A 115,343-nucleotide genomic window follows, 5' to 3' on the forward strand; every position below is an offset into this window, starting at 1 on the left:
GTTCCCACAAAGCCTCAGAGCCTCGAAAGCGACTGGAGGCCACACATGCTTCGCGTCTTCGAGTCTTCGTGGCTATTTGACAGGACGTACGCGGTGCGCGTTTTTGCCTTCGGCAGAGCGGTACTTTTTCATGGATGCTGCTGAGATGTTGGCGCAAAGCGCCAACATCTCAGCGCAAAAGAAAGCGAAGTACCCTGCTGTCGCAGGCAGAACAAGCCGATATCGCAGCGACCGCGTAAGTCCTGCATTTGAAAAGTATCGGGGCTAGCTCGCCGCGTCGCCGAAGAACAGCGTCCGCGAGATCACGCGCGTGCGCGGCCGGGCCATCCAGGGCACCGCCGCCGCAGCCCAGCGCTGGTAGTGTGGCGACTCGCGATGCGCCGCCAGCGCCTCGTCCGAGGCGTACACCTCGTACAGCGTAAAGTGGTTGGGGTCGTCTTCGGCGCGCAGCACATCGAAGCGCAGGTTGCCCGGCTCGGTGCGCGAGCCGCGCGCGTTTTCGAGTGTCGCGGCGATGAATTCGTCGGTGTGTTCGGGTAGAATGTCGATCGATACCACCAGAACGAGCATACCAGCCTCCCTGTTGCTTAACGACACGAGCTATACGAATAGGGCTTAGGCAGCTGCCTTGTTCGGCTCCAGCAATGCGTCGGCGTTGCCTGCGGCAGCATGGTAATCAGCCATTTGTGTACAGTTTTTCCGCGCTCTGCCTGCGTAAGCTATAACGAAGTCTGTGAGCAAGCAGTGCAAGGCATCTTTCTTGAAAAGACTGCCCGCGACGCGGGCTGATGCTGCCTGCACAGCGCAGCGCTGCCTACACGCCGGTTGTTTCGTCGGCGCCCGGCAGACCCAGCATCTCCATAAGCGCAAGGGCGTTGGTGCTGGTGGCAATGCCCGGGCGCAGCAGGTAGTCGAAGCGCATCACCAGGCCGCCAGGCTCGCGCGCGAACTGCTCGGCGAAGTGCGCCAGCTCGCTGGCGCGAGACAGGTCGGGCGCATCGGCCAGCGCCAGGTCGTGGGTTGACACGGCGCCGGTCGCGCCAAGCGCGAGCAGCCGCAGGATCACCCGGCGCGCGGCGACCTGGCGCTCGGCGCTGTTGGTGCCGTGCAGGATCTCGTCGAGCAGAAACAGAGGCGTGCGCTGGCCGGCGGCGCGCTCGCGCTCGGCCGCGTCGATCACCTCTTTCAGCCGACGCAGCTCGGCCATGAAGTACGAGACCCCCTGCTCCAGCGAGTCCTGCACGCGCATGCTGGTGGCCAGCGCCACCGGCGCCAGCCGCAGCGCCGCCGCGCACACCGGCGCGCCAGCCTGGGCCAGCGCCACGTTCAGCCCCACCGCGCGCAGCAGCGTGCTCTTGCCCGACATATTCGAGCCAGTGACGAGCAAGAATCGGCCGGGCGGGCCGATCGCCACGTCGTTGTCGACGCGCACATCCGGCGGCAGCAGCGGGTGGCCAAGCCCGCGCGCCGCGAAGATGGCGCCGCCGGGCTCGCCCGCCAGCTCGGGGAAGGCCCACGCCGGGTTGTCGTGCGCGAGCGTGGCCAGCGCCGCCAGCGCCTCGAGCTCGCCCAGCGTGGCCAGCCAGCGCCGGGCCTCGGCCCCAGCCGCGCGCTGCCAGCGCTCGAGCAGCCAGAGCACATGGACGTTCCAGAGCGTGATCACCTGGACAAAGTAGAAAAACATCCAGCCGCGCAGGTCGGCCAATGCCATGATCCGCGCCATCCGGCGCATCTGCTCGTCGGCGCGTATGCCGCCGGCGCGCAGGCTGGCCTGCAGGCGCCGCAGCTCGGGCGCGGCAAACGGCTGGTCGGCCAGCAGCGCGAAGATCGCGGCGTAGGTCGCGAAGGCACCCTGCCGCTCGGCCACCTCGTCGAGGATCGCGTCGGCGGCGCGGCCGACAGTGGCGGTGATCACCACGCCGGCGGCCACGCCCAGCAGCCAGACCGGCGCCTCCAGCAGCCCCAGCCACTGCAGCGCGGCCAGCGCCAGCGTGGCCAGCGGCAGCGCGCGCGCCAGCCACAGCAGCCAGTCGCGGCCGGCCAGCCAGGGCGCGCGCTCGGCCCACGCGGCGAAGCGCTCGTAGCCGGGCTGCGCCGGGCCGAGCAGCCGGCCGCGCAGCGCCACGTCGTCGCGCAGGTCGATCAGCGGCGCCAGCTCGGCGACGGCGGCCTGGCGCGCGCGCGCCTGCTCGGCGCCGGCCGGGGCCAGCAGCCAGTCGCGCAGCGTGGCCAGCCCTACCGGCGTGGCCGGGGTGCCCAGCAGGTGCTGCAGCGACGCATGGCCCAGCAGGTCGAGGTCGGCGGCGATGCCAGCGGCCGGCGCGGGCGCCTCGGCGGGGGGCGTGGCGGCGCCAGCGGGCGCCAGTGGCGCGAAGATCTGGCCGTACACGGCCATGCCGCGCTCGGCCGGGCGGCGCGCCGGTGCCTGCGGCGCGGGCGGCTGACGCAGCGGCAGCGCCGCCCAGTCGCGCCGCAGGCGCGCCAGGCCCTCGTCGTTGATCGCCAGCAGCTCAGCATAGCGCCGCAGCGCCTGGTCGACGCGGCCGTGGTGGACGAACGAGGCCACGAAGCCAAGGCCAAACAGCGCCGCCACGCCGAGCAGCGCGGCGCTGTCGCGCCACAGTGCCACGCCCACCCACGCGATGGCGGCGGCGATCAGCGCGAGGCTGAGGTTGGCGTTGCGCGCGCTGCGGCGGCTGTAGCGCGCGCGCAGTGCGCCGAATGTGGCGCGGCGCCGCTCGTAGGTCGCGGCGGGGCCGGCGGCAGGTTCGGAGGGTTGGTTTGTCATAGCGTGGGCATGGTACGCGATCTGGCCGGGCGCGTAAAGTGCGGGGCCTGCGCGGCCCCATTCCCCGCGCCCTGTCGGGGGCTACGCGGCCCTATTCCCCGCGCTCTGTCGGGGCCTGCGCGGCCCGGCGCCCCACGAGAGCTTTCGGGGGGCTTTGCGCCCCCGTGCCCCACGAGAGCTTTCGGGGGCTATGCGCCCCCGCGCCCCACGAGAGGGCTTTCGGGGGCTACGCGGCCCCGCGCCCCACGAGAGCTTTCGGGGGCTATGCGCCCCCGTACTCCGCAGCAGAGGGCGGGCGGCCGCCCTCTGCACTCCCCCGCTGGGGGCTCCGCCCCAGACCCCGTAATCAACGCCGTCGTGTGTACACCGTTGGTGGCACATGCCTCGTGGCGCGGGTACAGGTGATGGTTCGCCCTGAGGCCTGAGCGTATGGCGTTCACGCTGGCACGGCCTTCGTTCCCGTAGGGCGCGCATCGTGCGCGCCTTCTCCGCGTCGAGGCGAGCCCGAGGCTTCGCGCCTCGCGCCGCCAGATCCATCGCAAGGCCGACATACGCCGCGCGGCGGTGTGCTACACTCAGCGCCAGAATGGTCTGCCAGAAAGGGGACGTAGCCCGTATGGCCAAGCTCTTCATTCGCGTGGGCGCCAGCATCGTCGCGTAATTGCGCCCAGGCACCCCGAGCAGCTCGCTCGCGCTATTTATTGATATCACCGGTCGGCCGGCGCGCCGCCAGGCCTATGCGCCTGGCGTGCCGCTCTGCCGTACCGGCGTAGCATAAACCGGCGGCCACAGGCGCATTCGCGCTGTGGCCGCCAATCGTGTCCGGCGGCCATGGGATCTGATCCCATGGCTTTTTTGCGTCGTGTTTGCACCCGCCAGCCGCACTGCCCAGCAGCTCGGCTTTGCTTTCAGAGGAACTCTATGACTTCCGCTTTACCAGAAACCAGCCGGCGCGCGCGCGCCGGTGGGCTGTGGCGCCACCGCGACTTTATGCGGCTATGGATCGGCCAGACGGTGTCGCAGCTGGGCTCGACGATCTCGCGCGAGGCGCTGCCGTACACTGCCATTCTGGCGCTGCACGCCAGCCCGCTGCAGATGGGCCTGCTGGGCGCGGCCGGCACCGCGCCGCTGCTGCTGCTGGGCCTGTTCGCCGGCGTGTGGGCCGACCGGGTGCGCCGCCGCCCGCTGATGATCGCGGCCGACCTGATCCGCGCGCTGCTGCTGCTGTCGATCCCGCTGGCCTACGCGCTGGGCTGGCTGCGGATCGGCCAGCTGTACGTGGTGGCGGCGCTGGCCGGAACGCTCACCGTGTTCTTCGACGTAGCCTACCACGCGCTGCTGCCCGCGCTTGTCGAGCGCGAGCATCTGGTGGAGGCCAACAGCAAGCTCGGCATCAGCGACGCGCTGTCGGAGATTGGCGGGCCGACCCTGGGCGGCGCGCTGGTGCAGCTGATCAGCGGCCCGCTGACACTGCTGCTCGACGCGCTGTCGTTTTTGTTCTCGGCGGCGATGCTGCTGCGCATCGGCGCGCGCGAGCCCGCCCCGGCGCGCCCAGCCGAGCGCGAGCACGTCGGGCGCGACCTGGCCGCGGGGCTGAGGTTTGTGTGGGCCAGCCCGCTGCTGCGCGCGATCGCCCTCAGCTCGGCGGTGCGCAATTTCTTCGGCTGGTTCTTCGGCGCGATCTACGGGCTGTACGCCATCCGCGTGCTGGGCTTCGGCACGGCCACGCTGGGGGTGGTAGTGGCCTGCGGCGGGATCGGCGCGCTGCTTGGCGCGCTGCTGGCGGCGCCGGCCAGCCGCAGGCTCGGGGTTGGGCCGGCGCTGCTGGCGGCGCTGCTGGTGGGCACGCTCGGCCCTGGCATGATCTGGCTGGCCGGCGCTGCGCCCGCCCTGGCCTTGCCGCTGATGGTCGCCTCGCAGATCGTCGGCGACGCCGCCATGGCGATCGCGACGATCAACCAGCTGAGCCTGCGCCAGGCCAGCGCGCCCGACCACATGCTCGGCCGGGTGAGCGCGAGCATGCAGGTGCTGGGCGAGGGCGTCGGCACGCTGGGCCTGCTGGCGGGCGGCGCCCTCGCCGAGCTGATCGGCCTGCACGCCACCGCCGGCGTGGCGGCGCTGGGCATCGCCGCAGCGGCGCTGCTGGCGCTCGCCTCGCCGCTGCGGCGCCAGCGCGAGCTGCCGGCTTGACGCGGCGCGTACAATAGCAGCGAGGCCCGCGCGCCACGCAAGAATGAGACGACGCATGCCACCAGCATCACACTCGAGCCGTCGCCGGCCGCCGCGCCGCCGCTACCCATTCTGGCGGCTCATCCGCGCCAACTTCTACGACTTCGGCCTGCTGCTGCGCGACTCGTGGGTGGCGCTGGTGAGCTTTGCGCTGCTGGCGCTGGCCGGCACGCTCTACCTTCACTACGGCCACCCCGCGCGGCTGGGTTTCGCCGCCGCGCTGTTCGAAACACTCAAGCTGGTGACGCTCCAGACCGGCCTGGAGCTGCCAAACGACCTGCTGGGCGAGGCGCTGTTCTTTCTCATCCCGCTGCTCGGCCTGGCGCTGATCTTTCAGAGCGTGCTGAACTTCGGCCGCCTGCTGCTCGACAAAGGCAGCCGCCGCGAGGCCTGGCAGGTGGCGCTCGCCGCGACCTACCGCGACCATGTGATCGTCTGCGGGCTGGGGCGCGTGGGCATGCGCGTGGCAGACCAGCTGCTCAGCAGCGGCTACGCGCCGGTGGTGATCGAGCGCGATTGGCGCAGCGCATTTGTGGCCCGCGCGCTGAGCCTGAAGGTGCCGGTGGTGATGGGCGACGCGCGCGAGCCCGAGGTGCTGCGCCAGGCCGGGCTGGCGCGCGCCCGCGCGATCGTCGCCACGATCAACGACGACCTGGCGAATATCGAGATCGGGCTGACCGCCCGCGCCCTGCGGCCGGGCATGCGCGTGGTGCTGCGCGTGTTCGGCGAAGACCTCGACCACAATCTCGAGCGCGGGTTTGGCGCAAACTCGGCCTTCAGCGCCTCGGCTCTGGCCGCCACCACCTACGTGGCCGCCGCCATGAGCCACGAGATTGAGTACGCGATCCCGGCGGGCGGCCAGCTGCTCTGCGTCGCCCGCCTGGTGGTTCAGGCGGGCGGCCAGCTGGCCGGCGCCGCGCGCGCGCTCGAAGCGGAGAGCGGCGCGCGGCTGCTGCGCCACCACGATTCGTTCGGCAAGCACGTGCCCGGCGGCGCCGCGCGCCCGATTGGCCCCGGCGACCAGCTGCTGCTGCTCGGGGCGCTGCCCGCGCTTGAGGCGCTGCGCCAGCGCAACGGCGGCTCGGGCGGCGCAGCCACCCCCCGCCACCCCACCGACGAGCGCGATACCGTGATCGTCTGCGGCCTCGGCAAGGTCGGCTACCGCGCGGTGCTGCAGCTCGACCAGCTGCGGCCGCGGCCGCGAATTGTGGTGGTGCGCCGCGACGACGGCCGGCCCGACTTCGTGCAGCGCGTCAGTCGCCTGCCCGGCGTGCGGATCGTGGTCGGCGACGCGCGCGAGCCCGAGGTGCTGCGCCAGGCCGGGATCGAGCGCGCCTACAGCGTTGCCGCGCTCACATCCGACGATCTGATGAACCTGCAGATCGGCCTGGCGGCGCGGCGCCTGCGCGCCGACGCGCACGTGGTGCTGCGGGCTTTCAGCGACGCGCTCGCCGACAAGCTGGCCGATATGTTCGGCATCCGCACGGCGTACAGCACCTCGGGCCTGGCCAGCGCCACGCTCGCCGCCGCTGCGGTGCTGGGCGATATCGCCTACGCCTTTGCTGCCGACGAGGCGCTTTTCTCGGCCGACCAGATCAGCGTGCGCGCCGGCGATGCGCTGGACGGCCGCACAGCCGGTGAGCTGCGCGACCAGCACGACGCGCTGGTGATCGAGCTGCGCCGCGACGGCCAAGCGTGCAGCCTGCCCGCGCTCGACCTGGCGCTGGCCCCCGGCGACACAATCACGCTGCTCGCCGATATCGATGCCCTTGAGCGCCTGCGCGCACTGCTGCGGCGCCACTAGCCGCGCCGGCTGCAACAATGCGCGCCCCCGGTCGTCTCTTCCCCAGCAGTACTTTCCTTTTGGACGTGTGCGTGTTTCCGCGCTGCGCGGAAACACGCACAGATACAGGGCTCGTGCAACGTCTTTCGCCCCCTCCCCCTACCCTGCTACCGCAAGTGATCAGCCGGAGGTGGTATGACACCGTGCAGGCGCGATCTATCGCGCCTGCACGCCTTCGGGGCAAGGAGAAGATATGCCGCAGAATGCCGCGCACACGAGCCGCTGGGCGATTGCGGAGGTGGTGTTTGGCAGCGCTTTGCTGGGGGCGCTTGTGCTGCACTGGCTGGTGCCGCTGTCGCTACCGCGCGGCCGTTTTGCTTTCGTCTTTGGCCTGGCCGGCGTGTCGCTGATCATCGCGGGCGTGGCCTGCGTCGTGCTCGCCCGGCGCGAGCTTGGCCGCTACGGCCAGCCAACCGATCCCGGCCGGCCGACCGGCACGCTGGTGACCACCGGCGTATTTTCGATCTCGCGCAATCCGCTGTACCTGGGGGCGATCGGCGTTCTGCTCGGCGCCGGGCTGGCGTTCAATATGCCCTGGCTGCTTGTGCTGCTCGTACCGGCGGCCGTGGCGTGCCACTACGTGCTGGTGGCGCCAGAAGAGCGCTACCTTGCCGATAGATTTGGCGCGCAGTACCGCGCGTACGCGGCGGCGGTGCGGCGCTGGTTCGGCCGCACGCGCCTGCCGTAGCATCCGAGCCTGAACCAAGCGCCAAAACTCTTCTGCCGGCCGCCGTTTGCCTCGCAGCGCCGCCTGTGGTATCGTGGCGCCGGTTTAGCGTGTATCTGACGAGGAGAACCGCCCGCATGAGCCCTGGCGCTCTTCCGCAGGCCGCCCGCCCTGTGCCGCTCGTAGGCACCGGGCTACGCCTGCTGGGCTGGCTGGGGCTGGGCCTGGCACTGCTGCTGCTGTTCGCGCTGGCGGCCCGCGCCGCGCCCGGCAGCTTCGAGCTGGCCGCCGACGACGCGCTGGCCGGCCGCGCGCTCTACGGCATGGACCCGCTCGAAGCCAGCCCCGCCGGCGCGTTTCGCTGGTCGGGGGAGTCGTGGGGCGTCGCGCTGTTTGGCTTTGTGCGGCCCGGCCCGGTGCTGCTGACGCTTGAGGCCAGCGCGGCGCGGCCCGACGGCGCCCCCGAGGCCGAGCTGCGCCTCGACGACGGGTCGCTCGCGCCGCCGCGCTTCACGGTGGCGCGCGAATGGCGCCGCTACCAGGTGCTGCTCGAGCCAACCGCCGTCACCGACGAGTACCAGGTGATCCCGTTTGCCAGCAGCACGTTCGCGCCCGGCAGCTCGGCCGATGGCCGCGCGCTGGGCGTGGCGGTGCGGCGCGTGCGCGCCGACCAGCTACCCCTAGACGATGCGCCGCCGCTGCCGGCGCGCGCGCTGTTCCTCGCCGGTGTGGTGCTGCTGGCGGCGCTGGCGCTGCTGGCGCAGGCGCGGCGGGTCGCACTCCGCCAGGATCAGCTCAGCGGCACCGGCGTGTAGATATACCCGCTTTCCATCGAGCCAAAGCAGCGGCAGCGCGCCGCGCCCCAGCGAAAGGCGTACAGCGCGATGTAGGCGCACATCACTGCGTCGGCTTGATCTTCGTAGCCCTTCAGGCGGCGCCCGCGCAGCGCCGCCACATCCTGGCCGGCAAACGCCGCCACGCCGCGCAGCGGCGGGTCGAAGCCGGCCAGGCCCGCCAGGTGGCGCTGGTACGCGGCCCAGGCCGCCAGCCGGGTGTCGCGCGAGCGCCGCGGCTTGGCCTTGTACTTGAGCGTGCGCGCCAGCCCGAACAGCGCCACCATCGCGGCGTGCGGGTACACCTCGAGCACCTGGCGCACCGGGGCGCCCGGCGCCACGCTGCAGCGGTGCGCGAAGCCGAGCCGCGCCATGCGCTCGACAAGCAGCTCGCCGCGCACGCCCTGGCGGAAAGCCGGCAGCCCGCGATTGGCTGGGTGCGCGCCAGCCTGGTAGCGTGCGAACACCGCACCAAGCTCGGCCTCGGCCGGCCGCCGACCGCTGGCGTTCGGCACCCACAGCGGCGCGTCCACCGCCACCAGCGCCGGCGTGCCGGCTGGCGCAGCCGAGGCGACATACGCGGCGATCTCGTCCAGATCGCCGAGCAGCGCCACGTCGGCCAGCTCGCCGGCGTGGGCATCGCCGCGTATGATCGCCGCGCCGCTGGGGTTGTGCGGCGCCCAGGCCAGATCGATCCCGATAAACAGCATGCTCGTTCTCCGCTGTGCCGCGCTCTCCCCGCGAAAGCCGGCGCAAGAATCGCCAGCCGCGCGCCCGCGCTGCACTCCCTGCCCGTGAATATGCTAAGATAGCGCGGCCCACGCGCCACCGGGCACGTGCATGCCTGCAAGAGGCAGCCGGAAGTACGCTATAATTCTCATGTAAGCCCTTTCATGGAGGAGGCCGATTATGCCGGATGCGGAGTGGATCCGCCAGCACGCTGCGCTCGCGCTTGAACGGCTGTGGCCGCGCGTCGAGGCGCGCCTGGCCGCACAGCGCGCCGAGCAACCCGGCGCGTGGCAAGCATTCGAAACACGGCTGCGGCGCGAATGGGAGCGCCTGTTTGGCCTGCTGTTCGAGCTGTACGCCACGAACTACGATTTCTTCTACCACCTCGAAGAGCTGCTGATCGACACTGCGGGTAGCTGGCTCGACCGCCCGGCCTGGCTGAAAGACCTCGACGCCCAGCGCGAAGCCAACCCCGAGTGGTTCCAATCCGAGCAGATGGTCGGCGGCGTATGCTATGTCGACCTGTTTGCCGGTAATCTGAACGGTATCCGCGCAAAGCTGCCCTACTTCAAAGAGCTGGGGCTGACCTACCTGCACCTGATGCCGCTGTTCGCAGCGCCCGAGGGCGACAACGACGGCGGCTACGCGGTGAGCAGCTACCGCGACGTGAACCCGGCGCTCGGCACCTTCGACGAGCTGCGCACGCTGGCGCGCGAGTTTCAGGCCCAGGGCATCAGCCTGGTGGTCGATTTCGTCTTCAACCATACCTCGGACGAGCACGCCTGGGCGCGCAAGGCCCAGGCCGGCGAGCCCGAGTTCGAAAACTACTACTTCATCTTCCCCGACCGCACCATGCCGGATGCCTACGAGCGCACGCTGCGCGAGATCTTCCCGACGGTGCGGCGCGGCAGCTTCACCTGGCGCGCCGATATACGCCGCTGGGTCTGGACGACGTTTAACAGCTTTCAGTGGGATCTGAACTACGCCAACCCGGCAGTGTTCCGCGCCATGGCCGGCGAGATGCTGTACATCGCCAATGCCGGGGTCGAGATCCTGCGGCTCGACGCGGTGGCATTCATCTGGAAGCGCATGGGCACCAGCTGCGAGAACCAGCCCGAGGCGCACAAGATCATCCAGGCGTACAACGCGCTGGCGCGCATCGCCGCGCCGGCCATGCTCTTCAAATCCGAGGCGATCGTCCACCCCGACGACGTGCTCAGCTATATCAGCCCGCAGGAGTGCCAGATCTCGTACAACCCGCTGCTCATGGCACTGATCTGGGAGTCGCTGGCGACGCGCGAGGTCAAGCTGCTGGTGCGCTCGATGAACACGCGCTTCAAGCTGCCGCGCGGCTGCGCCTGGGTGAACTACCTGCGCTCGCACGACGACATCGGCTGGACGTTCGACGACGGCGACGCGCAGCGCGTCGGCATGAGCCCGTACGACCACCGGCGCTTTCTGAATAACTTCTACATCGGCCGCTTCGACGGCTCGTTCGCGCGCGGGGTGCCGTTTCAAGAGAACCCCGACACCGGCGATGCGCGCGTGTCGGGCACGCTGGCCTCGCTGGCCGGGCTCGAGCAGGCGCTGCAAGCGGGCAACGAGCGGCTGATTGACATGGCGGTGCGCCGGATCATTATGATCCACAGCCTGATACTGAGCATCGGCGGCATACCGCTGCTCTACCTGGGCGACGAGACGGTGACGCTGAATGACTACTCGTACACCAGCGACCAGGCCAAAGCCGGCGATAGCCGTTGGGTGCACCGGCCCGCGGCCGATTGGCAGCGCAACGAGCAGCGCCACGACCCGACGACGCGCATCGGGTGGGCTTTTTCCGAGCTGACGCGGCTCATCCGGCTGCGCAAAGAGCAGGCAGCGCTGCGCGATGGCGACATGGAAGTGGTGGACAGCGGCAACCCGCACGTTTTCAGCTTTGTGCGGCGCCACAGCGGCCAGCGCCTGCTGGTTGTGTCGAACTTCTCCGATGCGCCGCAGTTCGTCGATAACAACCAGCTGCGCATGTATGGCCCCGGCTACACCTTCACCGACCTGATCTCGGGCCAGGCGCGCACCGCCGAGAAGCCGCTGCGGATCGAGCCATACCAATCGATGTGGCTGGCGGCAGCCGATTAGGGGCTGGGGCTGGGCGGCTGCCGCGCTAGCGTTCGGGCTCCAGCGCTACCGGCCGGCCGGCGCCGATGCTCTCGAGCACGGCCAGGCTGATCCGCAGCGCCGCGAGCGCGTCGGAGGCGTCGCAGCGCGGCGGGGGGCCGCCGCCCAGCCAGCCTATGCAATCGCGCATCTGGAGCAGGTAGGGGTCGTCGGGGCCAGCCCCCGCGGGCACGGCCACCCCTGCGTCGGCCGGCGCGCCGGGCAACGCTGCATCGGGGCGGCTGTCGTAGCGCAGCTGCCCGGCGCTGCCGGCAAGCTCAAAGGTACTGCGAAAGCCGTCGACAAAGCCCCAGCTGCCTTCGATGGTGGCGGCCGCGCCACTGCGGAAGCGCAGCTCGGCGACGACATGCTCGGCGCGCGCGGCGCCGGGAGGGCTCACCCGGCGCGCCGACACCTGCTCGACCGGGCCGAACAGCCAGCGCGCCCAGTCGAAATCGTGGATCATCAAGTCGAGCGCCACGCCGCCGCTGCGCGCGCTGTCGGCGTACCAATCGCCGGCCACCACGGGGAAGCTGCCGCCCCGGCTGGCATGGAGCCGTACCGGCGCGCCCAGCTCGCCGCGCAGCAGCGCCGCATGGGCGGCGGCATAGGCCGGGAAGTAGCGCACCACCAGGCCGATCGCGAGCTTCACCCCGGCGCGGCGCGCCACCGCGATCAGCGCCTCAGCGTCGGCCAGGCTGCGCGCCAGCGGCTTCTCGCAGATGATCTGCTTGCCGGCATGCGCGGCGGCCTGCACCAGCGCCAGGTGCGTATCGGTGGGCGTGGCGATTACCACGGCGTCGATGTCGCGCCGCGCCAGCAGCTCCTCGGGGCGCGCGAGCTCGGTGCCAAGCTCACGCGCCAGCTGCTGGCTCGCCTCGGAGGGCGCGCGCACGCCAAGCCCGGCCAGCTCGGCCCCTGCGATCTGGCGCAGCGCCCGGGCGTGCACACGGCCGATCGCCCCGGCGCCTATCACGGCTACTCGCATTTGCATTCCTTTCATCGACACGAGTTACGCGGTGTCCTCCCGCGTGAGGCTTGGAGGGCTTGCGCCCTCCAGATCACTCTTGGCTGGTCGCGGCCACGGCGGTGGCCGCGACCAGCCAAAGGCAGTTTTCGGCGGCTTCGCGCTTCAGGCAAGCCCTAATCAATCGCGAAACTGCCCAGCATCTGCTCGAACAGCGCGGCGCTGGCGGCAAGCTGGACCGGGCGCCTCGATGTAATCAGGTAGGTCGCGCCGGCCGGCTTATCGCTCACGGCCACGCCGAGCACGTGGAACAGCACGCCATTCTTGTCTTGATACACGTACTCTGTGCGCAGGGCTGCATGCCCGGCCACGCGCGCCGGCGTAGGCGCCTGGCGCCGCGCAAAGCCCGGCGCGCGCGCGTCGGCGTCGAGCAGCGCCGCGAGCATGGCCTTGTTCGCGGCGGCGAGCGTGCCCTCGAGCGCGTAGGCATCCACGCTGGCATACGCCTCGGGCGCGTCGTCGGGGCTGGCCAGCACCACACGGTCGGCGCTCGACGAGGCCACCTGCCAGGTAGCGGGGTAATCGATCCGCGCGCCGAGCTGATCGTCGTAGTAGCGCAGAGTATCGGGCGCAGCGCCGCTGGCCGCTGCGGCCGGCGCAGCGGGGATGGGCGGCAGCGCCGCGCCACGCGGGTTGGCGACGGTCACATCGGCGTATTGATCGTGGGTCGCGCCGGCGATGCTTTCGACCATAAGCCCGACGACATATTCGCCTGCGGGAGCCTCGGCGCTAAACGCGCTGAGCGGCTCGGCCCCAAAGGTAATCGGCGCGCCGTCGACCTTGCCCTCGGCTTCGGGGTCGTTCTCGTCGTAGATCGGGATGCTGGGCAGAAAGCTATCGCCGGCGCGTGGCTTCAGCTCGCGCGGGCGCGGGTTCGTGCCGCCGGCCTTATCGAACGCCCAGATGTGTGTGAGCGTGCCGCGGCCCTGGGCCACGTCGAACTCGAGGCTCGCCGGCGTGCGCTTGCCGGTTTTGCGGCTGACATAGCTTCCGGCCACGCTGTAGCTGTTCGAGCCATACTCCACCGGCGCGAACGGCGCGAGCACCACGTCGCGGCCGTTGGCCAGGTACCAGCTCGAAGCGCGCCAGCTCAGCTGCACGCTGTCGCCGTCGCGCCAGGCCGGGATCGCGCCATTCGTCGACGCGCCGGGCGGGTAGATATAGTCGCGCACGAGCACCCGGATGCGGTTGGCGGCGGCGGGGTCGGGCCTGCCGACGAAATAGTACACCTGGGCGGTGTCGTCGCCGCCGATCGTCGTCGCGAGCGCCAGCGGCGCGTCGGGCGCGGCGGTAGCCTGGCTAAGCTGAAGCGGCGCGACGAGCGAGCGGGCCGAGCTGGCGCGGCCGGCCTTGTAAAACGCCTGCAGGAACTCGTCCCAGCGAGTTGTGCGCGTGAGCGGCGAGGCCTGGCTGTAGCTGGCGTCGTAGTGCTTCTTCTTCCAGGGGAAATACACCGACAGCCCGGTCGACTCGGAGTGGTCGGCGCCGTAGCCGTAGGCGATCTGGGCGGTGTTGATCGTCGCGCGCAGCGCGCGGGCGGCGTTTGCGATATCGGGCGCGGCCTTGGGGGCGGCAAGCGCGTCGGCGAAGTAGCCCAGGTCGATCGCGCTGATATCGGCGTCGCCCGAGGCATACTCGGCGGCGTGGGCGCGGGCCTTGCCGATCGCGGCGTACGAGCGCGGCAGCGCGGCGATCAGCGCGCCCGCCAGCGTGTCGAGCTGGCTGGTCATCTGCTCGACTTTGCCGAGGTCGAAGGCCGCCAGCGTCACCGAGGGGTCTTTTTCTTTCTTGTAGAACGCGGCGAAGCTCTTGATAATGCTCGGCGCCAGCGCGGCGGCGCTCTGCTGAGGGTTGTTAGCCAGGGCGCCTAGCCAGGCGTTCCAGGCCCAGCCCTCGCCCGGCTCGAGGTCGGCGCTGCCGACGGCCACCTGGCCGAATGGCGCGATCGCCTGCAGCACGTCGATCTGGCCCATCAGGCAGGCGTCGAAGCCGATCAGGTCGAACTTCTGCACGCCGGTACGCTGGCGCACGTCGGCGAGCGCGCCCGCCAGCTCGGGCAGCGTCAGCATATCGCCATCGCTGGAGTCGTCGCTGGCAACGCCCGGCCAGGCCGCGCCGTGATCCCAGAAGATCAGCGCGTAGTGCCTGGCGGGGTAGCTGCTGATGCCCCAAGCCACAAAATCGGCCAGGGTGCGCGGGTCGCCCATGTCGAGCTCGCCGAGGTCGGCCAGCTGGTTGCTTTTGGTCGGCCGCTTGTCGCGCTCGACGCGGAAGCGCTTGACGCCGCGCCAGTCGCCGTTCGACGTGTCGTCCCAGTCCTCGTCGGATGCGATCCGGTCGAACTGCACGACGATATTGAGGGCGCTGCTCGAGCCGACGCTGGCCATCTCGGCGTAGTCGTCGATCGCGTCGGGCTCGAGGTCGTTGTCGCCGTCGAGGTACACCAGAACTGTCCACTCGGCCTGGGCAGCCGGCGTCGCCACGGCCGGCGGCAGGGGCGTGGCGGTGGCGCGCGGGCGCGCCGTGGGAGCGGCGGTGGCGCGCGGGCGCGCCGTGGGCGCCGCTGCTGGCGTGTCTGCCAGGCAGCCGGCCAGGCTGGCGGCCAGCAGCAGCAGCGCCAGCCAGCGCGAGCGGAAAAGGAGCGAAGTGGGGGCGATGCGAGCGGGCATTGGTTGCTCCTGATGCTGATACGACATATGCGGCCGGCGTTTTGCCCTCGGCGGAGCGGCGCTTTTCGTGTATGGTGCTGCGACGTTGGCGCGGGGCGCCACCATCACATCGCATCGCAGAAAGAGGCGCGCAGCGCGCACCAGCCACACTATTCCTGCTGGCGCGGGCCTAGGGTGCGCCCTCGGCGCGACAGGCCCGGCCGGCTAGCGCGCCAGGTACGGCGCAGGCCATCGCGGGCGGGCAGCTCGGCGCGCGGCCAGCCGCCTCGACGCGCGCGCCCCGCGTGCCGTACAGCGCCGCGCAGCGCTCGGCGTTTTCGGCGAAGTGCTCGCCCGCAGCGAACTCGATCGTGCGCGGCTGCTAGGCCACATTCACCGCCACCAGCAGCGCCTCGGCAGCGTCGGCGCGCGCAAAGGCGTAGGTCGCATCGTCGGCGTGCAGGCGCGCGTAGGCGCCGGTACGCAGCGCCGGGTGAGCGTGGCGCAGCGCGATCAGCTGCTTGTGGTACGCCAGCAGATCCATGTCCCAGCGCTCGCGGTTGGCCCAGGGCATGCCGCGGCGGGTGTCGGGGTCGAAGTTGGTGCCGGGCAGGCCGATCTCGTCGCCGTAGTAGATGCTCGGCGCGCCGGGGTAGGTCATCTGCAGCAGCGTCGCCAGGCGCACGCTGGCGGTGTCGCCATTGGCGATGCTGATCAGCCGGGCGGTGTCGTGGCTGTCGAGCAGGTTCAGCTGGGCCAGCTGGATCTCCCAGGGGTAGATCTGCAGCAGCCAGTCGATCTTGTTGGCGTAGTCGTAGCCCGAAAGCGCCGGGATCGGGTGGTACGAGCGGCCGGCCACTTGGTCGGGCAGCACGCGCGGGCCGGCGCAGAATGCGATCGCCGCCTCGGTGAATAGGTAGTTCATCACCGCGTCGAACTGGTCGCCCTGGAGCCACGGCCGGCTGTCGTGCCAGATCTCGCCGACGATATAGGCCTCGGGGTTGATCGCCTTGACGCGCGCGCGGAACTCGGCCCAGAAGCCGGGGGTGTGGATCTCGAAGGGCACGTCGAGCCGCCAGCCGTCGATGCCCTGGCGCAGCCAGTGCTCGGCAACCTGCATGATGAACTCGCGCACCTGCGGGTTATCGGTGTTGAGCTTAGGCAGCGCGCGGTTGCCGACCCAGGCGCGGTAGTTGGCCGGCCTCGCGCCATCGTAGGGGCTGAGCGGCCAGCCCTCGATCGTAAACCAGTCGAGCCAGGGCGAGTGCGGGCCGTTCTCGAGAATATCGTTGAACTGGAAGAAGCCGCGGCTGGCGTGGTTGAACACGCCGTCGAGCACCACGCGCAGCCCGCGCCGGTGGCAGGCGTCGAGCAGCGTGTGGAACGCCGCATTGCCGCCCAGCAGCGGGTCGACCTGGTAGTAATCGTGGGTGTGGTAGCGATGGTTCGAGGCGCTCTGGAAGATCGGCGTGAAGTAGATCGCGGTGACGCCGAGATCCTGGATGTAGTCGAGGTGCTCGGCCACGCCAAGCAGGTCGCCGCCCTTGTAGCCCTCGATCGTCGGCGTGGCGTCCCACGGCTCGAGGTTGGTGGGCTTCACCAGCGCATCGCTCTTGGCGAAGCGGTCGGGGAAGATCTGGTAGAACACCGCGTGCTTGACCCAGTCGGGCGTGTGGATTTCGGTCATTATCTCTCTCTTTTCACGCGACTTACTCGGCGCTGGTTTAGCCTGCGGCAGCATGGTACTCGATCATGTACGGTTTTCGGTATTTGCCCTCTCTGAGCGCAAATACCGAAAACGAAAAGTACCGCTCTGCCGGCTCGGCGGAGCGTGCCGAAGGGAAGGCAAAATTCAGCCGGGTGCGCCATATGGAGTGTTGGCGAGGGCAGATCGCGCCGCCCGTGCAGCCCGTATAGTAGCAGAATTCTTGCCTTTGCGGCGCGCCGGGCGGCATGGTATCATGCCGGGCGCGGCGGTGGGCCGCACCAGTATGCGAGAAACGAGCCAATGACCAATTCTGCCGATACCAACGGCGCGGCCTATGCCGCCGCGCTGCACGGCGCCGCGCTGGCCGACGAGGGCGAGGCCGGGCGGATCCTGATGCGCGGGCGCGACCGCGCCGCGCTGCTGCACCGGCTCTCGACCAACGATATCGAGCGGCTGCGGCCGGGCGCGGGCGCGCGCAGCGTGCTGACCACGCCGATCGGCCGGATCATCGACGTGCTGGCGGTGCACGCCCTCGACGACGCGCTGCTGCTGGCCACCAGCCCCGGCCAGGGCGGCGCGGTTTGGGCGCACCTGAAGAAGAATATTTTCTTTCAGGATCAGGTGGCGCTCGAAGCCGCCGGGCGCTCGCACGGCCAGCTGGCGCTGTACGGGCCAGCCGCAGCCGAGGCGCTGCGCCAGGCGCTCGGCGCCGATATTCCCAGCCTGCCGCCGCACCACAACGCCACGCTCGGCTTTGGCGGCGCGCAGCTGATCGTCGCGGCGCGCCCGCCGATCGGCGGCCCGAGCTTCACGCTGTACGTGCCGGCCGAGCAGCTACCGGCCGCGCGCGCGGCGCTGCTGGGGGCGGGCGCGCTCGCGCTCGACGCGGCCACGCTCGAGGTGCTGCGGGTCGAGGCGGGCTACGCCGCGTCTGGCCGCGAGCTGAGCCAGGAGTACATCCCGCTCGAAACCGGCCTGCACGACGCAGTGAGCTTCAGCAAGGGCTGCTATGTAGGGCAGGAGATCATCGCGCGGATGGAGAGCCGCGGGCGGCTGGCCAAGCGCCTGATGGGCCTGCGCCTGAGCGCGCCGGCCAGCGCGCCGGGCAAGCTCGACGTAGGCGGCAAAGAGGCCGGCGACCTCACCAGCGCCGCCGTTTCGCCGCGCTTCGGGCCGATCGCGCTGGCGTATGTGCGCAGCGCCCACGCCGATCCGGGCACGCGCGTCGGCATCGCCGGCGGCGATGTGTGGGGCGAGGTGGCCGAGCTGCCGTTTAAGTAAAGTGAGCGGCTGCCAGAAAGAGACGTTTGGAGGGACGAAGTCCTCCAAACGTCTCTCTTTTGAGATCGCTTCCAGGGTATACGCGCGGTCAGCCAGAGCTGGGCGTCACACCCGCGCGAAATCCTCGGCCAGAATGTCGTCGAGCGCGGCCAGCAGCGCGTCGGCGTCGGGCTGGGCGAACACTAGCGGCGGGCGGATCTTGATCACATTGTGAAACGGGCCGTCGGTGCCGGCCAGGATGCCGCGCTCGCGCAGGCGGTTCACCACGTACGAGGCCACGTCGGCGGCAGGCTCGAGCGTGGCGCGGTCGCGCACCAGCTCGACGCCCAGAAATAGCCCCATGCCGCGGGCATCGCCAGCGACGGCGTGGTTGGCGGCCAGCGCTCGCAGGCCACCGAGCAGGTACTCGCCGACGTGCCGCGCATTCGCCTGCAGCTGTTCTTCTTCCAGCACATCCAGCACTGCCAGGCCGGCCGCGCAGGCCACCGGGTTGCCGCCAAACGTACTGAAGAACTCCATGCCGTTGTCGAACGAGGCGGCGATCGCGGGCGTGGTGACCACGGCGGCGAGCGGGAAGCCGTTGCCGATGGGCTTGCCCAGCACCACAATGTCGGGCACGACGCCCTGGGTCTCGAAGCCCCAGAAGTGCGTGCCGAGCCGGCCAAAGCCCACCTGCACCTCGTCGGCGATGCACACGCCGCCGGCCGCGCGCACGTGCCGGTACACCTCGGCGAGGTAGCCGGCAGGGAAGACAATCTGCCCGCCGACGCTCGGCAGCGTCTCGGCGATATAGCCGGCAAGGCCGCACCCCTCGGCCCGCAGCCGCGCGACGATCTCGGCCACGTGCGCGGCGTACTTGCGGCCGGCCGCGGCGTCGCCGCGCCGGTAGGCGCCGCGGTAGTCGTCGGGGATGGGTGCGACGTGCACCCAGGCCGGCTTGCCCATACCGCCAGGCCCGCCGAACTTGTAGGGGCTGATGTCGATCAGGCCGCTGGTGTGGCCGTGGTAGGCCGCGTCGAGCACGATCATGTCGCGCTGGCCGGTGTGGGCGCGCGCCAGCCGCAGCGCCAGCTCGTTGGCCTCGCTGGCCGAGTTGAGGAAAAAGCACACGCCGAGCGGCGCGGGCATGCGCGCGGCCAGGCGCTCGGCGTAGCGCACGATCTGGTCGTGCAGGTAGCGCGTGTTGGTGTTCAGCAGCGCCAGCTGGGCCTGGGCGGCGCGCACCACGCGCGGGTGGCTGTGGCCCACCAGCGGCACATTGTTGTACACGTCGAGAAACGCGCGGCCGGTGTCGTCGTACAGGTACTGCCGCCAGCCGCGCACAATCTTCAGCGGCTCGCGGTACGAGATGCTCAGGTTGCGGCCGAGCAGCGCGCGCCGGGCGGCCAGCGTGGCCTCTTTGGGCGGCTCGGGCGCGGGGAAGCGCTCGGCCGGGATGCCGAGCAGCAGGTTCGGGTCGGGCGAGAGGCTGCGCCACAGCGCGCGCTGGCTGGCGTAGGCCACGCCCGGGAAGTCGCGGCCCATGTCGAGCAGGTCGGCGATGATCTGGAAGTGCAGGTGCGGCGGCCAGTCGCCGTTGCCCGGCGGCGCGCCGATCGTGCCGATCTGCTGGCCCGGCGACACTGCCTGGCCCGGCGCGACCATGGCCAGCGAGTCGTGGCCGAGGTGGCCGTAGAGCGTGTAGAACGGCGTGCCGTCGCCGCTGGCGTGGCGCAGCACGATCACCGGCCCGTAGTCTTTGGGCGCGGCGTTATCGGCCACCAGCTCGACGCTGCCGGCGAGCGGGGCGTACACCGGCGCCCCGGCGTCGAGCCACAAGTCGATGCCCAGGTGCACGGTGCGGTGCTCGTCGAGCGCGCCCGCGCCCGAGGCGAAGGCCGGGCTGGTGTAGATCAGCCGCGGCTCGTCGTAGCGGCCGACGCCCAGCGCCGCGCCGGCAGCGCGCATGGCGCCCCACAGCTTCTCGCCAAGCGCGGGCGTTGCCGCAGCCGCCGGGTCGGCGCCGAGCAAAAGGCTGCCGGCGCTCAGGTCGAACACCACGCTGGGGGCAGTGCGAACGTCGACGGCCAGCACCGGCGCGGGGTTCTGGGCGCGCAGCCACTCGGCCAGCGCGGGGCTATGCGGCACCGGCGGCAGCCCGCAGGCGGCGCGCAGCGCGTAGTGCGCGAGGCGCGGGTGAATAGCGTCGAGCCGCTCGAGCAGCGCCCACGCCGGCGCCTCGCTGATCGTGACATACGGGTCGCCGGGCAGCAGCGCGGCCCGCTGAGCCGAGTTGACTACGCTGACCGCCAGGCGGGCGCACACCAGCGTGAACAGCGCGGCGATCTCGGGCTCGTGCAGCGGCAGCTCGGCATGGTAGCCCGCGGCCACCTCGGCGATCGCCGCCAGCGGGTCGGGCTGGCCCAGCGCGGCATAGGCCGCGCCGATCGCCAGCTCGCCGACCGTGGCGCTGTGCATGATGTCGCCGAAATCGATCAGGCTCAGCGCGCGCGGCGGCCACTCGCCGGGCGCGCTCACCAGCACATTGTAGTCGTTGGCGTCGCCGTGGATCACGCTTTGCCGCAGGCCGGGCAGCGCCGGCGCCAGCGCGTCGTAGCGCTCCAGCGCGCGCTCGGCCAGGGCGCGGCGCGCCGGGTTTGCGATGCAGCCAAGGAGCTGGCGCGCCCAGCCGGCGCGCGCGAGGTCCCACTTCAGCTCGCGGTGCGCGGCCGGGTGGTCGAAGCCGGCCAGCGCGGCGTCCATGCGCCCCAGCAGCCGGCCGAGGCCGCGCAGCAGCTCGGGCGGGCGCGGCCGGGCCTCGGCCAGCACCCGGCCGGGCACGTAGCCGAGCAGCCACACCAGCCGGGCGGCGCCAGCGGCCTCGGCGGTGGTGAAGCGCTCGCCGGCCAGCGTGGGGCGCACGCGCGGCAGCGCCAGCTCGGGGGCGTGAAGCGCCAGGTGCGCGAGCGCCTGGCACTGCGCGTCGATCAGCGCCGGCTCGCGTTCGGGGTGCATCACCTTCAGCACGAACGCCGCGCCGTCGGCGGCCACCAGGTGGAAGTTATCGTCGTACTCGCCCGGCAGCGGCCGTGCAGCCGCAGCGATGCCGTACAGCTCGCGGGCCAGCCGCTCGGCCTCGGATGGATTGAGTTTCACACGCGCTCCCGTTCTTTCAATACCTGCGGCGTATGGTACTCGGAGCGCCGAAAAATGCAACTCGAGCCCGCGCCGCGAAAGCGCGGCGGGCCTTTGCCGGGCGCGCGGCGCGCAGCCAATTTCTGCTACACTACAGCCACAGCCGTAGCCCGGCATCGCGCACCCGGCGAGGTCACCATGAGCCTGCGCACCCGCATCTACATCAGCCTGGCGATCGGCATGGCCGTGCTGGTCATCCGCCTGCTGCCGCTGGCACGCTTCGGCAACGATACCGCCTGGCCGCACTGCTACGCTCAGCAGCTGCTGGCCGGGGGCGACCCCTACGGCCCGGCGTGCCGCTATATCGACCCCGCGACCGGCCAGGCTTTCCCGGCCAACCCGCTCACAACGGCGGTGGTGCTGCTGCCGCTGGCGCCGCTGTCGCAGGCCCACGCCGCCGCGTTGGCCGCCGCAGCAGGCGCGGGGCTGCTGGCGTTTGCGCTGCTGCGCGGCGGGCAGGCCCACCGCCTGCTGGTGCTGCTCTCGGCCCCAGCGCTGCACGCGCTATGGTACGCCCAGTGGGCCGTTCTGCTGCTGGCGGCGGCGCTGCTGCCAGCCCTGCTGCCGCTGACGCTGGTGAAGCCGCACATCGGCCTGCCGATTGCGCTGACACGCCTGACGCGGCGGCGCGCGCTGGCCTGCGCCACGTTTGGACTGGCCACGCTGCTGATCCTGCCCGACTGGCCGCTGCGCTGGCTCGGGCAGATCGGCGGCTTCAGCGGCTACGTGCCGCTGCTCACCGTCCCCGGCGCGCTGCTGGCGCTGGCGCTGCTGCGCTGGCGCGACCCCGACGCGCGCTACCTGCTGCTGTGCGCAGCGGTGCCGCAGCGCGCGCTCTACGACGCGCCGATTTTGGCGGCCGCGCTGCGCAGCCGCGCCGAGGTTCTGGCCTGGACGCTGGCCACCTGGCTGTACTGGCCGCTGCTGGCGCTGCTCGGCGCGGCCCCGCCCTGGCCGGCACGCCTGATTGTGCTGTGCGCCTACCTGCCGCTGCTGGCGCTGCTGCTGCGCCGCCCAGCCATGCAACCACGCGGGCGGCCATAAACGTCTTGATATCGGGCGCCCGTGGCGCTCACCGCGCAGCACCGTCGCTCTCACGACTCTGCCGGCGGTTGAAACCAGCCTTCCAGCAACCCCGAAGGCGTACGGGTGCGATCTATCGCGCCCGCACAGTGTCAAGTCGAAACTCCGAGTATCAAACCATAGCTCATTTGCAGGAAGAGGTGTCGCTATGAAGCGATGGTGGTTAGTATGTATTCTGGCGCTGGCGCTTGTGCCGGCCGTAGCGGGCGCCCAGGAGCGCCAGCAGTGCTTCGCCGAAACCGGGCACTGTGTGTCGGGCGCGCTGCTGAGCTACTGGGAGCAGCACGGCGGCCTGGCGGTGTTCGGCTACCCGATCAGCGACGAGCTGCCGAACGAGGTTGTCGAGGGCAGCTGGGTTGGCCACACCCAGTGGTTCGAGCGCGACCGGCTCGAGCTGCACGCCGAGGGTGTGCTGGCCGGCCGAATGGGCGCGCGCGCGCTCGAGCTGCAGGGCCGGTCGTGGTGGGAGTTCGCGCCGTTCGCCGGCGAGCTGCCGGCCGGCTGCGCGTACTTCGAGCCGACGCGCCACAGCGTCTGCGAGCCGTTCCTGAGCTACTGGCAGAACAACGGCGGGCTCGAGCGCTTTGGCTACCCGCTGAGCGAGCCGCTCACCGAGACGATCGGCGGCTGGACTGGCACGGTGCAGTATTTCGAGCGCCGCCGCCTGGAGCACCACACCGAGCTGCGCGGCACGCGCTTCGAGGTGCTGCTAGGCCTGCTCGGGCGCGATATCTTCGCCGCCGCGCCGCCGCAGCTCTGCACCACGCCGATCGCGCCCGCGCTGCGCGCCAGCTTCGAGGTAGTGCAGGGCCTGCGCGAAAACCTCGGCTGCCCGGCGGCCGCGCTCGAGGACGCGCCGGCAGCGCTGCAGTCGTTCGACAGCGGCTCGCTGATCTGGGTCGACCAGGGCGCCAGCGGCAAGAAGATCTACCGGATCTACACCTCGCAGTACGCGCCCGGCCACCCGCTGAGCTACCAGATTCACGACGACCTGTGGACCGAGAACGACCCGGTCGACTACGGCCTCACGCCGCCGGCCGGCCACGTGGCGCCGCAGCGCGGCTTCGGGCTGCTGTGGGTATCGAATAAGTTCGTGCGGCAAGACTTGGGCTGGCCGTACCAGCCCGAGCAGCCGGCCCGCGCCACCGTGCAGCAGTTCAGCGGCGGCGCCACTGTGCTGTGGCTGCGCGATACCGGCGCGGTGCTGATCCTCCAGCCGCGCAGCAACCTGGTGAACGAGATCCGGCATCGCTAGGCGATCGTGGGGAGCAGCAGCGCCGATGGGTGCGCGGCGTCGTGGTACACCGTCTGATCGGCCGCGCGGGCGCGCGTCGCGTCGGCCAGCGGGTCGCCATAGCCCAGGTTGCGGCTCCAGCGCGGGTGCGCCCCGCTGGCCACGTGCAGGCGGATGCAGTGGCCCCGCCGAAAGCGTGCCGCGATATTCCACAGCCCGATCTCGATCCGCAGGCTGCCGTCGGGCTGGCGCTCGCCGGCGCCGGGCGTCAGCCGCAGCAGGCCATCGCACAGGTTGATCGAGCGCCCGTCGGGATGCACGTCGCACAGGCGCCCCAGGAAGTCGGTGTGCTCGAGGCTCGAGCGCACAAACAGCACCAGCCGCACCGGCCCGGCGATGTCGAGGTCGCGGTCGAGCGGCGCGCTGGTGTAGCACAGAATGTCGGGGCGAGCTTCGATCGGCCGCTGGTCGCGCGGGCCGCCGAGCGGGCCGACCAGCCGCGCGCCGCCGAGCGCGGGCGTGGGGTCGGCCGGGTCGTAGCGGTAGTGGTCGGGCGCGGCGATGCCGGGCTGCGTGGGAGCAAGCCCGGCCTCGCCCTGCAGAAACCAGGCTGTGGTGCGCGCTGGCGGCGGCCAGCTGCCGAACTCGCGCCACACGTTTGCGCCGATGAAAAACAAGCGCACCGGCCGGCGCGCCGGCGGCGCCGCGCCTTTCATGTGCCAGTCGAACCAGCGCAGCCCTTCGCGCAGGCTCGCGAGCACCAGCTGTGGGCTGGTATGCGCCCACGGGCCGATCGTCAGGTAGGGCGCGCGCCCGGCCCGGCGCAGCGCCTCGTAGTCGGCCAGCAGCTCGCGCTGGATCAGGTCGTACCAACCCGAGATGAAATGCGCCGGCGCGGCCACATCGGCCACGTGCGCGGTGTGGTCGCGCTGCTGCCAGTACGGCCCGCGCAGGTCGGTGTGCTGCAGCCAATCCTGGTAAAACGTAACCGTCCTGCCGAGCGCGCGCTGGTCGGCCTCGGCGAGAGGCAGGTGCTGAAACGCCTGCTCGACCAGCCGCTGCGCCGCGTCCGGGCCAGCGATCGACTCGCGCCACGAGGGCGAGCGCCGCGTGTCGCCGCCCTGTAGCTCGGTGATCGCCGTCCAGGCCAGCAGCGTATCGAGCCCGAACGCGCCGTCGGGGTGTGTGAGCGAGCCGAGCTGCGCGCCGGTGACGATCGGCACCATCGCCTTGAGCAGCGGCTGCGCGTCGGCGGCGATCGCCCACTGCACGTAGCCCAGGTAGCTCGCGCCCCAGGTGCCGAGGCTGCCGTTGAACCAGGGCTGGGCCTTGAGCCACTCCAGCGTCGCCATGCCATCGGCGGCTTCGTCGGCCAGCGGGTCGAATGTTCCACCCGAGGTGTAGCGCCCGCGCGTCAGCTGTATCACCACGTGGTAGCCGCGCGCTGCCAGAAGCCGGCTAAACGCTCCCCAGACCAGGCCAAACAGCCCGGCCTCGGTCCATTTGCCGTAGGGGGTGCGGATCAAAATCGTGGGAAACGCGCCCGGCGCGCTCGGCGCGTAGTGGTCGGTCATGAGCCGCGCGCCGTCGGGCATCGGCACGGCGATATCGCGGCTGGCGCGCACGCCGTAGCGTGCCGGCGGCAGGCCAAGCAGCCGCGCCCACAGCCAGCGGCGTACGCCGGGGCTGGCCAGCGCCAGCCCAGCTGCGGCCAGTACCGTACGCCTGTGCGACATGGCGGCTCCTTTGGTGATACTGGCGGGAAATGTGTGCGCCTGCCCGGCCGCAGGCAGCCTCTCGGGTGGCCGCATTATACTACCGCCGCGCTCGTGCAACAACATACGCTGCAGCCGGCGCGGGGCTCGCGGAACGTCAGCCCTCGCTGCCCTTCTCCTCTCTGCCGCGCGATCCGCCGCGAGCCTGCGCGGGCGCAAGATATGCTATACTTTGCTCGATCACAACCTGCTCGTACATCCAAACACAGCATCGAAGGAGAAATCATGGTCGAGCGAATCTGCCCAGCGTGCCAGCACGGCAACCCACTGAACGACCACTACTGTGGCAAGTGCGGCGCCCCGCTCGAGCGGCAGCTGCCCGCGCGCCGCGACGCCGCGCCTATGGTGCTGGCCGGCCGCCAGCTTCCGGTCACGTGGCAGCAGTTTGGCAAAACCATGGCGCTAAGCGTCGCGGCGCTGGCCGCCGAGGCAGGCATCGCCTGGCTGCGCCGGCGGATCGAGACAGGCCCATCGCCTGCTACCACCGCGCTGGCGCGCCCCGCCGATGCCCGGCCCGCCGAAGCTGCCAAAAACCCGGTCAGCAGCGTCGTCACGATCGTCAGCCAGCGCGTGATCGAGGTGTGGGAAAGCGCCGACGGCAAGAAGCAGATCAGCGAGCGGCATTTCTGGCGCCGCACCGAGGAATAAGCCCACTATCAGCCCTGCGCTATTCCGCGCTGGCCCGATCCGTGCTACAGTGAGGCCAGCCTACGCCGCGGAACTTTTGGCCGTGCGCGGGCGTCTTCTTGGTAGAACGGCGGCGTAATCGGCGCGATTCCTGCCACGGCAGGATCCGCACTATCGGCTCTCGGCTCGCGCGCCCTCGCCGCGCGCGAGCCGGAAACAGCGACTATGGCTCAGGCACTCACAACCGGCACCTATATTCGGCGGCGGCTGCGCCCGCTCGGGCGGCGCCTGCAGCTGCGCGATTGGCTGCTGCTCGCCAGCCGCACGCTGTGGGTCGCGCCCGGCGGCTTCGCGCTGATGCAGCTGCTCGGCCGCCTCGCCCCCATCCCGAACCTGCTGATCTGGTCGCTCGCGCCGGCCGGGCTGTGGCTGCTCGCGATCCTCGGCTACGGGCTGCTGCGCCGCCTGCCGGCCGACCAGGTGGCCCGCCGCGTCGACGCCGAGCTTGGCCTGCACGAGCGCCTGGCAACCGCGATCGAGCTGAATGCCCGCGCCGAAAGCCACCCGCTCGACGAAGACCAGCAGCGCGACGCGCGCGCCTACGCCGACACGCTGCGCCCGAGCATGCTCCGGCTGCGCGTGGCACGCCGCCCGCTGCTGCTGGCGCCTGTGGCGCTTGCGCTGGCCGCTGGGCTGTGGCTGCTGCCTAACCCGCAGGCCGAGGCGCTGCGCCAGCGCGCTGCCGTGCAGCAGGCCGTGGCTCAGGTGGCCGCCGAGGCCCAGCAGCTGCGGCAGCAGGTGGCCCAGAACCAGGAGCTGACGCCCGAGCAGCGCGCCCAGCTCGACCAGCAGCTCGCCGAGCTCGAGCGCAAGCTGCGCGAAAATAGCGGCAGCCGCGAGCAGGCGCTGGCCGACCTGTCGTCGTTCGAGAATCAGCTGCAGCAGCGCATCGACCCGAGCGCCGACGCGCACCGCGCCGCGCTCGAGAACCTTTCGCGCAACCTGCAGAGCCTCTCGGGCCAGCAGCCGTCGCAGCGCCCAAGCGCCGCGCAGACGGCCAGCCAGCTCAGCCAGCTGTCCCAGCAGATCGACAAGATGACGCCCGAGCAGCGCCAGCAGCTGGCCCAGAGCTTGAGCCAGCAGGCCGGGCAGATCGGCCAGAACGACCCGCAGCTCGCCCAGAACCTCAGCCAGGCGGCGCAGGCGCTGCAGCAGGGCAACGCCCAGCAGGCCCAGCAGGCGCTGCAGCAGGCCGCCCAGAACGCCCAGCAGTCGCAGCAGCAGCAGGCCCAGCAGCAGGCGCTTCAGCAGGCGCTCGGCCAGCTCCAGCAGAGCCGCCAGGCAGTGGCGCAGGCCGGCCAGCAAAACCAGCAGGGCCAGCAGAACCAGCAGAACCAGCAGGCACAGCAGGGCCAACAAAACCAGCAAAACCAGCAAGGCCAGCAAGGCCAGCAGGGGCAAAACGGCCAGCAGGGCCAGCAAGGCCAGCAAGGCCAGCAGGGGCAAAACGGCCAGGGCAACGGCAATGGCCAGGGCGCTGGCCCGCGCAACAACGCCAACGGCAACGGCCAGGGCGGCCAGACGGGGCAGAACACCGGGCAGAACGGTGGTGGCGGCAAAGAGGCCGGCACCGGCCACGAAGACAGCGTCTACCAGCCCTACAACCCAGCCAACGGCCAGCCGCGCCCCGAGCAGATCCAGGGCCAGCAGGGCCAGGGCGGCGAGACGCAGGTGCAGCAAGGCCAGACCAACCTACCCGGCGTGGCCGGCCCAGCGCAGGTTCCCTACCAGCAAAACCTGCCGCAGTACCAGCGCGCCGCCGGCGAAGCGCTCGACCAGAGCGCCATCCCGCCACACCTGAAAGACTACGTACGCGACTACTTCTCGAACCTTGAGCCAAAGCGCTAGCAGCCCGCCGCAGTGGTTTTGACGCCCAGGTTCGGCGGCGCTTCGCCTGTATGCCTGCCGCTCAACATCAGCAACGGCAGCTCCAAGCCTAGAGCAGGCGCTCGATAATGCCACTCGCCGGACAGTGTCGTCCATGCCCAACCCGCTTGATCGAGACGCACAAGGCGCGCGGCACCAGGCAGTGCCGCCGCAAGGATGACACGGCAATGTTTACAATCGTTGGTATTCTGGCTGCCCTCGTTCTCACCGGCAGCCTGTTCACGATCTATGGCGCGCGCCACACGCGCATGCCATCCAGGGCGCTGACCATCACCTTCGCCATCACCGCCGCATCCTGGCTGGCGTTTCTGGTCGCCGCGATCGGCGCAGTGTTGATGCTGCTGGCGCTACCGCGCGCCTGAGCAAAGGAGCTTACCGCATGACCGCCCCCGCATCCGCGCCACGCTTCGGGCCAGAAGAGTTTCGGCAGCGCGCCGCCATGATCGAGGCCGAGATCGGCCAGGTGATTGTCGGCCAGCGCGACCTGATCCGCCAGACGGTCATCGTGCTGCTTGCCGGCGGTAATGCGCTGCTCGAGGGCGTGCCCGGCCTGGCGAAAACCACGCTGGTGCGCACGCTCTCCGACGTGATCGACTGCTCGTTCAACCGCATCCAGTTCACGCCCGACCTGATGCCCGCCGATATTGTCGGCACCACGCTGATCAACGAGGACGAATCCGGCCACAAGTCGTTCCGCTTCGAGCCGGGGCCGATCTTCGCAAACCTCGTGCTGGCCGACGAGATCAACCGCGCCACGCCCAAAACCCAGAGCGCGCTGCTTGAGGCCATGCAGGAGCATACCGTCACCGTCGCGAAAACGATCCATCGCCTGGCCGACCCGTTCTTCGTGCTGGCGACGCAGAACCCGCTGGAGATGGAAGGCACCTACCCGCTGCCCGAGGCCCAGCTCGACCGCTTCTTCTTCAAGATCCTGGTGCCGTTCCCTACCACCGCCGAGCTGGTCGAGATCGCCAACCGCACCACCAGCGATCGCGCGCCGCAGACGCGCAAGATCGCGAATGGCCCGCTGATCCTCGCGATGCAGCGCCTGGCCCGCAGCGTGCCGATCGCCAGCCACGTGCTCGGCTACGCCGCGCGCCTGATCAGCGCGACCCACCCCGAAGACAAAGACGCGCCCGCCGCGACGCGCCAGTTCGTGCGCTACGGCGCCAGCCCGCGCGGCATGCAGGCGCTGATCCTGGCCGGCAAGATCATGGCGCTGCTCGACGGCCGCTTCAACGTCGCGTTCGCCGACTTGAAGCTGGCGGCCCTGCCGGCGCTGCGCCATCGCCTGATTCTGAACTTCGAGGCCCAGGCCGAGGGCGTGGCGCCCGACGACGTGATCCGCCAGATCGTCGAGGCGGTCAAGACCGAGTAGCTTGAATCGCGGCCTGCGAGACGCAGCCGGCAATTCCGTGGGGCGGGCTATGGTGCGTATCCCTGCGATACTTGTGGCGCTTGCGGCTGGGCTGGCGCTCGACGCCGGCACATTCGCGCTGGCGCAGCTCGCGGCGCTGAGCCGTATGCCGATCGCGCTGCTGCCGATCTGGGGCATGCTCGGCGGCTTTGTGGCCGCGCGCTGGGCCGCGCGCACACCGCCCGTGCCGGGGTTCGCCGTGGGCCTGCTGCTGGTGGCCTGCCAGGTCGGCGCCGCCCTCGGGCCGTACCCGCAGGTTCAGCCGTTCCTCGACCCGCGCCTGATGCTGCTGCAGATCATCGCCGCGATCGGCGGCGGGCTGGCCGGCACCGTGCTGATGCGGCGCGCCAGCCAGGACGCCCGGCCCGAGCCCGAATATACGCCGCTGGCGTAAGCCGGACGCACCGCTTTCGTCCTTCGTCATTGGCCAGAGATATGACCACACCCGCCACACAACCATTGTTCGACTCGACCTTTCTGCGCAAGCTCGACCGGCTGGCGCTGCTGACGCGCCGCGCGATGGTGGGCGATATGCAGGGCGAGCGCCGCAGCCCGCGCCGCGGCAGCTCGGTTGAGTTCGCCGACTTCCGGCCCTACGCCCGCGGCGACGATATCCGCCAGATCGACTGGAACCTGTACGCGCGCATGGAGCGCTTTTTCCTCAAGCTCATGGTCGCCGAGGAAGAGCTGACGATCCACCTGCTGCTCGATAACACCGCCTCGATGGACTGGGGCGAGCCAAATAAGCTGCTGTACGCCCGCCGCGTGGCCGCCGCGTTCGGCTATATCGCGCTTTCGAGCCTCGACCGCGTGACGGTGACGGCGCTGGCCGCCGGCAAGGCCCAGCAGCTGCCGGGCGTGCGCGGCAAACGCGGCGCGCTGCCGCTGTTCGGCTTCCTGCAGCGCCTGCCGGCCGGCGCCAGCGGCAGCCTGCTCGACGCCGCCAGGCGCTACGTCCAGACGGCGCGCAACGTCGGGCCGCTGCTGATCTGCTCGGATCTGCTCGACGCCGGCTGGAAAGACGCGCTGCGCGCGCTTACCGCGCGGCCGTTCGAGATCACGCTCATCCATATTTTGGCGCCGCAAGAGCTGCGCCCCGATATCGACGGCGACTTCCGGCTGCTCGACTCCGAGGGCAGCGCGGCGATCGAGATCACCGCCGACTTCGAGGTGCTGCGCCAGTACGACGACCACCTGCGCGCGTGGCGCGCCGAGGTCGAAAGCTTCTGTAGCGGGCGCGGCATTAACTATATCTTCGCCGACACCTCGGTTCCAGCCGAGGAGTTCGTGCTGTCGAACTTGCGCCGGCGCGGCGTGGTGCGATAGCTGCGCAATCGCCGGCTGGCGCAGTCCAGCGCTGCCGCAGGCGCATAGCGCTCCAGCACGGGCGCTTGCGGCCGAGAGAGCTATGGCATTTCTGAGCCCACTCGCGCTCGTAAGCGCGCTGATCATTGGCCCGATCATCGTGGCCATGTACCTGCTGAAGCTCCGCCGCGAAGAGCGGCGCGTGTCGTCCACGTTTCTGTGGCAGCGGGTCGTGCGCGATGTCGAGGCAAACGCACCCTGGCAGAAGCTGCGCCGCAACCTGCTGCTGCTGCTCCAGCTGCTGCTGCTGGCGCTGCTGGTGCTGGCGCTCGCGCGGCCGTTTCTGCGCACCACCGGCATCGCCGGGCGCAACCTGATCGTGATCGTCGACCGCTCGGCCAGCATGGCCGCCACCGACATAGCGCCCAACCGCCTGGCGGCCGCGAAGCGCCAGGCGATTACGCTGATCGACCAGCTGCCCGACGACGGCCGCGCCACGCTGATCGCCGCCGGCGGCCAGACCGAGATCCTGGTGTCGGCCAGCACCGACCGGCGCCAGCTGCGCGATGCGATCGACTCGATCGGCACCCGCAGCGGCGGCGGCAGCGACCTCGCGCCGGCGCTGACGCTCGCGGCGGCGCTGTCAGCGCGCGAGGCCGAGAGCGAGATCGCGATCATCTCCGACGGCAATGTTCGCCCGCTCGACGCGCTCCAGCCGGTGCCGGCCACCGTGCGCTACTTCCCGATCGGCCAGGGCGGCGAGAATGTGGCCGTCAGCGCCATGGCGCTCCAGCCCAGCCCCGCCGGCCAGACGCTGTTCGTGCAGGCAACCAACTACGGCCAGGGCCAGGCCAGCCGCAGGCTCGACCTGTACCTCGACGACCAGCTGTTCAACGCCTATAGCCTGACGATCGCGCCCGGCGCCGACCAGTCGATTATTGCCAATATTCCCGCGCAGGCGCGCAAGGCCGAGGCGCGCCTGGTCGAGGCGGCCGGCGGCGACGCGCTGCCGCTCGACGACCGCGCCTGGGCTGTCAGCTCGGTGGGCGAGGGCACGAATGTGCGGCTGGTGAGCCCTGGCAACCGCTTCCTTGAAGTCGGCCTGGCCGGGCTGCCAAGCATCAAGGCCACGCTGGTGCCGACCAGCACCGCAGCTTTTACCGAGACGGCCGCGCAGATCCCGGTGACGATCTTCGACAGCGTGGTGCCCGCGACACTGCCGCCCGGCAACCTGTTCTTTATCGCCCCGCCGCGCTCCACCGAGTTCTTCTCGGTCACAGGCCAGGTCGATTTCCCGGCGCTGCGGCCATCCCCAGGCGACGAGCCGCTGCTGCGCAATGTCAAGCTCAGCGACGTGAGCGTGCTCAAGGCCAATACGCTCGTGCCAGGCGCGTGGGCGCACGTCGTCGTCGACGGCGACGGCGGCCCGATGCTGGTGGCCGGCGAGCGCGACGGGCGGCGGATCGTCGTGCTGGCGTTCGACCTGCACAACTCCGATCTGCCGGTGCAGATCGCCTTCCCGCTGCTGCTCTCGAATATTGTCGCCTACCTCGCGCCCGGCAGCGGCGCCGAGGCCGCGCAGCTCGCGCCCGACCAGCCGCTGGCCGTGGCGGTCGACCCGAGCATCACAGCGGTGCGCGTGACGCACCCCGGCGGCGCCGTGGCCGAGCTGGCGCTGCGCAACGGCCAGGCGATCGACGCCGAAACCGACGCGCCTGGCGTGTATACGGTCGAGCAGTTCCAGGGCGACAAGCTGGTGGCGCGCCAGCGCTACGCCGTGAACCTGTTCGCGCCCGACGAATCGAAGATCGCGCCGCAGGCCGAGCTGAAGGTGCCGCAGACCAGCGGCCTGCAGCAGGCCACCACCAGCGAGCGCGTCGGCCGTCAGGAGTTCTGGCGCTGGCTGGCCGCGCTGGCGCTGATCGTCCTGGTGATCGAGTGGCTGGTGTACCAGCGCAACGGGATCGCCTACCTGCGCCAGCGCTGGCGTGAGCGGCGCGCCCGCACCGCCTAGCTGTGCCATAACGCGTGGGGCAAACGCAGTTGCGCTGTTCGGCTTCTCGAAGCAGTGCATTTCGCCTGCGGCAGAGCGCGCCAGCTGCCGTAGGCCCTAATACGCTGTTCGCTTAATCACGTATAGATTGTGCTGCACTCCGTGGCAAAGCCACGGAGTGCAGCACAATAAGGCAGGGGCGGCTTCGCCGCCCCAAACCCCACCAAAGTGTCAGTAATCAAGCGAATTTGGTATAACGTGATCGGGAGCCTTCGCCGGCACATATCCACGCACAAGAAAACGCCCTGTAGCCAGGAGGTAAGCGGATGCAAGCCCAGTTCGCCTGTGCCGACTTCACCTTTCCGCTGCTGCCGCACGACAGTGTGCTGCGGCTGATCGCTATGCTCGAGTTCGCCGGCGTCGATATCGGCCTGTTCGAGAACCGCTCGCACCTCTGGCCCTCGCGCGAGTTCGCGCAGCTTGGCCTGGCGTCGCGGCGGCTGAAGCACCAGCTCGACGACTGCGGGCTGGCCGCCGCCGACGTGTTTCTGCAGCTCGACCCCGACTTCACCCCATTCGCGATCAACCAGCCCGAGGCGGCGCGGCGCCGCCACGCCCGCGAGCAGTTCGCGCGCACGCTTGAGTATGCCGCGCGCCTGGGCGCCCACCACGTCACCACGCTGCCCGGCGTCGAGTTCGCAGGCCAGCCGCCGGCCGAGGCATGGGCGCGCGCCGTCGACGAGCTGCACTGGCGCGTCGCGCAGGCCCAGGGCTATGGCATCACCTTTGGCGTCGAGCCGCACGTCGGCTCGATCGTGCCGAGCCCGGCGCTGGCCGCCGAGCTGGTGGCGCAGGTGCCCGGCCTCACGCTGACGCTCGACTACACCCACTTCACCCGCCTGGGCATGGCCGACGCCGAGGTCGAGCCGCTGGTCGCGCTCGCCAGCCACTTCCACGTGCGCGGCGCGCGCGCCGGCCGCCTGCAGTGCGCGCTGAAAGAAAACACGATCGACTACGCGCGGGTGATCGCGGCCATGCGCGCCAGCGGCTACGCTGGCTGGCTGGGCATCGAGTATATCTGGCTCGACTGGGAGCGCTGCAACGAGTGCGACAATGTTTCCGAGACGATCCTGTTCCGCGATCATCTGCGCGCGCTGCTGGCCTAGCCACTTGTGCTATATGAAAAGGGACGCCGGTGGCATATCAATGTGCTTGGCGTATGCCCTGCAATCGCCTGAACCTTTTGCGCTTCGGCAGGGCATGAACCACAGGCTTTTCAACTCATCCGGCATTCTTTCATTCAATACGGAGCGACACCGATGCACCTACTGAAAGATCACGACGCCTCGCTTGAGCCGCTGGCCGGCAAAACTGTGGCGGTGCTGGGCTACGGCAACCAGGGCCAGGCCCAGGCGCTGAACCTGCGCGATAGCGGCGTGCATGTGATCGTCGGCAACCGCGACGACGACTACCGCGCGCGCGCCGCCGCCGATGGCTTCGCGCCCCAGCCGATCGCAGCGGCCGCGGCGGCCGGCGACATCCTGCTGGTGCTCACCACCGACGAGTCGCAGCCGCTGATCTGGCCCGAGCAGATCGCGCCGGCGCTGCGCCCCGGCCAGGCGCTGGTGTGGGCCAGCGGCTACAACGTCGGCTATGGGCTGATCGTGCCGCCGCCCAACGTCGACGTGATTATGGTCGCCCCGCGCATGACCGGCGTGAATGTGCGCGCGCTGTACACCAAGGGCAGCGGCGCGCTGGCGCAGTTCGCGGTGCACCACGACGCAACCGGCGGCGCGCGCGCCACCGCGCTGGCGCTGTGCAAGGGCATCGGCCTGACGCGCGGCGGCGTGTTCGAGTCGAGCTTCCGCGAGGAGGCCGAGCTCGACCTGTTCGCCGAGCAGGTGATCTGGGCCGGCCTGACCGCCTGGTTCGTCGAGTGCTTCGAGATCGGCGTCGAGCACGGCTTCTCGCCTGAGCTGATGGTGATGGAGCTGTACGCCTCGGGCGAGGCCGCCGAGATCGTCGCGGCCATGAGCCGCAACGGCTTCTTCAAGCAGATGGCGCATCACTCGACCACCAGCCAGTACGGCACGCTCTCGCGCGGGCCGGCGCTGATCAGCCAGGCAATGCGCGAGCGCGCCCGCGCCAGCCTGCTGAACGACATCAAGGGCGGCGCGTTTGTGCGCGAGTGGAGCGACGAGCAGGCCGGCGGCTCGCGGCGGCTGGCCGAGCTGCGCGCCCGCGCCCTGGCCCACCCCATGAGCCAGGCCGAAGACGCGGTGATCGCCGCGGTGCAGGCGGTGGCAAAAAAGAGCGAGGGCTGATTCGCTCTCGATTGGCGGCCTCTAGCCGAAAGAAGACAGGAATGGCGAAGTTAGCAGATAAAGTGGCGATTGTGACGGGCGCGGCGCAGGGCATTGGCCTGGGCATCGCGCGCGTGTTTGTGGCCGAGGGCGCGCGCGTGCTGCTCGCCGACGTGAACGACGAGGCCGGCGCCGCCGCAGCGCGCGAGCTTGGCGCGGCAGCCGCCTACCAGCACGCCGACGTAGCGCGCGAGGCCGAAGTGCGCGCGCTGATCGACGCGGCAGCCGCGCGCTTCGGCCGGCTCGACATTGTGGTAAACAACGCCGGGATTGTTGCGGTGCAGACGGTAGAAGAAAGCAGCCTCGAAGATTGGGATCGGGTGATGGCGATCAACGTGCGCGCGATCTTCCTCACCGCCAAGTATGCCCTGCCGCACCTGCGCGCGGCCGGCGGCGGCAGCATCCTGAACGTGGCGTCGGTCTCGAGCCTGGTGGGCCAGCAGGGCACCCCGGCCTACTGCGCCAGCAAGGGCGCCGTGCTGATGCTCACCAAAAGCCTCGCGCTCGACTACGGCCGCGAGCATATTCGCGTCAATTGCATCTGCCCCGGCATCACCGATACGCCGATGCTGCGCTTTCACGCCCGCCACGCCGACGACCCCGAGGCGCATCTGCGCCAGCGGCTGGCGCGCGTGCCCAGCGGCACAATGCTCTACCCCGACGATATGGGCCGCGCTGCGGCGTTTCTCTGCAGCGACGAGGCCGACGGCATCACCGGCACGTCGCTGGTGGTCGATGGCGGCTACACCGCCTGCGCCGAGTTTTTCGCCGCCGGCTGAGGCGCATACCGCCGCCTACCGGCTCTTTGCCGAAAGCTGCAGCTTGCGCTGTTCGGGCTGGTTGGCCCGAAACCACGCCACCTCGTCGCGCAGTGTGTCGGCCAGCGGGCGAAAGGTCGCGCCCAACTCGCGCCGCGCCTTATCCGAGCGCGTGGTACGGCGCTCCTGCACGGCGCGCAGCCCATTCAGGGTGATCAGCGCCGGCTTGCCGCTGAACCGGCTGGCGGCCTCGAGCACGAAGGCCAGCCCCAGCGCCAGCGCATGCGGGATGCGCAGCCTCGGCCGAGGCACGCCGCTGGCCTGCTCGAGCAGCGCAAACAGCTCGTCGAAGCCGACAAACGTGTCGCCGCCCACAATATAGCGCTCGCCGCTGACGCCGCGCGACACCGCGTTGATCATTGCCTGGGCCACGTCGCGCACATCCACCGGCGTGCCGCCACCGCCGATCACGCCCGGCAGCTTGCGGTTGATGTAGTCCAGCACGAGCTGGCCGCTGCTGGTTGGCGCCGCGTCGCCCGGCCCGAACATCCAGCCTGGCAGAATCAACACCACCGGCAGCTTGCTGCCCGCCAGGAACTCGGCCACGCGCTGCTCGGCCAGCACCTTGCTGCGGAAGTACAGGTTCGCCAGCGCGTAGGCGTCGGGCGGGGTGCGCTCGTCGCCCCAGTCGGCGCCCGGCTCCATGCCGATCACGCCCGACGAGCTGGTGTAGATCACCTTGGCGACACCACGCTGCTCGGCCGCGCGCAGCAGCGCGATCGTGCCGTCGACGTTGATCGCCTGCAGCGTGGCCCAGTGGTCGCCGCGCTGGTAGTATTCGCGGAAGTACGCCGCAGTGTGAAACAGCACGTCGCAGCCTTCCAGCGCCGCCGCAAACCCCGCGATATTGGCCATGTCGCCTTCTACCAGCTCGACAGATAGCCCGGCGAAGGCCTGCGCTGCCTTGCTGCGCGAGCGCACCAGCGCGCGCACCTCGTAGCCCTGCTCGATCAACAGCCGCACCAGGTTGCTGCCCAACAGCCCAGTCCCACCCGTTACAAACGCGCGCATCCCTTGCTCCTTCTTGCGGCGTCGCCCGCCGCGCGGTATACTATGCAATAAATATGTGAGCGAACGCTCATGAAGATAATATGAGCTTTTGCTCACTTTGTCAAGATGCTTCTTTTCTAGCGCGGTGGCCCGTAAAGCCCCGCCGCATGACTATCACAGGGATGGCGACTGTGAGCGACAGGACCAAAGCAAGGCAGCCGGCGATGCGCCGCAGCCCGCAGCGCGCGCGCGGGCAGCAGCGCGTGAGCCTGATCCTCGAGACGGCCGAGCAGCTCTTCGCCGATCGCGGCTACGAGGCCGCCACCACCAACGAGATCGCCGCGGCAGCCGGCATTCCGATCGGCTCGATCTACCAGTTTTTCCCGAACAAAGAGGCGATCTTGCACGCGCTGCTGGCCGGCTACCGCGCCGATCTGGCGGCCGCCTACGACGCGCTGGCCACGCCCGAGTTCGCGCGGCTACCGTTTGCAGTAGCGATCGAGCGTATGCTCGGCGTGACGATCGAGTACGGCGGCGCGCATATGGCCTTCAGCCGGATCGCGCTGCTGTCGGCGCCGGGCTCGCAGCTGGCCGCCGCCGCCGACACACTGTTCGCCGATGTGCTGGCGCGCTTCGAGGCGCTGCTTGCGGCCCGCGCCCCCGGCCTCGGCCCGCACCAGCGCCGGCTCTACGCCACGGTGGGCCTCACTGCCGCAAACGCAATCCTGGCGCGCGCGATCTCGGCTAAGCACGCCGGCGAGTACACGCTCGGCCACGATCTGCTCGAGCAGAGCAGCGCGCTGCTGGTGGCCTATCTCACGCTGGCGATCGAGCAGATCTGAGGGTTGCGATGCCGCAGCTCGCGTTCATCTTTCCTGGCTTTCTCTGGCTGCTGCTGCTGCTGCCACTGCTGTGGGCGCTGGCGCTACTCGCACCGCGCCGCCTGCCTGCCGCGCGCTTCTGGGCCAGCCTGGGGCTGCGTACGCTCGCCACCGCCGGCCTGATCCTCGCACTAGCCGGCGCCCAGCTGATCCGGCCGGTCGCCGCTGTCACCACCATATTTCTGCTCGACGGCTCCGACTCGATCGCGCTTTCGCAGCGCGCGCGCGCCGAGGCGTTTGTGCAGGGCGCGCTCGGCGCGATGCCCGCCGGCGACCAGGCTGCGCTGGTGGTGTTCGGCCAGCGCGCGCTGGTCGAGCGCCCTCCCGCCGCCAATCGCGCGCTCGGCCAGGTGGCCGCGCAGCCGGGCGGCGGCGCCACGAATATCGAGCAGGCGCTGCGTCTCGGGCTTGCGCTGCTGCCGAACGAGGGCCACGCCCGGCTGGTGCTGCTTTCCGACGGCGGCGAGACCGGCGGCAGCGCACAGCAGGCTGCCCGGCTGGCGGCGGCGCGCGGCGTGCCGCTCGACGTTGTGCCGCTCAGCGGCCGGGCCGACGGCCTCGACGCGCAAATAAGCGGCGTGGCGCTTCCCGCCGCCGCGCGCGCCGGCCAGCAGCTGCGTATGGCGATTACGATCGACAGCAGCGCCGCCACCGACGCCCGCCTGGTTGTCTCAGGCCCCGGCGGCGCGCCGATCGCCAGCCAGCCGCTGCGGCTCATGGCCGGCAGCCAGGTATTCGAGCTGCGCCTGCCCACGGCACAGCCCGGCTTCAACCGCTATGTCGCGCGCGTCGAGGCGCCCGGCGACGCACGGCCAGCCAACAATGCCGCCGAAGCCTACACGTTTGTCAGCGGGCCGCCGCGCGTGCTGCTGATCGAGGGCCAGCCCGGCGTAGCAGCATCACTCGGGCGCGCGCTCGCCGCCGCCGGCCTGGACACCACCACAGTCGCGGCCGAGCAAGCGCCGGCCGGGCTGGCCGAGCTGAGCCTCTACGACGCGGCGGCGCTGCTGAATGTGCCGCGCCGCGCGCTGGCCGAGCGCACCCAGGCCGCGCTCTCGGCCTACGTCCACGACCTCGGGCGCGGCCTGATGATGGTCGGCGGCGACCAGTCGTTCGGCGCGGGCGGCTGGCGCGGCACCCCCGTCGAGGCGGCGCTGCCGGTGACCATGGACATCCCCTCGCAGGTGCGCCAACCGGCCGTCGGCATCGTGGTGCTGATCGACGTATCGGGCAGCATGGGCGCTAGCGAAAACGGCCGCACCAAGATCTCGCTTGCCGCCGAGGGCGCCCAGCGTATCGCGGCGCTGCTGCGCGACGAGGACGAGCTGACGGTGATCATGTTCGATACCTCGGCGCGGCAGGTGGTTGGCCCGCTGCCCGGCAGCCGCCGCGACGAGGCGATCGAGGCGCTCGGCCAGGCCCACGCCGGCGGCGGCGGCATCGATATGTTCGACGGGCTGAGCAAAGCCGCCGAGTACATTCGCCAGGGCGACCAGCCGGTGCGCCACATTATTACGATCACCGACGGCGGCGACTCGGTGCAGCAGGAAGGCGCCCGCGATCTTGTGCGCCAGCTGCGCGCCGAGCACGTCACGCTCACGTCGGTTGCGGTGGGCGACGGCAAGGATGTGCCGTTTCTGCGCGACATCGCCCAGATCGGCGGCGGGCGTACGTTTCTGACCGACCAGGCGGCCAACCTGCCGGCGCTGCTGGTCGACGAGGCCCAGGCGGTGATCGAGCCGTATATTGTCGAGCAGCAGTTCACACCCGTGCGCGGCGCGCCCCACCCGATCCTGCGCGGCATCGACGCCACGCCCGCGCTCGGCGGCTACGTCGTCGCCACGCCACGCCCGACCGCGCAGGTGCTGCTGGCCACGCCGCGCGGCGAACCGCTGCTGGCGGCGTGGCAGTATGGCCTGGGCCGCGGCCTGGCCTTCACCAGCGACACAGGCGCGCGCTGGGGCGCCGCGTGGGCGCGCTGGGCCGAGTTCCCGCGCTTCGCCGCCCAGCTGTTTGGCTGGCTGCTGCCGCAGCAGGCTCAGCAAAACCTGGCGCTCGAGGCTAGCTCGCTGGGCGCCGAGCTGGTGCTGCAGGTGCATGCCCAGGACGCGCTCGGCCGCCCGCTGACCGGGCTGGCGATCGACGGTCGTCTGCTCGCCACCGATACGATCAGCGCGGCGGTGGCGCTGCGCGAGGTTGGGCCGGGCGAATACCGCGCGGCGCTGAGCGGCGCGCCGCCTGGCATATACCTGGCGCAGCTGGTGGCGCGCGACGCACGCGGCCAGCCGGCCGGCGCGCTTACCGCCGGAGTGGCGGTGCCGCTCAGCGCCGAGTACCGCAGCAACGGCGGCAGCCCGGCGCTGCTCGAGGCGCTAGCGCAGGCTACTGGCGGGCGGCTGAACATCGCGCCCGGCCAGTCGTTCGACGCCAATGCCACCAGCCAGGGCGCGGTGCGCGAGATCGGCCTGCCGCTGCTGTGGCTGGCGCTGCTGCTGCTGCCGCTCGACATCGCGCTGCGCCGGCTGCTGCTCGCCCGCAGGCAACCCGCAGCTACGCTGCGCTGGCCTGAGCTGCTGCGAGCAGCCCGGCGCCCAACCACCACCCAGGAGCAACCTGCCAGCCCTCGCTCGGTCAAGCGCCCAAACGCCGCCAACACGCAAGCCTCCGAGCTCGACCAGCTGCGCGAGGCCCAGGAGCGCGCCCGGCGCCGCGCCCGAGGCGAAGACTAAAGCTGATCAAATGCTTGCGGAAACCAAACATTTGTGCTATACTACATACGCATTGCTCCTGCGGCGCTAACGGGCTGGAGCGACCGAACATTTGGGACGAGCAGATACAATAAGCACGAGTAGAGCCCGGTCGAGCCACGCCAGCCCAGATCGTCCGGGCAGGAGGACAGGACAATGGCATCCCCACGCAAAGGCGACGATCGCACGATTTCGCGCACCTACCGCGCCGCCATCCGCATCGGCGAAGACTTCATCACCCTCGAAGAGACGATCGCGCTGCCGATCGACGCCTCCGACGACGAGGTGCAGCAGGCCGTCGATTTGGGCTGGCGGATCTACCGCGCGCAGCGCGAGGCCGCCGAGGCGCAGGCCGCCGAGATCCGCAGCACGATCGGCACACCACAGCCGATCACCGTGCGCGACCCCGACGCACCGGCCAGCGACAAGCAGCGCAACTATATCGCCACGCTCCAGGATCAGATGAGCTGGAATAGCGAGCAGCTCGCCAGCTACGCCGAAGAGCAGTCGGTCGACCTGGTGACAATGACCAAAGGCCAGGCCAGCCTGTTCATCGATGGCCTGAAGAAGCTTGCCGACGAGCGCGCCAACGGCTATGGCGAAAATGCCCGGGCCAAAGCGCCCGCGCAGCGCGTCGCCGAGGCGCCGGCCGCGCGCTCGGCCGAGCCCATCCCCAAAGATGGCAACCCGGTGAACGAGAAGCAGATCCACGCGATGGAGCGCCTGGCTCAGCAGCAGGGCCTCGACCTCGACATGGAAGCGCGCCGCCGCTTTGGCGTGGTAGCCCACGGCCTCACCTACGACCAGGCTTCCACGCTGCTGCGCGATCTGCAGCGCCCGCCCGCCCGCCGCGCGGCCGGCGAGCCCGTGCTGTAGCACGGCTCTGGCACACCATTCAGGCATCGTGTGCTCGGTTTTTGCGCTCTACAAGGGCAAAAATCGAGCACACGCCACCTATCGCAAACAAACTCCGAAATCCGCAAAATCCGCCGCACCTAACCGTATCGTTTCACTACTACCCCCGGTAGAATATATGCTGGCGGTCGCCGTGGCCGGCAGAACAATGGGACGAGTTAGTACACGAGGTAAGAGTCATGGAACAGATCAAAGGGACGCTGAATCGGGTGGAGCTGATTGGCTGGCTAGGTGCCGAGCCAGAGCAGCGGTTCGTGCCGTCGGGCGCGGCAGTGTGCAACTTCCGGGTTGCCACCAAGCGGCCCGCCGGGCGGAACGAAGCTGGCGAGCGCATTCTCGAATCCGAGTGGACGAACGTTGAGGCGTGGGAAAAACTGGCTGAGCAGTGTGGCCGCTATTTGCACAAGGGTAGCCGCGTGCGCGTAGTCGGCAGCCTGCACACCCAGTCGTGGGAGGATCGCGAGACTGGCCAGCGGCGCTTCAAGACGGTGGTTCGCGCCGAGGACGTACTGTTCCTCGATACGCGCTCCGAGGCGCAGGAGCCTAGCGCTCCGGCCGCCGAAGAGGTCGAAGACCTGCCGTTCTAGCCCGAGACAGCGCCGTTTATTGACACGGCACATAGGCGCCCCAGCCTTACGGCTGGGGCGCCTGTCGTTGGGGCCTTTCCTGTGCTACCCCACGCGCTCGCGCAGGTACGCGGCAAGCTCGGCGGCGGCGATACGCTCTTGCTGCATGCTGTCGCGATCGCGCACGGTCACGCTGCCGTCCTCGAGCGTCTGGAAGTCGACGGTGATGCAGAACGGCGTGCCGATCTCGTCCTGCCGCCGGTAGAGCTTGCCGATCGCACCGGTGTCGTCGTACACCGTGCGCATGCCGGTGCGCTGAAGCGCGCTACGGATATCTTTCGCCGTTCCCACCAGGCCATCGTGGTTGCGCTTGAGCGGGAACACCGCCGCCTTGATCGGCGCGATCTTCGGCTTCAGGTGCAGCACCGTGCGGAAGTGCTCGTCGATCAGCGGCTGGGCCTGGCCGCGCAGCTTCTTGCCCACCTCTACCTGGTCGGCGCCAGGCATAGCCAGCAGCGTCTCGACGAGCGGCAGCGCAGCCGGCAGGTTCTCGGCGATTGCCGCGCCCTGCGCTGCCAGCGCGTCGCGCGTCTCGGCGGCGAGCTTCTCGTTGCGCCCAGCCGACTTGATGAACGACTGGAGCGCCTGGGCAGCCGCGTCGAGCTTCTCGGCCGCCGGCACCTTCACCAGCTGCTCGTCGTAGGCCTCACACAGCACAGCAAGCGTGCAGCGGCCAACGCCGGCCGAGGGCTCGATCACGAACGGCACCACGTGGCGCTTGCTCTCGGGGTCGAAGTACGTTAGCTTCGCCAGGCTGTCGGTGTTCGGGTTGACGCGAGCCGTCAGGCCCAGGCTCTCCTGGTCGCGGCTGTGCGAGCCAAGGTCGTAGTCGGTGCGGTTGGCGATCCCCTCGATCTCCTCGTAGCCCAGCGTTGGGTAGTTATACATGAGATCGTAGGTGCGCTTCGAGTAGTGCGCAAGGTCGGCCCTGGGCACGTCGTACACCTGGATGCGCTCGCGCGGCACGCCAATGCCCTCCCACCAGCTCAGGCGCGCCTCGAGCCAGCGCTCGTGCCACTGCTCGTCGGTGCCGGGCATCACGAAAAACTCAATCTCCATCTGGTCGAACTCGCGCACGCGGAACAGAAAGTTGCGCGGGTTGATCTCGTTGCGAAACGCCTTGCCGATCTGCGCGATCCCGAACGGCAGCTTGCGGCTAGTGGTCTGCTGGACGTTCAGGAAATTGGCAAAGATCCCCTGGGCCGTCTCGGGCCGCAGGTATGCGAACGAGCCGGCGTCGGCCACCGGCCCGACCGCCGTTTTGAACATCATGTTGAACGGCCGCGGCTCGGTCAGGTCGGTGCTGCCGCAGTTCGGGCACTTACCCTTGATATGGTCGGCGCGCCAGCGGCTCTTGCAGCTGCGGCAGTCGACCAGCGGGTCGTTGAAGGTTTCTTCGTGGCCCGAGTACTTCCATACCAGCCGGTTCATGAGGATGGCCGCGTCGAGCCCTTCCATATCGTCGCGCTCGTACACGTTGGTACGCCACCAGTCGGCCTGGATGTTGTTCTTCAGCTCGGCGCCAAGCGGCCCATAGTCGAACACGCCCTGCAGGCCGCCGTAGATCTCGGAGCTGGGGAAGATGAAGCCGCGCCGCTTGGCCAGCGATACGACTTGTTCGAGGGTTGTGGCAGGCATTGGAACCTCCTTCTGTGCAGACGAAAGACGAAGAAGGACAAAGGCTTGTGCTTCCTTGGTTCTCCGTCGTTGGTCGTTCGCCGGGGGCAACAAAAAGCCCCAGGCGAGTATCATTCGCCTGGGGACGCACCAGTGACGATGCGCGGTTCCACCCCAGTTACCGGGATTTCAGATTGTTGACTGTCGATTTCAGATTGAGCTGCGCCAATCTGCAGCCGGCAATCGGCAACCTGAATGCCAACGGTCGCTCTCAGAAAACGGCTCCACAGTGCCCTTCGCCACCGCCACGCCGCCGGGCTTGCACTTTCCCCGGCTCGCTGCTGGCAGGTTCGGCAGCTACTCCTCTGCTTCGTCGCCGCAGCGGCAGTATAGCATAGCCGGCCGCGCGGCGCAATCGATCGACAGGAGTATACACCGCGTAGCGCCCGGAGCAAGCCCGCGTCAGCGGGCCTGGGCCGCCTGGGCTGCGGCGCGCGCCTGCTCGAAAGTGACACCTTGGAGCTGCTCTTTGATCTGCGGGATCATGGCCGGGGCCATGCTCAGCTCGTTCACGCCCAGGCCGGCCAGGATCGGCGCGGCGGCCGGCACACCCGCGAGCTCGCCGCACACCCCGATCGGGATGCCGGCGCGCTCGGCGGCCTCCGCAGCCATGCCGATCAGCCTGAACACCGCCGGGGCGTCGTGCGGGTAGCGCGCCGCCAGGTCGGCCAGGCCGCGGTCGGCGGCCATGGTGTACTGCGTCAGATCGTTGCTGCCGATGCTGAAGAACGCCGCATCGCGCGCGAACAGGTCGGCAGTGACGGCGGCGGCGGGCGTTTCGATCATGACTCCGAGGCGCACGTCGGCGCGGTGCGGCGAGCCTTCGGCCGCAAGCGCGGCGGCGGCATCCTGCAGCTGCGCGCGGCCCCAGCGCAGGTCGTCGAGCGTAGCCACCATCGGCAGCATGATCCACAGGTCGCCGTAGGCGGCCGCGCGCAGCAGGGCGCGCAGCTGGGTAGTGAACAGATCGGTGCGCTGCATGCATAGCCGCAGGCCGCGCACGCCCAGGAACGGGTTCTCCTCGTGCGGCATGTTCAGGTAGGGCAGCGGCTTGTCGCCACCGATGTCGATGGTGCGGATCACCACCGGCCGGCCGGCCATAGTTTGGAGCGTACGCCGGTAGGCTGCGTACTGCTCGTGCTCGCCGGGCGGCGCGTGGCGGTCGAGAAACAGGAACTCGGTGCGAAACAGCCCGATGCCCTCGGCGCCGTGCTCAAGGGCACGCGCGGCCTCGTCGGGGTGGCCAATGTTGGCCCACAGCGCCAGCGCGCGGCCGTCGGCCAGGCGGCCGGGGATGCCGCGCAGGCGTGCGCGGCGTGCGGCGGCGTCGGCAGCGTCGGCGGCGCGGCGCGTGTACTCGGCGCGCTCGTCGGCCGACGGGTCGGCGATCAGCAGGGCCGCACCGCCATCGAGGATCAGCTCGGCGCCATCGGCGATCTCGAGCGCGGCGGCGCCAAGGCCAACCGCCGCAGGGATACCCAGCGCGCGCGCCAGGATAGCGGTATGGCCGGTTGGGCCGCCGTAGGCGGTAGCGAAGCCGGCCACCGAGCCGCCGCGCAGATCAGCCGTCTCGGCTGGCGTCAGATCGGGTGCGACGACGATCGCGCCTGGCGGCAGATCGCGCAGCGCCGAGCCATTGCCGTGCAGCGCGGCCAGGATCGACTGGCCGATCGCGTCCATATCGGCGGCGCGCTCGCGCAGGTACGCGTCGTCGAGCGCTTCGAGCGCAGCGCGCATCTCGGCCACCGTCGCGCCGATCGCCGCGTCGAGCTGCTCGCCCTCGTCGCGCACGCGGCGGGCCACCTCGTCGCTCAGGCCAGGGTCTTCGGCCAGCAGCGCCTGGGCCTCAAAGATGCCAGCTTCGTCGGGCTTGCCCTCGGCGCGCAGGCGCTCGGCCAGGCCATTCAGCGCTGCCACCGCGCGCGCCTGCGCGTCGGCGAAGCGCGCCAGCGCCGCGTCGGCGTCGGCATCGACGAGTGCCGCATCGGGCGCGGCCGGCCGATAGCGAACGGCGCGCCCCAGCGCGATGCCGGGCGCGCCGCCAGCGCCGTGAAAATAGCTGGGCATAGCATTACCCCTCGCCGAAGTTCTCCTCGATCATCTGTGTCAGCGCCGCGATCGCCGCCTGCTCATCGTCGCCGTCGGCGCGCAGGCGGATCTGGTGGCCCTGGAGCACACCAATTTGCAGCAGGTTAAAGGCGCTCACTGGCAGCTCTTTGCCGCCGGGGCGGCTTAAATTTTGAATGGTGATCTTGCTCTTGAACTCGCGCGTTTTCTTATAGAACATCGCGGCCGGCCGGGCGTGCAGCCCCACTGCGTTGCGCACCGTCAAGGTTGTCTCGGTCATCGCGCTGCCGTTTCCACGATCGCAGCGTGCGGGTGGCGGCGCTGCGGCCCGGCCGCCACCCGCACGCTACAATACGCTTAGAGCCTGTTTGAAAAGGGGTGCGCGAGGAGCTATGCCCCTCGCACTTCCTTCTGACGGGTGGCGGCCACGAATGTGGCCGCCACCCGTCAGAAAAAGGGAAATTTGGAGGACTTTGTCCCTCCAAACCACCCTTTTCAAACAGCTTCTTAGGACTTACGCGGTTGCGTTGTTCGGCATCTCGCTGGGGCACGTTTCTGCGGCAGCAACGTTCACGTACCACCCTGCCGAAGGTCGGGCGCGCCAACCGCGTAAGTCGTCACGCTAATGGTGTACCTTGATCATCTCGCGACCCTGGAGCGCCGCTACCGCAGTTTCCTCCAGAGTAGACTCGACCGATGCTTCCAGCGCCGCGAGATAGGCGCCTTCAACCAGCGGGGCATCGCTGATATGCACATGTGCGAGCTGAAGTTCCTCGATCGCCATCTCGACGCTCAAAACCGCGCCGCCGATATCGGCCAGTACCAGCGTGCCGTCGGGCGATGACGCCTGCTGTAAGCCTGCCTTGATCCGATCAATACTCGTGCCAAGCGAACCATCGTCGGTACCGCCAGCGTCGACGATCTGCACCTTACCACCCGAGACCTGGGTAGCAAACTCGCGGACCCCAGCGGCGAGCTGTGCACTGTGCGACACAATGAGCAGGCTGACCATCGCATACCTCAATGAAAGGATGAAAGATGAAGGGGAACGAATGAAAGAGGCTCATTTCTATTTCATCCTCCATCCTTCATCCTTGCGCCCTGCATCACTCGACCCAATCGAACGTTCGCGTGACCGCCTTCTTCCACAGCTTGTACTGGCCCTCGCGGTCGCCCTCGGCCATCTTGGGCTCCCACGTGTGGTCGATCTGCCAGTTCTGGCGCAGATCTTCCAGGTTGCTCCAGAAGCCCGTCGCCAGGCCGGCGGCGTAGGCCGCGCCGAGCGCGGTGGTTTCGGCCACCACCGGGCGGATCACCGGCACGCCCAGCACATCGCTCTGGAACTGCATGAGCGTATTATTGAAGACCATACCGCCATCGACCTTGAGCGCCTTCAGCGACACGCCCGAGTCCTTCTCCATCGCGTCGAGCACCTCGCGCGTCTGCCAGGCAGTCGCCTCAAGCACAGCGCGGGCGATGTGGCCCTTGTTGACGTAGCGCGTAAGGCCGACGATCACGCCGCGCGCGTCGCTCTTCCAGTAGGGCGCGAACAGGCCCGAGAACGCCGGCACGAAGTAGGCGCCGCCGTTATCCTGCACGGTATTCGCCAGCGCCTCGACCTCGGCGCTGCTAGTGATCATGCCCAGGTTATCGCGCAGCCACTGCACCAGCGCGCCGGTGATCGCGATCGAGCCCTCGAGCGCATAGACCGGCTTGGCGTCGCCCATCTTGTAGCACAGCGTGGTGAGCAGGCCGCTCTTCGACGGCACGATCTCCTCGCCGGTGTTGAGGATCATGAAGCAGCCGGTGCCGTAGGTGTTCTTGGCCTCGCCGACGCCGAAGCACGTCTGGCCGACTGTGGCGGCCTGCTGGTCGCCCAGGTCGCCGGCCACTGCGATGCCGGCCAGCTCGCCGACGGCGGTGCCGTACACCTCGCTCGACGAGCGGATCTGCGGCAGCATCGAGCGCGGGATGCCCATCACCTGGAGGATCTCGTCGTCCCAGTCGAGCGTGCGCAGATCCATCAGCATCGTGCGGCTGGCGTTGGTCACGTCGGTCACGTGCACGCCGCCATTCACGCCGCCGGTCAGGTTCCAGATCACCCAGGTGTCGATATTGCCAAACACCGCGTCGCCGCGCTCGGCGGCCGCGCGTGCGCCCTCGACATTGTCGAGCACCCACTTCACCTTCGGGCCCGAGAAGTACGTCGCCAGCGGCAGGCCGACCTTGTCGCGGAAGCGATCCTGGCCACCCTCTTTGGCGAACTCGTTGATGATCGTGTCAGTGCGGGTATCCTGCCACACGATCGCGTTGTACAGCGGCTTGCCGGTGGTCTTATCCCACACCACCGTGGTCTCGCGCTGGTTGGTGATGCCCACAGCCGCGATGTCCTGCGGGTCGATATTGCCCTTGGCCAGCGCCCCGCGGATCACGCTCTGCGTGCGCTCCCAGATCTCCAGCGGATCGTGCTCGACCCAGCCGGGCTTGGGGTAGATCTGCTCGTGCTCTTTCTGATCGTAGCAGACCACGCGGCCCTCGTGATCGAACACCATAAAGCGCGTACTCGTAGTTCCCTGATCGACAGCGGCGGCATACTTTGCCATGATATTGACCTCCTCGTCTGCCGCAGTTGGCGGGTTACAGCCGGCGGCCACGGAACTGCGCATTGCGCTGCGCTGATTGCCGCCTGCTGCTGAGCGCCCACTGCTTACTGAATTCTCTCGATAGTTTCCAACAACACTTGCGCCATATAGAACGCCGAGGTGGCACCCGGATCCTGGTGGCCGATGCTACGCTGGCCCAGGTACGAGGCGCGGCCTTTGGTAGCCAGCATAGGGATGGTGGCCTTCATACCGGCCTCGACCGCCTCGACCGAGCGGCGCAGCGCGACGGTGAAATCCTCGCCATTAGCCTGGGCTTCCTTCAGCACATCCACGCCAGGCCCGATCGCGTCGACCATCGTCTTCTCGCCGCGCTGGGCCTTGCCGCGTGCCTGAATGCCCTCGAGCGCGGCCTCGAGCGCCGCAACCACCTCGGCCGGCGTCAGCTCGTAGCGATCCGCCAGCGCCATACCAGCGCGCAGAAACGCGGTTCCGTACAGCGGGCCGGATGCGCCACCGACGGTCGAGACCAACGTCATCCCGACGGTCTTGAGGATCGTGCCGATGTCTTTGTCGGCCACGGTCGGCAATTTCTCGACAACGGTTGTAAACCCGCGATCCATATTGACGCCGTGATCGGAGTCGCCGATCGGCGCGTCGAGCTGCACCAGTTCGTCGCGATGCTGTTTGATCCGCGCGGCGACGCCCTCGATGAACCGGATCACATGCTCAGAGGTGATGCGCATCCTTACCCTCCAGTTTGCAGTTGGCAGTTTGCAGTTTGCAGTAGTATGGCACTGCCAGCTGCATACTGCAAGCTGCCTACGCGCCCCAGCGTAGAGCCGGCGTCAGCACCGGAGCGTCCCACAGCTTGGTCAGCTCGTCGTCCAGCTTCAGCAGCGTGATCGAGCAGCCGGCCATCTCGAGCGAAGTGATATAGCTGCCGATCAGGTTGCGCGTGATCGTGATGCCGTGCTCGCCGAGAATTTTGTTGAGCTCGTTGTACACCACGTACAGCTCGATCAGCGGCGTGCCGCCCATGCCATTCACGAACGCCAGCACGTTATCGCCGCTGGCGAACGGCAGATCGCTCAGGATCGGCTCGGTGAGCATCGCGGTGATCGCGGCGGCGTTGGCTATTTTCTCGCGGCGGCGGCCCGGCTCGCCGTGGATGCCAATGCCCACTTCGATCTCGTCTTCGGGCAGCTCGAACGAGGGCTTGCCGGCGTGTGGCACGGTGCAGGCCGAGAGCGCCATGCCCATCGAGCGGCCCTGGCCGTTCACCTTCTCGGCGATGCGCTTGCACTCGGCCAGGTTGGCGCCGCCCTCGGCCGCCGCGCCGACGATCTTTTCGAGCAGCACCGTCACGCCCACGCCGCGCCGGCCGGCCGTCCAGGTGCTATTCTCGACCGCCACGTCGTCGTTCGTCACCACCGCGGCCACCTCAATGCCCTCGGCGGCGGCCAGCTCGGCCGCCATCTCGAAGTTCATCACGTCGCCGGTGTAGTTCTTGACAATATGCAGCACGCCTGCGCCGCCATCGACGGCCTTGGTGGCGGCCAGCATCTGGTCGGGCACGGGCGAGGTGAACACGGCGCCGGGGCAGGCTGCGTCGAGCATGCCGCTCCCGACGAAGCCGCCGTGCATTGGCTCGTGGCCGCTGCCGCCGCCCGAAATAATGCCGACCTTACCCTTCACCGGGGCATCGGCGCGCACGATATAATCGGGGTCGTAATGAACCGTCACCAGGCCACCATGCGCCGCGGCGACGCCCGCCAGCGCGTCTTTGACGACGCCCTCGGGCGAGTTAATCAGCTTCTTCACCGTAGAACCTCCTTGCGTCGGCGAGTGGCGGCACAGCGCACCAGCCGCGCCGCGCACTCGCGGCCATACCACAAACTAGCCGGCCACCGCCTTGAAGACGATCAGGCCAATCACCGCGCCGATGATCGGGCCTACCACCGGGATCCACGAGTAGCCCCAGTCGGAGTCGCCCTTGCCGGGGATGGGCAGCAAGAAATGCGCAATGCGCGGGCCAAGGTCGCGGGCCGGGTTCAGGGCGTAGCCAGTCGGGCCGCCGAGGCTCAGGCCCAGGCCCCAGATCAGCGCGCCGACCAGGTACGGTCCAAGGCCGGCAGTGGCGCCGGTGGCAACCTTCAGAATGCAGTTGACAATGAAGACGAGCGCGAATGTCGCGATCACCTCGGTGAGCACATTGGCGCCGGTGTTGCGGATGGCCGGGCCGGTGCTGAACACCGCGAGCTTCAGGCCCTTGTCGCTCGTCTCTGGCCAGTGCGGCAGGTACACCAGGTACACCAGCACCGCGCCGAGGAACGCGCCGACGAACTGGCCGGCGATGTTAAGAATAGCCTTGCTCGGGTCGGCGCCGCCGGCGATAATGCCGGCGATCTCGCCAGCCGGGTTCAGCGAGCCAGGCCCGCCCAGCGCTTGCGATGTAAACACGCCGCACATCACGCCAAACGCCCACCCGGCGGTGATGACGATCCAGCCCGAGTTCTGGCCCTTCGACTTGTTCAGCAACACGTTGGCGACGACACCGTCGCCCAGCAGGATGAGCACCATTGTCCCGAACATCTCAGCGAGGAACATGTTCTTTCTCCTTAATGCAGCTTCGCGGAAACCGAAACCGTTCGCCCGAGCCAATCACCGCTGATTGGCAGCCGTGCTGCGTGGCACGGCAAGATCCCTGGTTGCTGGCCGCTCGTTCGAATCGATCGTGCTGGATTGCCCGATAGCCTCCTTTCTTCAGGCACGCGCGATGGAGTCGCTGGCGCGAGCGCGGTATGCCAAACACGCGGCGCCCAGCACCGTTAGGTGCCAACGGCGAACCAAAGCACACGTATATGCGACGCATATACGCGTTATGATCGTGATGTACCAAACCAGGGTACAGCGAATGAGCGCCCGTAGCGCATCAGCTCGGACGAAACCTCACATAGGCTCTTTAATTAGGCGCGAAAAGGTGCTGGAATAAGGTCGTTGTCTCGTGTGGATGCCAGCGCGAGTACCGACAGCGCCCCTTTGCACGTCAAACCCACCTGGATAGCTGTGATGTGGCAAATCACCTGTGGTATTGCGGGCACGGCTTGGTGATTCTTTTGGAATAGTCACATCTGCGCGCAGATCGTACCATAAGTTTAAACAAAGTCAATAGGGATCGAAGGCACTCTTTGAAACAAACCTATCGCAATATTGCAACAAGATATTTCAGCAACTATTGCACAAATGCAACATGTGTAGAGCTATTGTGTCGGTATAATCTACTGCTGCGTTTGCCAGAAGTGCTCTTTGGTGAGGCCATACAGCTTCATTTTGCGCCAGAGCGTAGCGCGGCTGATGCCCAATCGCTCGGCGATATGCCCCAAGTGCCCGGCGGACTCGCGGCCGGCGCGCACGATCGCCTCGCGCTCGGCCATGGCCTGGCGGTCGTACAGGCGCTCGGCGGGAGTGGCCGGCATAGCCGGCGCCGGGGCGGTCTGCGCCAGCATCGGCGGCAGGTCGGCCAGCGTAAGCACGCTTTTCTCGGTCAGGTGGGTCAGGCGCTCGAGCACCGCCTCGAGCTCGCGCACATTGCCGGGCCACGAGTAGGCGCGCATTGCGCTGAGCGCCTCGGGCGCGAACAGCACCTGGCGGCCGATGCGGCGCGCCATCACCGCCAGAATCTGGTCGAGCAGCAGCAGCACATCGTCGCCGCGCGCGCGCAGCGGCGGGATCTCGATCGTCAGCACGCTGAGCCGGTAGAACAGCTCGGGCCGGAAGCGGCCATCGGCCACGGCGCGCTCGAGATCGGCGTTGCTGGTGGCAATGATCCGCACATCCACCGACACGACGCGCTGGCCGCCCAGGCGAATGAGGTGCTGCGTCTCGATCACGCGCAGCAGGCTTGTCTGCGCCTCGACGGTGAGCGAGCCGACGTCTTCGAGCATGAGCGTGCCGCCGTGGGCCAGCTCGATCTTGCCGGGCCGCCCCTCGGAAGGGCCGCTCTGGCTGCCCTCGTAGCCCAGCAGCTCGCCCATCAGCAGCGCGCGCGGCACCGCGGCGCAGTTGAGCAGCACAAAGGGCTCGTGCGCGCGGGAGCTGGCATTGTGGATGGCGTGCGCAATCAGCTCTTTGCCCACGCCTGGCTCGCCCAGCAGCAGCACCGGCGCCGGCGAGTTGGCGGCAACGCGCGCATGCCGCACGGCGCCCTGCATCGCCGCGCTCTCGCCAATAATATCGGCGAACGAGAAGCGCGCCTGCGCGCCGACCACACGCTGCACCAGGCGCTGCACGCTATCGGCAGGGCGCAGGGTGATCAGCGCGCCCAGGTAGCGACGGCTGCGATCCCACACCGGGCGCAGGCTGCACAGCGCCGCCACGGCGCCCTTGCGGCCGGGGAACAGCAGCTCCTGGTCGGTGATATCGCGGCGGCGCTCGAGCGCGTCGGCCAGCGCGGTCGGCATCTCGATCAGCTCGTCGAGCAGGCGGCCGGCCACGCTACGCGGCGTGAGGCCGAGCATCTGGCCCGCGCGCGAGTTGATCTTGCTGAGGCGGCCATGCGCGTCGAGCAGGATGAGCCCCTCGCTCATCGCCTCGATCGCGGCGTTCAACTCGGCCAGGTGATCGTTGGTTTCGGCCAGCAGCATGTTGTTGCGCAGCTGGGCCTGGATCGCCTGCGCCACGGCGATGGCCATGCCGAGCGTGTGGGCGTGCGCGGCGGCGGCAAGGCCGATCACGCCAATAGCGCCCATGGCCTGGCCGCCAACGTCGAAGATCGGCGCGGCCGAGCACGCCAGCTCGTGGTAGCAGGCGCAGAAATGCTCGGCGCCGCGCGTCTGCCAGGGCAGCGCCTCGTGCAGCGCCAGGTTCAGCGCCAGCGTGCCGATCTGATCCTCGCGCAGGCTGGCGCCGCGCAGCATCCCCTGGGCGCGCAGCGCAGCCACCATCGGCGCGTCGCCGATCACCTCGACCACGGTTGGGCTGGCGTCGGCCAGGAGCACCGCGAAGCCCGAGCCTTCGACAAACTGGTAGAGGTCTTCCATGTACGGCCGCGCCAGCGTCACCAGCGCCTCCTGCGCGGCGTCGAGCGTCGGCCGGGCCGGGCTGGCCGGCGCGCCGGTGCGGTACGGGTTCAGCGGCACTGCGGCACAGCGCTGCCACGAGCGCACGATCGGCGGCGCGATGATTGCCTCGTCGCATCTACCGTCGCGCTGAAAGGCATCCCACGCGCGTAGCGCGATCTCGTCCGACGCGATGGTCATAGGCCCTCGGGGGTTGCAATGATCGTGCGCCCATTATAGCGCGAATCGGCTGCGCGGCAGCTTGACATACATTGTGATGCTGTGTATAATCCCCGGTGTTACGGCGATCCCCGATAGCTCAACGGTAGAGCGGCTGACTGTTAATCAGTAGGTTCCAGGTTCGAATCCTGGTCGGGGAGCCAGTAAAGCTTTGGCGGTACAGTCGGATTCCTCCGACTGTACCGCCAAACTCGTTTTCATGCCCCGGATCCCCCAAGTACAGCGTACCTAGCAGGATGCAAGAACGATACCATACGCGCTACGCCTGGCTGGCGCTTGCGAAGCGCTCTTCAGCCACAGGCTCCCACGGCCCGCCCAGGTAGCGCCACAGCAGCAGCCCCTCGCCGCGCGCCGGCAGCGCCGCCCAGCCAGCCGCGAGCGCGGTGTGCAGCTGGCGCGCCTGCTCGGGCGCTACCTTGTTCTGGATGGTGACATGCGGCCGGAAGCGCTGGCGGTCCTGCGCGCTCAGCCAGGGCGCCCAGCCAGCCGCGAGCCGATCGCGCAGCACGGCCAGCTCGGGCGACTCGGCCAGGAGCGCCACGCCGCGGCCCAGAAACACTGGCCGCTCGAAGCGCAGCGCCGGCGCCGGCGTAGCCGCGCAGGCGAGCTGCAGCGCCCGCCGGATCGCCGGCTCGTGCTCGCCGGGGAGCGCGTGGAACAGCGTGAGGTGCGCGGGGATGAAATTGCGCTCGGCCGGGAAGTGCGCGCGCCGCAGAGCGTCGAGCACGGCAAAGGCCGGCGCGTCGAGCTTAAGCGTTAGAATGAGTGGCGATGCGGCCATGCGCTCGCTCTTGCCTGACGCCCTCTCCTGCAGCTGGGAGAGCGAGATTTTTGTTGCGGCGTGGCGATCGGGGCGACGCCGACGCGCCCTCATACAGCGCCGGCGATCAGCAAATCCGTGCTACAATAGCCACGGCATCCGCGATTGTGTCGGGAGATGGCTATGGCTGCACCCCAGCGCTGGTTTGCATTCCTACGCGCGATCAACGTCGGCGGGCATGTCGTCAAGATGGATCGGCTGCGCGCGCTGTTTGCCGAGCTCGGGTTCGCCAATGTCGCTACGTTTATTGCCAGCGGCAACGTGATTTTCGACGCTGCGGCCGCCGACGCGAGCGCGCTCGAGGCGCAGATCGAGGCGCACCTGCGCCAGGCGCTTGGCTACGAGGCGCTCACATTTGTGCGCAGCGCGGCCGATCTGGCCGCAATTGCGAGCTACACGCCGTTTACTGCTGCGGGCGGCGCGCACGGCATGTATGTTTCGTTCTTGAAGGCGCCGCTCGGCGCGGCGGCGCGCACGCAGCTGCTGGCGCTGAATAGCGACAACGACGAGTTTCACGACCACGGCCGCGAATTCTACTGGCTCTGCCGCACCAGGCTCAGCGACTCGCCGCTGTTTTCGGGCGGGCTGCTGGCCAAAGCCGTGGGCGTGCCCACGACCATGCGAAACAGTTCTACGATTCAGAAGCTGGCGGCCAAGTATGGGCTGGCCTAGCAGCTACTCGTGCTCGATCTGGATCTCGGCTGGCAGCCCCAGAAACGCGGCATAGCGCTCGGCCGCCGCCTCGATCGCGCGGGCCTGCCCGGCGCTAAAGTGCGCAAACGCGCTGAAGCTGAGCACAACGCTTTTCTTCGCGAAGGCGCGCTTCCAGGTGCCCAGCACGCGCCCGCCAATTACCACGATCGGGTTGAAGATCCCGTTGCTGCCCGGCGTCACCAGGTTGGTATGGGCGGGGTCGAGCATTGCGCTACGGTCGCGGTAGCCGACGAGAAATTCGTCGAACGGCGGCAGCAGAAACGCCTCGGCAGGGTCGGCTGCGCCGGCCGCAAGCCCAGGCGCGAAGAAATACTCCTGGCCGCCTACGGTTGCACGCGCGAGCTGCCCCGCGACCGAGCCAATCGCGGCGCGCGCCTCGCCTAGCGTCAGCCCGGCCCACCACGTCAGATCCTGCACCGTCGCCGGCCCGTGGCCGGTAAAGTAGCGCAGCGCCAGCATGGCCAGCGCCTCGTCGCGCGCTAGCGCAGGCGCGGCCGGCAGCCACTCTTCGAGCAGCACAAAGGTGGGCTGCTTGCCCGCGCGCGCGCCGAAGCAGATCAGGCGCTCGTGCGCGAGATAGCCGAGGATGTGCAGCCCACGCGAGCCGCCGGTGGCGATGCCGGCCTGCTCAAGCTGCTCGTACAGCGCGCTGCGCGTCAGCTGGCGCCCGCCCACCAGCGCGCCAGCCACCACCTTCGCGCTTGCCGCGAGCGCCGCTGCGTCGATGCCCAACTCGCGACGGCGCGCGCCGCTGCGCGATACCACGCGCGACGCCAGCAGCTCAAGCATCCAGCGCGCGTCGGCCGCCGCCACAATGTGCAGCGTGCCGCGCATTGGCCAGGTTCGCACAATCTCGCGCTCGGCCAGCGCCTGCTCGATTGCCGGCTCGGTCGCGCCAGGCGTGCGCAGGCCCACCGCCCACAGCGCGCCAAGGTAGTCTTGCGCCTGCACCGCGCCGAGCCGCGCCACCACCTCGGCAGCGCGCGCAGCGGCGGGGCGGGCTATGTGCTGGCTGGCGAGCCTGGCCAGCGCGATATCGCCAACCGAAGCAATCGTCATCGTTCCAGCTCGCCCTCGCTGGCCAGCGGCAGATCGACAGTAAACGTACTGCCGCGATGTTCTTCGCTGGCCACGCTAATCGTGCCGCCGTGCAGCGCCACGAGCTCTTTCACCAGGTAGAGGCCCACGCCCAGCCCGCTAATATGCTGCGCGTCGACATTCGCCGCGCGGTAGAAGCGCTGGAACAGGTGCGGCAGCTCGGATGGCGGTATGCCGATCCCCGGGTCGATCACCGCGATACGCGCAACAGTGCCTGAGCAGCTGGCGTGCACCCGCACCGCTCCGCCGGCCGGGCTATACTTGATCGCGTTTTCGATCAGATTCTGCAGCACCTGGTCGAGCCGTAGCTCGTCGCCCTGGATCAGCAGCGGCGCCGCCGGGCCCTCGTAGACGACCGTATGGCGCGTCAGGGTCGTCTGGATCTCGCTGACCACGCGGCGCGCCAGCGCGCCAACGTCGAGCAGCGTGCGGTTGATCTGCAACCGCTCGGCGTGCAGCCGCGAGATATCGAGCTGCAGCAGCACCAGCCTGCGCAGCCGCTCGACCTGATCGACGATCACTTTAAGGTTGTGCTGCTCGCGCTCGGCCAGCAGGCTATCGCGCGTGGTGCGGCGCAGCAGCAGCTGGGCATTGCCCAGCAGGGCGGTGAGCGGCGTGCGCAGCTCGTGGGCCATCACCGTCAGGAAGGTATCGCGCATGCGCACGGCCTCGGCCATCTGGTCGCGCGCCGCGCGCTCGATCGCAAGCTGCTGCTCGTGGGCACGCAGCTGCTCGCGCGCGGCCTCGGCATTGCGGCGCTCGGTCAGGTCGCGCGTCACTTTGCCAAAGCCGCGCAGCCGCCCATCCGCGTCGTGGAGCGCGGTGATAATAACATTGGCCCAGAAGCGCGAGCCATCCTTGCGTAGCCGCCAGCCCTCTTCTTCGTAGCGGCCCTGCGTGCTGGCGATCAGCAGCTCGCGCGCGGGCTTGTCGTCGGCGATATCTTCGGGCGGGTAGAAGATCGAGAAGTGCTTGCCGATGATCTCGGCGGCACTGTACCCTTTGATCAGCTGCGCCCCGGTATTCCAGCTCACAATTATGCCGCTGGTGTCGAGCATGAAGATCGCGTAATCGCGCACGCCCTCGACCAGCAGTCGAAAGCTTTCGTGATCGGCCGCGCCGATTGCGTCGCCCGCCTGCCTTGGCCCGGCACTGGCTGGCTGCGCCGGCTTGCCTGAAGATCTTCCCATGGGTTTCCTTTTACCGGCGCGCTCGGGCCGCACCAGCGTATGCTATGCCTCGATCCGGTTCGCGGTGAAGTAGATATGCCAGGGGCCGCAGCCGCGAAGAAATGGCTGTATCAGCGCGCGCTCGGCCTGGATGGTATGGTCGAGATCGTGCGTGGCCCACTCGTGCAGCAGCTGGCCGAGCGTCACCGGGCCAAGCTCGCTGTGGATGCCCTGGTTGGCGAACATTGCCTCGTTCACCGTCGCCAGCGCGGCAAGGTTGGCGGCCCGCAGCTCGGCAAAGCTGGCGGCCAGCTCCGCAGGCTGGCGGCTCGCCGCGCCCTGCGTGCCCTGCGTGCCTGGGTCGAACGCCGGGATATCGCGCCCGTCGCGCAACGCCGCCAGCCGCACCGGGAAGACCAGCCGCTCGGTATCGAGCAGGTGCTCGAGGCACTCCAGCGCCGACCACTCGCCGGCGGCGGGGCGCTCGGCCAGCAGCTCGGCGTCCACCGTCGCCGCCAGCTGGCTCCAGCGCAGCGGCGTGGTCTCGAGAATCGCTCGAATACGGGCTAGGGCATCGCTCATACGCTCCTCTTTTCGTTTCGATGACGCTGCCGGTATTCTATCACCGAATAGCCGCACAATGTCGGCCAGCAGCCGATTTCGAAATCAATGCCGGACGCCCAAATTACTTTCAAACCCGCGCTCGATTGCTCGCAGCGGCTTCCAGTTGCCCTGTTCATCGGCCGGCTATGCTGCTAAACTTGTACCTAATTTCTCAAAGAATCGGCCTCGACCACAGCATTCCATTGCTCACCCGGCAACGACCGGCCGCGCGATGATGCGCGCCACAACGGCAGAAATGGAGGCGCTATGAGCCACGATCCCCTCGATCTTCAGGCCATTGATTATGTCGAGTTCTATGTCGGCAACGCACGCCAGGCCGCGCACTTCTACCGCGCCACGCTGGGCCTGCAGCCGATCGCCTACGCCGGGCTCGAAACCGGCGTGCGCGACCGGGCCTCGTATGTGCTTCAGCGGCGCAATGTGCGCTTCGTGCTGAGCGCGCCGCTGCGGCCCGACCCCACCCACCCGATCGCGCAGCATATCGCGCGCCACGGCGATGGCGTGAAAGACATCGCGCTGCGCGTGGCCGACGCAGCGGCGGCCTACGCCGAGGCGCTGCGCCGTGGCGCGCGCGGCGTCCAGCCGCCCACGGTGCTGGAAGACGCGCACGGCCGGGTGGTGAAGGCCAGCATCGCCACCTATGGCGACACCATCCACAGCTTCGTCGAGCGCGACGGCTACGAAGGCCCGTTTATGCCCGGCTACCGCCGGATCAAGAACCCGGCGCCCGCGCCCGAAACCGGCATCGCCGCGATCGACCACATTGTCGGCAATGTCGAGCTGGGCAAGATGAACGAGTGGGTGGCGTTCTACGCCCGCATTCTCGGCTTCGAGCAGCTGCTGCACTTCGACGACCAGGATATCAGCACCGAGTACTCGGCGCTGATGAGCAAGGTAATGGCCGACGGCAGCGGCAAGATCAAGTTCCCGATCAACGAGCCGGCCGAGGGGCGCAAGAAGAGCCAGATCGACGAGTACCTGGAGTTCTACGGCGGCCCTGGCGCGCAGCATATCGCGCTGGCCAGCGCCGACATCATCGCCAGCGTCGACGCGCTGTGCGCCGCCGGCATCAGCTTTCTGCGCGTCCCCGACTCGTACTACGACGAGCTGCCCGCGCGCGTCGGCCCGATCAAAGAAGACCTGCGGGCGCTGGCGCAGCGCGGCATCCTGGTCGATCGCGACGACGAGGGCTACCTGCTGCAGATCTTCAGCCAGCCGCTGCAGGATCGGCCGACCGTGTTTCTCGAGATCATTCAGCGGCGCGGCAGCCGCAGCTTCGGCAAGGGCAACTTCAAGGCGCTGTTCGAGGCGCTCGAGCGCGAGCAGGCGCTGCGCGGCAACCTCTAGCGGCGGCCCGCGCTCTGTGCGAGCAGCAGCTCGTTCTCAATCGCACTGCGCCCCGCGGTGGGGCGCCGGCAGAAAGGAGAGCCATGCCATTCTACCATCGGCTCGGCGCGATACCGCACAAGCGCCACACGCAGTTTCGCAAGCCCGACGGCGGGCTGTTCCGCGAGGAAGTGATGGGGCTCGAGGGGTTTCACGGCGTGCAGTCGCTGCTGTATCATCACTTTTTGCCGCCGCGCGTGCTGCGCGCCGAGGCGCTTGGCCCCGCCGCCAGCAGCTACACCGAGTTCGGCGCGCTGCGCCACCGCGCCTTCGGCACCGCCGCCGTGCCAGCCGGCGACGACCCGGTGGGCGCGCGGCAGACGCTGCTGGGCAACGCCGACGTAACGCTCGGCGTCAGCGTAGCGACGCGCAGCATGGGCTACTTCTACCGCAACGCGCAGGCCTACGAGGTCTGGTTCGCGCACGAGGGCAGCGGCGTGCTGCGCTCGCAGTTCGGCCGGCTGGCATTTGGCCCAGGCGACTACCTAGTGATACCGTTCGGCACCACGTGGCAGATCGAGCTAGCCGAGCAGCCGGCGCGCTTCTTCGTGATCGAGGCGCGTGGCGAGGTGCATACGCCACGGCGCTACCGCAACGAGTTCGGCCAGCTGCTCGAGCACGCGCCATTCTGCGAGCGCGACTTCCGCGCGCCCTCCGAGCTCGAAACCCACACCGAGCGCGGCGAATTCGAGCTGCGCATCAAGGTGCGCGACGCGCTCACCCGCCATACCCTCGACTACCACCCTTTCGACGTGGTGGGCTGGGACGGCTACCTGTTCCCCTACGCCTTCAGCATTCACGATTTCGAGCCGATCACCGGGCGCGTTCACCAGCCGCCGCCGGTGCACCAGACATTCGCCGGGCCGAATTTCGTGGTCTGCTCGTTTGTGCCGCGCCTGTTCGACTACCACCCCGAGGCCATTCCAGCGCCCTACAACCACTCGAACGTGAACTCCGACGAAGTGATATACTACTGCGACGGCAACTTCATGTCGCGCAAGGGCATCGAGAAGTACGACATCACGCTGCACCCCAGCGGCCTACCGCATGGGCCGCAGCCCGGCGCCACCGAGGCGTCGATCGGCGCGAAGCAGACGGCCGAGCTGGCGGTGATGGTCGACACATTCCACCCGCTGCACGTCACGCCTGTGGCGCTTGAGCTGGAGAAACCCGAGTATATGCGCTCGTGGCTTGCAGGCGACGGCAGCTAGCGTTAACTCCGTTTGATCGCTCGCTTTTGCGATGCCCTGCCTGGCTTCGCAAAAAGAAATTTCGGGGGTGGCGAAGCCGCCCCCGAACCCCAACATAAAGCCGGATGTGGCACTACACAGCAGGTGGCACGCCAATGGTCGCCCTAGTAGCGCGCCCTGCTCTCACCAATGCCTCATCTAACCTGGCCGGCTTCTTAGACGTTTCTTAGCTTCTGGCAGTATCCTATCCAGCAGCGTTGCGCGAGAACCGCAGCGTGGTGAACTCGCAGCATAGGAGCAGAAGCGATGGCTCGTCGCACTTCTTTTGGTAATCAGGTGCTCCGCGCAAGCCTCAAGTCGTCGGTGGCAACTGCGGCGGTGGTGGCGACCCTCGGCGGGTGGGCCGCGTTCGGCCTAGCCGACCAGCCGAGCGCCAGCGCGCAGGCACAGCCGGTAGCCCAGGCGCCGGCCCAGCCAGGCGCATTCGCCCAACCGCATACGCGCCGCCAGCGCCTGCCAGGCGGCCAGAACCCCTACGGCACCGGCGGCAATAGCTCGCCCGCGCCGCAGATCGGCGGCACGGCGCCGCAGGCTTTCCCGAACCAGGGCAGCACATACCGCCGGCCAATTACCCGCACTCATTCGTCGCGCTGAGGCCGCCGTGCAGCAACGTGAATTCCAAGCGATGGGCTGCCACATGTTGGCAGTGGTAGACGCCGAAGGCCCCGCCGCCGAGGCGCGCCTGGCTGCGGTGCCCGGCTGGTTCGCCGAGTGGGAGCAGGTGCTCAGCCGCTTTCGCGCCGACAGCGAGCTTGCGCGCCTGAACGGCGCCGGCCGGGCCATGCGCGTGAGCGCAACGCTCTGGCAGGTTCTTCAGCAGGCGCTCGCCGCCGCGCACCAGAGCGATGGGCTGGTGCGGCCAACCCTGCTGGCCGCGCTCGAGGCCGCCGGCTACGATCGCTCGTTCGACACGCTCGGCCGCGAGGCCGGCGCGGCACTGAACAGCGTCGCGCCGCCCGCCCCCACCGACTGGCGAACGATCCGGCTCGACGCACGCTCGCGTATCGTCACGCTTCCCGCCACCATGCGCCTCGACCTCGGCGGCGTGGCGAAGGGCTGGTCGGCCGAGCAAGCCGCGCGGCGCCTGCGATCCGCCGGCCCGGCGCTTGTCGATGCCGGCGGCGACATCGCCGTGAGCGGCCCGATGGCCGATGGCTCGCCCTGGCCGATCGCGGTGGCCAACCCGCTTGCCGCCGAGAGCTCGCTCGGCACACTGCTGCTACCGCGCGGCGCGGTGGCCACCTCGGGCCGCGACTATCGCCGCTGGCGCCAAGGCGAGCACGAGCAGCACCACATTATCGACCCGCGCACCGGCAGCCCGGCCGTCACCGATGTGCTCTCGGCCACTGTCGTGGCGCCCAACTGCACTGCCGCCGAAACAGCCGCGAAGGTCGCGTGCATCCTAGGGGGCGCGCGCGGGCTCGCCTGGATCGACGCGCGCCCCGAGCTAGCCGGCTTGCTGGTGCTTGGCGACGGCCGCGTTCTGCTGAGCCAGCGCATGCCCGGCTACCTTGAGCCCGGCAGCATCGCCTACCATGCCGCCCGCATAGCCCCAGCGGAGGAACAAAGGTGAAATCGACCCTGCCGAGCCGCTCGATCCAGCCGCCCGCGCCTGCCGAACCACAGTCGCTCGCCGCGCCCGCAGCCGACCCGCTTGACCGGCTGCTGCTGGCGATCATCCCGATCCTGGTGGCGTTGCTGGTTGGCGTCCTGATGCTGGGGGCGATAGGCGTGCTCTTGCTAGCACGTGGCGCTGGCGCACTTGGCGCGGTGCTGCTGAGCCAGCATAGCGCCTGGTACCTGACGCGCGCCAGCGCCATGGTGTCGTACGTGCTGCTGTGGTGGTCGATGGCGCTAGGCCTGGCGATCACCAACCGCATGGCCCGCGCCTGGCCGGGCGGCCCGACGCTGGGCGACCTGCACGAGCACGCCAGCCTGCTGGGGGTAGGCTTCGCGGCGATCCACGCGCTCACGCTGCTGGCCGATCGCTACATTGGCTACTCGCTGGCCCAGATCCTGATCCCATTTGCCAACACCAGCTACCGCCCATTGTGGGTCGGCATCGGGCAGATCAGCTTCTACCTGACCGTGCTGGTGACATTTACCTTCTACGTGCGGCGCTGGATCAGCACGCGGCTGTGGCGAGCGATCCATTACCTCAGCTTTGCCGCGTTTGCCCTGGCATTGGCGCACGGCGTCTGGAGCGGCACCGACAGCGCGGCCGGCTGGGCCAACAGCCTGTACGTGCTCAGCGCGCTGCTGCTGGTTGGGCTGACACTGTACCGCGTTCTGAGAGGCCCGCGCGGCGCGGCCGGCCCGGCTCGCCTGGCACAGTAGCCGGCAAATACTCACTCTTTCTGGCGGGTGGCGGCCACGAATGTGGCCGCCGCCGCGAGAATGCGAGGGCTATGCCCCTCGCGCACCTTTTTCAAACAGACTCTGAGATGCCCTGCCCGGCGAAGCCGGGCAGGGCATCGCAAAAAAGAAAGCTCGGGAGCGGCAAAGCCGCCCCCGAGCCCCGACCATCTTAAAGCAAGTAATCGGCCGAGCTTGAGCTACTTAATGACCACCGACGACTGCGGCACCCAGCCATCGACGGCGCCGGCGCGGATGTGAATGCGGCCCTTCTGAGCCTCGAACACCTGCACCTCGGTGTTCTTCAGCAGCGTTTTGATCGGCGTATCGCTCGTGGCCGTCTCGTACACCTGGGCGCGGCTCGAGCCAATTATCCCCTTGCGCGGCAGCGGCGTCGCCGTCGGCACCGCAGTGGCCGTCGGCTCGGGAGTCGGGATGGGCGTGAACGTCGCCGCAGGCGTGAACGTCGGCAGCGGCGTGGCGGTCGGGTCGGGCTGGCCAGGCAGCGCGGTGATCAGCGTGCGCGCCGCGGCCAGCTTGTCGATCGCCTCACGCAGCGTCGTGCCAACGTCCTGCTTATCGAGAAGTTTCTTGTAGCCGCCGATCGACATCGTCATGGCGGCCAGGCTGTCGTCGTGGGCCTGCTTGGCGCACAGCGGCGGCTGCACAGCCGCGAGCTGATCGCTGATCTTCTGCAGCGTCCCAATCGGCCCTTGCAGGTCCGCCGGCTTCGACTGCCCTGCCAGGATCACCGCCTGGCCCCACTCGTCGATCACATCGTTATAGCGAATCTGATAGGCTCGCACATCGGTCAGCGAGCATGGATCGTTCTGCGTGCTCGCCGAGGTAGCGGCGGGCACAGCGGCGGTAGGCGCGCTGGTAAGATTAGGCGCGCCGCAAGCAGCTAACAACAACACGAAAACAAGCAGGAACCGTCGCATTGAAAACCCCTTTCATTTTGCAGGAACTTTTGAATAGTCATAGCGTTTGTTTTCGTCGCGCGCGTGCGGTCAATAATGCGATAAGCTTCCATCAACGCGCGCGATCGTGATCGCCAGGTGGCAGGCCAGCAGCCCAAGCGGCAGCAGCACCGCCGTGAGCGCCGCCAGTATCAGCAGCTCGCCGCCGAGCTGCGCGAACCCTTCGCCCAAGAGCAGCGAGCGGCGCAGCAGCTCGAGCGAGTGTGTGAGCGGCAGCGCCTGGCCCAGCACGCGCAGCCAGCCCGGCAGCACGGCCACCGGGTAGTACACTCCACCCAGCACCATGGAGCTGATCCGCAAAGCCCAGCCCAGCGGGTCGCCGCGCCGGATCAGAATAATGACGCTCGCCGCAAACAGGCCCAGGGCATTGAAGCTGACAATGCTCAGCGCCAGCGCCAGAATGGCAAACGGCACGTTGGCGTTGCCGTAATCCATGCCTAGAAGGATACCGACCGCGATATACACAAAGACACGCAGTGTCGCAAAAACATAGCTCCAGAGCGACGACGAGAACAGCGTGGTGAGCAGCCGCGTCGGGCTCAGCAGCATCAGCTCGAGCGTGCCGGTGGTTTGCCCATCGCGCACGCTGTCGCCAATTGCGCTCATGCCGATCGACATATACTCGCTAAAGGCGACTCCGAGGATCACAAATGCGAAGTAGCTGCCGCCGTAGCTGCGCAGGTAGGGCGCGGCGGTGTCGCTAAACACATTGGCGATGAAGTAGTACACCGCCACATTCAGCACCGCGCTGACCACGCGAAACAAGAAGCCAAGCTTGTAACTTACGTCGAGCCGGTAGTCGCGCAGTAGAAACGCCCAGGGGACGCGCAGCGAGCTCAGCATACGGCTGCCTCCGCAGGTTGTTCAGCCGGCGCGCTGAGTGTGCGCAGGTAGATCTCTTCAAGTGTGATCTGGTGTGTCTCGAAGTGGTAAATATCGGCGCCGCTCTCGACGACCTCGCGCAGCAGGGCCGCCAGCGCCGGGCCTTCCTCGCGTAACGTCAGCTCAACGCGGTGGCCCGCATCATCGCGCGATGCCGCCACGTCGAGCAAGCCAGGCGTACGGCCGAGCACGCCGGGCAGCTCGGGCGGCATATGCCGCAGCCGCAGCGCGCAGCGCACCCCGTAGTGCAGGCCCTCGCGCAGCTGCGCGATCGTTCCCTGCGCCACCACCCGGCCGCTGCGGATCAGCGCCAGCCGGTCGCACAGCTCCTCGGCCTCGGCCATGGAATGTGTCGCCAGAATGACGGTACAGCCAAGCTCGCCAATAATGTACTCGGCCACGAACCGCCGCATCGCCTGCGCCGAGATCGGATCGAGCGAGCGCGTGGGCTCGTCCATGAACAGCACCTGCGGCTGGTGCAGCAGCCCGCGCGCGATGCCAAGCTTCTGGCGCATGCCGCTCGAATAGGTTCGGAACGGCTGGTCGGCAAAGTCGGCCAGGCCGACCCGCTCGATCAGCTGGCCGATCCGGCGCCGCGCGATCGGCTCGGGCACGTGGTGCAGCGCCGCGAAGAACTCGAGGTTCTGGCGGCCGGTCAGGCGCCAGTAGAACGAGCGCTCCTCGCCGCTCACCAGGCCGATCCGCTCGCGCACCTGGCGCGCCTGGCGCACGACATCGTAGCCGGCCACGCGCGCCTGGCCCGCCGAGGGCAGCAGCGCGGTACATAACATTCTGATCAGCGTGGTCTTGCCGGCGCCATTCTGCCCGAGCAGGCCGAATAGCTCGCCCGGCGCAATCGCCAGCGACACCTGGTCGACGGCGAGGTGTTCGGCCTTGCGCCACGGGTACAGGATCAGGTCGCGGTAGCGGTGCAATTTGCGAAAGCGCTTGGTCAGCGCGTTGGTCTCGATTGCTGGCTGCATAGCTGTGCTAGTTGCTCACTTGTGTGCAAAGGGCAGCCTTACAGCTGCCCTCGCCGAGCCGACGCGTGCCGCAGCGCGCGGCACGCCCTGCGAACATTAGGGGATCGGGCCACCACCGTATACCACGCACACGGCGGCCTCTTCGACCAGCTCCTCCTCGGTGTAGGTCACGAGAATCTCAGGGCGCTCGTACTTCATGCACTTCACCTCCTTCCATCGGCAAGATCAGGTATACGAAGCCAGGCCGCCCAGGGGAATGGCGCGAACAATACGCGGGCGACAACCCGAGCAAGCGGTGGGATGGCGCCAATAGCCAGCCGCCGCAGAGGGTTTGGAAGTAGCGCAGCGAAGCGGCGCGCGCCGTTGGCGGCGCGGCCGTGCTGCCGCGATAGCTGTGCGATCAGGCGGGCGGGCGCGCCCGAGCAGCCCAGGCTGCTGACTGCGCCATTGCGCCCGGCGCGCAAGGCCCGAACCACGCCGATCACGTCGTCGAGTGGCACGCGTGGATCGCAGAATGGCTCGGCATCGCCCTTCGGCACCACAATGGTTTGCCCGTGGCGCTGGCGCATGGCCACCACCCGGTGGGCCACCAGCATATCGCCAAGCGGAAACAGGATGATATCGCCAATCGCAACCGACGCCGCGCCGAACTCGACCTGCAGCCAGGTGTCGCGGCCGATCAGCGGGCGCATGCTGGTGCCGTGCGGCGCGATCCACGCCGTGACGTGCCTGCGCCGGTAGTCTTCAAATACCAGGCGGCGAGCGTGGTGCTGCCACTTGCGATCAAGTTCAATCATCGCTGGCCTCCAGCCACTGCGTGATGCATTCGGCTGTAGCATCAAGCGTGCCGGTGCGCAGCTTTGCGCAGCGCACTCCGTCGAGCAGGCTCGCGATCCGCGCCAGCCCATCGGCGAAGCCGCGCGAGGCCGCCCAGGTGCCGCGCAGCAGCTCGATCGTGGCGAGCGCGGCCGGCAGCGGTGTGATCGCGGGCGGCTCGCCGGGGCGCGGCGGGCCATCGAGCAGCAGCACAGCCCCGAGCGGCGCGGCAGGCGCCAGGCATCCGGGAAAGGCGCGCGCCAGGTCGTCCGGCGTTAGCGTCCACTCGATCCCGCCACCCAGGTGAACCGGCGGCCGCTCGGCGACAAAGCCAAGCTCGCGGATCAGCTCGGGCGTGCCGGGCCGGATGTGGATGCTGCGGTGGTACGGCAGGATCTGGCGCGTGCCCGGCGCGACCACGGCAAACTCGTCGGAGAGCAGGCCAAAGCCGCGGCGCACCAGCCCAAGGGTTAATGTCGTCTTGCCCTGGCCGCTACGCCCGGCGATGATCAGCGCAGCGCTGCGGTAGGTGCAGGCCCCGGCATGGATGGCATAGATGCCGCGGGCGTACAGCTCGGCCAGCACGCCGTGCACCATCCGGTCGAGCATTCCGATCGTTGCGGCGTGCGCGTCGGGCCAGCGCTGGCTGCTGCCGTGGGTGTCGGCCACCAGGTAAGCGCCGTCGTCGGCGCGGCTAAGCCAGGCGGCGAAGGCCGGCGCGGCGGCAGGCGGCGCGCGAAATGCCGCGTAGGTTTCATCGACACGGGCAAACGCGTCGGCGTCGCACACGCGCACGTCGATCGGGATCCCCAGCACGACATAGCTGGCGTGGTAGCTGGCCAATGGCAGAGTATCCTGAGCAGTATTCGATTGTGATGCCGCCACTGCCATAGGCTCTCGTCGAGCGGTGCGCTACGTAAGAACGCCAAGATCGCGGAACTTCGCCAGGATATACACGACATCCTCGTGCACGTCGGCGGGGGCGAGGCCATAGGGTGCGGCAAATGCCGCGACGACCTGCTCGAGCGATGCCTTGCCGTCGCACAGCTCCCAGAGGCGCGCGGCCGACTCGTTGATCACGTGAGCGCGGCCGCTACGGCGATCGTGCAAGATCGCCTCGTTGCCGACGCGCTGAAGTGTCACATCCGGGCTAGGCGTGGGTGGTGATGTGTCCATGGATGCTCCCATACGGCCGGCGCGCTCGCCAATCGAGCTGATACACTCGTTCGGCTGTGCAATAGCAGAGTAGCGATACACGCTGCCGCTATACGAGTGTGTTCAGTATAACAGACGCGGCAAGCGCTCTCCATAACAGTTTCTTCATTTGTATTTACGGGCTTTTCGCTGTGCTGGTGCGGGCAGCGCGGCGAGCCTGGTAGATCTGCTTGCGGCCTTTGCGCAGCAGCGCGGCGCCGAGGTTGCGGCCAATATGGCCAATACCGTCCTGCTCGAGCAGCCGCAGCAGCAGCGATGGCTGCTGGCTGAGATCGTCGGGCGTGGTGGGGCGGAACAGCGCGCTGACGCCGCAGGTATGCTCGAGCAGCCGGCGCTTCAGCGCGCCGACGCGCAGCTGGGCCAGCACATGGGCCGGCGCGGGCGCGTCGAGCAGCTCGGCCGAGAGCGCCAGGGCGTAGAACAGCGCGGTGCGGGCGCCGGCCGCGCGCGCCTGTTCGAGCACGTAGGCCCAATCGAGCGTGGCGGCGTGGCGGCCGAGCAGCGCCGCGATATCGCACACAAAGCGCAGCCGCAGCGGCGAGCGCGAGCGGTGGATCGCCAGGTGGAGCAGGGTATCTTCAGGTGACAGAACTGTGATGGTAGTGCCGTGCACCTGGGCGCTGAGCGCGCGCCGCCAGAGCACGTCGGTGCCGAGGCTGAAAAAGCGCGTAGCCCACAGGCCCCAGTGCAGCTCGAGGCACACGCTGCCGCCAGCGGCGGGCCGGTAGTAGGGCGGATCGTGAAAGGGGTGGTACAAATTATCGAAGCCCGGGTCGGCCTCTTGCGCGAAGCCCAGCCCGCGCAGCGCCGCCCGCGCCGCCGGTAGATCGGCGGGGCGCACCAGCACGTCGAGATCGCCAAGCGAGCGCAGGCCCAGGCCGCCATACAGCGTTTCGGCCAGCACCAGGCCCTTCACCGGGATGCCGCGCACGCCGGCATGCTCGAACGCGGCGAGCACGCTGACCATGGCGTCGGCCAGGGTGGTATTGCGAATGAGCGTAGCGTACTGGCGGCGCTGCGCGCGGATCTTCCAATCGGCCGGCACCACAATCTGGCCGTCGAGGCGGCGCAGGTTGGCGGCCAGCAGCGGCAGCACCTCGTGCAGGTGGCCCTGGCTCCACAGCAGCTCCCAATCGACGTGGTCGTGCACGCGGGCGATCAGCTCGCGCTCGGCTGCGGGCGCCAGCTGCGGGCGCGCCGCCAGGCACAAAATATGATGTTCATGGTTCATATCAACGGTTATACCATTATTTTTTGATTTTGAATAGCGCGGCGGGCGTGGGTATAACCCACGCCCGCTGCGCTCCGCTATGGCGAACAGAGAGCTACTTGCGCGTTATCGGCAGGTAGATCTTGATGTACTCGGCCTTCAGCGTGCCGTTGGACGACGCGCTGGAGACGCCGGCGGTGGTGGTGCTGAGCGTCGCGCCGAACTGCAGCGACGCGCCCTCGGGGGTATTGCTGGCCACCGTGCCGCTGATCGTAATCGCGCCGCTCTCGAGCGCGTCGAGCTGGTCGGCCGACCAGTGCAGCGTCGTCGGGCCCTGCACCGGCAGGTTGAAGGCCGGCGTCGCGCTGCCCGCGCTCGCACCGGTGATCGTCACGCCCGAAGGCACGGTAAGCGCAAGGTCGACACCTTCGGCGATGCTCTGGCCGTTGTTGCCATACTGCAGCGTGAAGGCGAAGTTGCGTCCGGGCGGGGCCGCGAACAGCACCGGGTTGAACTTGACGTCCAGCAGCGCCGGGCCCAGCGTCGTGACGGTCCACTCCGACTGGTTGTTGCTCTGCGTCTGGGCGTCCTTGGGCTCGTTCGGCGAGCTGATCGTCGCGCGGTTGACCAGCGCGGTGTTCTGCGGCGCATTGGCCGCGATCGTCGCCGTCAGCACGATCGTGTAGGGCGCGCCGCCATTGGCCGGCGGTGTCACCTTGAAGACCACGTTCTGGCCGTTGACGGTTGGCGTCAACGGGGCGTCGAGGTAGCTAGCCGACTGGAAGCTCATGCCCACCGGCAGGGTGTCGGTGATCGTCGTCTGAACGCCGCCGATCTCGTCGGCCGTGCCGATGTTGCTGTAGGTCAGCTCGAACACCACGTCGGTGCCGACCGTAGCCGTCTCGGGGCCGCGCTTGGCGATCGACTCGTCGAGGCCGACGCGGCCGTTGCAGGGCTGGCCGGGGGTTTCGGTGCCCGGCGTGTGCACCACAAAGTCGGTGCTGCTGGTCGGGTCGTTGATGCCACCGTCGATGAAGCCGCCGTTGGTGTCGAGCAGCGACGGGCAGCGCTCGTAGCTGGTGCTCTCGGGCACGTCGGCGACGCGGATCGGGATCACGCCCGCGCTCGGCACCGTCGGGTTGCCGTACGTCACCATATCGACGATGTCGTCCTTGCCGTCGATCAGAACAAGCTGCTCTTCGACCGCCAGGCCGTTGATGTTATCGAGGTCGAGGTCGCCGGCCGACCAGGCGGTGTACTTGGTCATATCCGAGGCGAGGTCGAGCAGCGTGCCCGTGTAGCCGGCGTGGGCCTTGAGGAAATCGGCCTTGCTGCGGGCCACAACCAGCAGCGCCTTGCTGGCCAGCGTGCCGCTCTTGAAGCGATAGGTGCCCTGGCTCGACGTGGGCGACGAGCTGCGGGTGGCGGCGTTGCCGATCTTGTAGTCGGAGAGCGAGATAGCGTAGTTGTTCGGGTTGTAGATCTCGATCCACTCGCTGTCGCCGCTCGACGCGGAGCCGGGGGTGTCCTTGCCAACCGGGTTGGCCTGGAACTCCGTCACCACCAGCGGCGCGTACGGCTCGTAGCTGGGCTGGCCGCCCGGCACCGAGTTGTTGTTGAAGTGTACGTCGAAGCTGGTGTCGATCGTGCCGTCCTGGATGTCCTGCAGCGTGTTCTTCGAGGTGCTGGTGCTCAGCACGTCGATGATCGGCGAGTTGTAGCCATCGCTCGGAACCGCCAGGTTGTTGTAGGTGGTGGCCACGGTAAAGCGCAGGAAGTTGTTCGCGTTGTCGACAACCGGCTTGGCGGCGGTCAGCGCCGTCCACGGCACGCTCAGCTCGACGAAGCTACCCTTGGCCACAGCGGCGCTGGCCAGCTGGCCGGCACAGCTCGTGCAGTTCTTGCCGTTGGGGTTGGCGCCGTCGTAGATCAGGATCTTGTTCGCGCCCACCACGCCGGCGGTAGTGCCATTGCCGGGCCTGAACTGCAGGTTGATCGCGTTCTCCCAGCCGGCATCGCTCGGCACGTTGGTGGTGGTGAAGGTGCCAGTGCCAACCGGCACGTCGGCGCGGCCGGTGCCGTTGTGGTTGCTATCGATCGTGATGATCAGGTTGATCGACGGGCTCTGGGTAATACCCACGTAGCGATCGACCTTGGCCAGGAAATAAATATTGTTGAAGTCGGCGGTGACGCTAAAGAAATCGAGGTTGGCCGCGCGCGTCACCGGGTCGGTCGCGGTGATCTGGCGCGCATCAGGCGCGCCGTTGATCGAGAGCGAGTCGCCAAACACAAATTCGCCCTGCTGGGCATTGTTGCGCATCACCGCGCCAATACCGGCCGGCGGCTTGACGCCGAACCAATCGGTGCGCGCGGGGGTGAGCCCGGCTTTGTTTTCGATTTGTACAGTGTGCGCCCCAACACTTGCGACCGATAGCACGCTCAGCAGCAATGCCAGGGTCATACTGAAAGCAAACAGCTTTCTTTTCATTGATCTTCTCTCCTTAATGCGTCATTGCGAATGAATGCGGAGCACGCAAGCGCGGCATGCGGCCGGGCGGCTCGGCATCCAACGTTCCGGCGGAACAGGTAGTGCGATGGTAGAGCCCATGGATCGATTGTGTGCATAGCCAGGGCTGGGTAGCGTGCAATGACCGCCAGATCGTCTCGTACCTATGAGTGTTTTCTCCTTTCTACCGGCGCGGGCTGCGCCGGTGCGGGCGGCGAACAACTACGGAAAAGGCTGGCGTAATGCTGCGATCGGCTTGTCGGGCAACAGCGCAAGGGCCCGCGCCAAGCGAGCTACTTATGTAGTAGCATACAGGGTTGCATTGAATAGACTGTGAATCGCGCCCAACCCCCGATGAACCTTTTGTTATCGTTCGCATGGCGCCGCTCTCGCCGTATCGCCGGCAACCTCCTCCGGCAGCCCGCCGGCATTAGGTTTCCGGGCATAGAGAAACAAACCTTTGCTCCGGAGAGCAAAAGTCTGCACCATTCGAGCGTGGAAATGGAAGATCTGAGTAACAAAGAACAAGTACGATGTTGTGCGAAGATGACGTTCTTGTTATGCCGGGGCAGAGACGCGCCGGCGGCATGATGGAGCTATGATTGATCGGCGCTGGCCCACGGCGGCGCCGGAAAACCCAGCAGCTGGGTAGGCCGAGCGCGCCGCGAGCCGGTACGATCAGGGTTGTCTGGGTGCACTATTTTTTGAGTATACCAGGTCGCCGGGTGATGTCAATGGTTGAGAGCATATCGTCATATTTGGCGGCCAGCCCAACCGTGGAAAGGGCTGAGCCGCTGGTCAGAGCCAGCCCATGGCCTGCCACTCGGCGAAGCGCGCGCGCAGGCGTAGCGCCGCGGCTGGCGCCAGCCGCGCCACTCCGCCGGCCAGCCGTTCGCGCCAGGCGGCGCCCAGGCCGCGGCCGAGCGCGGCCAGCAGCGCGGCCAAGCTATAGGCCAGGTAGTCGGCGATCCACTGGCGCACGCCGGCAGGGCCGAGCACGCGCCAGGCGATCAGGGCGATGCGCGGGTGGCGCCAGAACATCCCCAGGATCATTTTGTGGTAGTCGCTCCAGATCATCCGATCGCGGAAGAAGCGCTGAGCCAGATCGACGCCCAGATCGCCCAGCAGGCCCAGAAAGATATTCTGCAGCACGTTCACGTCGTCGGCGGCATCCCAGGGCTGCATGAAGCGGCTGAACACCCAGTTGAGCGACACATTCACCTGGTAGGCGCTGATCGGGGCGAGATGCTCCGGGCCGAGCAGGCCGGTGCGCAGCGCCTCGGCCAGCAGCGTGGTGGTGCGGCCCAGGTTGCGCACATGCGAGCCAAAGCCGCAGAAGGTGAGCGGCGACTGCTGGGCAGCCGAGTCGCCGATCGGCAGGACGCCGCGCAGCAGCGGCGCCTCCTGGGGGCGCACGCTGTGGCGGGCAGGGATGTAGCCATACACCGGCTTGATATGCCGGAATTCCGGGCCGGGCCGCTTGTAGCTCGGCAGCAGCGCGAAGTAGTCTTCGAACAGCTGCATGAGCGAGGGCGGGCCAGCATCGAGAGCCGGGAAGCGAGGGTCGCCCGCAGCTATTGAGTGATTTTTGGTTTTTGGCTCTTGGTTCTTCAGCAGCGTGTCGTAGTAGAACAGGTACACCGTCAGGTCGTCGCCGCGGCCGGGGAAGCCCTCCCACATATACTGCTGGCCGCGCTGCGCATTGGCGACGCTGATCAGAATATCGCCGACGCGCGGGTTGTGCTCGTCGTCGGCGGTGCCGGGGGTGAAGCCGGCCGCCACAGTGCCGACGGTTGGGCAGACACCGGCGAAGGGCCGGCCGCCGAAGCGGCGCTGCGCCAGCGGCGAGGCGCTGCCCATGCCATCGAGCAGCAGCCGGCCGACATAGCGCTCGAGCGTTCCGTCGTCGCGCGCCAGCTCGACGCGCACCAGCAGCGGGCCGTCGGGGGTGGCCTGCGCCCCTCGAAACGCGCGCCGATCGAGCACCACGCCGCCGGCGGCCACGAGCTTGCCGCGCGCGAGTCGCAGCAGCGCGCCGGCGTCGAGCGCGACGTTCAGCACCTCGGGCATCCACAGCTCGCGGGCCGCAGCCCGCTCGGGCGTGAAGAAGCGCACCACGCCGGTGTCGTACTCGGCCATGATCACGTCGCGCAGCTCGTCCCAGCTGCAGAAGCCGGCGGCCACCAGCGCGCGCAGCTCGTCGCGCGAGATATTCCACTCGCGGTGGGCGCAGCCGGCCTCGCCGCGGTCGAACAGCAGCACGCGAAAGCCGTGGCGCGCCATGATCGCCGCGTGGAGCAGGCCCAGGCCGCCGCCGGCGTAGATCAGGTCGTACTCGGCCGGGTCGGCGACTGCCGAGTACGAGTAGACATCGTCGCGCGGCGCGGCGGGCCGGCCGCTGCGGATCGCGGCCCAGGCAGCGTCGAGCTTGAGCACGCGGTCGAGGTGCTCGAGCGCGGCCATGTGCTCGAAGGCGGCGACGGTGAGCGGGTAGCGCTCGGCGAGCGCCGCGCTGTCGGCAGAAGGGTTGGTATGCATAGATTTAGATCACAAACTTGCCGTCTTTATAGATCAGCTGGCCATCGGCATAGGCCTCGCCGCCTTGGCGCAGATCGCAGACCATATCCCAGTGCAGCGCCGAGCGGTTCTGCCCGCCGACCTCCCGGAACGAATCGCCGAGCGCCAGGTGAATAGTGCCGCCGATCTTTTCGTCGAACAGGATGTTGCGGGTGAAGCGCTGGATCTGGTAGTTGGTGCCGAACGCCGCCTCGCCGAGCCGCCGGGCGCCCTCGTCCATATCGATGAGCTTGTGCAGCAGGTCTTCGCCGCGCGCCGCGCTGGCCTTCACCACCTTGCCCTCGCGGAACTCAAGCCGCACGTCGGACACCTCGCGGCCGGCGTAGACAGCCGGGAAGCTAAAGCGGATGTGGCCTTCGGTTTTGGTCTCGTCGGGGCTGGTGAACACCTCGCCGTCGGGAAAGTTCTTCTTGCCGTCGGCGTTGATCCAGCTGCGCCCGCCGGTGTCGTAGGTCAGGTCGGTGTCGGGGCCGACGATGCGGAACACGCGCTTGGCCGCCAGGATATCGGCCAGGCGCTGCTGCTCGTCGTGCACGACGCGCCAGGCCGCCACCGGGTCGTCGTGGTCGAGCTTGCCGGCGCCGTAGACAAAATCTTCGTACTCGGCCAGCGACATATCGGCATCCTGCGCGGCCGACTGGGTGGGAAACTGGGTCACGGCCCAGGTAGCCTCGCCGTTGTCGACGCGCTGGTAGAAGCGGGTGCGCAGCTCGCGGGCGGCCTTGCTGCGCAGGGCGATCTTCTGCGGGTTGGCGTTGCTGAGCGCCTTGGTGTTTTCGCTGCCCAGCACGCCAATCAGCGCGTGGATGGCCTCGTTCTCCTGGCGCGCCAGCTCGGTGACGGTGGTGAGCTGCTTTTCGGAGGCGTGGGCGTAGAAGATCTCGTCGATGCCGCTGACGGTCAGGCGCAGCAGCGGCAGCGCGCCGACCTCAAGCGTCTCGCGATACAGCTCGCGCACCAGCGGCGCGGCCACGGCGTCGGCATTGATCTGGAATAGCTGGCCTTCCTTGAGGCCGAGTGAGTAGCGCACGAGCACGCGCGCAAGCTTGGCTACACGAGGGTCGGGCATGTGGGCTCCTCCTTCTGCTAGCTGCGAGGGTCGAATGCGCGGTGTACATTGGCGCCCCTGCTGCGCATCACGCGATCAGCTCGCGCAGCGCGGCGGCGAGGGCGGCGGTATCGTGGCGCAGAGTATCTTGTTTATTCCACAGCACGCGCTGTACCCCGGACGGCTCGCCGAAATCGCGCACCACCGGCCGCACATCCAGCGCGGCGATCGCCGCCAGCTCGGCAGCGGAGGGCGCGAGCACCAGCAGGCCGTCGGCGGCGAGGCGCGCCTGGCGCTGGGCGTCGACCGTGCCCTGGTTGATCAGCGCGGCGTCGAGCGCGCCCGGCCCGAGCGCCTCGGCCACGCGCCGCACGTGGTCGGCCGTGGCGTAGCCGTCGGTCTGGCCGGGCTGGGTAGTGGTGTTGCACACAAACACCACCTGGCCGCGCGCGGCGCGAAGGGCCTCGGCCATGCCGTCGAACAGCAGGTCGGCGAGGATAGACGTGAATAGGCTGCCAGGGCCTAGTACGACCAGATCAGCGCGGCGGATGGCCTCAAGCGCGGCGGGGTTTGCCGGGGCGGCTTCGCGCAGAAACAGTCGCCGGATGGGCGGCTTGCCCAGGCCGCGCACGTGCACCTCGCCGCGCACCAGCGCGCCGCCCTCAAGCTCAGCGCAGATATCGGTGTTGGCGTCGGAGACGGGCAGCACCTCGGCGGCGCAGCCGGCAAGCTCGGCGGCCGTGCGCACGGCCGCGCCGAAGCCGCCCTGCACCTCGGCGAGCGCGGCAATAAGCAGATTGCCAAAGGCCATTCCTTCAAGCTGGGGCACGCCCGCGCCGCTGAAGCGGTGCTGCAGCAGCCGGGCGATCAGCGGGTCGGTGGCGAAGTTCGCGATCGTGGCGCGCAGATCGCCGGGCGCGGGGATGCCGCCGATCGCGCGGGCCAGCCCGGTCGAGCGGCCGGTATCGGTGACGGCGATCACCGCGGTGAGGCGCGAGGCGAAAGACTGCGCGGCGCGCAGCACTTGGCTGGCGCCGCCACCGCCGCCGATTGCGACCACATGGATCGATCGCGTCATAGGATCGTACCCTCCGCTGGCTGGCTAGCGCGCCGCCGGGCGGGCCGCGTCGAAATCGCGCAGCGCCTCGGCCTCGGCGCGGGCCAGCACGGCGCCGTCGGCGGCGAGGCGCGGCGCGCGGCCGCCGGCGGCGATCTCGGCGCGGCTGCCGCGGGTCATGGCGAACACCTCGCGCAGCAACTCTTCGTAGGCTGGCGCGAGCGCCACCTTGCGGCGCGACATCACCTTGCGGGCCACCTCGATCATCCCGTCGATGCGGTACTCACGAAACACCTCACCGCCCCAGGTGAACGGCGGGATGGTTTTCGGCGCGAAGTGCACGCCGAAGATATTCGAGCCGGTGCCGATCACCGCGCCGCCATTCAGGTGCACGCCAATGCCGAGCTTGACATGATCGGCCAGGAAGCAGCCGAGCTTGAGCACGCCGCTATCGACCTGGCCGAGGCCCTCGACGGCGACGCGGATGCTGCCGTAGGTATTTTTCAGGTCGCTGTTGGTGGTCATCGCGCCGATATTGACCCACTCGCCCAGGTAGGAATGGCCCAGAAAGCCATCGTGGTGCTTGTTGCTGTAGCCCTGCACGATCGAGGCCTCGACCTCGCCGCCGATGCGGCAGACCGGGCCGATGGTGGTTTCGCCGCGGATGCGCGCGCTCGCGACGAGCGCGCCGGCGCCAAAGGCAGCCGGCCCCTGGATGAAGCTGAATGGCTCGATCTGCGCGGCGTCGATCACGATCGGCCCATCGCGCGCGTCGAGCGCGATCGGCCCGGCCAGCCGCGCCTGGGGGTGAACAAACACCTGAGCCGGGTTGTGCACCACCACGTCGGCCGCGTCGATCGGCCGATCGGCGGCGCTGGCCCAGCCGTCGGCGCGCAGCAGCAGCGGCAGGTCGCGCACGATCTGCTCGCCATTGGCGCCGATCAGATCCCACGGGTAGGTCAGCAGCGGCGCCGCAACCTCAACAACGCGCCCAAAGCGGCGCAGCTCATCGAGCGCTGCGGCGGCGCGCTGCTCGAGCAGGTCGAGCAGCACCGCGCTGGCGAGCGTAGGCGAGAGGCGCGCGCCCAGCAGCACCGCAGCGCCGCGAGCATCGGCGGCGACGTAGATCGTGTTGAGTGGCTCGGCGGCGAGCCGCCCGAACCAGGCCATGTCGAGCGCGCGGCCATTCACAAACAGCAGCGGGTGCTGCTCGGCCAGCAGGCCCAGCGGCCAGCGCCCGGCGCCGTAGAACGTAGCCAGGTGCGCGCGGCACACTGCGGCGGGCGCGTGGCCAAGCAGCGTTGCCAGGCGCTCGCGGGCGGTGAACAGGCCGCAGCGCAGCTCGAACACTGGCCGCGAGTAGACCAGCGGCAGCAGCAGGCGGTAGCCTTCGTCTTCGAATAGGACAACAGTTTCCGGCATAGTTCCGAACAGCAGAGTAGCGCTTTGTGCTGCCCATCGCTCAGGCGCTACTCACGGCGCAAGATTTCAAGAATGGCGGCGGCGAGCTTGTCGGGGTCGTGGCGCAGCACGCGCACGGTGCGCCCGGCGCCCGGCTGGTCGAGCGAGGCGGTAAGCTGTACCACCGAAGTGGCCAGGTCGGCCTCGATCACCACCGCGCCCTCGACCACCACATCGCGCATTGTGACGCGGTCGGTCTTGCTGACGATCGTTTCCTCGTACTCCTCGGGGTTCATGTACACCGGCGCCTGGTGCGCGGCCTCGTACATCTGGCGCACATCGGGGTCGATACGCTGAGCATTCACCAGGACGTAGTCGGGGGCGAAGCCGCCGTAGCGCACAATCTGGCGGATGTGGTCGGCCACGCCGAAGCCGCTGGTAAGGCCCGGCTCGGTCATCAGGCTGCAGATATAGATCTTGCGGGCCTTGCTGCGCTGGATGGCCTCGCGCACCTCGGGGATCTGCAGGTTTGGCAGAATGCCCTCGAACAGGCTGCCCGGCCCGAGCACGATCGCGTCGGCCTGCTGCAGCGCCTCGATCGCCTGGCGAAAGATCAGGTGGCGGCGCTCGGCGCCGGCGCTGCCGTAGCTATCGACGAGCATGGTATCGACGGCGTGGCGGGTGGCCAGCAGCTCGCGGTGCGAGATATTTTCCTTGATATTGTGGTGCGTACCGTCGTCGAGCACCACCTCGACGTCGAGGCGATCGGGGGTAGGCGGCACAAAGATCACATTCTCGAAGTTATACAGGCTCGACGCGCGGTAGTAATACTCGACCGGGTCCTGCACCGGGGTGATGCATGTGAGCCGGCTGGCGTAGCGCCCAAGGCTGGCGAGGATCAGCAGGCCGGCGCCGCCGGACACGACGGTAATGCGCGGCGGGCGGTTGGCGCGGCGGTAGGCCAGCACGAACTCGTCTTCGCTGCCGGGCTTGGCGCTGAGCGGGATGATCGCCACGCCGCTCAGCAGCCACACGCCGGCGGCCAGGATCGCCAGGCCCACCAGCGTCAGCAGCCAGCCGCGCGCCCAGCGGTCGAGGAACTGCAGCGTGAGGTAGAAGAAAAAGCCAGGCAGCTCGGCGGTGCGATAGAGCGCGATCACGAAGTAGGCGATGCCGAGCGAGATGCACACGATCCCAAGCGAGGCCAGCGCCAGCGGCAGGCCGAGGTGGCGCAGCGACGCAAGCCGTTTGGTAATATCGTTGAGGCGCATTATGGTGTTCGCTTGACCTGAGCAAGCAGCGGGCGCAGCTTGCTGCCGAAGCGCGCGACGATCTCGATCAGCAGTAGCGCGGCCAGCACGGCGTCGGGCGTGGGGCCGTAGCGGCCAAGCGTGGTTTCGCCGCTGGCAGTGACGCCCACCAGCACACTGTTGCGATCCTGGCCGAGCATCTCGGCGATGCGCGCGGCCGGGTCGGCCGCGAACTCGATCTTCAGGCCCGACGCAGACTCCCAGCTGCGCAGCGCGGCCACGTCGACGCCATCGGCGATCGGCGGCACCACCACCATGCCGCGGTGGCGGTACTCGCGGCTGAGGTAATCGGCCAGCAGCAGCGCCATATCGTGCGGCGGCACCAGCTCGCCGGTGTTGTCGGCCACGCCGATCGCGCGGCCGTCGGCCGAGATCGCCACGCCGAGGTGCGAGTCGCTTTCTTTCACCAGCTTGCGCAGCCGGTTGAGGCCAGCCTCGCTAGGCTGGGGCGGCTGGCGGCCAAACAGCGGGTCGATCTCGCGATTGATCTCGATCGCCTTGGTCTGCCCGCCGTCGCCGAGCGCGGCCGGGATGTAGCCGCTGCTGGTGCCGTTCATTGGGTCGACAAACACGGTGAGCGTTGTGTTGCGGATCAGCTCGACGTCGATCGCGTCGCGCAGCGCCTCGAGGTAGGGCGCGCGCAGGTCGATCTGCGAGCGATCGTTGGGCTCGAAGGGCGGAGGCGGGAACTCGGCGGGGGCGGCGAGCGCGAGCGGCGGGCCTTCGTCGAGCAGCGCCTGGCCGGCCAGCGGCGCGAGCAGCACCATGCCGCTGTACCAGAACGGCAGGTTGCGCGCCGAGAGCAGCAGCGCGCTGTCGGCGCGGCGCTGCTCAAGCGCCAGCTCGACGGCCGGGAACGGCGCAGGGTTGGGGCAGAAGCTCACCGGCACGCCCTGCGCTGCGAGCAGGCGGTAGGCGTAGCGCGCGAACTGGCCGGCCATGAAGCGCGTATCGTGGGCTACCAGGCAGCTGAGCTTGTGTGCCAGCAGGGCCTGGCCGATCTGGGCGCAGCGCTGCCGTACGCCGTCGAGTGTAAAATCGACGGTGTAGATTCCCTCCCAATATTGGCGGCTGATACGCGGGCGCTGGCTCATTGAGTTCTGTATTTTGAGTTTTGGGTTCTGGCCCTGGTATGTGCGCAATTTGCAACCCGCAACGCAAAGGCTAGCCGTGCTGCTTGAAATCCTCGACGGCGGCGAGCATGAGCGCGCGGATCTCGGCCACGCGCGCGGGCGTGCGGGCCTCGAAGCGCGTGGTGATTGCCGGCTCGGTGTTCGAGGCGCGCACCACGCCCCAGCCGTCGCCGAAGTCGACCCGCACGCCGTCGACGTCGGAGACATCGTAGCTGGGGGCGAAGGTGTCGCGCACGTGCTCGATGATCTTGAACTTCACCGCCTCGTCGACGTGAACGCGATCTTCGGGCAGCGACGGCAGGATCGGGTAGTCGGCGAGCGCCTGCTCGAGCGTCTGGCCGCTCTGCTCGAGCGCCTTGAGCAGGTAGCAGCCGGCGAAGATGCCGTCGTCGAAGGCGTGGTTCTCGATATCCGTGATGATATGGCCGCTCAGCTCGCCGGCCAGCGGCGCGCCCAGCTCGCGCATTTTGGCGGTGCCGTTGGTGTAGCCGGTCTTCCACATCACCGGGGTGCCGCCGAACGCGCGGATGGCATCGCGCAGCACTGTGCTGCACTTCACATCAAAGATGATCGGCGCCGGGCCGGCGCGCAGCACGTGGCGGGCCAGCGCGATCATGTAGCGGTCGGCGAACACCATCGCGCCGCTGCCATCGACCACGCCAAGCCGGTCGGCGTCGCCGTCGAGGCCAATGCCAATAGCCGCGCCCTGCTCGCGCACCAGGCGCATCAGGTCGCGCAGGTTGGCCTCTTTCAGCGGGTCGGGGTGGTGGTTGGGGAAGGTGCCGTCGGGCTGGATGTACAGCGGCAGCACCTCGCAGCCGATCGCCTCGAACGCGCGCACGCCGAGCGGGCCGCCGGCGCCGTTGCCGCCGTCGAGGGCGATCTTCACCGGCCGCTCGAGGCGCATGAGCCGGGCGACATCCTGGACGTACGCATCGCTGATGTCGATCTGCTCGTAGCCGCCGCTGCCACTGGCGAACGCGCCGCCATTGGCCAGCCGGCCAACCTGCTGGATCTGGTCGCTGGCGAGCGGCTCGCCGCCGAAGCGCGGCACGGCCTGGCGCAGCTTCAGCCCGTTGAACTCGGGCGGGTTATGGCTGGCCGAAACCACCGCGCCACCGTCGGCGCGCAGGTACGACTGGGCGAAATACATCAGTGGCGTCGGCCCCATGCCAATATCGATCACATCGCAGCCGGTGGCGCGCAGGCCCTCGATCAGCGCGGCGGCATAGGCCGGCGAGGTAAGCCGCGCGTCGCGCCCGACCACAATGCGCCGGCCGCCGCGCGCGCGGAAGTAGGTGCCGGCCGCGCGCCCAAGCGTGGCATACACCGCCTCGGACAGATCGACGTCGACAACGCCGCGAATATCGTAGGCGCGGAAGATCGTCGGGTTGACGGCATAGGTCATACGGCTATCCTTATGCGTCGCCAAGCGCGCGTTGTGAAACCTAAGCTCGGTAGCAGCCAGGATGGTAGCCTAAAGACCGCGTTCCGTCAAGGTTCGCGGCGCTCTGGCGGGGTGCCGGGCAGGCCGCCGGCAGCAGGTGGCGGCGGCCTTTTCAGCTTGCGGGGCGGTTGGGGGCGCTAGCCAGAGGGCCAGACGCGGCTAGGGCACGTAGCAGCGCAGCAGCGCGGCAGCGCCGGCCGGGCGCAGCTGGTACTCGCCCAGCGCGGCCGGCAGCACCACCGACTCGCCGCACCGGAGCGCGCGCGCGCCGCCGGCCCAGCCAAGCTCGGCCGCACCGTCGATCACCGTCAGGATCTCGAAGCTGCCAGGGTCGGTGGCGGCGGCGCGCGCCTCGCGCACGTCCCAGCGCTCCATCGCGAAATACTCGCAGCGCACCAGCAGCGTGCGGGCCTCGTCGATGCGCTCGGGCACGGCCCTGGCGGGCGGCTGCTCGCCAAAGTTCGCGACATCGAGCGCGCGCTCGACGTGCAGCTCGCGCAGCTGGCCGTTGGCGTCGCGGCGGTCGTAGTCGTACACGCGGTAGGTCAGGTCGGATTTCTGCTGGATCTCGAACAGCATGATCCCAGCGTTGATCGCGTGGATGGTGCCGGCCGGCACGAACACCGTATCGCCGGCCTGGGCCGGCACGCGGCGCATCAGCTCGCTCAGCGTGCCGTCGTGCAGCGCATCGGCGAAGGCGGCGCGGGTGGTGGGGTGCGCCAGGCCGTGGATCAGGCTGGCGCCGGGCGTGGCGCGCAGGATGTACCAGGCCTCGGTTTTGCCGTGAAAGCCGGTGTGCGCCTCGACGCTATGGGCGTAGGCGTCGTCGGGGTGCACCTGGATCGACAGGTGGTCGGCGGCGTCGATGAACTTGGCCAGCAGCGGGAAGTCGGCGCCGCCGCGCGCGAACGGGCGCGTGCCAACCAGCGCCGCGCCGTGGTCGCGCGCGAGATCGGCCAGCGTGCGGCCGGCGAATGGCCCTTCGGCCACCAGGTTATGCTCGTACACCTGCCACGACTCGGCCAGGTGAGCGGGTGCGTTGGCGAGGCCCAGCCAGCCGCCCAGGGTGTCGCCGCCCCACAGGCGGCTGTCGAGCTTGCGCTCGAGGATCAGCGGTGTCAGATCCATTGCAATTCCTTTTCGTCAGGTTGTGGATTGTGCTCGGTTGCAGGTTGGCAGGTTGCTGGTTGCCGATTGGGAGTGTGTAGCAAGTTGCTCGCCAAGCGCCGGCGGCAGCGCCTGACGGCTTGCGAGGGCTGCGCGCCCCATTTCCCCTGCGAGGGCGTTCGGAGGCTACGCGCCCCCGCGCCCCGCAGCAGGAGGCCGCCGCCGGCCTCCTGTACCTCCGCGTCACCCAGGGGGTACCCGGCTTCGCCCCAGACCCCGTAATGAATGCTGTCGCGTGCACACCGCCGGTGGCGCATGCCTCGCGGCAAACCGACACGGTATGGTGCGCCGCAAGTCATAAGCGTATGGCGTTGATGGTGGTACGGCCTTTCCCGTAGGGCGCGCATCGTGCGCGCCTTCTCCCCTCACGGGGTGAGCCGGGGCTGCGGGCCCCATAAAGCATGCTGTCGCGTGTACACCGCCGGCGGGGCATGCCTCGTGGCGCGGATGCGGGTGGTGGTTGGCCCTGAGGCATAGCGCTCTGCGCTTCCCCGCTCCACCGCTCTCCGCTCTCCACTCGAACGCTCTGGCGCTCACTCGCTCAATCGCCCTGCGCCCTGCTCTAGTATTACCGCTCGAGCGCCTCAGAAAGCGCGATCAGCAGCCAGAATACAATCGCGAGATCGCTGACGAAGTAGAAGTTGTCGACCAGGCCGTGCGCCAGGGCGGCGACGGTTGCGGCGGCGACGCCAAGCGCGAGCGCGGAGGTGGGCCGGCGCAGCGTGGCGCGCAGCGAGCGCCACAGCAGCCAGCCAAACGCGGCCAGGCCGAGCGGCCCGAGGCGCAGCCAGATATCGAGCAGCAGGTTGTGCGGGTGGGCGGCGAACTGTTCGCTGGTGCCGATCAGCGCCGGGTCGATCAGGCTCAGGCCCGACGCGGGGTCGTGGTAGACGCCGAACTGGTCGAGCCCAATGCCAAGGGGGTGCCGGGCGATGTAGCCCAGCGCCTCGCGCCACAGCAGCAGCCGCACCGGCGTGCTGCCGGCGGTGACATCGCCGCGCAGCGAGAGCGCCAGCCCGGCCAGCACGACTGCGGCGCCGGCCAGGGCCAGCAGCCACGCCGCCGGCCTGGCGCCCTGGCGCGGCCCGCCGCCGCGCGCCATAAGCCCAAGCGCCAGCACGACTGCCGCAGCCACCGCGCCAAGCCAGGCGCCGCGCGAGAACGACACCGCGATGCCGCCGAGGCACAGCAGCGCGCCGAGCGCCCAGAGCCAAGAACCGTTCCGAGCTCTCGCCTTGCGGCTAGGACGAAGGGCGAAGGGCGAAACACGAAGCGATGTGCCCTGTTCGCCCTTTGTCTGTTGTCGTTCGTCGCCTGCGGTAAAGCGCCCTGAAAACGCGCGCAGCGCCGGAAGCGCAAGCGCCGCCGCCAGCGGCCAGGCGCGCCCGAGAAACAGCCCGAGATTGTTGGGGTGGCCGTACACGGAAAGCACGCGCCGCACGCCGCCGTCGGCGATCACATTTGGGCAGACGCCGCCATCGGGCGCGAAGCACTGCTTTTTGCCGAGCAGCGGCACGAGATCGAGCCCGGCGTACTGCAGCAGACCGAGCAGCCCGGCCAGCGCGCCGCCGATCACCAGCGCGGCGACGAGCGCCGGCGGACGGCCGCCGTGCTCGCGCGCCTCGGCCGCAAGCTGGCGACGCGCCAGGGCATAGAACAGCAGCGGCTCGGCCACCAGCCGGCGGAACTCGATCAGCGCCGGGCCGCGCGCCACCGCCAGGGCCACGCCCAGCGCGCCGGCCAGCAGAAACAGCAGGTGCGGGGCAAACACGCGCGCCCACGCGCCGAGCGGCAGGCGTGGCGGCCGAGCCGGGCGCGCCGGGCCAAAGCGCGCCCACAGCCAGCGCGCGGCGGCGGCGGCAAGCGCCAGCAGCAGCGCGGCCTCGTGCAGCGGCAGGTCGAAGGCGCTGGCGCGCAGGCCCGGCAGCGCGCCGGGGATGAGGTACAGCGGCGCGGTGAGCGGCACGAACAGCAGCGCGAGATCCGGCCGCAGCAGCGCCAGCGCGCCGAACAGCGCCAGGCCCAGCAGCGCCGGCAGCAGCGCGCCGCCCTTGTAGAACAGCAGCAGCGCCAGCGCCATGGCCGCGAGGATGGCAGGTGTGCGTCGGGCGATCATGCGATAGGTGCCCACAGCTCAGCCCGCGGCGCCGGCGCTGCCGGGCGTGAACACCCCGGGCCTGGCGGGCCGGCGGCGCTCGCATTCGGCTGCGGGCCTGCGCCCGGGCGATCGAAACGCCGCGATTGTACCATACCGGCGCGCTGCTGGTGGCATCGCGGGTGCTATACTACGTAAGCCCTAAGAGTATCTGGCGCGCCGCGCCGCAGGAGAAAGCCCCATGCCGCAATCGATCTCTGTGAGCATCACGGCGAAGGGCGTGGCGCTGCTGCTGGCGGCGCTGGCGCTGGTCTGGCTGATCGCCAATTTCAGCAGCATCCTGCTGATCTTGTTTGTGGCGATCCTGCTGGCGGTGGCGATCACCCCGGCGGTGGCCTGGCTGTCGGCGCAGCGCGTGCCGCGCGCCGTGGCGATCGTGCTGATCTACCTGGCGCTGCTCGGCCTGCTGAGCGTGGTGGTCGCCGTGACGGCGCCGGTGCTGATCGACGAGGTGAACCAGCTCAGCGATAACCTGCCGAGCCTGACGACAGCGGTGGTCGACGCGCCCGGCAGCTGGCTCGGGCCGCTGTTTCCCTCGCTGCAGCAGTCCTTCAAGCTGAACGACCTCGCGCAGCAGCTGAGCGCCCAGCTTGGCGCGCTGGTGGGCAGCGTGGGCGCGCTGCTGGTGGGCCTGGGCCGCACGCTTACGTCGCTGATCCTCAACGGCCTGCTGGTGCTGGTGGTCGGCTTCATCCTCACGGCCGACGCCGAGTTCGCGCCGCGCTTTATCGCACGCTTCTTCCCGCCGTCCTACCGGCCCACCGCCGCGCAGCTGGCGGGCCAGATCGGCGACCGCCTAGGCCACTGGGTGCGCGCCCAGCTGCTGGTGTGCGTGTTCTACGGCGTGTGCTTCGGGATCGGGCTGGCGCTGATGGGGGTGCCCTACGCCTTCGCGCTGGGCCTGGCGGCCGCGTTCATGGAGCTGATCCCGTATGTCGGCGGCGCGATCGTGACCGGGCTGGCTATACTGGTGGCGCTTTCGGTTTCGCCGTGGCTGGCGCTGGGCGTGCTGGTGCTGTACCTGGTGATCGCCAACGTCGAGGCCAATATTGTCTACCCCAAGGTCGTGGGCGAGATCGTCGGGCTGCACCCGCTGGTGATCATCATTGCGCTGTTTATCGGCGCCGAGGCGCGCGGGGTGATGGGCGCGCTGCTGGCGGTGCCGTTCACCGTGGTGCTCCAGGTGCTGTTCGACCAGTTCTACCGCTTCGAGGAGCGCGCGCCGGCCGCTGCCACAGCCGAGGCGCCGGTGCTGCCGCGCGAGCCCGCCGCGCCGGCCCGGCCGCTGCCCAGGCGCCGCTAGCGCTTCCCGGCAGCCGCCAGCCGGTGAGAAGATCGGCCATGCCGGCCGCAAGGCCGTGCGCGCATGCCTCAGGGTGGCCCAGCAGCCCTTGCGGCGCCCTGAGGCATGCGCCACCCGCGCAGCCCGAGCCGCCACGCTTTCTCCTCCACAGGCGCAGCTCCCAGGCGCCTGCCAAGTTGCGTGGGCCGCGCGCCTCTGCTACAATCGGAGCCTCTTCACCGCCCGTAGCCAGCCTCACTGCCGGCGCGCCCGCCGCCACGCCGCGCCGCGCAGCCACAAGCAGATTGGAGCAACACCATGACCAGCGGTTCGGCCCTGCAGCCACAGCGGACGATCGACGAGTTGAAGGAGCTGCGCGCGCTCACCGGCGACGCCGACGGCGCGCAGCGCGTGGCCTTCACCGACAGGTGGGTGACGGCGCGCGCCTGGATGCGCGAAAAGCTCGCGCAGCTGCCGGTGGAGGTCGAGATCGACCCGGCCGGCAACCAGTGGGCCACGCTGCGCGGCGCGTCGGAGAAAGAGCTGCTGATCGGCGGGCATATCGACTCGGTGCCGAATGGCGGCTGGCTCGACGGCTGCCTGAACGTGCTGGCCGGCCTCGAGGTGCTGCGCCGCATCGCCGCCGAGGGCACCCCGCCCGTCACGGTGCGCCTGGTCGACTGGGCCGACGAAGAGGGCGCGCGCTTCGGCCGCAGCCTGTTCGGATCGAGCGCGGCGTCGGGCAACTTCGACCCCGAGGACCTGGCCGAGCTGAAGGACCGCGACGGCATCGCGCTGCCCGATGCGCTGCAGCGCGTGGGGATCGACCTCTACGCCGCGCGCGCGGCCGGCGCCCAGCTGAAAAACGCGGCGGCCTACCTCGAGCTGCACATCGAGCAAGGCCCCGTGCTCGAAAGCATGGAGCTACCGCTGGGCGTGGTGCTCGGCACCTTCGGCGTCGAGCGCCACCGCATCATCTGGAAGGGCCAGGCCGCGCACTCAGGCTCAACGCCGATGGACAAGCGGCGCGACGCGCTGGCCGGCGCGGCCAAGCTGGCGCTCGAGATCCGCGACATCGCGCGGCGCGCGGGCAGCGGCGCGGTGTGCACCAGCGGCGGCGTGGTCTGCCGCCCCGGCATCGTCACCTCGGTGGTCGAGACGGCCGAGCAGCTGCTCGACCAGCGCCACCTCGACGCCGCCACGCTGGCGCGCATGCTGCAGGAGGCCAAAGACGCCAGCGAGCGCTTCGCCAAAGAGGAGAAGATCGACGTGAGCTGGGAGCGGATCTGGAACATCGAGCCGATCCTGTTTCACCCCGACCTGATCGAGCTGTGCGACCAGGCGATCCTCGAGACCTGCGGCACCTCGCACCGGCTGCCGAGCGGTCCGCTGCACGATGCCGCCGAGGTGTGCCGCGCGGGCGTGCCGACGATCATGATGTTTGTGCAGAGCCTGCGCGGCATCTCGCACAACAAGATCGAAGACACCCGAGAAGATCACATCGCCATGTCGGTCGCCGCGCTCGACCGGCTGGCCAGCAAAACGATCGGCTGGATCGTGGCGCAGGGCGGGTAAGCAGAGAGCGGAGAGCGGAGGAGCGGGAGAGCGGAGGAGCGGAGACCTCGGCCTGCGCCTATGCCCCAGGGCCAACCATCACCCGTACCCGCACCACGAGGCATGTGCCATCGGCGGTGTACACGCGGCAGCATTCATTACGGGGTCTGGGGCAACGCCCCAGCGCGGAGGTACAGGAGGCCGGCGGCCTCCTGCCGCGGGGCACGGGGGCGCGTAGCCCCCGGCTCACCCCAAGAGGGAGAAGGCGCGCCCTACGGGAACGAAGGCCGTGCCGGCGGCGATGTCAGACGCACATGCCTCGTGGCGCACAATAACGTGGCGGTTTGCCGCGAGGCAGAAGGCGCGCACGATGCGCGCCCTACGGGAACGAAGGCCGTGCCGGCGGCGATGTCAGACGCACATGCCTCGTGGCGCACAATAACGTGGCGGTTTGCCACGAGGCAGAAGGCGCGCACGATGCGCGCCCTACGGGAACGAAGGCCGTGCCGGCGGCGATGTCAGACGCACATGCCTCGTGGCGCACAATAACGTGTCGGTTTGCCGCGAGGCAGAAGGCGCGCACGATGCGCGCCCTACGGGAACGAAGGCCGTGCCGGCGGCGATGTCAGACGCACATGCCTCGTGGCGCACAATAACGTGGCGGTTTGCCACAAGGCAGAAGGCGCGCACGATGCGCGCCCTACGGGAACGAAGGCCGTGCCGGCGGCGGTGTCAGACGCACATGCCTCGTGGCGCACAATAACGTGGCGGTTTGCCACGAGGCAGAAGGCGCGCACGATGCGCGCCCTACGGGAACGAAGGCCGTGCCGGCGGCGATGTCAGACGCACATGCCTCGTGGCGCACAATAACGTGGCGGTTTGCCACGAGGCAGAAGGCGCGCACGATGCGCGCCATACGGGAACGAAGGCCGTGCCGGCGGCGATGTCAGACGCACATACCTCGTGGCGCACAATAACGTGGCGGTTTGCCACGAAGCAGAAGGCGCGCACGATGCGCGCCCTACGGGAACGAAGGCCGTGCCGGCGGCGGTGTCAGACGCACATGCCTCGTGGCGCACAATAACGCGTCGGTTTGCCACGAGGCAGAAGGCGCGCACGATGCGCGCCCTACGGGAACGAAGGCCGTGCCGGCGGCGATGTCAGACGCACATGCCTCGTGGCGCACAATGACGTGGCGGTTTGCCACGAGGCAGAAGGCGCGCACGATGCGCGCCCTACGGGAACGAAGGCCGTGCCGGCGGATAACCGCAGAGCGAGTGAGCGCCGCACCCGCAGACAGCGTAGGTATGAAAGGTACTGCTGCATGGACGAACCACAACGCCTGCTGGCGCGCCTCGACGCGATCGGCCGCGCGCTGCGCGACGGCGGGCAGGCGCTGGCGCTGCTAGGGCTGGGCTCGGTCGGGCGCGAGCGCAACCGGATCGACGCATTCTCGGATCTCGATTTCTTCGTGGTCGCGCGCGACGGCGCCAGGGACGCGCTGCTGGCCGACTTGGGGTGGCTGGCGGCGGCTGCGCCGGTCGCCTACGCCTTCCGCAACACCGCCGACGGCTACAAGCTGCTGTACGCCGACGGCATCTTCTGCGAGTTTGCGGTGTTCGAGGCTGCTGCCCTGGCCGGCGTGCCGTTCGCGGCTGGCCAGGTGGTGTGGCACGCCGAAGAGTTCGACCCGGCGCGGCTCGAGCCGCCGCCCCGCGCCCAGCAGCCGCGCCCGGCCGAGTGGCTGCTGGGCGAGGCGCTGACCAACCTGTACATTGGGCTGGGCCGCTTCCACCGCGGCGAAAAGCTCTCGGCGGCACGTTTCATCCAGGGCTACGCGCTCGATCGAGTGCTCGAGCTGGCCGCCACGCTCGAGCCGGCACAGCCCGGCCACCCCGACCCATTCGCGCCCGAGCGGCGCTTCGAGCAGCGCTTCCCGCAAACCGCGCGCCACCTGCCCGATTTCGCCCAGGGCTACGAGCGCAGCGTCGAGTCGGCCCGCGCCATCCTGGCGTTTCTGGCCGAGCACTTCGCCGTGAATGCGGCGCTGGCGCGCGCGATCGAGGCGCGCTGCGCATAGCCGAAAGGAGCCCCCGTGTCGCTTGCTGTGCTCGAAACCGCGCGGCTGCGGCTGCGGCAGTTCGCCGATGACGACGCCGCGTTTGTGCTCGAGCTGCTGAACGAGCCTGCGTGGCTGCGCTTCATCGGCGACCGCGGCGTGCGCACGCTCGACGACGCGCGGGCCTACATCGAGAGCGGCCCGCGCGCCATGTTTGCGCGCCACGGCTTCAGCCTGATGGTGGCCGAGCGCGCGGCCGACGGCGCCGCGCTGGGGATGTGCGGCCTGATCAAGCGCGATACGCTGCCCGCGCCGGATATCGGCTATGCGTTTCTGCCGCGCTACTGGGGCCAGGGCTACGCGCGCGAGGCCGCCGCCGCAGTGCTCGATTACGGCCACCGCGCGCTGGGCCTGCCGCGCATCCTCGCAATCACCGCGCCCGACAACACTAGCTCGATCCGGCTGCTCGAAGAGCTGGGCATGCGCTTCGTGGAGATCATCCCGTATGAGCGCGGCGAGGTGTCGCGCCTGTTCGAACATACCCATCGCGCGACAACCAATTATAGTGTATAGTAGAGACGCGCCCGGCGGGTAACTTTGCCCTCTCTGCTCTGCCACATCGGCGCTGCCGATGCTGCTCGTGCTCCCGGCGTATCGTGCTCAGAAGCCGTTTGAAAAGGCTGGTTTGGAGCGAATCCGTCCTTCCAAACGCGGTGTTTCCGGCGGGTCGCGAGGGGCATAGGCCCTAGAGCTTCCCTTTTCAGACGGGCTCAGATGCGAGGCGAAGCCATGAACGCATCGTTGATGATACGGCGCTGCCTGCTGCTGGCCGCTGCGCTCGCCGGCCTGGCTGCCGCGTCGCCTGCGCTTGGCCGCCCCCACTCGCACGCCGCCGGCGCCGAGCCGAGCGTGGCCCAGCCGCCCACCGCCACCTACCTGTTCGTCGAGCTGTGGGTCGAGGTTCACGGCAGCGGCACGCTGCCGGGCTACGTGGCCGGCTCGCCGGGCTACCAGTTCAACCCGCCGGCCGGCACACTGCGGCCATCGGCCGGGTCGATCCCGCCACTGTACCCCAGCGACTGGGGCTTCGCCGGCGCAGGCACCAGCCGCAGCGGCGCGGCCGGCTCGGGCGCCGACAGCGCGCTGCTGGTGATCCCAACCATCCCGTACAGCACCACCCTGCCGATCGGCACTGGCGCGGCCGGCCCTAAGTACGAGCACACCCGCGACGGGCTGGTCGAGCTGCGCGGCGTCTCGAAGGACGGCACGCTCGACGCGGTGATCGACGGCCAGCACGTGTCGCTGGTGCCGGGCGCGATCTGGCAGAAGACGGTTGGCGCCGACCTCAAGGCCGGCGGCTACAACGGGCACTACGACGTCACCTCGTCGGTGACGAACTACGGCTGGCAGGTGCGCTCGCTGGTGTCCGGCCCGACCGAGTTCGTGTGGCTGCCGACGGCGGCGCGCTAGGCCAACCCAAGCGCGCTGGCCAGCGCCGCGATCGCCTGGGCCGGCCGCAGCTCGCGCATGCACGGGTGGCCCTCCACCAGGCAGGCGTCGTTCTTGAAGCGCTGCTCGACGCACACCCGGCACTTGGCCGGCGTGCGCAGCACGGCAGCGTTCGGCGCGCGCGGCGCCCACAGATTGATCGGGCTGGCGCCGTCGCCGTCGGCGTCGTTGCCGAACAGGCACACCGTCGGGCAGCCCACCGCCGCCGCAATGTGCATCGGCCCGGCGTCCACCACCACCGCCGCGCGGGCCTGGCGAAACGCCCCGGCGAGCTGCGGCAGCGCCGTCTCGCCGCGCAGGTCGATCAGCGGCGTCTCGCGCAGCAGATCCTCTTCCCAGCCGCCCGCGTGGTAGCGCTCGCGCTCGATCTGCGGCTTGCCGCCGAGCATGCCCACGCTCAGGCCGCGCGCCGCGCACCAGCCGATCAGCTCGCGCCAGTACTCAGGCAGCCACTGCTTGGCGCTGCGGGTGGTGGTCATGTGCAGCAGCACGTCGGGCACGGCGAACGGCGGCGGCGCGCTGGCCACCTCGGTCTGGAAGTAGTCGGTCTCCACATAGGCGATCGTGCAGAAGATCTCGGCCAGGTAGTTGCTGCCGATCACCGCGCCGTAGCGCGCGAGAAAATCCGGGCTGTTCCAGTCGTGGTCGCGCAGCATGCGGTCGCGGATGTCGTCGCCGGGCGGCAGCTTGCGCCGGAAGTCGGGCGCGAGCGAGGCGCCTACCAGGTAGCGCGGCGCGACGGCGGCCACCACCACCAGGTTCAGCTCGCTGAACTCGTCGCAGTTGATCGCCAGGTCGTAGTCGCCGGCGGCGGCGCGGCGCGCGGCCACAAACGCGTTGAGGTCGGCCAGGTAGTCGGGGCGCGCGCCATAGAGCGAGAAGCGCGCGTCGACGTACGGGCAGCCCTGCTCCAGGTCGCGCGTGGTCTCGCCGCCGAAGAAATCGAGCGTGGCGCCGGGGTACTTGCGCTTGAGGCCGCGCAGCAGCGGCGTGGTGAGCACAAAGTTGCCGACTTTATCGGAGCCAAATACCGCCAGGTGCGGGCGTGCGCCGAGCGGCTGATCGGTGAAGCGTTGCATTGCTTTTCTCGTGTGCGGCGGGTGCCGGGCTTCATTATACGGGCGAATGCGTGATCCGCAACTGCGCTCCCCTTCGCCCCGCGCCGCTTGCATCCCGCCGTTGGGCTTCGCCCCATGCTCTATAAAAGAATGCCTTCTCCGGCGAAATCGTAGTGGCACATGCCTCGTGGCGCCGAATGATACCAACTCCGTTTGATTACTCGTGTTTTCTTGTGCGGCGCCCGGCTTTGCCGGGCGCCGCACAAGAAAAAGAAATTTCGGGGGCGGCTTCGCCGCCCCCGAACCCCCACCATAATCCAAGCGATCTGCCGGATTTGGTATGAGCGGCAGGCGCGCCCTGGGCGGCCGTGCGCCAAACGCGACGCTTCCTGTCGTGCGGATCGCGTATAATGCAACTTCAACCACCGTATGTATCACGGAGAGTCGCAATGGCCGCCGACCCAAACCAGCGCATCGCCGAGCTGCGCGATCAGATTCGCCAGCACAACTATCGCTACCACGTGCTCGACGACCCGATCGTGAGCGACGCCGAGTACGACGCGCTGATGCGCGAGCTGCGCGCGCTCGAGCAGGCAAACCCCGAGCTCGTCACGCCCGACTCGCCGACCCAGCGCGTGGGCGGCGCGGCCTCCGAGAAGTTCGCCAAGGTGCGCCACCCCGTGCCCATGCTCTCGCTCGGCAACGCCTTCGACGAAGACGGCCTGCGCGCCTGGCGCGAGCGCGTGGCCCGGCTGCTCGGCCACGACGCCACGATCGCCTATGTGGTCGAGCCGAAGATCGACGGCCTGGCGATCGCGCTGACCTACGAGAGCGGCGCGTTTGTACGCGGCGCGACCCGCGGCGACGGCGAGATCGGCGAGGATGTGACGGCAAACCTGCGCACCATCCACAGCATCCCGCTCGCGCTGCGCGCGCCGAAATACCAAAGTCAGCCGCCGGAGCACGAGGACGCATCGCCAGACGCTGGCGCGCTTTCGTCTTTGGTCTTTGATTCTTGGTCTATTCCCTCCTCCATCGAGGTGCGCGGCGAGGTGTACATGCGCATCGCCGACTTCGAGGCGCTGAACGAGCGGCTGGCCGCCGCCGGCGAGCGCGTGGCCGCCAACCCGCGCAACGCCGCGGCCGGCTCGCTGCGCCAGAAAGACCCAGGCGTCACCGCCGGGCGGGCGCTGCGCTTCTTCGCCTACGCGCTTGGCCCCGTCAGCGGCGTGCAGCTGCACAGCCAGTGGGAAACGCTCGAGTACTTCCAGGCCCTGGGCTTCCCGGTGAACCGCGACCGCCGGCGCTTCGACGACTTCGAGCAGGTGGTGGCCTACACCCGCGAGTGGATGGCCCGCCGCGACCAGCTCGAGTACGAGGCCGACGGGATCGTGATCAAAGTCGACAGCTTCGCCCAGCAGCGCGAGCTTGGCGTGGTCGGGCGCGACCCGCGCTGGGCGATCGCCTACAAGTTCCCGGCGCGCGAAACCACCAGCCGCCTGCTCGACATCTCGATCAATGTCGGGCGCACCGGCGTGATCACCCCCGGCGCGATGATCGAGCCGGTGAACATCGGCGGCGTGATCGTGCGCAACGCCAGCCTGCACAACGCCGACTATATCGCCGAGCGCGACATCCGCATCGGCGATTACGTCACGGTCAAGCGCGCCGGCGACGTGATCCCCTACATCATCGGCCCGATCGTCGACCGGCGCGACGGCAGCGAGCGCCCGTGGGCCATGCCCGAGCGCTGCCCGGCCTGCGGCACGCCGCTCGAGCGCGCCGAGGGCGAGGTCGCCTGGCGCTGCCCGAACTTCGGCATCTGCCCGGCCCAGCTGGTGCGCCGCGTCGAGCACTTTGTCTCGCGCGGGGCGATGGATATTGTGGGCATTGGCGAGAAGCAGGCCCAGCTGCTGGTCGAGCGCGGCCTGGTGAAGGACCTTGCCGACCTCTACACGCTCAGCGCCGAGTCGTTCGCCGGCATGGAGGGCTACGGGCCGAAGAAGATCGCCAATGTGCTGGGCGGCATCGCCGAGTCGCGCGAGCGCCCGCTGGCGCGCCTGATCGTCGGCCTCGGCATCCGCTTCGTCGGCGAGGTGGCCGCCCAGGCGCTGGCCGCCGCGTTCGGCTCGCTCGACGCGCTGATGGACGCCAGCGCCGAGCAGATCGACGATGTCGAGGGGATCGGCCCGGTGGTGGCGGGCAGCGTGGCGCAGTTCTTCAGCCTCGAGCCGAACCGCGCGCTGGTGCAGAAGCTCAAGGGCGTCGGCGTCGCCACCGCCCAGCACGTGGCCGAGGCCCGCGCCAGCGACGCGCTGGCGGGGCAGTCGTTCGTGATCACCGGCACGCTGCCAGCGCTCACGCGCGAGCAGGCCGAGGCGCTGATCAAGACCCACGGCGGCAAGATCGCCGGCAGCGTCTCGAAGAAGACGAGCTACCTGGTGGCCGGCGAGGCGGCCGGCAGCAAGCTGGCCAAGGCGCGCGAGCTGAACGTGCCGATCCTCGACGAAGCCGGCCTGCGCGCGCTAATCGGCGAGGCGCCAGCCGAGCCGGCGCCAGAGCACACCGGCGACCCCGATCAGCTCAGGCTCGAGCTGTAGCGCCAGCCTGGGCTACTGCGCCGGCACCAGCGCGATCTCGAAGAGCTTGGGCCACAGCTTGCCCGTCACAAACAGGCGCCGGCCATCGGCGTCGTAGGCAATGCCGTTGAGCACGTCTACCGGCTGGGTGCGATCCTCCGGGCCGAGCAGCCCGGCCAGGTCGATCCAGCCGGTCACCGCGCCGCTGGCCGGGTCGATCCGCGCGATCCGGTCGGTCTGCCAGATATTCGCGTACACCTGGCCGTCCACAAACTCCAGCTCGTTCAGCCGCGTCACCGGCCCGCGGTCGTCGTACACCTCAACGCGCCCCAGCTCCTCCAGCGTCGCCGGGTCGAGAAACCGCAGCGTTGCGCTGCCGTCGCTCATGACCAGCCGCTGGCCGTCGTTGGTGAGCCCCCAGCCCTCGCCCACATAGCTGAAGCTGCGGCGCAGCGCGAAGCTGGCGCGGTCGTACACAAACCCGGCCTGGTTCTTCCAGGTCAGCTGGTAGATCGCGTCGCCCAGCACGGTGATGCCCTCGCCGAAGGCCTGCGCGCCGAGCGCGCAGCGCTGCAGCACCGCGCCACTGGCCAGGTCGACGCGGCGCAGCTCGGATTGGCCGTTCAGCCCGGTGCTCTCGTACAGCTGGCCCGCGACGTACTGCAGCCCCTCGGTGAACGCGCCGCGGTCGTGCGGGTAGCTGTTGAGCACGCGGAAGCCAAACACCGGGATCGGCCCGCTGGCGGTGCGCGAGATCGGCGTGGTGGGCGCGATCTCCGATGGCGGCGGGATCTGGTCGGGCGGCACGCACTCGGCCGCTGCCGGCGTGGGCGCCAGGGTCGTCGGCGGCGCGGGCGTGGGCGTCTCGGGCGGCGGGTAGGCCGTCGGCGGCGGGTAGCTCGCCTCGGCGCCCGGCGTGGCCGGCGCGGTGGACACCTGCAGCGGCGGAGTGGCGCCGACGGCGGAGCGAGCCGGCAAGCCTTTCGCCGTGCCGGCCAGCGCCTCGGTTGGCGCCGGCCGCGCCGTCGGCTCGATAGACTGCCCGGCCTGGCCGCACCCGCCAAGCACCAGCACGAGAAGGATCACAATTCGCCGCATCAAGCTGCCTTTCAATGCCACGATTTACGGCGACTGCGTAACCCGTGCCAATGCCAATTCGGAACAGCGTGAAAGTACCACAGCCGTCGCCATCGCGCAAACCCTGCGCCCAAGGAACGCTTTACACCCCACCGCACATATGCACAGCCCTTGCCAAATTACAGCTTTTGCAGATGCTAAATAGAGGATTTGTGTGCGTTGAAATTGTGTTAAGGCGTGCTATACTCGAATCGAGCTTCCAGCCCGGCTGAAACCTACGCCCCTACCCGCCACGCGAGCGGCTGCCACCCGTGGCGGGCCGATACGGCCGGTTCGGCGGGCCGGTAGTACTGAAACCGCACTACGCAGCGCAAGTGCACACAAGAGGTAGCATATGGCCACCCTGACCTTTATTGCCGGCATGGAGCGCTTCAACGCGCACGTATGGGACGAGGTGGCCCAGGCGCTGCGCGCCGGCGGCGTGGGCGCCCGGCTGCTGCGCTTCAACGACGACCACGTCGAGCGGCGCGACCCGGCGCTGGCTCAGGCGATCGGCGAATCGGACGTGGTGTTTGTCACGCTGATCAACATGCGCAGCCAGGCCGACTGGCTGGCCGAGCAGATCGGCCAGGCCAGCCCGCGCGCGGTGTTCGCGTTCGAGAGCATGCCCGAGGTGATGGCGCTCAACCGCGTCGGCGAGTACCGCGTGCAGGGCGGCAAGGGCAGCCTGCCCAAGCCCATGCAGCTGATCCTGCGCCTGCTGACGCAGGGCCGCGAGGAAGACACGCTCTACGCCTACACCAAGCTCACCAAGATCACCGCCAAGCTGCTGCCGCTCATGCCTGCCAAGTTGCACGACTTCCGCACCTGGCTGTCGGTGAATATCTACTGGAACCAGCCCGACGCGGCGAATATCACCCAGATGATCCGCCTGATCCTGCGCGATTGCCTGGGCCAGAAGCTCGACGTGGCGCCGCCGCGGCTGATCCCCATGATGGGCTGCTTCCACCCCGACAGCGCCGAGCTGTTCGATGGCCCCGAGGCATACCTCAAGTGGCAGGCGAAACGGCGCAAGAGCGCGGCTCCGCGAGCCAAGAGCCAGCAGCCAAGCGCCAGGCTCAAGCACAGCGGTTCGGATTCCTCGGCTCTTGGTTTGCCAACCGTCGCCCTGCTGGCGTTCCGCAAGCACGTGGTGCAGCAGCAGCGCTACCTGGGCGAGCTGGTGCATACGCTCGAGGCGCAGGGGCTGGCGGTGCTGCCGATCTTTGTCAGCGGCATCGAGGCCCACGTGGCCGTGCGCGAGTGGATCGCGCGCCAGCCGGTCGACCTGATCCTCAGCACCATGGGCTTCCCGCTGGTGGGCGGGCCGGCCGGCTCGACCAAGCCCGGCCACTATCAGCAGAAAGCCAGCGACATGCTCGCCGGCATCGACGTGCCGTATATGGTCGCGCAGCCGCTGCAGATGCAGACCGAGCAGCAGTGGCACGAGCAGGGCGTGGCGCCCATGCAGGCCGTGATCATGTACGACCTGCCCGAGATGGACGGCAGCATCGCGCCGGTGGCGCTTGGCGCCATCCGCGACCAGCTGATCGTCGCCACGCCCGACCGGCTCGAGCGCACTGCGCGCCAGGCCGCCGGCTGGGTGCGCCTGCGCCATACGCCGCCGGCCGAGAAGAAGCTCGCCGTGGTGCTGTACAACTACCCGCCCGGCCTCGGCAAGCTCGGCACCGCCGCGCTGCTGGACGTGCCCGCCTCGCTGCTGGCGCTGCTGCGGCGCCTGCGCGCCGAGGGCTACAGCGTCGGCGAGCTGCCCGCCAGTGCCGACGAGCTGGCCCAGCGCATCGCCGCGATCGAGCACGAGACGGCGCCCGGCGCGCCGGGCCACCGCGCGGTCGGCGTCGACGAGTACCGCCGGATCGTGCCGCTGGCCCACGCCGATCGCGTTGAGCGCCAGTGGGGCCGCGCCCCCGGCGACATCGCCCCCGCCGGGCGCGACGCCATCCGCATCGACGGGCTGCAGTTCGGCAATGTGTTCGTGGGCGTGCAGCCGCCCATGGGCGTGCCCGGCGACCCGATGCGCCTGCTGTTCGACCCCGAGTTCGCGCCGCACCACCAGTATGTCGCGTTCTACCGCTGGCTCAGCGAGAGCTGGCGCGCCGACGCGGTCGTCCACTTCGGCATGCACGGCACCGCCGAGTGGACGCCCGGCCTCAAGCTTGGGCTCACCGAGCGCTGCTGGCCCGACCTGCTGCTCGGCAGCACGCCGCAGCTCTACCTCTACCCGCTCAACAACCCCTCCGAGGCGCTGTTGGCGCGCCGGCGCGGCTTCGCCACGATCGTGAGCCACGCCGTGCCACCCTACGCCCGCGCCGGCCTGTACAAGCAGCTCGCCCTGCTGCGCACGCAGGTGGCCGACGCAAAAGAGCAGGCCGGCGGCGCGCCCGCAACCTGCCCCGAGCTGCCCGACCTGCCGCGCGCCACGGGCGAAACCGACGCCGCGTACCTCGGCCGGCTTTCGAGCTACCTCGACGAGCTTGAGCAGCGCCTGATCCTCGACGGCCTGCACGTCTTCGGCCAGAACCCCGCCGCCGAGCGCGCCGCCGCCCTGATCGAGGCCGCGCTCGACGTGCCGCGCGATGGCCGCCCCGGCCTGAGCCAGGCGCTGCGCGAGGCCGGCGTGCCGGCCACGCAGCTGAAAGACGCGCGCGCCGCGTTTGTGCAGCGCTTTGTGCTCGGCGGCGAGGCCGCGCCTGATGCCCGCCTGGCCGCGTTCGGCCACGAGCCGCTGGCCGCCGAGCTGATCGGGCACGGCAGGCAGCTGCTGAAGAACATGGCCGCCAGCGACGAGCTTGGCGCGCTGATCCACGCGCTCGCCGGCGGCTTTGTGCGCCCCGCCGTCGGCGCCGACCCAGTGCGCGCCGGCGCGGGCGCGCTGCCCAGCGGGCGCAACATCCACAGCATCGACCCGTGGCGCCTGCCCACCGACACCGCGCTGGCGCGCGGCGCGGCCATGGCCCAGGCGCTGCTCGAGCGCCACCTGGCCGAGCACGGCGAGTACCCGCAGACGGTGGCGCAGCCGCTGTGGGCGCTCGACACGATCAAGAGCGAGGGCGAGGGCATCGCCGTGGCGCTGGCGCTGCTGGGCGCGCGCCCCGAGCGCGACGGACAGGGCAAGATCTGGCGCTACGAGCTTGTGCCGCTGGCCGAGCTTGGCCGCCCGCGCGTCGACCTGCTACTCGACATCAGCAGCATCTTCCGCGACACCTTCCAGATGACGCTCGACCTGCTCGACGACCTGTTCCGCCGCGCGGCCGCCGCCGAGGAGCCCGCCAGCCAGAACTTCGTCCGCGCCCACGCGCTCGAGCTGCAGGCCCAGGGCCAGAGCTGGGAGCAGGCCACCGCGCGGATCTTCACCCAAGCGCCCGGCCAGTACGGCACCGGCGTGGAAGACCTGGTGGACGAGAGCGCGTGGGAGAACAACAGCCAGCTGGCCGAGACCTACCAGCGCCGCAGCAGCTTCAGCTACGGCGGCGGCCGCGCCGGCACCGCCGCTCCCGAGACGCTGCGCGGGCTGCTTGGCACCGTCGACCACGTGTTCCAGGCGATCGACAGCGTCGAGTACGGCCTGACCGATATGCAGCACTACTACGGCCATAGCGGCGCGATCCAGCTCGCCGCCAGCCAGGCGCGCGGCGGCGCCGTGCCGCTCAGCTACGCCGAAAGCTACACCGGCAGCGTCAAGCTCAACAGCGCCGCCGAGCTGCTGCGCATGGAGGCGCGCAGCAAGATCCTCAACCCGCGCTGGTACGAGGGCATGCTGGCCCACGGCTTCGCGGGCGCGGCCGAGATCGGCCAGCGCTTCACCTACCTGCTGGGCTGGAGCGCCACCAGCGATATCGTCGACCCGTGGGTGTTCGACCAGGCCGCCGCGACGTTTGTGCTCGACGAGCAGATGCGCCAGCGTATCGCCCAGGCCAACCCGCAGGCCGCGCGCAACGCCGTGGCGCGCCTGCTCGAGGCCCATGGCCGCGGCATGTGGCCGGCCGACGACACGACGATCGAGCGCCTGCAAGAGCTGTATGGCGACCTTGAGGATCGGCTGGAGGGGCTGGCGGTGGGCGCGTAGCCACCGGTGGCCAGGCACCAAGTTCGCCTGATCGCTTGCTCTATGCTGGGGGTTTGGGGCGGCAGTGCCGCCCCCGAGAACTTCCTTTTGGAGGGCGCGAGCCCTCCAAGCCTCCCACGCGCGAGGGCACCGCGTAATACCAAATCCGGCTGATCGCTTGGATTATGGTGGGGGTTCGGGGGCGGCAAAGCCGCCCAGACTTTCTTTTTCTTGTGCGGCGCCCGGCTTCGCCGGGCGCGCAAAAACACAAGTAATCAAACGGAGTTGGTATAGCTCGTGATACCTACAGAAAGAGATCAAGCGGCGCGCGCAGCTACAGCGCAAACAGTGCGGCGCGGCGCGACTCGTGTAGCAGCAGCGATACGACCGGGGCAAGCAGCGAAAACGCGCGGATGATCAGGATCGTATCGTCGATCGAGCCCTCGGATTTGCCAAGGAAGTTCAGGTTCTGGCGGATCTGGTAGCAGTCCCACTTGATCACGCTGCGATACTTCGAGGCGCTGAACGGCAGCTCCGGGTCGATCAGGTTGCCGGCGTCGTCGAGCGGCTTGACGATCCAGCTCTCGGCCTCGCGCGTCGGCTCCCACGTCGTCGCGTCGGCGCTCGTCTCGGTGACTTCGACCACGCCCTGCAAGAACGCCTCCATGTCCGTGAGGCTGTACTCGGCGGTGATGCCGTAGATCTCGCGCAGCTCGCGGCTGCTGCGCTCGATCATGCGGTTGATCGCGGCATTCGGCGTCTCGCCGTTCTTCAGCACCTTGATCTCGCGCAGGTTTGCGTCTTCGAGCAGCGGCGGGCTGAGCACGCGGGCGATCTTGGCGCGCTCGTCTTCCAGCGGCGCGCGCGCGGGGCCGTTGCGCGCGAAATCGGTGTAGGCCGCGGCGGTATAGATGTGGTTGAACGCCTCCCATAGGATCGAGTACGCCAGAAACAGCTGCACCGTGCGGTTGCCCATGGCGAAGGGCGCCTTGCGCGCGGCCAGCTTCTCGGGCTGCACGCTGAGCGTATCGTAGAGCGTGCTGGCGGCGTGGAAATACTCGCGCGCCGTGATCAGGTACTGGCGGCGGATCTCTTCGATCGCCGCCTGCTGATCGGCGGCGACGCCCAGGCCCAGCCAGTGGCGCTCTGCGAAGGCGCGCACCCGCTCTTTGCGCCGGCGCTCGACCGGGCTCGCATACTGATCAGGCGGCTCGACGCTCATGCTCCACCTTCTTCCATCTACCCGTGCAGCAGCTGCACCACCACGCCAAACAGCACCAGCCCCACCAGCACCGCTACTACGATCACCACTACCTGCCAGGTTGGCAGGCCCATCTGGCCGCCAACCCCGCCGTTGCCAGCGCTGCGCTCTTGCTGCTCGCGCTCGGCGCGCAGCGCCGGGGCGTCGATCTGATCCGGGTGCTGCAGCGCGTCGGCGAAGGCGCGCATCGAAGGCCAGCGCGCGTCGGGGCTGCGCCGGATGGCTTTCATCACGGTTTCTTCGAGCGCAGGCGGCACGTGCCCGGCGAACTGGCCCAGCGGCGGCGGGCTGGCCGTCACGTGCTGGCTCATCACCACCAGCGCGTTGTCGCCCTCGTAGGGCAGCCGGCCCGTCAGGCACTCGTAGGCGATCATGCCGAGCGCGTAAATGTCGGTGCGCTGGTCGCCGCGGTTGCCCTTGATCTGCTCGGGCGCCATGTAATCGGGCGTGCCGACCTGCGACGACATCTGGCCCCACGTGACGCGCCGCGAACCCTCGACAAACGCAATGCCGAAGTCCATCACCTTGGCGTGCCACTGCGGCGTCACGATCACATTCTCGGGCTTGAGGTCGCGATGAAACACGTGATGCTCGTGCGCGTACGCCAGCGCCTCGGCGATCTGCACGCACAGCCGCACCGCGCGCTCGATCGGCAGCCGGCGCTCTTTGCGCAGCACGTCGCGCAGCGTCACGCCATCCACATACTCCAGCACCAGGTATGGATCGAGCTGGTTGCCCGCCAGCTCGTACAGCTTCTGTATGTTCGGGTGCGTCAGCCGCTCGCCGATCTGGATCTCGCGGCGGAAACGCTCGTACGTGGCCGGGTCGCCGGCCATGTCTTCGTGCGGAAACTTGAGCACCACTTCACGCTGGTGCTGCGGGTCGTGGGCGCGATACACTTCGCTCATCCCGCCGTGGCCGAGCTTATGCACGACGGTGTACCGGTCGATCCGCTCACCTGGCTGCAACATCATAGTAGCCTACTGGGCGCTCAAACCAGCGCGCTGCCAATCAGGTTCAATGTGCGCCGAAAGAAGCCGTTCTTGCGCGCCGACTGATCGGGTTGGTTGCCGGGCAATTCTACCACTTTTATGACCTGCACCGACAGGTTATCGTCGGTGCCGCGCTCGAGCGCCAGCGCTACCAGCTGTTGGCATGCCTCGGCGGCGCTGTCGGCCTGCAGCGCCGCGGCGATCTCGGCCGGCGCGAGCGGCTCCCACAGCCCATCCGTGCAGAGCACAAAGCCGTCGCCGGCCTGCAGCGGCTCGCTGCGAAAGTCGATCTGGGTCATCAGGTCGTTGCCCAGGCTGCGCGTGATGATGTGGCGCCGTGGGTGGCGCTGCGCTTCTTCGGGGCTCAGGATCTGCATGCGCACCAGCTCGGCCACTTCCGAGTGATCGCGGGTGAGCTGCTGCGCTACCGCGCCGCGCACCTGGTAGATCCGCGTGTCGCCGACGTGGCCGATGTGCAGCTGCCCGCCCACTAGCGCTAGCGCCGAAAGTGTGGTGGACATGCGCCGGTAGGCCGGGTTCGCCAGGCCCATGTCGCAGATGTACAGGTTTGTCTGCTTGAACGCGCGCTGCAGCGCCGACAGCGGGCTTTTCCCGCCGCCGTAATACAGCGCTGCCAGCTTCTCGGCGCTGTGCTGGCTGGCGACTTCGCCCGCGCGGCCGCCGCCAACGCCGTCGGCAATCGCAAACAAGCAGCCCTTCTGCGCCAGTATGGCTGGGTCTGCTGGGATGTGCGCGGCGATAAAGTCTTCGTTGTTGTCGCGAACCGGGCCTTGCTCGCTGAGGCCGGCGTAGTCAAGCGTGATCATGCACACTCGGTCGGGCAGAAATGCGGGCGTACGTGTCGTGGTTCTCCGCGCTCTGCACTGCGGCCGGGCGCGGAGAACCATTCGCAAGCGGTGCGGCGCGCGCCGCCAGGCGCCGCGCTAGGGCGCCGGCAGCAGCACGCGCTGGCGGCGGCCGGTGTTGATCACAATATAGACGATGCTGACGATCGCCCACGCCGCGGCCACGCCCAGCGCGATGTAGCCCTCTTTCGAGCTGTCGCCGCCGGCCGCAAACGCGAGGTAGAAGATCGTGATCACCATCAGCACGTTGGTAAGCAGGCCCAGCACCGGGATGATCACGTGCAGGAAGATGTTGCGGTCGGGCCGGCCGTTGAAGGCGATGATCGTCCAGATGCAGATCAGGCCATAGAGAATGAACGTGCCCAGGTTGCTGGCAATGCCCAGGCCGGTCTGCGTCACAATGCTGTACACGCCCACCGCGCCGATCAGCGCCGAGATGCCCACCAGCATCCAGGTGGCCGCCGAGGGCGTGGCGAACCTGCCGTGCATCAGGCCGAGGATCTCGGGCATCTCCTGGTCTTTCGCCATTGCGTAGCTGACGCGCACGGCGGTGTTGATGCACGAGAGCGTCGTGCCGAAGATCGCCAGCGCCACGGTGATGGCCATCGTCACCGCCAGGCCGAAGCCAATGCCGCCCAGCAGCGTATCGCCGAACAGCCGGATCATATCGCCCACCGGTGCCTGCGAGTGCGCGGCGGCAGCCATGCCCACGTACGTCACCGCCGCGCCGCTCGCGTCGGTGCCCTGCACCACCAGCTTGTCCGATACCGCGAAGTTCGCCGCGAAGTAGCCGATCACATAGGCGAACAGGCCCTGGATGATCAGCGAAAGCAGCACGCCGCGCGGCACGCTGTGCTTGGGGTTCTTGGCCTCGGCGCCCAGCGCGGTGCAGCTCTCGAAGCCCACCAGGATCAGGATCGCCAGCGTCGACTGAAATAGCACGCTGCTCAGCGAGTGCGGGATGAGGATGGAGCCGACCGTCGCGTGGCCCACCTGCGTGCCGTCGGCCAGCGCGCCAAAGGTCGCGCCGTCGGGGTTCTTCAGCCGGTAGATGATCGCTAGCGCGGAGAACACCACCAGCGACGTCAGCTGCACGACGTTGATGATCAGGTTGGTGAGCGTCGAGCCATTGATGCCGCGCACTGCCACAAAGCCAACCCCCAGCGCGAAGAGGATCGCCACGCCAATGTTCACCACCAGCGGCAGGCCGGGGTTGCCGCTGCCGTCGGTGGCGCCGAACAGGCCGGCGATGTAGCTCACCAGAATAGCCATGAACGTGACCATCACGCCGGGGTACACCCAGTAGAACAGGTGCGCCGCCCAGCCGGTCACCAGCTTCGAGCCGCGCGCCCAGCGGTGGTGCTGGCTCTCCTCTTTGTCGAGAAACGTCTTCTCGGCGAAATAGTACGCGCTGCCGTAGCCGGCCTCGGGGTAGATCTTCGCCATCTGCGAGTAGGACAGCGCCGTCAGAAACGCGATGATCAGCGCGAACACCATCCCTTGCCACATGTCAAAGCCGGTGGTGGAGCCATCCGGGCCGGATTGCGCCGCCTGCAGCTGAAAGGTGATCCACAAGAACGCGCCGGGCGCGATCAGCGCCATGGCATTGATCGTGACACCCGTCAGGCCGAGTGTGCGTTTCGGCCCAGAGTCAGCCACATCTTGCTCAGAAGCGTTCGCCATTGCAAGCCTCCATGTCTTCGCGATGATACTCAACTGCCGAGCATACGCTAGCAGCGCAGCTCACTGTCGGCTGCACTGCCCTGGCGCTCGCACTCGGAGCAGCAAATAGTTAAGAGTGGTTTACGGTTATGATAGTGAACATTGCCGGATCTGCCTAGCCACCAATGATCCAAACATCGTGCCCGGCAAATCGTCGGAAGATCTAATACACGGGTGAATATTTTCGCGCCCAAAAAATGCCGAAAACCCTTATACTTTCCAAATGCAAAAGCTGCTATGCTTGGCACAAAGGCGTTTCAGCAACGCGCGGAGAGGCGCATGCCAAAGATCGACCCTGCGATACTCGTACGCCTGTATGTCGACGAGCAGCTTTCTATTCGCCGCATTTCAGATCAATTGCATATCGCGCCGCGCACCGTGCACGACGCGCTGATCCGCAACCGCATTCCGCGCCGCGAGGCGTGGCAGCGTGTTCCCGCTCCCGACGCCGCCGGTGCGGGCCAATCGCCGCTCGATGCCGCGCTGCTCCAGCGGCTGTATGTCGATGAGCAGCGCTCGCTTGGCGAAATTGCACAGATTGTCGGCGTGTGCGCCACCACGGTGTATAAGGCGCTGGTGCGCTTCGGCATCCCGCGCCGCGCGCGCGGCCGGCCGCACAAGCCTGCCCCGCGCGATCCGGCATAGCGCGCAGCGTGCAGGGCGATCGAGCGTGGGGCCTAGAGCAATACGCCATCCCGATGCGCCCCAGCCACATCCCACCGGCGCTCTTGCTGTGCCCTTGGCGCATTGCACCGCCAGCGAAGTTTCCCCGTAGCTCAGCGCCGCGGCAAGCGACGCCTCACTCCCTCAACGACAATCGCCGATACAGGGCCACAGCAAGCCAAGCTTTGTTCAGCACGGCAGTGTATGTATGCTGCACGGGCGTTTCCTTCAGCCGCACCGGCATTCCAACCATGCTGCACGCGTGCTCGCTTCACCCGCACCTGTATTCCAGCATGCTGCACGCGCGCTCGCTTCAGCTGCACCGGCACTCGGGCACGCTGCACGCGCGCTCGCTTCAGCTGCACCGGCACTCGGGCACGCTGCACGCGCGCTCGCTTCAGCCGTACCGGCGCCGCCGCGCTTTGAAGGAGAGCGTGTGAACGTGCCGCATGCGCCAGATGACCGTGCGCGCCGTTCGGTCGTTCTTTTCCGAGCGCCTCGCTATGCTATAATGCGCGCATTCACAAGCGCCTACGCCCTGAGAGTGAGAAAGAGCATGATCGACGTCGAGACGATCCGCGAGCAATTCGAGCGGCACTACGGCATCCACCCGCGCCTGATCGTGCGCGGGCCTGGCCGGGTGAACCTGATCGGCGAGCACACCGACTATAACGACGGCTTTGTGTTCCCGGCAGCGATCGACCGGGCCACCTACGTAGCGGCGCGCCCGCGCGACGACGCGCTGGTGCATATCGTCGCCGTCGATATGCACGACGAAGACGAGTTCGCGCTCGACGCACCGATCGAGCACAGCGCCGATCACCCTTGGAGCAACTACATTCGTGGCGTGGTGAAGGGCCTGCTGGTGGCCGGGCACACGCTTGGCGGCGCGAACCTGCTGATCACCAGCGATGTGCCGCGCGGCTCGGGCCTGTCGTCGTCGGCGGCGCTCGAAGTCGCCACCGGCTACGCCTTCCAGCTGCTGAACCGCCTGAACATCCTCGGCGAAGAGCTGGCGCTGCTGGCGCAGGGCGCCGAGAATACGTTTGTCGGCGTGCAGTGCGGGATCATGGACCAGTTTATCTCGGCGCTAGGCCGCAGCGACCACGCGCTGCTGCTCGACTGCCGCGACCTGAGCTACCGCCCGGTGCCGCTTCCCGCCAACGCGCAGATCGTCGTCTGCGACAGCCACACCGAGCGGCGGCTCTCTGGCTCGGCGTACAACCAGCGCCGCGAAGAGTGCGAGGCGGCAGTGCGGCTATTCAAGCGGTGGTACCCGAAGATCAGCGCGCTGCGCGACGTGAGCGTGGCGCAGCTGCGCGAGCACGAGGCCGACCTGCCCGAGCCGGTGCGGGCGCGCGCGCGCCACGTGATCACCGAGAACGATCGAGCGCAGCGCAGCGCCGCCGCGCTTGAAGCCGGCGATATCGCCACCTTTGGCCGGCTGATGAACGAGTCGCACGCCAGCCTGCGCGACGACTACGAGGTCAGCATCCCGGCCATGGACGCGCTGGTAGCGGCAGCGCAGGCTGTGCCCGGCTGCTACGGCTCGCGCATGACCGGGGCGGGCTTTGGCGGCTGCACCGTCAGCCTGGTCGAAACCGGCGCGATCGAGCGCTTCAAGCACGATGTCGCCGCGGCCTTCCGCCAGGCCACCGGCCGCGACACCACGATCTATGTCTGCCGCGCCAGCGACGGCGTTGGACGCGCGCTGCCCGAGTAGCGCACCAGTACGCGGCGCGCAGTCCGCGCGCGAAATGCCTGCGCGCCTGCACGCCACGATCGAAACAGAACCGCTAGTATAGCGATGTCAAACCGCTCATCCAGGCTTAACACGGATTTAAAACCGGTGCGCTAGAATATGAAAGAATACTGATTTTAGCGACGCGAAACAACCGATTATGCCCACAATCTTGCTCGTCGAAGACGAACTGACGCTCTCGGAAACACTGCGCTACAACCTCGAGCGCGAGGGCTACAGCGTCCTGAGCGCCGCCGACGGCGTGCACGGCCTCGAGCTCGCCCGGCGCGAGCAGCCCGACCTGCTGATCCTCGACATTATGCTGCCGCGACTCGACGGCTTCTCGGTGTGCCGCATCCTGCGCCAGGAGAGCGACGTGCCGATCCTGATGCTCACCGCGCGCCAGGACGAAGTCGACCGCATCGCCGGGCTCGAGCTCGGCGCCGACGACTACGTGGCCAAGCCGTTCAGCCTGGGCGAGCTGCTGGCGCGCGTACGCGCGATCATGCGCCGCACCGACCGCCAGCCCGCCGGCAGCCGCGAGGTGCTCGACGCCGGGGCGCTGCGCGTCGACACCGGCTCGCGGCGCGCGTGGCGCGACAGCGCCGAGCTGACGCTCTCACAGAAAGAGTTCGACCTGCTGACCTGCCTGATCCGCAACCGCGGCATGGCGCTCTCGCGCGATGTACTGCTCGAGCGTGTGTGGGGCTTCGACTTCCTTGGCGACAGCCGCACCGTCGACGTGCACATCCGCTGGCTGCGCGAGAAAGTCGAGCCCGATCCCGGCCGGCCGATCTATATTCAAACGGTGCGCGGCGTCGGCTACCGCTTCGAGATCCCGCAGTCTTAGCAGCGCTCTGAAGAACGCGCGCGGGGCGGCGATCATCGCGCCGCCTTTCAGGCAGGCGCTCGGGCATATCGCAATGCACATGCCTCCGGCGCGCCGCCATACGGGCGCACTCGGCCGCGCCCCCGCGCCTTTGCAGCGCGCCGCGTGCGGCATGGCGCACATCCCCACGGTGTTATGACAGCACTCGACACCATCCTGCTGCTCGCCTTCCTGGCGGCCCTGGCCACCGCGATCTGGCTGTGGCGCCGCCGCCTGACGATCATCGAAAGCCCGCCGCCGCCGGCCGAGCAGTTCACGCCAATGTTTCGCGTAGCCGCCGACGCCCTCGACGCCGGGCTGGTGATCGTTGGCGCCGAGCGCGAGGTGCGCTACCTGAACCAGCAGGCCGAGCTGCTGCTGGGCATCGGGGCCGGCGAAGCCACGGGCGCGGGGCTGATCAGCGTCGTGCGCGACTACCAGGCCGACACGCTGGTGCAAGACGTGCTGCGCGACGGCGAGGCGCGCGAGCTGGTGCTGCAGCCCATCCAGGGCGGGCGCACGCTGCGGCTGCGCGCCAGATCGATCGACGCAGGCGACTTCCGCGGCGTGGCGCTGCTGATCCGCGACGTCACCCAGCTGAACCTGCTCGAGCGCGCGCGGCGCGACATGGTGGCGAATGTGTCGCACGAGCTGCGCACGCCGCTGGCCTCGGTGAAGCTGCTGGTCGAGACACTGCAATCGGCGCCGCCGCCGCCAATCGCCGAGCGCATGCTCACCCAGATGGCCCAGGAAGTCGACGCGGTGACGCAGCTCGTCGACGAGCTGCACGAGCTGTCGCAGATCGAGTCGGGGCGGGTGGCGCTGAAGCTGGCGCCGACGCAGCTGGAGGCGGTGACGAGCCGCGCAATCGAGCGCATCAGGCCGCAGGCCGAGCGCAAATCGCTGCGCATCAGCGCCGAAGTAGCCGCCGAGCTGCCGCCGGTGCTCATGGACGCGGGGCGGATCGGCCAGGTGCTGCTGAACCTGCTGCACAACGCGATCAAGTTCACACCCGAAGGCGGCGCGATCAGCGTCCGCGCCACCGTCGTGAGCGTCGGCGTCGACACCGGCAAAGTTGGCTATGTCGAGCGCCGCCTCAACCACGAGCCGCACCCCTACCCGCCGGGCGAGCGCCGCCAGCGCACGCCGGCGCTCGCACGCCAGGGCCGCCCGGCCATCGCGCTGCCGCAGGCGCTAGGCCCGGGCGATTGGATGCAGATCTGCGTGTCGGACACCGGCATCGGCATCCCGCGCGCCGAGGTATCGCGCGTATTCGAGCGCTTCTACAAAGTCGACCGCGCGCGCACCCGCAATGCGGGCGGCACCGGGCTGGGCCTGGCAATCGCCAAGCACCTGGTCGAGGGGCACGGCGGCTGCATCTGGGCGATAAGCGAAGAAGGCGCCGGCTCGACCTTCTCGCTCATGCTGCCGCTGGCCTAATAACACCAAATTCGCTTGATTACTGACACTTGGGTGGGGTCTGGGGGGCGGCTTCGCCGCGCCTGTTTTGTTTGTAATGCCCTGCCCGGCAAAGCCGGGCAGGGCATTACAAAAAGCAAGCGATCAAGCTGAACAAGCCCACACAATAATGGCTGAGTTCCACGCTGCCGCAGGCAATAGACTACGCACTCAAGGTCGGCCATACCGCAAGCTTGGTGCGCACGCGCTTGATCACCTCGTCGGTGAACTCGCTGGTGGTGGCGTGCCCCTGCAAGTCGGCGGTGCGCACGCCATCGTACACGGTCTCGAACACCGACTCAGAGATCGCGCGCGCGGCCAGCGCGGCGTTTTCGCCGATGTACGAGAGCAGCGAGCCGCCGGCCAGGATCATCGCCATGGGGTTGGCCAGGTTCTTGCGGAACAGCGAAGGCGCGGTGCCGTGCGGCGCCTCGGCCATTACCACGCGGGTGTTCCACGCATCGTCGAAGCCGATCAGCAGCGACTCGGAGCCAGCGATCGAGCCAAACATCTGCAGCACCAGGTCGCTCATGCAGTCGCCGTCGCGGTTCAGCGTGGGGATCACCAGCGCGTCGCCCATGTTGCCCAGCAGCAGCGCGTAGGTCGCGTCGATCAGCTGCGGGTCGTACTTCACGTCGCCGTGGCGCTGCGCTGCGGCGTCCATCTCCTCTTTCAGCATGCCCTCGTACACCGGGCTGACGGTATACTTCGGCCCGCCAAACACCTTGGCGTGCATGCGCCTGGCGTGGCGAAAGGCGTACTCGGCCACGGCGCGGCAGTGGCGGCGGGTGATGCGCTCGGTGCGAAAGGCGACCTCGTCGAGACCCGAGCCCTCGCGCCACTCCTTGGCGCCGTAGGCGTCGCCAACGGCCATGCGGATCACCGAGATCGGCGCGTAGACGCCGCCAACGGGGCGCACGCCAGGGATGCGCCGGCCAGTGCGTACGATCACCGTGCCGTCGACGTGCTCGCGCAGGATCGCGTTGGGGCTGCCGATGTCGCCCTTAGCCTCGGGCGTGATCGTGGCGGCCTTGAGGCCCAGGCCGGCCTGCAGCATCGCCTCGGCAGCCTCGTGCACCACCTGGTTGTTCGTCGCGCGCCGCCGCTCCAGGCTCAGGTCGTAGCGCTGAAAGGCTAGCTCCACGCCGGTGACGGCCGGGTCGAGCACGCGCAGCGCCTCATCAAGCAGCTCCTGGCCGGTCTGGTCGCCTTCAAGCACAACAATGGTGCGGTTCATGGGTTCTCGCTTTCTCCTAGAGCCTGCCGGGCAGGCGCCCAGCAGGCAAGCTTCTGCGACCGGGCGCCCGCGCAGCGCGCCCTATAGCAAAAGCCTAGCCGACGTGCCCCAAGTATACCCGATATTGCCGGCTGCACCCGGCGCGGCTATAATGCCAGCGCCATCCGCCAGCCTAGCGAAAGGTACCGCGCATGTCGCTGCAAGAAGAGCTTCGCGCCAAAGCCGCCGAGTATCTGATCGGCGATTACACCCGGCATATTTTGCTCTGCGCCGACCAGACCGAGCCGAAGTGCTCGCCCAAGCAGGCCAGCATCGAGTCGTGGGATTACCTGAAGAAGCGCCTGAAAGACTTGCGGCTATCGCTGGTGCGCGGCGGGGTGTACCGCACCAAGGCGAACTGCCTGCGGGTGTGCGTGCACGGCCCGATCGCGGTGGTGTACCCGGAGGGCGTGTGGTATCACTCGTGCACGCCGGCCGTGCTCGAGCGGATCATCCAGGAGCACCTGATCGGCGGCGCGGTGGTGGAGGAATATGTGTTCGCGCGCAACCCGCTGTAGCGCCGCCGCGCGGCGGCGCTACAGCGCGGCGGCACCTAGCTGCGGGTGGCGATCGCCTCGATCTCGACGCGCACGTCGCGCGGCAGCCGCGCCACCTGAACCGTCGAGCGCGCCGGCGGGTCGGCCGGGAAGAACTCGGCGTACACCGCGTTCATGGCCGCGAACTCGCCCATATCGGCCAGAAACACCGTGGTCTTCAGCACCTGGCCAAGCGAGCTGCCGGCCGCCGCCAGCAGCGCCTGCAAATTGCCAAGCACCTGGCGTGTCTGCGCGGTGATATCGCCCTCGACGACCGTGCCGGCCGGCGTCAGCGGGATCTGCCCCGAGCAGAACACCAGATTGTCGAGGGTGATCGCCTGCGAGTACGGGCCGATCGCCTGGGGTGCGTCGGCGGTGGCGACAATACTCCGAGCCATGAGCTGCCTCCCGTGGGCTAATGCAACCGCCGAGTGCGGGTTGCAGATTGCAGGGTACGCCCGCGCGCCACAGCACAGCGCGCTGCGATAGCGGCCGGGCGCGATTCGCCCCCTATTCTACCCGATCTTTGGCGGCGACCAATGGCCGCTCAGCGGCCGCGCTTCACCGGCAGGCCGCTGCGCGCCCAGGCGAGCATACCGCCGCGCATGTTCAGCACATTGGTGAAGCCGGCGCGCTTGAGCACCGACTGCGCCACGCCGCTGCGGCTGCCCGAGTGGCACACCACCACGATCGGCTGCTCGCGCGGCAGGCCGGCGCTGCGCTGAGAGATCTGGCTCAGCGGCATAAGCTTGCTGCCGGCGATGTGGCCCTCGGCGTACTCCGCCGGCTCGCGCACATCGAGAATGAACAGCTTCTCGCCGGCGGCCTGCCGGCTCTGAACGTCTTCCGGCGTCACCTGCGAGGGATCGGCTTTACGGTTGAAGAACCCAAACATTGTGTGCTTTCTCCTCTTGCCATTCGGCGGTATACGCGGCCACGCCCAGGTGGCGCCGCTAGGCGCGCGCCCGGTGCATATACTGATCTGATGCATGCTCGGGCCAGGTGGTTACACCGCCTGGGCTGCTTCCCATTGAGCCGGCCTGAGCTTGGGCGATGCGGCAGCGGCACGGCCGGAAGCGGCCTGGCGCCAGGCTGTAACCAATGGCGCCGATATGGCATCGTATGAACAGGGTCAGGCGAAACGTTTCACGCAGTAAAAAGAGGGCACGCTATGGAGATGATCATCAGCTTCCCAGGTGGCGCGCGGGTCGACGCGCACTTCGACACAAACAAAACATTTGACAGACCGCGCGGCGATCGTGTATGCTATAAGTGCTAGAACAGCTGACGCTATAGCACTAAATAGCCTCTAGCAGCCGAGATAACAGCGTATGACACACGGCCTGGCCACAACCAAACACCAACCTCTCCATCCTGCCACTCGGGCAGCCTGGGGCGCGCGCCGCGCCCCGCGAGGCCAGGCGCCGCTGCATAGGAATGGCCTACACCGGGCCAGGCGCGCCCGCGCGGTGCTGGTCGCCAGCGCCGCCGATATCATAGGTCGCGTGCTCTAATTCGGGGCAGCCCCCGTGCTAGAGCGCGCGCGTGCGATCGTGCGGCTTTGGAAAGGGGGTTTCTCTTGGGGCAACGTGTTCTCGTCCTCAACGCTAGCTACGAGCCACTTCAGATCGTCTCGACTCGGCGTGCGGTAGTGCTGCTGCTGCAAGAGAAGGCCGAGCTGGTTGAGGCCGCCGCGCAGCGGCTGCGCGCCCAAGGCTTCGCCCTGGACGTGCCGGTGGTGATCCGGCTCGTGCGCTATATCAAGATCCCTCGCCGCCTGCGGCTGCCGTGCTCGCGCCGCGGCGTGCTGACGCGCGACCGCGAAACGTGCCAGTACTGCGGGGTGCAGCCCGGCCGCACGCAGCTCACCGTCGACCACGTGATGCCGCGATCGCGCGGCGGCCTGACCACGTGGGAGAACGTCGTGACGGCGTGCCGCGAGTGCAACCACCGCAAGGGCGGCCGCACCCCCGAAGAAGCTAGCATGGTGCTGATGAGCAAGCCACGCCAGCCGCAATATGTCGCGTTTGCGCTGCTGGGCGAGCTCGAGCGCCACGATGTCTGGCGGAAGTACGCGTACAGCATCGATTAGCGGCCTGGCATTGCAGATTTTCTAACGAGGCTCGTGTGTCCGCGACACACGCGGGTCTCGTTTTTTTGTGCCTGCGGCGGCCTTATAATAGGCTTCTAAGAGCCTGTTTGAAAAGGGTGCGCGAGGGGCTATGCCCCTCGCATTCCCTTCCTGGCGGGTGGCGGCCACGAATGGGGCCGCCACCCGCCAGAACAAGTGGATACTTGGAGGGACTTCGTCCCTCCAAACCACCCTTTTCAAGCGGCGGCCAGCGCGTAGCTTATACAACAAAAGGAGAGCACATGGAACGCTTGCACGATCGGGTGGCGCTTGTCACCGGCGCGGGCCGGGGGATTGGCAAGGCGATTGCGCTGGGGTATGCCCGCGAGGGCGCCCACCTGGTGCTGGTGAGCCGCACCGCCGCCGAGCTGGAGTCGACGGCCGCCGAGGTGGCCGCGCTTGGCCGCCGCGCGCTGGTGGTGCCCGGCGACGTGCGCGAGAAGGCCGCGGCGCAGGCGGCCACCGGCGCAGCCCACGCCGAGTTCGGCCGCCTCGACATCCTGGTGAACGCCGCCGGCATTCCGATGGTGGCGCCCTCGGAAGATCTGGCGCTCGAAGACTGGCAGCGCGCGATCGACATCAACCTCAGCGGCACGTTTCTGTTCTGCCAGGCGGCCGCGCGGCTGATGCTCGACCAGGGCCGCGGCGCGATCGTCAACATCGGCTCGCTGCAATCGTTCCAGGGCTTCCCAATGCGCGTCGCCTACGCCGCCAGCAAAGGCGGCGTCCATCTGCTCACGCGCGCGCTGGCCGTCGAGTGGGCGCCGCGCGGCGTGCGCGTCAACGCAATCGCGCCGGGCTGGATCCGCACGCCGCTGCAGGACCGGCTGGTAGAAGAGGGCAAGCTCGACCGCGCGCCGATCATCGCGCGCACGCCAGTGCGCCGCGTGGGCGAGGTGGCCGACCTGGTAGGGCCGGCGGTGTTCCTGGCCTCCGACGAGTCGGCGTTTGTGGTGGGCGAGACGCTCGTGGTCGACGGCGGCTGGATTGCGTACGGCTACCTGTAATACGCTGTTCGCTTGATCACGTATCGATCGTGTGGCACTACGTGGCTTCGCCACGTAGTGCCACACAATAAGAAATTGGGGGCGGCGAAGCCGCCCCAAACCCCCACCAAAGTGTCAGTAATCAAGCGAATTTGGTATACTACCAAGCAAAGGAACACACTGATGCAGACGATTGTGCTTGACCGACCGGGCGCGCTACGGCTGGCCGACACCCCCGCGCCCGCCGCGCCCGGCCCCGGCGAGGCGCTGCTGCGCATCCACCGCGTGGGCATCTGCGGCACCGACCTGCACGCATTCGAGGGCACTCAGCCGTTCTTCAGCTACCCGCGCGTGCTCGGCCACGAGCTGGGCGCCGAGGTGCTGGCGCTCGGCCCTGGCGAGGCGCCCATCGCCGTCGGCGACCGCTGCACCGTCGAGCCATACCTGAGCTGCGGGCGCTGCGGCGCGTGCCAGCGCGGCAAAACCAACTGCTGCGAGCAGCTGCGCGTGCTGGGCGTGCACGTCGACGGCGGGATGCGCGAGCTGATCTGCGTGCCCACGGCGAAGCTACACCGCTCGGCCGCGCTCTCGTTCGAGCAGCTGGCGCTGGTCGAGCCGCTGTGCATTGGCGCGCACGCGGTGCGCCGCGCGCAGCCGGCCGCGGGCGAGCCGGCGCTGGTGATCGGCGCCGGGCCGATCGGGCTGGCGGTGATGCTGGCGGCGCGGCTGGCCGGCGCGCGGGTGATCGCGCTCGAGCTGAGCGCGCCGCGGCTGGAGTTCGCGCAGCGGCACCTGGGCGCCGAGCCGCTGCCCGGCACGGGCGACGTGCCGGCGCGGCTGCGCGAGCTGCTGGGCGGCGACCTGCCAACGC

The 115,343-nt window shown here is 68.8% G+C and carries 91 protein-coding genes and 1 tRNA gene (1 of these 92 running past the window's edge); 44 read left to right on the forward strand and 48 right to left on the reverse strand.

The genetic code is table 11. The features are described from left to right. Nucleotides 1-264: 264 nt before the first annotated feature. The gene (locus tag U0177_RS00030; RefSeq protein WP_409568522.1) at nt 265-570 is read right to left on the reverse strand and encodes a putative quinol monooxygenase; all 306 of its coding nucleotides are present in this window, start codon (nt 568-570) and stop codon (nt 265-267) included. 244 nt (nt 571-814) lie between these two features. After that, nucleotides 815-2,788 (reverse strand): MutS family DNA mismatch repair protein, encoded by a 1,974-nt coding sequence (locus U0177_RS00035; protein ID WP_409568523.1) that lies wholly within the window; start codon nt 2,786-2,788, stop codon nt 815-817. Between the two features lie 921 nt (nt 2,789-3,709). Between U0177_RS00035 and U0177_RS00040 the strand changes: the two genes are divergently transcribed. The 4 genes from U0177_RS00040 (at nt 3,710) to U0177_RS00055 (ending at nt 8,342) form a co-directional block, all read left to right on the forward strand. Next, nucleotides 3,710-4,978: an MFS transporter gene (locus U0177_RS00040; RefSeq protein WP_409568524.1), complete on the forward strand. Its 1,269-nt coding sequence runs from the start codon at nt 3,710-3,712 to the stop codon at nt 4,976-4,978. 55 nt (nt 4,979-5,033) lie between these two features. Next, nucleotides 5,034-6,821 carry a potassium channel family protein gene (locus U0177_RS00045; RefSeq protein ID WP_409568525.1) on the forward strand — a complete coding sequence of 596 codons (1,788 nt, stop codon included), beginning with the start codon at nt 5,034-5,036 and terminating at the stop codon, nt 6,819-6,821. Between the two features lie 232 nt (nt 6,822-7,053). Then, nucleotides 7,054-7,548, forward strand: coding sequence for a methyltransferase family protein (locus U0177_RS00050; RefSeq protein ID WP_409568526.1), 495 nt, complete (start codon nt 7,054-7,056; stop codon nt 7,546-7,548). A 116-nt stretch (nt 7,549-7,664) separates the two neighbouring features. Beyond that, entirely contained in the window at nt 7,665-8,342 is a 678-nt protein-coding gene (locus U0177_RS00055) for a hypothetical protein (protein ID WP_409568527.1), read from the forward strand. On the opposite strand, the gene U0177_RS00060 is transcribed toward U0177_RS00055, so the two are convergent. Further along, nucleotides 8,318-9,070, reverse strand: coding sequence for a DUF429 domain-containing protein (locus tag U0177_RS00060; RefSeq protein WP_409568528.1), 753 nt, complete (start codon nt 9,068-9,070; stop codon nt 8,318-8,320). The genes U0177_RS00055 and U0177_RS00060 overlap by 25 nt on opposite strands. 199 nt (nt 9,071-9,269) lie before the next feature. On the opposite strand from U0177_RS00060, the gene U0177_RS00065 reads away from it, so the two are divergent. Further along, nucleotides 9,270-11,225: an alpha-amylase family glycosyl hydrolase gene (locus U0177_RS00065; protein WP_409568529.1), complete on the forward strand. Its 1,956-nt coding sequence runs from the start codon at nt 9,270-9,272 to the stop codon at nt 11,223-11,225. Nucleotides 11,226-11,250: 25 nt separating this feature from the next. Here U0177_RS00065 and U0177_RS00070 read toward each other — a convergent pair whose 3' ends face one another. The 3 genes from U0177_RS00070 to U0177_RS00080 all read right to left on the reverse strand — a co-directional run bounded on the left by U0177_RS00070 (nt 11,251) and on the right by U0177_RS00080 (nt 16,605). Further along, a complete protein-coding gene (locus tag U0177_RS00070) occupies nt 11,251-12,231 on the reverse strand; it encodes a Gfo/Idh/MocA family protein (protein ID WP_409568530.1) in 981 nt (326 codons plus the stop codon). Between the two features lie 155 nt (nt 12,232-12,386). Beyond that, the gene (locus tag U0177_RS00075; RefSeq protein ID WP_409568531.1) at nt 12,387-14,939 is read right to left on the reverse strand and encodes a clostripain-related cysteine peptidase; all 2,553 of its coding nucleotides are present in this window, start codon (nt 14,937-14,939) and stop codon (nt 12,387-12,389) included. Nucleotides 14,940-15,300: 361 nt separating this feature from the next. Further along, entirely contained in the window at nt 15,301-16,605 is a 1,305-nt protein-coding gene (locus U0177_RS00080; RefSeq protein WP_409568532.1) for a glycoside hydrolase family 13 protein, read from the reverse strand. Nucleotides 16,606-16,749: 144 nt separating this feature from the next. On the opposite strand from U0177_RS00080, the gene U0177_RS00085 reads away from it, so the two are divergent. Then, nucleotides 16,750-17,907, forward strand: a complete 1,158-nt coding sequence (locus tag U0177_RS00085) for a YgfZ/GcvT domain-containing protein (protein ID WP_409568533.1) — start codon at nt 16,750-16,752, stop codon at nt 17,905-17,907. Nucleotides 17,908-18,012: 105 nt separating this feature from the next. Here U0177_RS00085 and U0177_RS00090 read toward each other — a convergent pair whose 3' ends face one another. Next, nucleotides 18,013-21,042 carry an aminotransferase class III-fold pyridoxal phosphate-dependent enzyme gene (locus U0177_RS00090; protein WP_409568534.1) on the reverse strand — a complete coding sequence of 1,010 codons (3,030 nt, stop codon included), beginning with the start codon at nt 21,040-21,042 and terminating at the stop codon, nt 18,013-18,015. A gap of 177 nt (nt 21,043-21,219) precedes the next feature. Between U0177_RS00090 and U0177_RS00095 the strand changes: the two genes are divergently transcribed. After that, the gene (locus U0177_RS00095; protein ID WP_409568535.1) at nt 21,220-22,125 is read left to right on the forward strand and encodes a hypothetical protein; all 906 of its coding nucleotides are present in this window, start codon (nt 21,220-21,222) and stop codon (nt 22,123-22,125) included. A gap of 187 nt (nt 22,126-22,312) precedes the next feature. Beyond that, nucleotides 22,313-23,419, forward strand: a complete 1,107-nt coding sequence (locus U0177_RS00100) for a hypothetical protein (protein ID WP_409568536.1) — start codon at nt 22,313-22,315, stop codon at nt 23,417-23,419. On the opposite strand, the gene U0177_RS00105 is transcribed toward U0177_RS00100, so the two are convergent. Continuing rightward, on the reverse strand, nt 23,416-25,134 hold the full coding sequence (locus U0177_RS00105) for a CocE/NonD family hydrolase (RefSeq protein WP_409568537.1): 1,719 nt from the start codon (nt 25,132-25,134) through the stop codon (nt 23,416-23,418). The two genes, U0177_RS00100 and U0177_RS00105, sit on opposite strands and share 4 nt — an antisense overlap. A gap of 264 nt (nt 25,135-25,398) precedes the next feature. Between U0177_RS00105 and U0177_RS00110 the strand changes: the two genes are divergently transcribed. The 10 genes from U0177_RS00110 to U0177_RS00155 all read left to right on the forward strand — a co-directional run bounded on the left by U0177_RS00110 (nt 25,399) and on the right by U0177_RS00155 (nt 35,604). After that, a complete protein-coding gene (locus tag U0177_RS00110) occupies nt 25,399-25,821 on the forward strand; it encodes a zinc ribbon domain-containing protein (protein ID WP_409568538.1) in 423 nt (140 codons plus the stop codon). A 204-nt stretch (nt 25,822-26,025) separates the two neighbouring features. Next, nucleotides 26,026-27,708 carry a hypothetical protein gene (locus tag U0177_RS00115; protein WP_409568539.1) on the forward strand — a complete coding sequence of 561 codons (1,683 nt, stop codon included), beginning with the start codon at nt 26,026-26,028 and terminating at the stop codon, nt 27,706-27,708. 206 nt (nt 27,709-27,914) lie between these two features. After that, a complete protein-coding gene (locus tag U0177_RS00120) occupies nt 27,915-28,109 on the forward strand; it encodes a hypothetical protein (RefSeq protein WP_409568540.1) in 195 nt (64 codons plus the stop codon). Nucleotides 28,110-28,126: 17 nt separating this feature from the next. Further along, entirely contained in the window at nt 28,127-29,125 is a 999-nt protein-coding gene (locus U0177_RS00125) for an AAA family ATPase (RefSeq protein WP_409568541.1), read from the forward strand. Nucleotides 29,126-29,174: 49 nt separating this feature from the next. After that, nucleotides 29,175-29,558, forward strand: coding sequence for a hypothetical protein (locus U0177_RS00130; RefSeq protein WP_409568542.1), 384 nt, complete (start codon nt 29,175-29,177; stop codon nt 29,556-29,558). A 41-nt stretch (nt 29,559-29,599) separates the two neighbouring features. Further along, nucleotides 29,600-30,490 (forward strand): DUF58 domain-containing protein, encoded by an 891-nt coding sequence (locus U0177_RS00135; RefSeq protein ID WP_409568543.1) that lies wholly within the window; start codon nt 29,600-29,602, stop codon nt 30,488-30,490. Nucleotides 30,491-30,572: 82 nt separating this feature from the next. Then, complete coding sequence (locus tag U0177_RS00140; protein WP_409568544.1) at nt 30,573-32,483, forward strand: vWA domain-containing protein; 1,911 nt, start codon at nt 30,573-30,575, stop codon at nt 32,481-32,483. A gap of 305 nt (nt 32,484-32,788) precedes the next feature. Next, nucleotides 32,789-33,628, forward strand: coding sequence for a sugar phosphate isomerase/epimerase family protein (locus tag U0177_RS00145; protein WP_409568545.1), 840 nt, complete (start codon nt 32,789-32,791; stop codon nt 33,626-33,628). A gap of 153 nt (nt 33,629-33,781) precedes the next feature. After that, on the forward strand, nt 33,782-34,786 hold the full coding sequence (gene ilvC, locus U0177_RS00150; RefSeq protein WP_409568546.1) for a ketol-acid reductoisomerase: 1,005 nt from the start codon (nt 33,782-33,784) through the stop codon (nt 34,784-34,786). 41 nt (nt 34,787-34,827) lie between these two features. Then, complete coding sequence (locus U0177_RS00155; protein ID WP_409568547.1) at nt 34,828-35,604, forward strand: SDR family NAD(P)-dependent oxidoreductase; 777 nt, start codon at nt 34,828-34,830, stop codon at nt 35,602-35,604. A 15-nt stretch (nt 35,605-35,619) separates the two neighbouring features. Here U0177_RS00155 and U0177_RS00160 read toward each other — a convergent pair whose 3' ends face one another. Then, on the reverse strand, nt 35,620-36,654 hold the full coding sequence (locus U0177_RS00160; RefSeq protein ID WP_409568548.1) for an SDR family oxidoreductase: 1,035 nt from the start codon (nt 36,652-36,654) through the stop codon (nt 35,620-35,622). Nucleotides 36,655-36,824: 170 nt separating this feature from the next. Here U0177_RS00160 and U0177_RS00165 point away from each other — a divergent pair, with 170 nt between their 5' ends. From U0177_RS00165 to U0177_RS00180, 4 genes are all read left to right on the forward strand, one after another. Further along, the gene (locus U0177_RS00165; RefSeq protein WP_409568549.1) at nt 36,825-37,475 is read left to right on the forward strand and encodes a TetR/AcrR family transcriptional regulator; all 651 of its coding nucleotides are present in this window, start codon (nt 36,825-36,827) and stop codon (nt 37,473-37,475) included. An 8-nt stretch (nt 37,476-37,483) separates the two neighbouring features. After that, on the forward strand, nt 37,484-40,243 hold the full coding sequence (locus U0177_RS00170; RefSeq protein WP_409568550.1) for a VWA domain-containing protein: 2,760 nt from the start codon (nt 37,484-37,486) through the stop codon (nt 40,241-40,243). A 174-nt stretch (nt 40,244-40,417) separates the two neighbouring features. Beyond that, the gene (locus U0177_RS00175; protein ID WP_409568551.1) at nt 40,418-41,137 is read left to right on the forward strand and encodes a hypothetical protein; all 720 of its coding nucleotides are present in this window, start codon (nt 40,418-40,420) and stop codon (nt 41,135-41,137) included. Nucleotides 41,138-41,355: 218 nt separating this feature from the next. Next, nucleotides 41,356-41,763 (forward strand): single-stranded DNA-binding protein, encoded by a 408-nt coding sequence (locus tag U0177_RS00180; RefSeq protein ID WP_409568552.1) that lies wholly within the window; start codon nt 41,356-41,358, stop codon nt 41,761-41,763. Nucleotides 41,764-41,847: 84 nt separating this feature from the next. On the opposite strand, the gene U0177_RS00185 is transcribed toward U0177_RS00180, so the two are convergent. The 9 genes from U0177_RS00185 to U0177_RS00225 all read right to left on the reverse strand — a co-directional run bounded on the left by U0177_RS00185 (nt 41,848) and on the right by U0177_RS00225 (nt 53,407). Continuing rightward, nucleotides 41,848-43,440 carry a glycine--tRNA ligase gene (locus U0177_RS00185; protein ID WP_409568553.1) on the reverse strand — a complete coding sequence of 531 codons (1,593 nt, stop codon included), beginning with the start codon at nt 43,438-43,440 and terminating at the stop codon, nt 41,848-41,850. A 441-nt stretch (nt 43,441-43,881) separates the two neighbouring features. Next, on the reverse strand, nt 43,882-45,546 hold the full coding sequence (gene ptsP / locus U0177_RS00190; RefSeq protein WP_409568554.1) for a phosphoenolpyruvate--protein phosphotransferase: 1,665 nt from the start codon (nt 45,544-45,546) through the stop codon (nt 43,882-43,884). 4 nt (nt 45,547-45,550) lie between these two features. After that, nucleotides 45,551-45,826 (reverse strand): HPr family phosphocarrier protein, encoded by a 276-nt coding sequence (locus tag U0177_RS00195; protein ID WP_409568555.1) that lies wholly within the window; start codon nt 45,824-45,826, stop codon nt 45,551-45,553. Nucleotides 45,827-46,168: 342 nt separating this feature from the next. After that, nucleotides 46,169-46,558 (reverse strand): dihydroxyacetone kinase phosphoryl donor subunit DhaM, encoded by a 390-nt coding sequence (gene dhaM, locus U0177_RS00200; RefSeq protein ID WP_409568556.1) that lies wholly within the window; start codon nt 46,556-46,558, stop codon nt 46,169-46,171. 94 nt (nt 46,559-46,652) lie between these two features. Next, on the reverse strand, nt 46,653-48,149 hold the full coding sequence (gene glpK / locus U0177_RS00205) for a glycerol kinase GlpK (RefSeq protein ID WP_409568557.1): 1,497 nt from the start codon (nt 48,147-48,149) through the stop codon (nt 46,653-46,655). A 104-nt stretch (nt 48,150-48,253) separates the two neighbouring features. Beyond that, on the reverse strand, nt 48,254-48,892 hold the full coding sequence (gene dhaL, locus U0177_RS00210) for a dihydroxyacetone kinase subunit DhaL (protein ID WP_409568558.1): 639 nt from the start codon (nt 48,890-48,892) through the stop codon (nt 48,254-48,256). A 76-nt stretch (nt 48,893-48,968) separates the two neighbouring features. After that, a complete protein-coding gene (gene dhaK, locus U0177_RS00215; protein ID WP_409568559.1) occupies nt 48,969-49,970 on the reverse strand; it encodes a dihydroxyacetone kinase subunit DhaK in 1,002 nt (333 codons plus the stop codon). A 75-nt stretch (nt 49,971-50,045) separates the two neighbouring features. Next, nucleotides 50,046-50,756, reverse strand: coding sequence for an MIP/aquaporin family protein (locus U0177_RS00220; protein ID WP_409568560.1), 711 nt, complete (start codon nt 50,754-50,756; stop codon nt 50,046-50,048). Nucleotides 50,757-51,427: 671 nt separating this feature from the next. Continuing rightward, nucleotides 51,428-53,407 (reverse strand): sigma-54-dependent Fis family transcriptional regulator, encoded by a 1,980-nt coding sequence (locus tag U0177_RS00225; protein WP_409568561.1) that lies wholly within the window; start codon nt 53,405-53,407, stop codon nt 51,428-51,430. A gap of 107 nt (nt 53,408-53,514) precedes the next feature. On the opposite strand from U0177_RS00225, the gene U0177_RS00230 reads away from it, so the two are divergent. Next, nucleotides 53,515-53,589, forward strand: a tRNA-Asn gene (locus tag U0177_RS00230). Nucleotides 53,590-53,705: 116 nt separating this feature from the next. Here U0177_RS00230 and U0177_RS00235 read toward each other — a convergent pair. After that, on the reverse strand, nt 53,706-54,227 hold the full coding sequence (locus U0177_RS00235; protein ID WP_409568562.1) for a 2'-5' RNA ligase family protein: 522 nt from the start codon (nt 54,225-54,227) through the stop codon (nt 53,706-53,708). Between the two features lie 162 nt (nt 54,228-54,389). On the opposite strand from U0177_RS00235, the gene U0177_RS00240 reads away from it, so the two are divergent. After that, nucleotides 54,390-54,938, forward strand: coding sequence for a DUF1697 domain-containing protein (locus U0177_RS00240; protein WP_409568563.1), 549 nt, complete (start codon nt 54,390-54,392; stop codon nt 54,936-54,938). Between the two features lie 3 nt (nt 54,939-54,941). On the opposite strand, the gene U0177_RS00245 is transcribed toward U0177_RS00240, so the two are convergent. The 3 genes from U0177_RS00245 to U0177_RS00255 are packed head-to-tail and all read right to left on the reverse strand — an operon-like array spanning nt 54,942 to nt 57,829. Then, nucleotides 54,942-56,039 carry a winged helix DNA-binding domain-containing protein gene (locus U0177_RS00245; protein WP_409568564.1) on the reverse strand — a complete coding sequence of 366 codons (1,098 nt, stop codon included), beginning with the start codon at nt 56,037-56,039 and terminating at the stop codon, nt 54,942-54,944. Then, a complete protein-coding gene (locus tag U0177_RS00250; protein WP_409568565.1) occupies nt 56,036-57,268 on the reverse strand; it encodes an ATP-binding protein in 1,233 nt (410 codons plus the stop codon). The genes U0177_RS00245 and U0177_RS00250 overlap by 4 nt, the downstream gene beginning before the upstream one ends. Before the next feature lie 42 nt (nt 57,269-57,310). Continuing rightward, a complete protein-coding gene (locus tag U0177_RS00255; RefSeq protein WP_409568566.1) occupies nt 57,311-57,829 on the reverse strand; it encodes a DinB family protein in 519 nt (172 codons plus the stop codon). 288 nt (nt 57,830-58,117) lie between these two features. Between U0177_RS00255 and hppD the strand changes: the two genes are divergently transcribed. The 5 genes from hppD (at nt 58,118) to U0177_RS00280 (ending at nt 62,844) form a co-directional block, all read left to right on the forward strand. Continuing rightward, on the forward strand, nt 58,118-59,218 hold the full coding sequence (gene hppD, locus U0177_RS00260; RefSeq protein WP_409568567.1) for a 4-hydroxyphenylpyruvate dioxygenase: 1,101 nt from the start codon (nt 58,118-58,120) through the stop codon (nt 59,216-59,218). Between the two features lie 83 nt (nt 59,219-59,301). Next, nucleotides 59,302-60,468 (forward strand): homogentisate 1,2-dioxygenase, encoded by a 1,167-nt coding sequence (locus tag U0177_RS00265; protein ID WP_409568568.1) that lies wholly within the window; start codon nt 59,302-59,304, stop codon nt 60,466-60,468. 285 nt (nt 60,469-60,753) lie between these two features. After that, a complete protein-coding gene (locus U0177_RS00270) occupies nt 60,754-61,101 on the forward strand; it encodes a hypothetical protein (RefSeq protein WP_409568569.1) in 348 nt (115 codons plus the stop codon). A gap of 43 nt (nt 61,102-61,144) precedes the next feature. Then, nucleotides 61,145-62,080, forward strand: coding sequence for an FAD:protein FMN transferase (locus tag U0177_RS00275; RefSeq protein ID WP_409568570.1), 936 nt, complete (start codon nt 61,145-61,147; stop codon nt 62,078-62,080). Next, a complete protein-coding gene (locus U0177_RS00280; RefSeq protein ID WP_409568571.1) occupies nt 62,077-62,844 on the forward strand; it encodes a hypothetical protein in 768 nt (255 codons plus the stop codon). The genes U0177_RS00275 and U0177_RS00280 overlap by 4 nt, the downstream gene beginning before the upstream one ends. 218 nt (nt 62,845-63,062) lie before the next feature. Here the strand turns inward: U0177_RS00280 and U0177_RS00285 are convergent, their stop codons facing one another. From U0177_RS00285 to U0177_RS00365, 17 genes are all read right to left on the reverse strand, one after another. Further along, a complete protein-coding gene (locus tag U0177_RS00285) occupies nt 63,063-63,803 on the reverse strand; it encodes a hypothetical protein (protein ID WP_409568572.1) in 741 nt (246 codons plus the stop codon). A 69-nt stretch (nt 63,804-63,872) separates the two neighbouring features. Next, entirely contained in the window at nt 63,873-64,685 is an 813-nt protein-coding gene (locus U0177_RS00290) for an ABC transporter permease (protein ID WP_409568573.1), read from the reverse strand. Further along, entirely contained in the window at nt 64,679-65,707 is a 1,029-nt protein-coding gene (locus U0177_RS00295; RefSeq protein WP_409568574.1) for an ATP-binding cassette domain-containing protein, read from the reverse strand. Before U0177_RS00295 ends, U0177_RS00290 begins: the two co-directional genes overlap by 7 nt. A gap of 203 nt (nt 65,708-65,910) precedes the next feature. Then, complete coding sequence (locus U0177_RS00300) at nt 65,911-66,504, reverse strand: hypothetical protein (RefSeq protein ID WP_409568575.1); 594 nt, start codon at nt 66,502-66,504, stop codon at nt 65,911-65,913. Beyond that, nucleotides 66,497-67,366, reverse strand: coding sequence for a hypothetical protein (locus U0177_RS00305; protein ID WP_409568576.1), 870 nt, complete (start codon nt 67,364-67,366; stop codon nt 66,497-66,499). Before U0177_RS00305 ends, U0177_RS00300 begins: the two co-directional genes overlap by 8 nt. 69 nt (nt 67,367-67,435) lie before the next feature. Then, nucleotides 67,436-67,699, reverse strand: a complete 264-nt coding sequence (locus tag U0177_RS00310) for a PqqD family protein (RefSeq protein WP_409568577.1) — start codon at nt 67,697-67,699, stop codon at nt 67,436-67,438. A gap of 154 nt (nt 67,700-67,853) precedes the next feature. Then, nucleotides 67,854-68,969, reverse strand: coding sequence for a nucleotidyltransferase family protein (locus U0177_RS00315; RefSeq protein WP_409568578.1), 1,116 nt, complete (start codon nt 68,967-68,969; stop codon nt 67,854-67,856). A gap of 94 nt (nt 68,970-69,063) precedes the next feature. Then, on the reverse strand, nt 69,064-71,409 hold the full coding sequence (locus tag U0177_RS00320; RefSeq protein ID WP_409568579.1) for a lamin tail domain-containing protein: 2,346 nt from the start codon (nt 71,407-71,409) through the stop codon (nt 69,064-69,066). An 843-nt stretch (nt 71,410-72,252) separates the two neighbouring features. Then, nucleotides 72,253-73,992: a hypothetical protein gene (locus U0177_RS00325; protein WP_409568580.1), complete on the reverse strand. Its 1,740-nt coding sequence runs from the start codon at nt 73,990-73,992 to the stop codon at nt 72,253-72,255. A 4-nt stretch (nt 73,993-73,996) separates the two neighbouring features. Next, a complete protein-coding gene (locus tag U0177_RS00330; RefSeq protein WP_409568581.1) occupies nt 73,997-75,100 on the reverse strand; it encodes an aminopeptidase in 1,104 nt (367 codons plus the stop codon). 67 nt (nt 75,101-75,167) lie between these two features. Further along, a complete protein-coding gene (gene yvcK / locus U0177_RS00335) occupies nt 75,168-76,157 on the reverse strand; it encodes a uridine diphosphate-N-acetylglucosamine-binding protein YvcK (protein ID WP_409568582.1) in 990 nt (329 codons plus the stop codon). A 24-nt stretch (nt 76,158-76,181) separates the two neighbouring features. Further along, nucleotides 76,182-77,558: a GlmU family protein gene (locus U0177_RS00340; RefSeq protein WP_409568583.1), complete on the reverse strand. Its 1,377-nt coding sequence runs from the start codon at nt 77,556-77,558 to the stop codon at nt 76,182-76,184. A 47-nt stretch (nt 77,559-77,605) separates the two neighbouring features. Beyond that, nucleotides 77,606-78,808, reverse strand: coding sequence for a 2-phospho-L-lactate transferase CofD family protein (locus U0177_RS00345; protein WP_409568584.1), 1,203 nt, complete (start codon nt 78,806-78,808; stop codon nt 77,606-77,608). Beyond that, complete coding sequence (locus U0177_RS00350; RefSeq protein WP_409568585.1) at nt 78,808-79,941, reverse strand: phosphoglucomutase; 1,134 nt, start codon at nt 79,939-79,941, stop codon at nt 78,808-78,810. The genes U0177_RS00345 and U0177_RS00350 overlap by 1 nt, the downstream gene beginning before the upstream one ends. 70 nt (nt 79,942-80,011) lie before the next feature. Then, nucleotides 80,012-81,388 (reverse strand): phosphomannomutase/phosphoglucomutase, encoded by a 1,377-nt coding sequence (locus U0177_RS00355; protein WP_409568586.1) that lies wholly within the window; start codon nt 81,386-81,388, stop codon nt 80,012-80,014. A 198-nt stretch (nt 81,389-81,586) separates the two neighbouring features. Continuing rightward, nucleotides 81,587-82,555 (reverse strand): type I phosphomannose isomerase catalytic subunit, encoded by a 969-nt coding sequence (locus tag U0177_RS00360; protein WP_409568587.1) that lies wholly within the window; start codon nt 82,553-82,555, stop codon nt 81,587-81,589. Nucleotides 82,556-83,162: 607 nt separating this feature from the next. Further along, nucleotides 83,163-84,710, reverse strand: a complete 1,548-nt coding sequence (locus U0177_RS00365; protein WP_409568588.1) for an O-antigen ligase family protein — start codon at nt 84,708-84,710, stop codon at nt 83,163-83,165. 220 nt (nt 84,711-84,930) lie between these two features. On the opposite strand from U0177_RS00365, the gene U0177_RS00370 reads away from it, so the two are divergent. The 5 genes from U0177_RS00370 to U0177_RS00390 all read left to right on the forward strand — a co-directional run bounded on the left by U0177_RS00370 (nt 84,931) and on the right by U0177_RS00390 (nt 91,114). Continuing rightward, nucleotides 84,931-86,052: an AI-2E family transporter gene (locus tag U0177_RS00370; protein ID WP_409568589.1), complete on the forward strand. Its 1,122-nt coding sequence runs from the start codon at nt 84,931-84,933 to the stop codon at nt 86,050-86,052. Nucleotides 86,053-86,349: 297 nt separating this feature from the next. Beyond that, complete coding sequence (locus U0177_RS00375) at nt 86,350-87,606, forward strand: Zn-dependent hydrolase (protein WP_409568590.1); 1,257 nt, start codon at nt 86,350-86,352, stop codon at nt 87,604-87,606. A gap of 1,303 nt (nt 87,607-88,909) precedes the next feature. Next, entirely contained in the window at nt 88,910-89,665 is a 756-nt protein-coding gene (locus tag U0177_RS00380) for a hypothetical protein (protein WP_409568591.1), read from the forward strand. Nucleotides 89,666-89,680: 15 nt separating this feature from the next. Beyond that, nucleotides 89,681-90,217 carry a GNAT family N-acetyltransferase gene (locus U0177_RS00385; RefSeq protein WP_409568592.1) on the forward strand — a complete coding sequence of 179 codons (537 nt, stop codon included), beginning with the start codon at nt 89,681-89,683 and terminating at the stop codon, nt 90,215-90,217. A gap of 216 nt (nt 90,218-90,433) precedes the next feature. After that, a complete protein-coding gene (locus U0177_RS00390; protein WP_409568593.1) occupies nt 90,434-91,114 on the forward strand; it encodes a hypothetical protein in 681 nt (226 codons plus the stop codon). On the opposite strand, the gene U0177_RS00395 is transcribed toward U0177_RS00390, so the two are convergent. Further along, nucleotides 91,111-92,232: a glycosyltransferase family 9 protein gene (locus U0177_RS00395; protein WP_409568594.1), complete on the reverse strand. Its 1,122-nt coding sequence runs from the start codon at nt 92,230-92,232 to the stop codon at nt 91,111-91,113. The genes U0177_RS00390 and U0177_RS00395 overlap by 4 nt on opposite strands. Before the next feature lie 428 nt (nt 92,233-92,660). On the opposite strand from U0177_RS00395, the gene ligA reads away from it, so the two are divergent. Beyond that, the gene (gene ligA, locus U0177_RS00400; protein ID WP_409568595.1) at nt 92,661-94,811 is read left to right on the forward strand and encodes an NAD-dependent DNA ligase LigA; all 2,151 of its coding nucleotides are present in this window, start codon (nt 92,661-92,663) and stop codon (nt 94,809-94,811) included. Between the two features lie 12 nt (nt 94,812-94,823). Here ligA and U0177_RS00405 read toward each other — a convergent pair whose 3' ends face one another. Continuing rightward, entirely contained in the window at nt 94,824-95,888 is a 1,065-nt protein-coding gene (locus U0177_RS00405; RefSeq protein ID WP_409568596.1) for a glutaminyl-peptide cyclotransferase, read from the reverse strand. A 373-nt stretch (nt 95,889-96,261) separates the two neighbouring features. On the opposite strand from U0177_RS00405, the gene U0177_RS00410 reads away from it, so the two are divergent. After that, a complete protein-coding gene (locus tag U0177_RS00410; protein WP_409568597.1) occupies nt 96,262-99,993 on the forward strand; it encodes a cobaltochelatase subunit CobN in 3,732 nt (1,243 codons plus the stop codon). A gap of 313 nt (nt 99,994-100,306) precedes the next feature. Here U0177_RS00410 and U0177_RS00415 read toward each other — a convergent pair whose 3' ends face one another. The 4 genes from U0177_RS00415 to U0177_RS00430 all read right to left on the reverse strand — a co-directional run bounded on the left by U0177_RS00415 (nt 100,307) and on the right by U0177_RS00430 (nt 104,774). Beyond that, nucleotides 100,307-101,194 carry a hypothetical protein gene (locus U0177_RS00415; RefSeq protein ID WP_409568598.1) on the reverse strand — a complete coding sequence of 296 codons (888 nt, stop codon included), beginning with the start codon at nt 101,192-101,194 and terminating at the stop codon, nt 100,307-100,309. Between the two features lie 17 nt (nt 101,195-101,211). After that, on the reverse strand, nt 101,212-102,207 hold the full coding sequence (locus U0177_RS00420; RefSeq protein WP_409568599.1) for a serine/threonine-protein kinase: 996 nt from the start codon (nt 102,205-102,207) through the stop codon (nt 101,212-101,214). A 17-nt stretch (nt 102,208-102,224) separates the two neighbouring features. Further along, on the reverse strand, nt 102,225-103,052 hold the full coding sequence (locus U0177_RS00425; protein WP_409568600.1) for a PP2C family protein-serine/threonine phosphatase: 828 nt from the start codon (nt 103,050-103,052) through the stop codon (nt 102,225-102,227). A 117-nt stretch (nt 103,053-103,169) separates the two neighbouring features. Beyond that, nucleotides 103,170-104,774 carry an APC family permease gene (locus U0177_RS00430; protein WP_409568601.1) on the reverse strand — a complete coding sequence of 535 codons (1,605 nt, stop codon included), beginning with the start codon at nt 104,772-104,774 and terminating at the stop codon, nt 103,170-103,172. Between the two features lie 318 nt (nt 104,775-105,092). On the opposite strand from U0177_RS00430, the gene U0177_RS00435 reads away from it, so the two are divergent. From U0177_RS00435 to U0177_RS00450, 4 genes are all read left to right on the forward strand, one after another. Then, complete coding sequence (locus tag U0177_RS00435) at nt 105,093-105,458, forward strand: hypothetical protein (RefSeq protein WP_409568602.1); 366 nt, start codon at nt 105,093-105,095, stop codon at nt 105,456-105,458. 574 nt (nt 105,459-106,032) lie between these two features. Next, nucleotides 106,033-107,199 carry a galactokinase gene (gene galK / locus U0177_RS00440; protein WP_409568603.1) on the forward strand — a complete coding sequence of 389 codons (1,167 nt, stop codon included), beginning with the start codon at nt 106,033-106,035 and terminating at the stop codon, nt 107,197-107,199. 178 nt (nt 107,200-107,377) lie between these two features. Next, on the forward strand, nt 107,378-108,067 hold the full coding sequence (locus U0177_RS00445) for a response regulator (protein WP_409568604.1): 690 nt from the start codon (nt 107,378-107,380) through the stop codon (nt 108,065-108,067). Between the two features lie 174 nt (nt 108,068-108,241). Then, the gene (locus tag U0177_RS00450) at nt 108,242-109,525 is read left to right on the forward strand and encodes a sensor histidine kinase (protein ID WP_409568605.1); all 1,284 of its coding nucleotides are present in this window, start codon (nt 108,242-108,244) and stop codon (nt 109,523-109,525) included. Between the two features lie 181 nt (nt 109,526-109,706). Here the strand turns inward: U0177_RS00450 and U0177_RS00455 are convergent, their stop codons facing one another. After that, a complete protein-coding gene (locus U0177_RS00455) occupies nt 109,707-110,780 on the reverse strand; it encodes an isocitrate/isopropylmalate family dehydrogenase (RefSeq protein ID WP_409568606.1) in 1,074 nt (357 codons plus the stop codon). Nucleotides 110,781-110,971: 191 nt separating this feature from the next. On the opposite strand from U0177_RS00455, the gene U0177_RS00460 reads away from it, so the two are divergent. Next, entirely contained in the window at nt 110,972-111,337 is a 366-nt protein-coding gene (locus tag U0177_RS00460) for a (2Fe-2S) ferredoxin domain-containing protein (RefSeq protein WP_409568607.1), read from the forward strand. 35 nt (nt 111,338-111,372) lie between these two features. On the opposite strand, the gene U0177_RS00465 is transcribed toward U0177_RS00460, so the two are convergent. Then, a complete protein-coding gene (locus tag U0177_RS00465) occupies nt 111,373-111,753 on the reverse strand; it encodes a RidA family protein (RefSeq protein WP_409568608.1) in 381 nt (126 codons plus the stop codon). Nucleotides 111,754-111,902: 149 nt separating this feature from the next. Then, nucleotides 111,903-112,250, reverse strand: coding sequence for a rhodanese-like domain-containing protein (locus U0177_RS00470; protein ID WP_409568609.1), 348 nt, complete (start codon nt 112,248-112,250; stop codon nt 111,903-111,905). Nucleotides 112,251-112,934: 684 nt separating this feature from the next. On the opposite strand from U0177_RS00470, the gene U0177_RS00475 reads away from it, so the two are divergent. The 3 genes from U0177_RS00475 to U0177_RS00485 form a co-directional block, all read left to right on the forward strand. Next, nucleotides 112,935-113,447 carry an HNH endonuclease gene (locus U0177_RS00475; RefSeq protein ID WP_409568610.1) on the forward strand — a complete coding sequence of 171 codons (513 nt, stop codon included), beginning with the start codon at nt 112,935-112,937 and terminating at the stop codon, nt 113,445-113,447. A 281-nt stretch (nt 113,448-113,728) separates the two neighbouring features. Continuing rightward, nucleotides 113,729-114,493 (forward strand): SDR family NAD(P)-dependent oxidoreductase, encoded by a 765-nt coding sequence (locus U0177_RS00480; protein WP_409568611.1) that lies wholly within the window; start codon nt 113,729-113,731, stop codon nt 114,491-114,493. Between the two features lie 162 nt (nt 114,494-114,655). After that, on the forward strand, nt 114,656-115,343 hold the 5' portion of the coding sequence (locus U0177_RS00485) for a zinc-binding alcohol dehydrogenase family protein (RefSeq protein ID WP_409568612.1). Its footprint extends 329 nt past the window's final position; the window shows 688 of its 1,017 coding nt (coding positions 1-688); its start codon is at nt 114,656-114,658; the stop codon falls past the right edge of the window.

Origin of the sequence: Kouleothrix sp., from assembly GCF_046328425.1 — a bacterium.
Lineage (GTDB): Bacteria > Chloroflexota > Chloroflexia > Chloroflexales > Roseiflexaceae > Kouleothrix.

What these genes read in the sequence shown, in the direction of transcription:
- U0177_RS00030 (WP_409568522.1), bottom strand. Translation starts at nt 570, where the DNA reads ATGCTCGTTCTGGTGGTATCGATCGACATTCTACCCGAACACACCGAC.
- U0177_RS00035 (WP_409568523.1), bottom strand. Translation starts at nt 2,788, where the DNA reads ATGACAAACCAACCCTCCGAACCTGCCGCCGGCCCCGCCGCGACCTAC.
- U0177_RS00040 (WP_409568524.1), top strand. Translation starts at nt 3,710, where the DNA reads ATGACTTCCGCTTTACCAGAAACCAGCCGGCGCGCGCGCGCCGGTGGG.
- U0177_RS00045 (WP_409568525.1), top strand. Translation starts at nt 5,034, where the DNA reads ATGCCACCAGCATCACACTCGAGCCGTCGCCGGCCGCCGCGCCGCCGC.
- U0177_RS00050 (WP_409568526.1), top strand. Translation starts at nt 7,054, where the DNA reads ATGCCGCAGAATGCCGCGCACACGAGCCGCTGGGCGATTGCGGAGGTG.
- U0177_RS00055 (WP_409568527.1), top strand. Translation starts at nt 7,665, where the DNA reads ATGAGCCCTGGCGCTCTTCCGCAGGCCGCCCGCCCTGTGCCGCTCGTA.
- U0177_RS00060 (WP_409568528.1), bottom strand. Translation starts at nt 9,070, where the DNA reads ATGCTGTTTATCGGGATCGATCTGGCCTGGGCGCCGCACAACCCCAGC.
- U0177_RS00065 (WP_409568529.1), top strand. Translation starts at nt 9,270, where the DNA reads ATGCCGGATGCGGAGTGGATCCGCCAGCACGCTGCGCTCGCGCTTGAA.
- U0177_RS00070 (WP_409568530.1), bottom strand. Translation starts at nt 12,231, where the DNA reads ATGCGAGTAGCCGTGATAGGCGCCGGGGCGATCGGCCGTGTGCACGCC.
- U0177_RS00075 (WP_409568531.1), bottom strand. Translation starts at nt 14,939, where the DNA reads ATGCCCGCTCGCATCGCCCCCACTTCGCTCCTTTTCCGCTCGCGCTGG.
- U0177_RS00080 (WP_409568532.1), bottom strand. Translation starts at nt 16,605, where the DNA reads ATGACCGAAATCCACACGCCCGACTGGGTCAAGCACGCGGTGTTCTAC.
- U0177_RS00095 (WP_409568535.1), top strand. Translation starts at nt 21,220, where the DNA reads ATGAGCCTGCGCACCCGCATCTACATCAGCCTGGCGATCGGCATGGCC.
- U0177_RS00100 (WP_409568536.1), top strand. Translation starts at nt 22,313, where the DNA reads ATGAAGCGATGGTGGTTAGTATGTATTCTGGCGCTGGCGCTTGTGCCG.
- U0177_RS00105 (WP_409568537.1), bottom strand. Translation starts at nt 25,134, where the DNA reads ATGTCGCACAGGCGTACGGTACTGGCCGCAGCTGGGCTGGCGCTGGCC.
- U0177_RS00110 (WP_409568538.1), top strand. Translation starts at nt 25,399, where the DNA reads ATGGTCGAGCGAATCTGCCCAGCGTGCCAGCACGGCAACCCACTGAAC.
- U0177_RS00115 (WP_409568539.1), top strand. Translation starts at nt 26,026, where the DNA reads ATGGCTCAGGCACTCACAACCGGCACCTATATTCGGCGGCGGCTGCGC.
- U0177_RS00120 (WP_409568540.1), top strand. Translation starts at nt 27,915, where the DNA reads ATGTTTACAATCGTTGGTATTCTGGCTGCCCTCGTTCTCACCGGCAGC.
- U0177_RS00125 (WP_409568541.1), top strand. Translation starts at nt 28,127, where the DNA reads ATGACCGCCCCCGCATCCGCGCCACGCTTCGGGCCAGAAGAGTTTCGG.
- U0177_RS00130 (WP_409568542.1), top strand. Translation starts at nt 29,175, where the DNA reads ATGGTGCGTATCCCTGCGATACTTGTGGCGCTTGCGGCTGGGCTGGCG.
- U0177_RS00135 (WP_409568543.1), top strand. Translation starts at nt 29,600, where the DNA reads ATGACCACACCCGCCACACAACCATTGTTCGACTCGACCTTTCTGCGC.
- U0177_RS00140 (WP_409568544.1), top strand. Translation starts at nt 30,573, where the DNA reads ATGGCATTTCTGAGCCCACTCGCGCTCGTAAGCGCGCTGATCATTGGC.
- U0177_RS00145 (WP_409568545.1), top strand. Translation starts at nt 32,789, where the DNA reads ATGCAAGCCCAGTTCGCCTGTGCCGACTTCACCTTTCCGCTGCTGCCG.
- ilvC (WP_409568546.1), top strand. Translation starts at nt 33,782, where the DNA reads ATGCACCTACTGAAAGATCACGACGCCTCGCTTGAGCCGCTGGCCGGC.
- U0177_RS00155 (WP_409568547.1), top strand. Translation starts at nt 34,828, where the DNA reads ATGGCGAAGTTAGCAGATAAAGTGGCGATTGTGACGGGCGCGGCGCAG.
- U0177_RS00160 (WP_409568548.1), bottom strand. Translation starts at nt 36,654, where the DNA reads ATGCGCGCGTTTGTAACGGGTGGGACTGGGCTGTTGGGCAGCAACCTG.
- U0177_RS00170 (WP_409568550.1), top strand. Translation starts at nt 37,484, where the DNA reads ATGCCGCAGCTCGCGTTCATCTTTCCTGGCTTTCTCTGGCTGCTGCTG.
- U0177_RS00175 (WP_409568551.1), top strand. Translation starts at nt 40,418, where the DNA reads ATGGCATCCCCACGCAAAGGCGACGATCGCACGATTTCGCGCACCTAC.
- U0177_RS00180 (WP_409568552.1), top strand. Translation starts at nt 41,356, where the DNA reads ATGGAACAGATCAAAGGGACGCTGAATCGGGTGGAGCTGATTGGCTGG.
- U0177_RS00185 (WP_409568553.1), bottom strand. Translation starts at nt 43,440, where the DNA reads ATGCCTGCCACAACCCTCGAACAAGTCGTATCGCTGGCCAAGCGGCGC.
- ptsP (WP_409568554.1), bottom strand. Translation starts at nt 45,546, where the DNA reads ATGCCCAGCTATTTTCACGGCGCTGGCGGCGCGCCCGGCATCGCGCTG.
- U0177_RS00195 (WP_409568555.1), bottom strand. Translation starts at nt 45,826, where the DNA reads ATGACCGAGACAACCTTGACGGTGCGCAACGCAGTGGGGCTGCACGCC.
- dhaM (WP_409568556.1), bottom strand. Translation starts at nt 46,558, where the DNA reads ATGGTCAGCCTGCTCATTGTGTCGCACAGTGCACAGCTCGCCGCTGGG.
- glpK (WP_409568557.1), bottom strand. Translation starts at nt 48,149, where the DNA reads ATGGCAAAGTATGCCGCCGCTGTCGATCAGGGAACTACGAGTACGCGC.
- dhaL (WP_409568558.1), bottom strand. Translation starts at nt 48,892, where the DNA reads ATGCGCATCACCTCTGAGCATGTGATCCGGTTCATCGAGGGCGTCGCC.
- U0177_RS00220 (WP_409568560.1), bottom strand. Translation starts at nt 50,756, where the DNA reads ATGTTCCTCGCTGAGATGTTCGGGACAATGGTGCTCATCCTGCTGGGC.
- U0177_RS00225 (WP_409568561.1), bottom strand. Translation starts at nt 53,407, where the DNA reads ATGACCATCGCGTCGGACGAGATCGCGCTACGCGCGTGGGATGCCTTT.
- U0177_RS00235 (WP_409568562.1), bottom strand. Translation starts at nt 54,227, where the DNA reads ATGGCCGCATCGCCACTCATTCTAACGCTTAAGCTCGACGCGCCGGCC.
- U0177_RS00240 (WP_409568563.1), top strand. Translation starts at nt 54,390, where the DNA reads ATGGCTGCACCCCAGCGCTGGTTTGCATTCCTACGCGCGATCAACGTC.
- U0177_RS00245 (WP_409568564.1), bottom strand. Translation starts at nt 56,039, where the DNA reads ATGACGATTGCTTCGGTTGGCGATATCGCGCTGGCCAGGCTCGCCAGC.
- U0177_RS00250 (WP_409568565.1), bottom strand. Translation starts at nt 57,268, where the DNA reads ATGGGAAGATCTTCAGGCAAGCCGGCGCAGCCAGCCAGTGCCGGGCCA.
- U0177_RS00255 (WP_409568566.1), bottom strand. Translation starts at nt 57,829, where the DNA reads ATGAGCGATGCCCTAGCCCGTATTCGAGCGATTCTCGAGACCACGCCG.
- hppD (WP_409568567.1), top strand. Translation starts at nt 58,118, where the DNA reads ATGAGCCACGATCCCCTCGATCTTCAGGCCATTGATTATGTCGAGTTC.
- U0177_RS00265 (WP_409568568.1), top strand. Translation starts at nt 59,302, where the DNA reads ATGCCATTCTACCATCGGCTCGGCGCGATACCGCACAAGCGCCACACG.
- U0177_RS00270 (WP_409568569.1), top strand. Translation starts at nt 60,754, where the DNA reads ATGGCTCGTCGCACTTCTTTTGGTAATCAGGTGCTCCGCGCAAGCCTC.
- U0177_RS00275 (WP_409568570.1), top strand. Translation starts at nt 61,145, where the DNA reads ATGTTGGCAGTGGTAGACGCCGAAGGCCCCGCCGCCGAGGCGCGCCTG.
- U0177_RS00285 (WP_409568572.1), bottom strand. Translation starts at nt 63,803, where the DNA reads ATGCGACGGTTCCTGCTTGTTTTCGTGTTGTTGTTAGCTGCTTGCGGC.
- U0177_RS00290 (WP_409568573.1), bottom strand. Translation starts at nt 64,685, where the DNA reads ATGCTGAGCTCGCTGCGCGTCCCCTGGGCGTTTCTACTGCGCGACTAC.
- U0177_RS00295 (WP_409568574.1), bottom strand. Translation starts at nt 65,707, where the DNA reads ATGCAGCCAGCAATCGAGACCAACGCGCTGACCAAGCGCTTTCGCAAA.
- U0177_RS00300 (WP_409568575.1), bottom strand. Translation starts at nt 66,504, where the DNA reads ATGATTGAACTTGATCGCAAGTGGCAGCACCACGCTCGCCGCCTGGTA.
- U0177_RS00310 (WP_409568577.1), bottom strand. Translation starts at nt 67,699, where the DNA reads ATGGACACATCACCACCCACGCCTAGCCCGGATGTGACACTTCAGCGC.
- U0177_RS00315 (WP_409568578.1), bottom strand. Translation starts at nt 68,969, where the DNA reads ATGAACCATGAACATCATATTTTGTGCCTGGCGGCGCGCCCGCAGCTG.
- U0177_RS00320 (WP_409568579.1), bottom strand. Translation starts at nt 71,409, where the DNA reads ATGACCCTGGCATTGCTGCTGAGCGTGCTATCGGTCGCAAGTGTTGGG.
- U0177_RS00325 (WP_409568580.1), bottom strand. Translation starts at nt 73,992, where the DNA reads ATGCATACCAACCCTTCTGCCGACAGCGCGGCGCTCGCCGAGCGCTAC.
- U0177_RS00330 (WP_409568581.1), bottom strand. Translation starts at nt 75,100, where the DNA reads ATGCCCGACCCTCGTGTAGCCAAGCTTGCGCGCGTGCTCGTGCGCTAC.
- yvcK (WP_409568582.1), bottom strand. Translation starts at nt 76,157, where the DNA reads ATGACGCGATCGATCCATGTGGTCGCAATCGGCGGCGGTGGCGGCGCC.
- U0177_RS00340 (WP_409568583.1), bottom strand. Translation starts at nt 77,558, where the DNA reads ATGCCGGAAACTGTTGTCCTATTCGAAGACGAAGGCTACCGCCTGCTG.
- U0177_RS00345 (WP_409568584.1), bottom strand. Translation starts at nt 78,808, where the DNA reads ATGCGCCTCAACGATATTACCAAACGGCTTGCGTCGCTGCGCCACCTC.
- U0177_RS00350 (WP_409568585.1), bottom strand. Translation starts at nt 79,941, where the DNA reads ATGAGCCAGCGCCCGCGTATCAGCCGCCAATATTGGGAGGGAATCTAC.
- U0177_RS00355 (WP_409568586.1), bottom strand. Translation starts at nt 81,388, where the DNA reads ATGACCTATGCCGTCAACCCGACGATCTTCCGCGCCTACGATATTCGC.
- U0177_RS00360 (WP_409568587.1), bottom strand. Translation starts at nt 82,555, where the DNA reads ATGGATCTGACACCGCTGATCCTCGAGCGCAAGCTCGACAGCCGCCTG.
- U0177_RS00365 (WP_409568588.1), bottom strand. Translation starts at nt 84,710, where the DNA reads ATGATCGCCCGACGCACACCTGCCATCCTCGCGGCCATGGCGCTGGCG.
- U0177_RS00370 (WP_409568589.1), top strand. Translation starts at nt 84,931, where the DNA reads ATGCCGCAATCGATCTCTGTGAGCATCACGGCGAAGGGCGTGGCGCTG.
- U0177_RS00375 (WP_409568590.1), top strand. Translation starts at nt 86,350, where the DNA reads ATGACCAGCGGTTCGGCCCTGCAGCCACAGCGGACGATCGACGAGTTG.
- U0177_RS00380 (WP_409568591.1), top strand. Translation starts at nt 88,910, where the DNA reads ATGGACGAACCACAACGCCTGCTGGCGCGCCTCGACGCGATCGGCCGC.
- U0177_RS00390 (WP_409568593.1), top strand. Translation starts at nt 90,434, where the DNA reads ATGAACGCATCGTTGATGATACGGCGCTGCCTGCTGCTGGCCGCTGCG.
- U0177_RS00395 (WP_409568594.1), bottom strand. Translation starts at nt 92,232, where the DNA reads ATGCAACGCTTCACCGATCAGCCGCTCGGCGCACGCCCGCACCTGGCG.
- ligA (WP_409568595.1), top strand. Translation starts at nt 92,661, where the DNA reads ATGGCCGCCGACCCAAACCAGCGCATCGCCGAGCTGCGCGATCAGATT.
- U0177_RS00405 (WP_409568596.1), bottom strand. Translation starts at nt 95,888, where the DNA reads ATGCGGCGAATTGTGATCCTTCTCGTGCTGGTGCTTGGCGGGTGCGGC.
- U0177_RS00410 (WP_409568597.1), top strand. Translation starts at nt 96,262, where the DNA reads ATGGCCACCCTGACCTTTATTGCCGGCATGGAGCGCTTCAACGCGCAC.
- U0177_RS00415 (WP_409568598.1), bottom strand. Translation starts at nt 101,194, where the DNA reads ATGAGCGTCGAGCCGCCTGATCAGTATGCGAGCCCGGTCGAGCGCCGG.
- U0177_RS00420 (WP_409568599.1), bottom strand. Translation starts at nt 102,207, where the DNA reads ATGATGTTGCAGCCAGGTGAGCGGATCGACCGGTACACCGTCGTGCAT.
- U0177_RS00425 (WP_409568600.1), bottom strand. Translation starts at nt 103,052, where the DNA reads ATGATCACGCTTGACTACGCCGGCCTCAGCGAGCAAGGCCCGGTTCGC.
- U0177_RS00430 (WP_409568601.1), bottom strand. Translation starts at nt 104,774, where the DNA reads ATGGCGAACGCTTCTGAGCAAGATGTGGCTGACTCTGGGCCGAAACGC.
- U0177_RS00435 (WP_409568602.1), top strand. Translation starts at nt 105,093, where the DNA reads ATGCCAAAGATCGACCCTGCGATACTCGTACGCCTGTATGTCGACGAG.
- galK (WP_409568603.1), top strand. Translation starts at nt 106,033, where the DNA reads ATGATCGACGTCGAGACGATCCGCGAGCAATTCGAGCGGCACTACGGC.
- U0177_RS00445 (WP_409568604.1), top strand. Translation starts at nt 107,378, where the DNA reads ATGCCCACAATCTTGCTCGTCGAAGACGAACTGACGCTCTCGGAAACA.
- U0177_RS00450 (WP_409568605.1), top strand. Translation starts at nt 108,242, where the DNA reads ATGACAGCACTCGACACCATCCTGCTGCTCGCCTTCCTGGCGGCCCTG.
- U0177_RS00455 (WP_409568606.1), bottom strand. Translation starts at nt 110,780, where the DNA reads ATGAACCGCACCATTGTTGTGCTTGAAGGCGACCAGACCGGCCAGGAG.
- U0177_RS00460 (WP_409568607.1), top strand. Translation starts at nt 110,972, where the DNA reads ATGTCGCTGCAAGAAGAGCTTCGCGCCAAAGCCGCCGAGTATCTGATC.
- U0177_RS00465 (WP_409568608.1), bottom strand. Translation starts at nt 111,753, where the DNA reads ATGGCTCGGAGTATTGTCGCCACCGCCGACGCACCCCAGGCGATCGGC.
- U0177_RS00470 (WP_409568609.1), bottom strand. Translation starts at nt 112,250, where the DNA reads ATGTTTGGGTTCTTCAACCGTAAAGCCGATCCCTCGCAGGTGACGCCG.
- U0177_RS00480 (WP_409568611.1), top strand. Translation starts at nt 113,729, where the DNA reads ATGGAACGCTTGCACGATCGGGTGGCGCTTGTCACCGGCGCGGGCCGG.